This window comes from Streptomyces corchorusii (assembly GCF_001514055.1).
Classification (GTDB): Bacteria; Actinomycetota; Actinomycetes; order Streptomycetales; family Streptomycetaceae; genus Streptomyces; species Streptomyces olivaceoviridis.
The window spans coordinates 338,756-451,490 of record NZ_KQ948352.1 but is presented as its reverse complement, the minus strand read 5'-3'; the positions used below and the strand labels follow the sequence as shown (position 1 = coordinate 451,490).

At 72.5% G+C, this 112,735-nt stretch carries 98 protein-coding genes, 1 tRNA gene and 1 pseudogene (2 of these 100 cut by a window edge); 45 read left to right on the top strand and 55 right to left on the bottom strand.

Features of this window, described 5'->3' with window-relative positions:
• From AQJ11_RS06170 to AQJ11_RS06140, 7 genes are all read left to right on the top strand, one after another.
• Window positions 1–1,387, top strand: partial view of an N-6 DNA methylase gene (locus AQJ11_RS06170; RefSeq protein ID WP_079082240.1) — the 3' portion only. It extends 938 nt beyond the left edge of the window; only the last 1,387 of its 2,325 coding nucleotides appear in the window; its start codon lies off the left edge, out of view; the stop codon is at window positions 1,385–1,387.
• Window positions 1,374–3,365, top strand: a complete 1,992-nt coding sequence (locus tag AQJ11_RS06165) for a type I restriction-modification system subunit M (protein WP_059262136.1) — start codon at window positions 1,374–1,376, stop codon at window positions 3,363–3,365. The genes AQJ11_RS06170 and AQJ11_RS06165 overlap by 14 nt, the downstream gene beginning before the upstream one ends.
• Window positions 3,362–4,675 carry a restriction endonuclease subunit S gene (locus AQJ11_RS06160; RefSeq protein WP_059262135.1) on the top strand — a complete coding sequence of 438 codons (1,314 nt, stop codon included), beginning with the start codon at window positions 3,362–3,364 and terminating at the stop codon, window positions 4,673–4,675. Before AQJ11_RS06165 ends, AQJ11_RS06160 begins: the two co-directional genes overlap by 4 nt.
• Window positions 4,672–7,854, top strand: a complete 3,183-nt coding sequence (locus tag AQJ11_RS06155; RefSeq protein WP_059262134.1) for a type I restriction endonuclease subunit R — start codon at window positions 4,672–4,674, stop codon at window positions 7,852–7,854. The genes AQJ11_RS06160 and AQJ11_RS06155 overlap by 4 nt, the downstream gene beginning before the upstream one ends.
• 91 nt (window positions 7,855–7,945) lie before the next feature.
• The gene (locus tag AQJ11_RS06150; RefSeq protein WP_059262133.1) at window positions 7,946–9,547 is read left to right on the top strand and encodes a serine/threonine-protein kinase; all 1,602 of its coding nucleotides are present in this window, start codon (window positions 7,946–7,948) and stop codon (window positions 9,545–9,547) included.
• A gap of 193 nt (window positions 9,548–9,740) precedes the next feature.
• Window positions 9,741–11,066: a restriction endonuclease gene (locus AQJ11_RS06145; RefSeq protein ID WP_107120791.1), complete on the top strand. Its 1,326-nt coding sequence runs from the start codon at window positions 9,741–9,743 to the stop codon at window positions 11,064–11,066.
• A gap of 238 nt (window positions 11,067–11,304) precedes the next feature.
• On the top strand, window positions 11,305–13,455 hold the full coding sequence (locus AQJ11_RS06140) for a UvrD-helicase domain-containing protein (protein WP_059262131.1): 2,151 nt from the start codon (window positions 11,305–11,307) through the stop codon (window positions 13,453–13,455).
• Window positions 13,456–13,654: 199 nt separating this feature from the next.
• Here AQJ11_RS06140 and AQJ11_RS06135 read toward each other — a convergent pair whose 3' ends face one another.
• The 5 genes from AQJ11_RS06135 to AQJ11_RS06115 form a co-directional block, all read right to left on the bottom strand.
• On the bottom strand, window positions 13,655–15,529 hold the full coding sequence (locus AQJ11_RS06135) for a discoidin domain-containing protein (RefSeq protein WP_059262130.1): 1,875 nt from the start codon (window positions 15,527–15,529) through the stop codon (window positions 13,655–13,657).
• A gap of 133 nt (window positions 15,530–15,662) precedes the next feature.
• On the bottom strand, window positions 15,663–17,027 hold the full coding sequence (locus tag AQJ11_RS06130) for a GH1 family beta-glucosidase (protein WP_059262129.1): 1,365 nt from the start codon (window positions 17,025–17,027) through the stop codon (window positions 15,663–15,665).
• A 29-nt stretch (window positions 17,028–17,056) separates the two neighbouring features.
• Complete coding sequence (locus AQJ11_RS06125) at window positions 17,057–17,896, bottom strand: carbohydrate ABC transporter permease (protein ID WP_041666014.1); 840 nt, start codon at window positions 17,894–17,896, stop codon at window positions 17,057–17,059.
• Window positions 17,897–17,927: 31 nt separating this feature from the next.
• The gene (locus tag AQJ11_RS06120; RefSeq protein WP_058082752.1) at window positions 17,928–18,914 is read right to left on the bottom strand and encodes a carbohydrate ABC transporter permease; all 987 of its coding nucleotides are present in this window, start codon (window positions 18,912–18,914) and stop codon (window positions 17,928–17,930) included.
• A 5-nt stretch (window positions 18,915–18,919) separates the two neighbouring features.
• Complete coding sequence (locus AQJ11_RS06115) at window positions 18,920–20,236, bottom strand: ABC transporter substrate-binding protein (RefSeq protein WP_059262128.1); 1,317 nt, start codon at window positions 20,234–20,236, stop codon at window positions 18,920–18,922.
• 276 nt (window positions 20,237–20,512) lie between these two features.
• Between AQJ11_RS06115 and AQJ11_RS06110 the strand changes: the two genes are divergently transcribed.
• The gene (locus AQJ11_RS06110) at window positions 20,513–21,724 is read left to right on the top strand and encodes a phospholipase D-like domain-containing protein (RefSeq protein WP_059262127.1); all 1,212 of its coding nucleotides are present in this window, start codon (window positions 20,513–20,515) and stop codon (window positions 21,722–21,724) included.
• 85 nt (window positions 21,725–21,809) lie between these two features.
• Here AQJ11_RS06110 and AQJ11_RS06105 read toward each other — a convergent pair.
• From AQJ11_RS06105 to sucC, 4 genes are all read right to left on the bottom strand, one after another.
• Window positions 21,810–21,894 (bottom strand) — tRNA-Leu (locus tag AQJ11_RS06105).
• Between the two features lie 164 nt (window positions 21,895–22,058).
• The gene (locus AQJ11_RS06100; RefSeq protein WP_059262126.1) at window positions 22,059–23,633 is read right to left on the bottom strand and encodes an aldehyde dehydrogenase family protein; all 1,575 of its coding nucleotides are present in this window, start codon (window positions 23,631–23,633) and stop codon (window positions 22,059–22,061) included.
• A 91-nt stretch (window positions 23,634–23,724) separates the two neighbouring features.
• The gene (sucD, locus tag AQJ11_RS06095) at window positions 23,725–24,606 is read right to left on the bottom strand and encodes a succinate--CoA ligase subunit alpha (protein ID WP_059262125.1); all 882 of its coding nucleotides are present in this window, start codon (window positions 24,604–24,606) and stop codon (window positions 23,725–23,727) included.
• Window positions 24,607–24,617: 11 nt separating this feature from the next.
• A complete protein-coding gene (gene sucC / locus AQJ11_RS06090) occupies window positions 24,618–25,748 on the bottom strand; it encodes an ADP-forming succinate--CoA ligase subunit beta (RefSeq protein ID WP_059262124.1) in 1,131 nt (376 codons plus the stop codon).
• Window positions 25,749–25,988: 240 nt separating this feature from the next.
• Here sucC and AQJ11_RS06085 point away from each other — a divergent pair, with 240 nt between their 5' ends.
• From AQJ11_RS06085 to AQJ11_RS06075, 3 genes are read left to right on the top strand one after another with little or no spacing between them, the layout of a single operon-like run.
• Window positions 25,989–27,671: a thiamine pyrophosphate-binding protein gene (locus AQJ11_RS06085; protein WP_059262123.1), complete on the top strand. Its 1,683-nt coding sequence runs from the start codon at window positions 25,989–25,991 to the stop codon at window positions 27,669–27,671.
• Between the two features lie 10 nt (window positions 27,672–27,681).
• Window positions 27,682–28,923 (top strand): formyl-CoA transferase, encoded by a 1,242-nt coding sequence (gene frc / locus AQJ11_RS06080; RefSeq protein ID WP_059262282.1) that lies wholly within the window; start codon window positions 27,682–27,684, stop codon window positions 28,921–28,923.
• A 4-nt stretch (window positions 28,924–28,927) separates the two neighbouring features.
• Complete coding sequence (locus tag AQJ11_RS06075; protein ID WP_059262281.1) at window positions 28,928–31,072, top strand: acetate--CoA ligase family protein; 2,145 nt, start codon at window positions 28,928–28,930, stop codon at window positions 31,070–31,072.
• A 129-nt stretch (window positions 31,073–31,201) separates the two neighbouring features.
• On the opposite strand, the gene AQJ11_RS53080 is transcribed toward AQJ11_RS06075, so the two are convergent.
• A complete protein-coding gene (locus AQJ11_RS53080; RefSeq protein WP_059262122.1) occupies window positions 31,202–31,414 on the bottom strand; it encodes a hypothetical protein in 213 nt (70 codons plus the stop codon).
• On the opposite strand from AQJ11_RS53080, the pseudogene AQJ11_RS50795 reads away from it, so the two are divergent.
• Both AQJ11_RS50795 and AQJ11_RS06060 read left to right on the top strand, forming a co-directional pair.
• Window positions 31,311–31,884: pseudogene (locus AQJ11_RS50795) on the top strand (hypothetical protein). The gene AQJ11_RS53080 and the pseudogene AQJ11_RS50795 overlap by 104 nt on opposite strands.
• A gap of 2 nt (window positions 31,885–31,886) precedes the next feature.
• A complete protein-coding gene (locus AQJ11_RS06060; RefSeq protein WP_175252316.1) occupies window positions 31,887–33,284 on the top strand; it encodes an OFA family MFS transporter in 1,398 nt (465 codons plus the stop codon).
• A gap of 163 nt (window positions 33,285–33,447) precedes the next feature.
• On the opposite strand, the gene AQJ11_RS06055 is transcribed toward AQJ11_RS06060, so the two are convergent.
• From AQJ11_RS06055 to AQJ11_RS06045, 4 genes are all read right to left on the bottom strand, one after another.
• Window positions 33,448–34,125 (bottom strand): GntR family transcriptional regulator, encoded by a 678-nt coding sequence (locus AQJ11_RS06055; protein WP_059262120.1) that lies wholly within the window; start codon window positions 34,123–34,125, stop codon window positions 33,448–33,450.
• Between the two features lie 182 nt (window positions 34,126–34,307).
• Window positions 34,308–35,255 (bottom strand): beta-ketoacyl-ACP synthase III, encoded by a 948-nt coding sequence (locus tag AQJ11_RS06050; protein ID WP_014676072.1) that lies wholly within the window; start codon window positions 35,253–35,255, stop codon window positions 34,308–34,310.
• A 136-nt stretch (window positions 35,256–35,391) separates the two neighbouring features.
• Complete coding sequence (locus tag AQJ11_RS52095) at window positions 35,392–35,520, bottom strand: MFS transporter small subunit (protein ID WP_014676071.1); 129 nt, start codon at window positions 35,518–35,520, stop codon at window positions 35,392–35,394.
• On the bottom strand, window positions 35,495–36,823 hold the full coding sequence (locus AQJ11_RS06045) for an OFA family MFS transporter (protein WP_014676070.1): 1,329 nt from the start codon (window positions 36,821–36,823) through the stop codon (window positions 35,495–35,497). Before AQJ11_RS06045 ends, AQJ11_RS52095 begins: the two co-directional genes overlap by 26 nt.
• A gap of 265 nt (window positions 36,824–37,088) precedes the next feature.
• Between AQJ11_RS06045 and AQJ11_RS06040 the strand changes: the two genes are divergently transcribed.
• From AQJ11_RS06040 to fdhD, 5 genes are read left to right on the top strand one after another with little or no spacing between them, the layout of a single operon-like run.
• Window positions 37,089–38,060 (top strand): 2-dehydropantoate 2-reductase, encoded by a 972-nt coding sequence (locus tag AQJ11_RS06040; RefSeq protein WP_059262119.1) that lies wholly within the window; start codon window positions 37,089–37,091, stop codon window positions 38,058–38,060.
• The gene (locus tag AQJ11_RS06035; protein ID WP_059262118.1) at window positions 38,057–39,976 is read left to right on the top strand and encodes a molybdopterin oxidoreductase family protein; all 1,920 of its coding nucleotides are present in this window, start codon (window positions 38,057–38,059) and stop codon (window positions 39,974–39,976) included. The genes AQJ11_RS06040 and AQJ11_RS06035 overlap by 4 nt, the downstream gene beginning before the upstream one ends.
• Before the next feature lie 5 nt (window positions 39,977–39,981).
• Window positions 39,982–41,805, top strand: a complete 1,824-nt coding sequence (locus tag AQJ11_RS06030) for an NADH-ubiquinone oxidoreductase-F iron-sulfur binding region domain-containing protein (protein WP_059262280.1) — start codon at window positions 39,982–39,984, stop codon at window positions 41,803–41,805.
• Window positions 41,802–42,662 (top strand): 2Fe-2S iron-sulfur cluster-binding protein, encoded by an 861-nt coding sequence (locus AQJ11_RS06025; protein ID WP_059262117.1) that lies wholly within the window; start codon window positions 41,802–41,804, stop codon window positions 42,660–42,662. The genes AQJ11_RS06030 and AQJ11_RS06025 overlap by 4 nt, the downstream gene beginning before the upstream one ends.
• A gap of 7 nt (window positions 42,663–42,669) precedes the next feature.
• Window positions 42,670–43,518 carry a formate dehydrogenase accessory sulfurtransferase FdhD gene (fdhD, locus tag AQJ11_RS06020; RefSeq protein WP_059262116.1) on the top strand — a complete coding sequence of 283 codons (849 nt, stop codon included), beginning with the start codon at window positions 42,670–42,672 and terminating at the stop codon, window positions 43,516–43,518.
• 138 nt (window positions 43,519–43,656) lie between these two features.
• Here fdhD and AQJ11_RS06015 read toward each other — a convergent pair whose 3' ends face one another.
• Together AQJ11_RS06015 and AQJ11_RS06010 are read right to left on the bottom strand one after the other, a co-directional pair.
• Complete coding sequence (locus AQJ11_RS06015) at window positions 43,657–44,178, bottom strand: isochorismatase family protein (protein WP_175252315.1); 522 nt, start codon at window positions 44,176–44,178, stop codon at window positions 43,657–43,659.
• A 19-nt stretch (window positions 44,179–44,197) separates the two neighbouring features.
• On the bottom strand, window positions 44,198–44,635 hold the full coding sequence (locus AQJ11_RS06010) for a MarR family winged helix-turn-helix transcriptional regulator (protein WP_059262115.1): 438 nt from the start codon (window positions 44,633–44,635) through the stop codon (window positions 44,198–44,200).
• A gap of 128 nt (window positions 44,636–44,763) precedes the next feature.
• Here AQJ11_RS06010 and AQJ11_RS06005 point away from each other — a divergent pair, with 128 nt between their 5' ends.
• Window positions 44,764–45,708 (top strand): quinone oxidoreductase family protein, encoded by a 945-nt coding sequence (locus AQJ11_RS06005; protein WP_059262114.1) that lies wholly within the window; start codon window positions 44,764–44,766, stop codon window positions 45,706–45,708.
• A gap of 114 nt (window positions 45,709–45,822) precedes the next feature.
• Entirely contained in the window at window positions 45,823–47,700 is a 1,878-nt protein-coding gene (locus AQJ11_RS06000) for a sialidase family protein (protein WP_059262113.1), read from the top strand.
• On the opposite strand, the gene AQJ11_RS05995 is transcribed toward AQJ11_RS06000, so the two are convergent.
• Window positions 47,650–48,693, bottom strand: a complete 1,044-nt coding sequence (locus AQJ11_RS05995) for a bile acid:sodium symporter family protein (protein ID WP_079082232.1) — start codon at window positions 48,691–48,693, stop codon at window positions 47,650–47,652. The genes AQJ11_RS06000 and AQJ11_RS05995 overlap by 51 nt on opposite strands.
• A gap of 141 nt (window positions 48,694–48,834) precedes the next feature.
• Between AQJ11_RS05995 and AQJ11_RS05990 the strand changes: the two genes are divergently transcribed.
• The 3 genes from AQJ11_RS05990 (at window position 48,835) to AQJ11_RS05980 (ending at window position 52,723) form a co-directional block, all read left to right on the top strand.
• A complete protein-coding gene (locus AQJ11_RS05990) occupies window positions 48,835–49,704 on the top strand; it encodes a LysR substrate-binding domain-containing protein (protein ID WP_014676060.1) in 870 nt (289 codons plus the stop codon).
• 261 nt (window positions 49,705–49,965) lie between these two features.
• Window positions 49,966–51,792, top strand: a complete 1,827-nt coding sequence (locus tag AQJ11_RS05985; RefSeq protein ID WP_058082736.1) for an AMP-dependent synthetase/ligase — start codon at window positions 49,966–49,968, stop codon at window positions 51,790–51,792.
• A 94-nt stretch (window positions 51,793–51,886) separates the two neighbouring features.
• Window positions 51,887–52,723, top strand: coding sequence for an aldo/keto reductase (locus AQJ11_RS05980; protein WP_059262112.1), 837 nt, complete (start codon window positions 51,887–51,889; stop codon window positions 52,721–52,723).
• 106 nt (window positions 52,724–52,829) lie between these two features.
• Here the strand turns inward: AQJ11_RS05980 and AQJ11_RS05975 are convergent, their stop codons facing one another.
• Complete coding sequence (locus tag AQJ11_RS05975; protein ID WP_014676057.1) at window positions 52,830–53,441, bottom strand: hypothetical protein; 612 nt, start codon at window positions 53,439–53,441, stop codon at window positions 52,830–52,832.
• A gap of 207 nt (window positions 53,442–53,648) precedes the next feature.
• Here AQJ11_RS05975 and AQJ11_RS05970 point away from each other — a divergent pair, with 207 nt between their 5' ends.
• Window positions 53,649–54,344 (top strand): glycoside hydrolase family 75 protein, encoded by a 696-nt coding sequence (locus AQJ11_RS05970; RefSeq protein WP_014676056.1) that lies wholly within the window; start codon window positions 53,649–53,651, stop codon window positions 54,342–54,344.
• Between the two features lie 13 nt (window positions 54,345–54,357).
• Here the strand turns inward: AQJ11_RS05970 and AQJ11_RS05965 are convergent, their stop codons facing one another.
• Both AQJ11_RS05965 and AQJ11_RS05960 read right to left on the bottom strand, forming a co-directional pair.
• On the bottom strand, window positions 54,358–55,059 hold the full coding sequence (locus tag AQJ11_RS05965) for an SDR family oxidoreductase (RefSeq protein WP_059262279.1): 702 nt from the start codon (window positions 55,057–55,059) through the stop codon (window positions 54,358–54,360).
• Window positions 55,060–55,170: 111 nt separating this feature from the next.
• Window positions 55,171–56,070, bottom strand: coding sequence for a class I SAM-dependent methyltransferase (locus tag AQJ11_RS05960; protein WP_059262111.1), 900 nt, complete (start codon window positions 56,068–56,070; stop codon window positions 55,171–55,173).
• A 123-nt stretch (window positions 56,071–56,193) separates the two neighbouring features.
• Here AQJ11_RS05960 and AQJ11_RS05955 point away from each other — a divergent pair, with 123 nt between their 5' ends.
• Window positions 56,194–56,964, top strand: a complete 771-nt coding sequence (locus AQJ11_RS05955; protein ID WP_208616448.1) for a phytanoyl-CoA dioxygenase family protein — start codon at window positions 56,194–56,196, stop codon at window positions 56,962–56,964.
• A gap of 36 nt (window positions 56,965–57,000) precedes the next feature.
• Here the strand turns inward: AQJ11_RS05955 and AQJ11_RS05950 are convergent, their stop codons facing one another.
• On the bottom strand, window positions 57,001–58,797 hold the full coding sequence (locus tag AQJ11_RS05950; RefSeq protein WP_059262109.1) for a glycoside hydrolase family 6 protein: 1,797 nt from the start codon (window positions 58,795–58,797) through the stop codon (window positions 57,001–57,003).
• A 44-nt stretch (window positions 58,798–58,841) separates the two neighbouring features.
• Complete coding sequence (locus AQJ11_RS05945; RefSeq protein ID WP_208616447.1) at window positions 58,842–60,302, bottom strand: cellulose binding domain-containing protein; 1,461 nt, start codon at window positions 60,300–60,302, stop codon at window positions 58,842–58,844.
• A 261-nt stretch (window positions 60,303–60,563) separates the two neighbouring features.
• Between AQJ11_RS05945 and AQJ11_RS05940 the strand changes: the two genes are divergently transcribed.
• The 3 genes from AQJ11_RS05940 (at window position 60,564) to AQJ11_RS05930 (ending at window position 66,937) form a co-directional block, all read left to right on the top strand.
• Window positions 60,564–63,476, top strand: a complete 2,913-nt coding sequence (locus tag AQJ11_RS05940; RefSeq protein WP_059262107.1) for a glycoside hydrolase family 48 protein — start codon at window positions 60,564–60,566, stop codon at window positions 63,474–63,476.
• Between the two features lie 71 nt (window positions 63,477–63,547).
• Window positions 63,548–66,214, top strand: a complete 2,667-nt coding sequence (locus AQJ11_RS05935) for a cellulose binding domain-containing protein (RefSeq protein WP_059262106.1) — start codon at window positions 63,548–63,550, stop codon at window positions 66,212–66,214.
• Between the two features lie 264 nt (window positions 66,215–66,478).
• Window positions 66,479–66,937, top strand: coding sequence for a cyclic nucleotide-binding domain-containing protein (locus AQJ11_RS05930; protein WP_058082728.1), 459 nt, complete (start codon window positions 66,479–66,481; stop codon window positions 66,935–66,937).
• A 94-nt stretch (window positions 66,938–67,031) separates the two neighbouring features.
• Here AQJ11_RS05930 and AQJ11_RS05925 read toward each other — a convergent pair whose 3' ends face one another.
• Window positions 67,032–68,753, bottom strand: a complete 1,722-nt coding sequence (locus AQJ11_RS05925) for a sensor histidine kinase (RefSeq protein ID WP_059262105.1) — start codon at window positions 68,751–68,753, stop codon at window positions 67,032–67,034.
• Between the two features lie 673 nt (window positions 68,754–69,426).
• On the opposite strand from AQJ11_RS05925, the gene AQJ11_RS05920 reads away from it, so the two are divergent.
• Together AQJ11_RS05920 and AQJ11_RS05915 are read left to right on the top strand one after the other, a co-directional pair.
• Window positions 69,427–69,813 carry an STAS domain-containing protein gene (locus AQJ11_RS05920; protein ID WP_059262104.1) on the top strand — a complete coding sequence of 129 codons (387 nt, stop codon included), beginning with the start codon at window positions 69,427–69,429 and terminating at the stop codon, window positions 69,811–69,813.
• A gap of 98 nt (window positions 69,814–69,911) precedes the next feature.
• Entirely contained in the window at window positions 69,912–70,613 is a 702-nt protein-coding gene (locus AQJ11_RS05915; RefSeq protein WP_059262278.1) for a response regulator, read from the top strand.
• A gap of 74 nt (window positions 70,614–70,687) precedes the next feature.
• Here AQJ11_RS05915 and AQJ11_RS05910 read toward each other — a convergent pair whose 3' ends face one another.
• Both AQJ11_RS05910 and AQJ11_RS05905 read right to left on the bottom strand, forming a co-directional pair.
• On the bottom strand, window positions 70,688–71,449 hold the full coding sequence (locus AQJ11_RS05910) for a class I SAM-dependent methyltransferase (RefSeq protein ID WP_059262103.1): 762 nt from the start codon (window positions 71,447–71,449) through the stop codon (window positions 70,688–70,690).
• A gap of 5 nt (window positions 71,450–71,454) precedes the next feature.
• Window positions 71,455–71,760, bottom strand: a complete 306-nt coding sequence (locus tag AQJ11_RS05905; RefSeq protein WP_015493389.1) for a 4a-hydroxytetrahydrobiopterin dehydratase — start codon at window positions 71,758–71,760, stop codon at window positions 71,455–71,457.
• A gap of 147 nt (window positions 71,761–71,907) precedes the next feature.
• On the opposite strand from AQJ11_RS05905, the gene AQJ11_RS05900 reads away from it, so the two are divergent.
• From AQJ11_RS05900 to AQJ11_RS05890, 3 genes are all read left to right on the top strand, one after another.
• Window positions 71,908–72,735, top strand: coding sequence for a helix-turn-helix domain-containing protein (locus tag AQJ11_RS05900; protein ID WP_058082724.1), 828 nt, complete (start codon window positions 71,908–71,910; stop codon window positions 72,733–72,735).
• An 87-nt stretch (window positions 72,736–72,822) separates the two neighbouring features.
• Complete coding sequence (locus tag AQJ11_RS05895; protein ID WP_086011675.1) at window positions 72,823–73,686, top strand: helix-turn-helix domain-containing protein; 864 nt, start codon at window positions 72,823–72,825, stop codon at window positions 73,684–73,686.
• 169 nt (window positions 73,687–73,855) lie between these two features.
• Window positions 73,856–74,329 (top strand): nitrate reductase molybdenum cofactor assembly chaperone, encoded by a 474-nt coding sequence (locus AQJ11_RS05890; RefSeq protein ID WP_059262102.1) that lies wholly within the window; start codon window positions 73,856–73,858, stop codon window positions 74,327–74,329.
• Window positions 74,330–74,378: 49 nt separating this feature from the next.
• On the opposite strand, the gene AQJ11_RS05885 is transcribed toward AQJ11_RS05890, so the two are convergent.
• The 3 genes from AQJ11_RS05885 to AQJ11_RS05875 form a co-directional block, all read right to left on the bottom strand.
• Complete coding sequence (locus tag AQJ11_RS05885) at window positions 74,379–74,804, bottom strand: OsmC family protein (protein WP_014676038.1); 426 nt, start codon at window positions 74,802–74,804, stop codon at window positions 74,379–74,381.
• Window positions 74,805–74,975: 171 nt separating this feature from the next.
• Complete coding sequence (locus AQJ11_RS05880; RefSeq protein WP_059262101.1) at window positions 74,976–77,123, bottom strand: phage holin family protein; 2,148 nt, start codon at window positions 77,121–77,123, stop codon at window positions 74,976–74,978.
• 148 nt (window positions 77,124–77,271) lie between these two features.
• Complete coding sequence (locus AQJ11_RS05875; RefSeq protein ID WP_014676036.1) at window positions 77,272–77,703, bottom strand: hypothetical protein; 432 nt, start codon at window positions 77,701–77,703, stop codon at window positions 77,272–77,274.
• Between the two features lie 84 nt (window positions 77,704–77,787).
• Here AQJ11_RS05875 and AQJ11_RS05870 point away from each other — a divergent pair, with 84 nt between their 5' ends.
• Window positions 77,788–78,561: an MBL fold metallo-hydrolase gene (locus AQJ11_RS05870; protein WP_058084139.1), complete on the top strand. Its 774-nt coding sequence runs from the start codon at window positions 77,788–77,790 to the stop codon at window positions 78,559–78,561.
• Window positions 78,558–79,178, top strand: coding sequence for a DedA family protein (locus tag AQJ11_RS05865; RefSeq protein WP_058082722.1), 621 nt, complete (start codon window positions 78,558–78,560; stop codon window positions 79,176–79,178). Before AQJ11_RS05870 ends, AQJ11_RS05865 begins: the two co-directional genes overlap by 4 nt.
• Window positions 79,179–79,198: 20 nt before the next feature.
• Here the strand turns inward: AQJ11_RS05865 and AQJ11_RS05860 are convergent, their stop codons facing one another.
• From AQJ11_RS05860 to AQJ11_RS05850, 3 genes are all read right to left on the bottom strand, one after another.
• Window positions 79,199–80,269: an MBL fold metallo-hydrolase gene (locus tag AQJ11_RS05860; protein ID WP_059262100.1), complete on the bottom strand. Its 1,071-nt coding sequence runs from the start codon at window positions 80,267–80,269 to the stop codon at window positions 79,199–79,201.
• On the bottom strand, window positions 80,266–81,525 hold the full coding sequence (locus tag AQJ11_RS05855; RefSeq protein WP_014676032.1) for an aminotransferase class I/II-fold pyridoxal phosphate-dependent enzyme: 1,260 nt from the start codon (window positions 81,523–81,525) through the stop codon (window positions 80,266–80,268). The genes AQJ11_RS05860 and AQJ11_RS05855 overlap by 4 nt, the downstream gene beginning before the upstream one ends.
• Before the next feature lie 268 nt (window positions 81,526–81,793).
• Window positions 81,794–82,810: a hypothetical protein gene (locus AQJ11_RS05850; protein ID WP_059262099.1), complete on the bottom strand. Its 1,017-nt coding sequence runs from the start codon at window positions 82,808–82,810 to the stop codon at window positions 81,794–81,796.
• Window positions 82,811–83,219: 409 nt separating this feature from the next.
• On the opposite strand from AQJ11_RS05850, the gene AQJ11_RS05845 reads away from it, so the two are divergent.
• From AQJ11_RS05845 to AQJ11_RS05830, 4 genes are all read left to right on the top strand, one after another.
• On the top strand, window positions 83,220–85,016 hold the full coding sequence (locus tag AQJ11_RS05845) for a thiamine pyrophosphate-requiring protein (protein WP_014676030.1): 1,797 nt from the start codon (window positions 83,220–83,222) through the stop codon (window positions 85,014–85,016).
• Window positions 85,017–85,104: 88 nt separating this feature from the next.
• Window positions 85,105–85,482, top strand: coding sequence for a DUF2795 domain-containing protein (locus AQJ11_RS05840; RefSeq protein ID WP_058082717.1), 378 nt, complete (start codon window positions 85,105–85,107; stop codon window positions 85,480–85,482).
• The gene (locus AQJ11_RS05835) at window positions 85,479–86,132 is read left to right on the top strand and encodes a hypothetical protein (protein WP_014676028.1); all 654 of its coding nucleotides are present in this window, start codon (window positions 85,479–85,481) and stop codon (window positions 86,130–86,132) included. The genes AQJ11_RS05840 and AQJ11_RS05835 overlap by 4 nt, the downstream gene beginning before the upstream one ends.
• A gap of 5 nt (window positions 86,133–86,137) precedes the next feature.
• Window positions 86,138–86,680, top strand: a complete 543-nt coding sequence (locus AQJ11_RS05830) for a type 1 glutamine amidotransferase domain-containing protein (protein ID WP_014676027.1) — start codon at window positions 86,138–86,140, stop codon at window positions 86,678–86,680.
• A gap of 105 nt (window positions 86,681–86,785) precedes the next feature.
• Here AQJ11_RS05830 and AQJ11_RS05825 read toward each other — a convergent pair whose 3' ends face one another.
• On the bottom strand, window positions 86,786–87,073 hold the full coding sequence (locus tag AQJ11_RS05825) for a DUF6158 family protein (RefSeq protein ID WP_014676026.1): 288 nt from the start codon (window positions 87,071–87,073) through the stop codon (window positions 86,786–86,788).
• A gap of 57 nt (window positions 87,074–87,130) precedes the next feature.
• Between AQJ11_RS05825 and AQJ11_RS05820 the strand changes: the two genes are divergently transcribed.
• Window positions 87,131–88,249, top strand: coding sequence for a baeRF2 domain-containing protein (locus AQJ11_RS05820; RefSeq protein WP_014676025.1), 1,119 nt, complete (start codon window positions 87,131–87,133; stop codon window positions 88,247–88,249).
• 42 nt (window positions 88,250–88,291) lie between these two features.
• Here AQJ11_RS05820 and AQJ11_RS05815 read toward each other — a convergent pair whose 3' ends face one another.
• Both AQJ11_RS05815 and AQJ11_RS05810 read right to left on the bottom strand, forming a co-directional pair.
• Window positions 88,292–89,911 carry an ABC-F family ATP-binding cassette domain-containing protein gene (locus tag AQJ11_RS05815; RefSeq protein WP_059262098.1) on the bottom strand — a complete coding sequence of 540 codons (1,620 nt, stop codon included), beginning with the start codon at window positions 89,909–89,911 and terminating at the stop codon, window positions 88,292–88,294.
• 394 nt (window positions 89,912–90,305) lie between these two features.
• Entirely contained in the window at window positions 90,306–90,962 is a 657-nt protein-coding gene (locus AQJ11_RS05810; protein WP_059262097.1) for a histidine phosphatase family protein, read from the bottom strand.
• 73 nt (window positions 90,963–91,035) lie between these two features.
• Here AQJ11_RS05810 and AQJ11_RS05805 point away from each other — a divergent pair, with 73 nt between their 5' ends.
• From AQJ11_RS05805 to AQJ11_RS05795, 3 genes are all read left to right on the top strand, one after another.
• Complete coding sequence (locus tag AQJ11_RS05805; RefSeq protein ID WP_059262096.1) at window positions 91,036–92,532, top strand: bifunctional phosphatase PAP2/diacylglycerol kinase family protein; 1,497 nt, start codon at window positions 91,036–91,038, stop codon at window positions 92,530–92,532.
• 131 nt (window positions 92,533–92,663) lie between these two features.
• On the top strand, window positions 92,664–93,485 hold the full coding sequence (locus tag AQJ11_RS05800) for a class I SAM-dependent methyltransferase (RefSeq protein WP_059262095.1): 822 nt from the start codon (window positions 92,664–92,666) through the stop codon (window positions 93,483–93,485).
• Between the two features lie 42 nt (window positions 93,486–93,527).
• Window positions 93,528–93,698: a hypothetical protein gene (locus tag AQJ11_RS05795; RefSeq protein WP_014676019.1), complete on the top strand. Its 171-nt coding sequence runs from the start codon at window positions 93,528–93,530 to the stop codon at window positions 93,696–93,698.
• 47 nt (window positions 93,699–93,745) lie between these two features.
• On the opposite strand, the gene AQJ11_RS05790 is transcribed toward AQJ11_RS05795, so the two are convergent.
• From AQJ11_RS05790 to AQJ11_RS05730, 13 genes are all read right to left on the bottom strand, one after another.
• On the bottom strand, window positions 93,746–94,042 hold the full coding sequence (locus AQJ11_RS05790) for a gas vesicle protein K (RefSeq protein ID WP_014676018.1): 297 nt from the start codon (window positions 94,040–94,042) through the stop codon (window positions 93,746–93,748).
• Complete coding sequence (locus AQJ11_RS05785; RefSeq protein ID WP_014676017.1) at window positions 94,039–94,227, bottom strand: gas vesicle protein; 189 nt, start codon at window positions 94,225–94,227, stop codon at window positions 94,039–94,041. The genes AQJ11_RS05790 and AQJ11_RS05785 overlap by 4 nt, the downstream gene beginning before the upstream one ends.
• The gene (locus AQJ11_RS05780; protein ID WP_014676016.1) at window positions 94,224–95,027 is read right to left on the bottom strand and encodes a GvpL/GvpF family gas vesicle protein; all 804 of its coding nucleotides are present in this window, start codon (window positions 95,025–95,027) and stop codon (window positions 94,224–94,226) included. The genes AQJ11_RS05785 and AQJ11_RS05780 overlap by 4 nt, the downstream gene beginning before the upstream one ends.
• Window positions 95,024–95,359 (bottom strand): gas vesicle protein, encoded by a 336-nt coding sequence (locus AQJ11_RS05775; protein WP_014676015.1) that lies wholly within the window; start codon window positions 95,357–95,359, stop codon window positions 95,024–95,026. Before AQJ11_RS05775 ends, AQJ11_RS05780 begins: the two co-directional genes overlap by 4 nt.
• Window positions 95,356–96,555 (bottom strand): SRPBCC family protein, encoded by a 1,200-nt coding sequence (locus AQJ11_RS05770; protein WP_059262094.1) that lies wholly within the window; start codon window positions 96,553–96,555, stop codon window positions 95,356–95,358. The genes AQJ11_RS05775 and AQJ11_RS05770 overlap by 4 nt, the downstream gene beginning before the upstream one ends.
• The gene (locus AQJ11_RS05765; protein ID WP_208616445.1) at window positions 96,552–97,229 is read right to left on the bottom strand and encodes a DNA primase; all 678 of its coding nucleotides are present in this window, start codon (window positions 97,227–97,229) and stop codon (window positions 96,552–96,554) included. The genes AQJ11_RS05770 and AQJ11_RS05765 overlap by 4 nt, the downstream gene beginning before the upstream one ends.
• 2 nt (window positions 97,230–97,231) lie before the next feature.
• On the bottom strand, window positions 97,232–97,489 hold the full coding sequence (locus tag AQJ11_RS05760; RefSeq protein WP_014676012.1) for a gas vesicle protein GvpG: 258 nt from the start codon (window positions 97,487–97,489) through the stop codon (window positions 97,232–97,234).
• 31 nt (window positions 97,490–97,520) lie between these two features.
• Window positions 97,521–98,291: a GvpL/GvpF family gas vesicle protein gene (locus AQJ11_RS05755; RefSeq protein ID WP_059262092.1), complete on the bottom strand. Its 771-nt coding sequence runs from the start codon at window positions 98,289–98,291 to the stop codon at window positions 97,521–97,523.
• Complete coding sequence (locus AQJ11_RS05750) at window positions 98,288–98,707, bottom strand: gas vesicle structural protein GvpA (protein ID WP_014676010.1); 420 nt, start codon at window positions 98,705–98,707, stop codon at window positions 98,288–98,290. Before AQJ11_RS05750 ends, AQJ11_RS05755 begins: the two co-directional genes overlap by 4 nt.
• Before the next feature lie 75 nt (window positions 98,708–98,782).
• Window positions 98,783–99,157 (bottom strand): gas vesicle protein GvpO, encoded by a 375-nt coding sequence (locus AQJ11_RS05745; RefSeq protein WP_014676009.1) that lies wholly within the window; start codon window positions 99,155–99,157, stop codon window positions 98,783–98,785.
• 45 nt (window positions 99,158–99,202) lie between these two features.
• A complete protein-coding gene (gene ligD, locus AQJ11_RS05740; RefSeq protein ID WP_059262091.1) occupies window positions 99,203–100,138 on the bottom strand; it encodes a non-homologous end-joining DNA ligase in 936 nt (311 codons plus the stop codon).
• Window positions 100,135–101,982: a transketolase gene (locus AQJ11_RS05735; RefSeq protein WP_059262090.1), complete on the bottom strand. Its 1,848-nt coding sequence runs from the start codon at window positions 101,980–101,982 to the stop codon at window positions 100,135–100,137. The genes ligD and AQJ11_RS05735 overlap by 4 nt, the downstream gene beginning before the upstream one ends.
• Before the next feature lie 62 nt (window positions 101,983–102,044).
• Window positions 102,045–103,643, bottom strand: coding sequence for an NAD(P)/FAD-dependent oxidoreductase (locus AQJ11_RS05730; protein ID WP_107120790.1), 1,599 nt, complete (start codon window positions 103,641–103,643; stop codon window positions 102,045–102,047).
• A gap of 229 nt (window positions 103,644–103,872) precedes the next feature.
• On the opposite strand from AQJ11_RS05730, the gene AQJ11_RS05725 reads away from it, so the two are divergent.
• Window positions 103,873–104,826, top strand: a complete 954-nt coding sequence (locus tag AQJ11_RS05725) for an LLM class F420-dependent oxidoreductase (protein ID WP_059262088.1) — start codon at window positions 103,873–103,875, stop codon at window positions 104,824–104,826.
• A 39-nt stretch (window positions 104,827–104,865) separates the two neighbouring features.
• On the opposite strand, the gene AQJ11_RS05720 is transcribed toward AQJ11_RS05725, so the two are convergent.
• Window positions 104,866–105,300 carry a phage holin family protein gene (locus AQJ11_RS05720; protein ID WP_059262087.1) on the bottom strand — a complete coding sequence of 145 codons (435 nt, stop codon included), beginning with the start codon at window positions 105,298–105,300 and terminating at the stop codon, window positions 104,866–104,868.
• A gap of 82 nt (window positions 105,301–105,382) precedes the next feature.
• Here AQJ11_RS05720 and AQJ11_RS05715 point away from each other — a divergent pair, with 82 nt between their 5' ends.
• Window positions 105,383–105,730: a VOC family protein gene (locus AQJ11_RS05715; RefSeq protein ID WP_014676003.1), complete on the top strand. Its 348-nt coding sequence runs from the start codon at window positions 105,383–105,385 to the stop codon at window positions 105,728–105,730.
• Window positions 105,731–105,736: 6 nt separating this feature from the next.
• Here AQJ11_RS05715 and AQJ11_RS05710 read toward each other — a convergent pair whose 3' ends face one another.
• From AQJ11_RS05710 to AQJ11_RS05680, 7 genes are all read right to left on the bottom strand, one after another.
• Window positions 105,737–106,282, bottom strand: coding sequence for a GNAT family N-acetyltransferase (locus AQJ11_RS05710; protein WP_059262086.1), 546 nt, complete (start codon window positions 106,280–106,282; stop codon window positions 105,737–105,739).
• Window positions 106,283–106,335: 53 nt separating this feature from the next.
• A complete protein-coding gene (locus tag AQJ11_RS05705) occupies window positions 106,336–107,259 on the bottom strand; it encodes a S66 peptidase family protein (RefSeq protein WP_014676001.1) in 924 nt (307 codons plus the stop codon).
• Window positions 107,256–109,223 (bottom strand): S9 family peptidase, encoded by a 1,968-nt coding sequence (locus AQJ11_RS05700; protein ID WP_059262085.1) that lies wholly within the window; start codon window positions 109,221–109,223, stop codon window positions 107,256–107,258. Before AQJ11_RS05700 ends, AQJ11_RS05705 begins: the two co-directional genes overlap by 4 nt.
• Window positions 109,224–109,226: 3 nt before the next feature.
• A complete protein-coding gene (locus AQJ11_RS05695) occupies window positions 109,227–110,543 on the bottom strand; it encodes a M20/M25/M40 family metallo-hydrolase (RefSeq protein ID WP_014675999.1) in 1,317 nt (438 codons plus the stop codon).
• The gene (locus AQJ11_RS05690) at window positions 110,536–111,369 is read right to left on the bottom strand and encodes a M55 family metallopeptidase (RefSeq protein ID WP_059262084.1); all 834 of its coding nucleotides are present in this window, start codon (window positions 111,367–111,369) and stop codon (window positions 110,536–110,538) included. Before AQJ11_RS05690 ends, AQJ11_RS05695 begins: the two co-directional genes overlap by 8 nt.
• A gap of 70 nt (window positions 111,370–111,439) precedes the next feature.
• Window positions 111,440–112,159: a class I SAM-dependent methyltransferase gene (locus AQJ11_RS05685; RefSeq protein ID WP_014675997.1), complete on the bottom strand. Its 720-nt coding sequence runs from the start codon at window positions 112,157–112,159 to the stop codon at window positions 111,440–111,442.
• A 139-nt stretch (window positions 112,160–112,298) separates the two neighbouring features.
• Window positions 112,299–112,735, bottom strand: the final stretch of a protein-coding gene (locus AQJ11_RS05680; RefSeq protein WP_059262083.1) for an ATP-binding SpoIIE family protein phosphatase. 2,017 nt of this gene lie beyond the right edge of the window; 437 of the gene's 2,454 nt are visible here — the last part of the coding sequence; its start codon lies off the right edge, out of view — the gene reads right to left on this strand; it ends in the stop codon at window positions 112,299–112,301.

The following is a 112,735-nucleotide window of genomic DNA, read 5'->3' as shown; positions in this document are numbered from 1 at the left end:
GGCGCCAGGCGGTCACGCGGTCCTGCTCCTGCCGCCCGCCACGGCCGGCCGCGCGTCGGGGCGCCGCGTCCGGGCCGAGCTGGTCCGCAGCGGGGCCCTGCGCGCGGTCGTCGCGCTGCCGGTGGGCGCGTCGGCGCCGCTGCACATCGGTCTCCAGGTCTGGGTGCTCCGGCGGCCCGAACCGGGCGGCCCCGAGCGCAGGTCGGTGCTGTTCGTGGACACCGCGGCGGACCCGGCGACGGCCGCCGGACGCGGCGGAACGGCGGTGACCGCGCGGACGCGGGGCGGGAGCCGGTCCGCCTCCCTGGACTGGGAGAGGATCACGGCGCGCGCCCTGGACGCCTGGCGGGCGTTCACCGAGAGCCCCGACACGTTCGAGGGCGAACCCGGCGTGGCGCGCGCGGTCGGCGTGGTGGACCTGCTGGACGACGTGGTGGACCTGACCCCGGCGCGGCTGGTGCGGGCGTCACGGGCCGAGGTGGACCCGGCGGAACTGTCGGCCGAGGTCGACGCCGCACGGCGCGATCTCGTGCGGGCCTCGAAGGCCCTCGCGCGGACGGCGGGCGACGAGAGCTGGAGCGCGGCGGGCGCCACGGCCCGCGAGTGGCGGACGGCGACGGCCTCCGACCTCGCGCGCGGTGGGGCGCTCACCCTGCTGCGGACCCAGCCCGACAGTGCGCGCACCCGGGCGCGGACCGCGGACTGCGGGAGCGGCGGGGGCGCGGGGACCGCGGCACGGGCGGTGCTGACCAGCTCGGACATCGCGACCGGTTCGGGACCGACGGGGGACCCGGTGGGGCCGTACGACGACACGGCACCCGTGGTCGCCGTCGGGGACGTCCTCGTCCGGGCGGTCGCGAGCGCGGACGGCCCGATGGTCCGGGTCGCGGGCGGGGACGACGCCGGCGCACTGCTCGGCCACCACGTCCACCTCTTCCGGCCGGACCCGGCCCGTCTGGACGCCTGGTTCCTCGCGGGGTTCCTGGGCGCGGAGGAGAACATCGCGGGCGCGTCGACGGGCAGCACGATCCTGACGGTCAGCCCCGGCCGGCTGCGCGTGCCCCTGCTGCCGCTGGAGGAGCAGCGGCGGTACGGGGAGGCGTTCCGGCACGTGCACGAGCTGCGGGCACAGGCGCGGCGGGCGACGCGGCTGGCGGAGGACACCGCACGGCTACTCGCGGGCGGGCTCACCGGCGGGCAGTTGCTGCCGTCGCGGGAGGGAGCGGAGACGGGCGGCCGGGGTGGCGATCCGCCCGGTCGGGCACGCCCTGACACAGGGACCACACTTGTCGGACCGTCCCGGCAGGCCGATCGACTCGGCCCGCCCGCGGACGGTGGGGTCGGGACATCGCGGAAGGAATCCGGGGATCCAGTTGAACATCGGTAAGCACACGGAGTTGGCGAACCACGCGTGGTCCGTCGCCGATCTCCTGCGGGGGGACTACAGGCAGTCGGACTACGGCAAGGTCATCCTGCCGTTCACGGTGCTGCGGCGCCTTGAGTGCGTGCTGGACCCGACCCGTGAGCAGGTCGCGGAGCTGGCGGAGCAGCACAGGGACAGCGGGATCGACCCCGACCGCTTCCTGCGCCGTGCCTCGGGCCACTCCTTCTACAACACCTCCCGCCTGACGCTGCGGAAGATCGCGGCGGACCCGCAGAACGCGACGGCGAACCTCCAGGTGTACGTGGGGGCCTTCTCGGACAACGCGCGGGGCGTGCTGGACCGCTTCGAGTTCGCCCAGCAGATCAAGCGGCTGGACGGCGCCGGGCTGCTCTACCAGGTCATCGGCAAGTTCACGGACCTGGACCTGCGGCCCGAGGTCGTGCCCAACCACAACATGGGCTACATCTTCGAGGAGCTGATCCGCCGCTTCGCCGAGCAGTCCAACGAGACGGCCGGTGAGCACTTCACCCCGCGTGAGGTCATCCAGCTCATGGTGCGGCTGCTGGTCGCCCCGGACGGCGACGCGTTGCAGTTGCCGGGTGCGGTGCGCACGGTGCTCGACCCGGCCTGCGGTACGGGCGGCATGCTCTCCGCGATGGACGACCTCATCAAGGAGCTCAACCCGGACGCCACGGTGGAGGTGTACGGGCAGGAGCTCAACCCGGAGTCCTGGGCCATCTGCCGGTCCGACCTCATGATCAAGGGCCAGGACCCGGAGAACATCGCCTTCGGCAACTCCTTCTCCGACGACGGTCACGCGCGCAGGACCTTCGACTACATGCTGGCGAACCCGCCGTTCGGCGTGGAGTGGAAGAAGGTCAAGGAGGAGGTGGAGCACGAGCACAAGGCGCTGGGCGAGGCCGGGCGCTTCGGCGCGGGGCTGCCGCGCATCAACGACGGCTCGCTGCTGTTCCTCCAGCACATGGTCTCCAAGATGAAGCCGGTGGACGTGAACGGCGGGGGCGGCTCGCGCCTGGCGATCGTCTTCAACGGCTCGCCGCTCTTCACGGGCGCGGCGGGATCGGGTGAGTCGGAGATCCGCCGCTGGATCCTGGAGAACGACTGGCTGGAGGGCATCGTCGCCCTGCCGGACCAGCTCTTCTACAACACGGGCATCGCGACGTACTTCTGGATCCTGACCAACCGCAAGAACCCGGACCACAAGGGGAGGGTCGTGCTGCTGGACGCCCGCGACCAGTGGCAGAAGATGCGCAAGTCCCTGGGCGACAAGCGCAAGGAGCTGGGCAGGGACCACATCGCCACGGTGGTCAGGCTGTACGGCGAGGCCCTGGCCGTGGCGGACGACCCGGAGCACCCGCTGCACGGCAAGGTGCGGGTCTTCTCCAACGAGGACTTCGGCTACCGGCGGATCACCGTGGAGCGCCCGCTCAGGCTGCGGTTCGAGGTGACGGAGGAGACGGCGGCGGCGCTGGAGACGTCCAAGGTGATCCAGCGGCTGCCGCAGGCTCCGGCGCTGGCCGACGCCGTCAAGTCCCTGGCGGGCACGGGCTGGGGCACGAAGCAGGAGGCCTGGCTCGCGCTGAAGGACGCGGTGGTGCGGGCCGGCGGGACGTGGCCGACCGGGGCGCCGTTCAACAAGGCGCTGCGGGACCTGATCGGGGTGCGGGACCCGGAGGGCGAGGTACAGCTCGTCAAGGGCGCCCCGGAGCCGGACCCGGAACTGCGGGACTACGAGAACGTACCGCTGGGCGAGGACGTCGAGGAGTACCTGGCCCGCGAGGTGCACCCGCACGTGCCGGACGCGTGGATCGACCACGACAAGACGAAGGTCGGGTACGAGATCCCGTTCACGCGGCACTTCTACGTGTACGAGCCGCCGCGATCGCTGGCCGAGATCGACGCGGATCTCAAGGCGCTGGAGGCCGAGATCCAGGAACTGCTGGGGGAGGTCACGGAATGACGCACGCCCGGCTTCCGTACGGTGGTGGCGCCACGCCGGACACCTGGGACATCGTCCCGCTGAGGTACCTGGCCACGCTCACGAACGGCTACGTGTTCAACTCAGCGGACCGCTCCGACGAGGGCACCCCCATCGTCCGGATCGAGAACCTGAACGGGTCGCCCCACTTCAACCGCTCCGCCCTGTCCCTGCCCGACAAGTACCGCGTGGAGGCGGGGGACCTGCTGTTCTCCTGGTCCGGGAACCCCGGGACCTCGTTCGGCCCGTACCTGTGGGCCGCACCCGGCAAGCACTACCTGAACCAGCACATCTTCAAGGTCGGGGTCCACGGCTGTGACCCGCGATGGCTCTACTGGGCCCTCAAGGCGGCCACGCACTGGATCGAGCGCCGGCTCACCAGCGGCATGATCGGCATGGTGCACGTCACGAAGGAGGACCTCGCCGGGGTTCCGATCCCGGTCCCGCCCAGGGAAGCGCAGATCCGCATCGCCGATTACCTCGACGCCGAGACCGGTCGCATCGACACGCTCGAACGCGTCCTGCGGCGCGAACTGGAGCTTCTCGCGGAGCGCCGTTCGGCGGGTGTGGTGGCGGCCGTGTCCGGCAGTGCGCACGCTCACCGCCGGACGTCGACGCTGCCCTGGCTCGACACCGTCCCCGCGGCCTGGCAGGAGGTGCGCCTGGGGCTGCTGGCCCGTATGGGCAGCGGCCACACCCCCAGCCGCTCCCATCCGGAGTGGTGGACCGACTGCACCATCCCGTGGATCACCACGGGCGAGGTCAAGCAGGTACGGGACGACCGCGTCGAGGAGGTCCACGAGACCCGGGAGAAGATCAGTGAACTCGGACTCGCCCATTCGGCGGCCGAGTTGCACCCGAAGGGGACCGTGTTCCTGTGCCGCACGGCCTCGGCCGGCTATTCGGGGATCATGGGCCTCGACATGGCCACGAGTCAGGACTTCGTGACGTGGACCTGTGGACCCCGCCTGGTCCCGCACTACCTGTTGTGGTGCCTGCGGGCCATGCGGCCTGATCTCCTGGGGCGCCTGGCCATGGGGTCCACCCACAAGACGATCTACGTTCCCGACCTCCAGATGCTGCGCGTCCCGTTGCCGCCCGTCGAGGAACAGGAGCGGATCGTCCGGGAGATCCGCCGGCAGAACGCCCGGTTCGACGCGCTCACCGACCGGGTGCGACGCCAGCAGGAGCTCCTCAGGGAGCGCCGCCAGTCCCTCGTCACCGCCGCCGTGACCGGCCAGTTCGACGTGTCCGCCGCCGGCCCCACCGCAACCGCGGGAGTGGCCGCATGAGCCCCGTGCACGACGAGTCCTCCTTCGGGTCGGCCATCGTCGCCGCCCTGTGCGAGCGCGGCTGGCGGGAGGCGGAACCCGAGGGCTACCGGGCCGATCTCGGGCTCGACACCGACGAGTTGTTCGCCTTCATCGACGAGACGCAACCCGACGAGTGGAGCGAGCTGCTCACCGTCTACGGGGGTGACTCACGCGAGGCCCGGCGCGGCTTCGCGCAGCGCCTGGACCGGGCCATCGCCGACGACGGTCTCCTCCATGTCCTCCGCAACGGCGTCAAGGACCGCGGGGTGCGGTTCCGCGTCGCCCACTTCAAGCCCAACCTCGTCTCCGCCGACTCCGTCCTCGACGGCTACCGCGCCAACCGCCTCACCGTCGTCCGGGAACTCCCCTACGCCACCAAGCAGGCCGACCGGGGCCGCCGTCTCGACCTGGCCCTGTTCCTCAACGGCATCCCGGTGGCCACGGCCGAGCTGAAGAACCCGCTCACCGGTCAGGGCGTCGAGCAGGCCAAGGAGCAGTACCGGACCGACCGCGACCCGACCGAGCCGATCTTCACGCGGCGGGTCGTCGCCAACTTCGCCGTCGACCCGGACCTGGTCTTCGTCACCACCCGGCTGCGTGGCAGGGCCACCCGGTTCCTGCCCTTCAACACCGGCTCGAACGGTCCTGGCCGGCCCGGCGGGGCCGGCAATCCGGCGCCCACGGCCCACGGCACGTACGCCACCTCCTACCTGTGGGAACAGGTCTGGCAGCGGGACAACTGGCTCGACCTCCTCCAGCGCTTCGTGCACCAGCAGAAGCACAGGACGCCCGGCGGCGGCACCACCAGGACGACGGTCTTCCCCCGCTTCCACCAGTGGGACGTCGTCCGGAGGCTCACCGCGCACGCGGCCACCCACGGCGCCGGCCAGAACTACCTGATCATGGCCTCCGCCGGCTCCGGCAAGTCGAACACCATCGGCTGGCTGTCCCACCGGCTCAGCGACCTGCACGCCGGCACCGACCCGGCCGCCCTCGACCCCGAGGCCGTCGCCGACCAGCGCATCACGCCGGGCGAGCCCGTCTTCGACAAGGTCATCGTCATCACCGACCGCCGCAACCTGGACGCCCAGCTCCGGGAGACCGTCGGCGGCTTCTCGCAGACCGACGGCCTGGTCGTGAAGGTCGACGAGAAGCACGGGGCGAAGAGCGAACAGCTCGCCCGCGCCCTGTCCCGGGACACCGGCAAGATCGTCACCGTCACCCTGCACTCGTTCCCGGCGCTGCTGGACTACGTCAAGCGCAACCCCACCGAGATCAAGGGCACCCGCTTCGCGATCGTCGTGGACGAGGCGCACTCCTCCCAGTCGGGCGACGCGGCCACCGCCGTGAAGTCCGCCCTGCGCGACCTCGGCCTGGACGCCGACTCGGACGACGAGGGCGCGACCACGCTCACCGTGGACGACAAGCTGAGGGCGAAGGCGGTCGCACGCTCCCGCGCCGCCAACCTCTCCTACTTCGCCTTCACCGCCACGCCCAAGGCGAAGACGCTCGAACTCTTCGGCACGCGGGACGTGGAGGACGGCAAGGCGGTCTACCGCCCCTTCCACACCTACTCCATGCGCCAGGCCGTCGAGGAGGGCTTCATCCTCGACCCGCTGCGCAACTACGTCACGTACACCACCTACTGGAAGCTCGCGAACCTCAACCGCGACGAGAAGGAGGTCGACCCCTCCCGGGCGAACAGCCTGCTCGCCCGGTTCGCGCTCATGCACGAGCACACGGTGTCCCAGCACGCCCAGGTGATCGTCGAGCACTTCGTCGCCCACACCCGCGGCCGGCTCGGCGGGCGCGCCAAGGCCATGGTGGTCACGGCGTCCCGCCACTCCGCCGTACGGACGGCCCGCGCCATCCGCAGCTACATCGCCGACCGCGGGTACGACGCCGCCTACCCGGACCTGGGTGTCCTGGTCGCCTTCTCCGGGTCCCTCACCATCGACGGCGAGGAGACCACCGAGAGCAAGGAGAACGGCGGTCTCCCCGAGAGCGCGCTGCCGAAGGCGTTCGGCTACACCCGCGCCGACGACAAGGCCGCGAAGGCCGGCGGCAAGGGGCAGCAGGAGTACCGGATCCTCGTCGTCGCCGAGAAGTACCAGACCGGCTTCGACCAGCCGCTGCTGACGACCATGTACGTCAACAAGACGCTGACCGGCATCGCCGCCGTGCAGACCCTCTCCCGCCTCAACCGCACCGCCGAGCGCAAGTCGCAGGCCGACCTCGCCGTCCTGGACTTCGTCAACGAGGCCGAGGACATCCGGGACGCCTTCCGCCCGTACTTCGAGCAGGCGCACACCCTGCCCTCCGATCCGAACCTGCTCTACACGGCCCAGAGCCGCGTCATGTCCGCCCCGGTCGTCTCCGAGCAGGACATGGACGCGTTCGTCGCCGCGTACTTCGAGGCGCAGGAGAGGGCCGGCGGCTCCCCGTCCACGTGGGAGAAGCTGCACGCCGAGCTGTACCGGCTGCTCTCCCCCGCGGTCACCCGGTTCACCGCGCTGCTGGACAGCCAGGAGGAGGACGACGTCGAGACGGCCGAGGAGTTCCGGACCCATCTCCACGACTACGTCCGCAAGTACGGCTTCCTCGCGCAGATCGTCCCGTACCACGACCCCGAGCTGGAGCGGCTGTACCTGTACGGACGGCACCTGCTCAACCGCCTGCCGCGCCGGGCGGACGGCGGGGTCGACATAGGCGAGGTGGACCTCAGTCACCTGCGGGTCGAGAAGACCGGCGAGGTCGACGTGTCGCTCTCCGCCGACGGGCCCGCCGAGCTCAAGGGCTTCGGCGACGGGGCGGGCGGCGCCAGAGACCCGGAGACGTCCCTGCTGTCCGAGCTGATCGAGAGGTTCAACGCGAAGTTCGGTACGGAGTTCACCGAGCAGGACGTCCTCCCGGCGTTCAACGCCACCAAGGAGGACCCGAAGGTCCGGGCCGCCGCCCTCGTCAACGACGAGGAGAACTTCGGCATCGTCTTCGACAAGAAGTTCGAGGAGAACATGATGGACCACGTCTCCACGATCGACACGCTCGGCAAGCGGTACTTCGGTACGGACCGGGACTTCAAGTCCGGCCTCGACCGCAGCGCCCGCCGGGCGGCCTGGCGGATGATCCGCCGGGAAGCGGGCCTGGAGGACATCTGACGGCGCTGGACGGACGGATCCCCCGCCCGCGAAACTGATCACCAACCACATCGAAGGATCACTTCGGACACGCGACGGGGGCGGGGGCCAGGTGCCGGACGTACGGCGGATCGCGGAACGGTACGAGCTGCTGGAGCGGTTCGGCCATGGCGGGATGGGGGACGTCTGGCGCGGCTACGACGCCGTGCTGGACCGGCCGGTCGCCGTGAAGCTGATCCGCCCGCAGGCCGTGACGTCGCCGCAGGCGGCGCAGGAGTTCGAGAAGCGGTTCCGGCGCGAGGCGCGGATCACCGCGCGGATCCGGCACCCGGGCGTGCCGCAGGTGTACGACGCGGTGCTCGGGGCGTCGTACGAGCGGCTGTTCCTGGTGATGGAACTGGTCGACGGCGTGCCGCTGACCGCGTACGTGCGCCCGGACCGGCCGCTCCCGGTTAGCTGGGCGGTGGCCGTGGCGGCGCAGGTGGCGACCGTTTTGTCGTACGCGCACGACGTGCCGGTGGTGCACCGCGACCTCAAGCCGGGCAACGTCCTCATCGCGCGGGACGGCACGGTGAAGGTGCTGGACTTCGGCATCGCGGCGATCCTCCGGACGGACGTCACCAAGCTGACCTCGACGGGCAGCCCCATCGGCACGCACCAGTACATGGCGCCGGAACAGGTGCGCGGCGGCCGGGTCACGCCGCGCACCGACCTGTACGCGCTGGGCTGTGTGCTGCACGAACTGCTCTGCGGGCGCCCGCTGTTCGCCGGGGACAGCGAGTTCCAGCTGATGACGCAGCACGTCAACGCGGCACCGACGCCCCTGCGGCAGCTCCGTGCCGACGTACCGGAGGCCCTGGAGGAGCTGGTCCTGGACCTGCTCCGCAAGGCCCCCGAGGCGCGTCCGGCGGACGTGCAGGAGGTGTACGAGCGGCTGCGGCCGTTCCTGCCCGCGCCGGGAGAGGAGCCGGCGCCCGAGGAGGCGGGGCCCGCGGGGACGCCCGACCCGACCGGGATCTTCCGCCGCCCCTACGCCCCCCGTTCCCGCGTCGGCGCCGGGAGCGTGCGGCCCGCCGCCGCCGCGCCCGACGCGCCGCCGGTCGTACCCGCGGCCGAGCGGGAGGCGCTGCGGGAGCAGATCCGCGAGGTCCATGAGCACTACCTCGCCCTGATGGAGGAGGAGCGGTACGCACAGGCCGCCGAGGTGGTGGACGAGCTGATCGGGCCGGCCGCGCGCGCCCTCGGCTCGGACAACAAGGCGGTGCTGCGGCTGCGCACGTGGCGGGCGGTCAGCCGTCAGCTGGCGGGAGACCACCGGGCCGCGCTGCCCGAGTTCGAGGCGCTCGCCGACGCCTTCGCGCGGGTCGGCGGGCCGGGCAGCGAGGACGCGCTGAACAGCCGGGCCCAGGCGGCCCGCTGCCGCGGCGAACTCGGCCAGGTGACCGAGGCGCTGGCCGGACTGAACGACGTCCTCGACGCCGTCCGCGCCGTCGACGGCGACGCGAGCGAGAACGCGGTGGAACTGCGCCGCGACATCGGCATGCTGCTGCTCGCGCAGGGGCGGACGACGGACGCCTTCGACGTCCTGGACCCGCTGCACGCGGACCTGTGCCTGGTGTTCGGCCCGGACGACGAACTGACCGCCGAAGTGGCCGAGACATTGGCCGTGATCCGTCTGGACCTCGGCGGCGACGGGTCCGGCTGTCCCGCGTGAAGCGAGGCACCGCTGTCGCGGCTGCCGCGGCCGGCGCAGGCCCCGTTGCCGGGAACTGCCCGCGTTCGTCCCGACGACGGCAGGTACTCCCGTCGCTGTCCGGATCGGTTACAGTCTGCTCACTTCACGGCAAGGGGTACGGGGGGAAGCGGTGGGACTCGGCACATGCTCGGTCTGTCGGCTACAACTGCCCATGGGCAAGGGAGTCATCGTCTCCCACAAGGTGGGAGGGCAGGCCTGTCCAGGATCCGGCCGGGCGGCTGCGGCCCCGCAGTCCCCGGATGACGACGCCCCGGCCACCGGCACCCCTGCCGGCGACGCCCCGGCCACCGACGGCGGCAGGAACACGGTGCGGCGCCCACCGGTGGATGCCCGGGTGGAGACGGCTCAGCTCCTGCTCGCGGCCCTGGGCGTCGTCGCGTTCCTCGTCGCGCTCATCGGGCTGTTCTTCTCCGATGTCGTCCCGCTGATCGCGCTGGCGGTTGCCGCTGTCGCGGCAACCGCCGTGCGGGTCCTCAACGCCACCCCGGCGGGCCGGCGCAACACCGCCCGGAACGAGGCCGAAGCGGCCCGACAGGCCGAGATCCGCGAGAGGAAGGCCGCACGTGCCGAGCAGAAGCGCGAGCAGGAGCGGCAGGACGCTCTCGCACGCGAGGCGGCCGAGGCGGCCCGGGCACTGCGGCGCGCGGTACGTCAGCTGCTCGACGGCCTGCCGGAGCGTGGGGCGCCGCAGGAGGAGGCGATCGCGTACTGCCTGTCGAGGACCAGCGCGGCACGCGACCCACGCGTCCAGGCCGAGGCGGAACGGCTCGCGCGAAGGCATCTCGCCGTCGACGAGCGCATCCTGTGCATCGCCCTGGCGGTGACCACTGGGACCGGGAAGCGCCGGGCGCTGCTGATCCTCACCGACCGCTCGGCGGCCGTGTCGGACAAGGGCACGTCCTACCGGTACGACCCCGATCCCGGTGATGTGACCGAGGGCTGGGGACTGCGGGTCGGAGAGTTGCTCTTCTCCTTCCTCGACAACCCCCAGTTGCCGATCGCCCTTGCGGCCCGGGATGAGGCCGCGGCCCTCCCCGCACCGGCCTCGCCCCCGGCCGGCCGGCCCGAGCCACGGCTGATCCGCACCGCGCGAGAATCCGAACTCGTCGCCGTCGACTGGATGCGGTACCTGGGCTTCACCGATGCCGTGGCCACGCCCGTCGGCGCCGACGAGGGAATCGACGTCATCTCCGAACGGGGCCTGGCACAGGTGAAGATGGAGGGCAGCCCCACCACCCGCCCGACCGTCCAGCAACTCCACGGCGTCGCCACCGCCAAGGAGAAGGAGGCCTTGTTCTTCTCCATGGCCGGCTACACCCCGCCGGCCATCGCCTGGGCCTCGAAGCACGGCATCTCCCTCTTCCGGTACGACCGCCAGGGGACGCCCCAAGCCATCAACACACCCGCGCTGCGTCTGCTGGAGACAGCCGACGCACGGGCGTCCCAGCCGGCCGGGGAACACGGCAGCGACGCGTAACCCGCGCGTCCTACGCCCACTTCCGCCGCACATGCCGTGATGCAGACGCCACTGGGCCGGAACCACCGGCTCACCGGTCCGGGATGCGGGCCGTGGTACGGACCGGCCGACCCAGCCCCTCGTGGGAGCGCGAGCACGGATCCGCACCGTTCGTCATGGAGCGTCGCGCCTCTCTGATCGCCGGGGGCCGCCTGGGCTGTTGCCGGGACCCCGCCCGCGCGGCCTCTAAGATTCCCGCATGCCCCAGCTCGCCTTCGACATCGGCTTCTTCGCCGAGCTCCCCAAGCTCCAGCCCCCGGTGAGGAAGGGCGTGCTGGACGCCTGGGAGAAGTTCGGCCGGCTCACCCTCGACCAGCTCTTCAAGGACCAGGGGCTGAAGCTGGAGAGCCTGACGAACGCGCGGGACAGGCAGATCCGGACCATCCGCATCGACCAGTTCTGGCGCGGTGTGGTCCTCGCCCCGGCCTCCGGGGACACCTTCGTGCTGCTGCGGGTCATGCAGCACGACAAGGCCATCGCCTGGGCGAAGAAGCAGAGGTCCAGCATCAACGAGGTGACGCGGGCCGTCGAGATCCGGGACGCGGCGACCCTGGACGAGCTCACGCCGGCGTACGAGCGGGTGGCGGAGGACTCGTCGAAGGAGCGGCTGTTCGGGAAGTTCTCCGACGGGGACCTGAAGGCGCTCGGCATCGACGACGAGACGTTGCGGCAGGCCCGGTCGCTCGTCGACCAGGAACAGCTTGAGGTCTTCGCGCCGCTGCTGCCGCAGGACCAACGCGAGGTGCTCCAGTACCTCGCCGCGGGCTGCACGGTGGAGGAGGTCTGGCAGGACATCGTGGCGCCCGCGCTCCAGGCGTCGGCACAGCCGGTGGACACCCGGGACTTCGAGACGGCGATCCGGCACAGCCGGGCCCGCATCGCACTGGTCACGGCGTCCGAGGAACTGCGGGACATCCTGGAGAAGCCGTTCGCGGCCTGGCGGGTCTTCCTGCACCCCTCCCAGCGGAAGGTGGCCTACCGGGCGTCCTACGCGGGGCCCGCCCAGGTCACCGGCGGGCCGGGCACCGGCAAGACCGTCGTCGCCCTGCACCGGGTCAAGCACCTGCTGGGGTACCTGCGCGACGGCGACCGCGTCCTGCTCACCACCTACACCAACGCCCTCGTCAGCGCGCTCCGTTCGGGCCTGGACTCCCTGGTGGACGACCCGGCGCTGCGGGAGCGGGTGGACATCTCGACGGTGGACGGCTTCGCCGCCCGCGTCGTCGCCGAGGCCCCGGGCGCGGTGACGCTGCGGCCACTGCCGGACAACGAGGAGGAGAGCCGCTGGGGCAGGGCCGCCGAGGCGACGGGCTTCACCGGCAGCGCGCAGTTCCTCGCCCAGGAGTACCGGCACGTCATCCTGGCCCAGGACATCAGGACCCTGGCCGAGTACGAGGCGGCGGACCGGCGGGGACGCGGGAGCCGGCTCGCGGCGGCCGAGCGGCCGTTGGTCTGGCGGACGGTCGAGCGGTTCACGGCCGGCCTCGCGGCGGACGGGTGCCGCACCTGGCTCCAGACGTGCGCGGAGGCGGCACGGCTGCTGGCGGAGAGCGGGCCGCGGTACCGGCACGTCGTGGTGGACGAGGCGCAGGACCTGCACCCGGTGCAGTGGCGGCTGCTGCGCGCCGCCGTCCCCGCCCGCCCGGACGACCTGTTCATCGCGGGCGACCCGCACCAGCGCATCTACGACTCCAAGGTGTCCCTCAAGTCGCTCGGGATCAAGGTGACCGGGCGGTCGGTGAAGCTGCGCAAGAACTACCGCAGCACGCAGGAGATCCTGCGCTGGTCCACGGCGCTGCTGATCGGCCGCCCGATCGCCCAGCTGGAGGACGAGAACCGCAACGAGACCCTGCTCGGCTACCGTTCCGCCCTCCACGGCGACGGGCCCACCGTTCACGCGGCGGAGACGGAGGAGGCCGAACTGGACGCACTGGTCGCCCGGGTGCGGGCGTGGCTGGACGCGGGCGTCGGCGCCGGGGAGATCGGCGTCAGCGCCCGCTTCAACAAGACGTGCGCGAAGGCGGTGGCGCGCCTGAAGGACGCCGGTGTCCCGGCCGCCACCCTGCGCACCGCCGACGCCGCGACCGGGGACGCGCCGACGGTGCGGGTCGGGACCATGCACTCGTTCAAGGGCCTTGAGTTCCGCTGTGTGGCGGTCATCGGCGCCCATGAGGACGCGTTGCCGTTCCCGAAGGCGGTCACCCCGCCGGAGGTGGACGCCCAGCAGCACGAGACGGACCTGATGTCCGAACGCTGCCTGCTCTTCGTCGCCTGCACCCGGGCCCGCGACAGCCTGTACGTGTCCTGGTACGGCAAGCCCAGCCCGTTCCTGGCGGAGGCGGGCGTGTGAGGTCAACGCTGTGAGGTCTGCCGGGTGAAGCCGAGCGACACACCGGCGAGCACCGGGTGCTCCGGCTGCGACGTGTCGCACGTCCCGCACGCAGGACCGGCGCCACTCCGCGCGGCGGGTCGAGTACCAGATCCATCGCCGACCCCTCGGTCCTGCACGGCCCGTCATCCAAGCGTGCCGCAGTCCTGGATGCGTCCGGTCACCCCTTCTGCTCCACCCGCACCCAGTCGATCTCCGCCTGCACTCCCCCGCCCGCGATCCGGTCCACGCTGGACTGCGGCAGGCCCCAGTAGGGGGTGGTGACCTTGTTCCAGCCGGCCGGGTAGGCGCCGCCGAGGGCGAGGTTCAGGATGACGTACTGGTTGTGGTCGTAGACCCACTGGCCCCGGGTGGACTCGACCTTGTTGCGGGTCGTCTCCTGGACCAGGCGGTCGTCGACGAAGAACCGCAGCGCCGTCGGGGTCCACTCGACCGCGTAGGTGTGCCACTGGTCGGCCGTGCCGCCGCCCGGGTAGGTCTGGCGGGCGCCGATGTTGCCGTCGGCCGAGTAGCCGGGGCCGTGCAGGGCCGTGCTGGTCCAGTCGGGGTAGCCGATGTTCTCCATGATGTCGGTCTCGCCGGAGGCCGGCCAGGAGACGGAGGGGTCGTCCACGTTGCTGCCGAGCAGCCAGAACGCCGGCCAGAACCCGTCGCCGACGGGCAGTTTCATCCGGGCGCTGACCCTGCCGTAGGTGAAGTCGAAACGAGTGTTGGTGTCGACTCGGCCGGAGGTGAAGTCGTAGGTGCCGCCGCCCGCCCGGGTGCAGCCCTTGCAGTACTTCGCCCGCAGGATCAGCTCGCCGTTCTCGGTGCGGATGGTGTCCGGGGAGTCGACGTACGCCTGGGATTCTCCGTTGACCGGGCCCATCTCGGTGCCGGTGCGCACCACTCGCCACTTCGAGCGGTCGAGCGAGGCGGTCGTGAAGTCGTCGAAGAAGGTGGTGCGGTAGGTGCCGGGCTGGTCGGCGGGCAGGGCCGGGTAGGCGGCGGAGGCGCTGCCGCCGGTGCCCCAGACCTGGAACTCGTACAGGGAGTAGCCGAACTGGGCCGTGGCGGGGGCCGGGTTGTAGAAGGAGCGGCGCTCCTTGCCGAGCATGCGGACGTAGCGGCCGGTGACCGGTGCGGGGAGGGTGATGGTGTCGTGCAGGCCCACGGCCTCGGCCGGGGACTTCACGTTGGCGCGGCGGGCGGCCACGTCGGCGGCCGAGGGCTGGTAGACCGTGCGCCAGGTGCGGTTGTCGTCGGAGATCTGGAGCTGGTAGTCGACGGCGTAGGCCGCCTCCCAGTAGAGGTCGACGGAGGAGACGACCGACGGGGCGCCCAGGTCCACCGAGACCCAGCGGTCCGCGTTCCAGTCGCTGGACCAGCGCGTCGCGTCGTCCTTGAGGTTGGCGGGCCAGCCGCCGTCGGTGACGAACGCGGGCGAGTTCCCGGCGTGCTGGTAGTAGTTCGAGTACGCCGGGTGGTTCAGGGCGAGGTTGGTGCGGGTGGTCGACGCGGGTGCGGGCTCGCCGCCGTAGACCTTGAAGTTCCACAGGGAGTAGCCGTACGGCGTGGCGCGTTCGAGGCCGCGCAGGCGGACGTAGCGGCCGGTGACCTCCTGGGGGTAGGTGTGCGCGGTGACCGAGCCGCCGGTGCCCGCGGTCTCGGTGTAGAAGGGTGTCCAGTCGGTGCCGTTGCGGGACGCCTCCAGCACGTAGCGCTTGCCGTAGGCGGCCTCCCAGTCGAGGACGACGCGGTCGACGCGGATCACCGAGCCGAGGTCGACGCGGATCCAGGCGTCGTCGGCGAAGTCGCTGGACCAGCGGGTGGCGCCGTCGCCGTCGAAGGCGAGGCCGGGCGCGGTGCCGGCGTTCTCGCTGCCGGAGGCGGTGACGGCCGCGGGGTTCACCGCGTAGGCGGTGGCCGCGCGGTCGGTGTCCCAGCCGACGGCGGCGGGGGCCGCGGCGGCGGGTCCGGCCAGGACCGGACCGGAGCAGAGCAGGGCCGTGGTGGCCAGGGCGGCGAGCAGGGTGCGGGGGATGCGGCTGGGCATGCGGCTCTCCTTGTGGGGGTGGAGGTGCGCTTGCTGATCTTTGTCACGTACATGACAGGCATGGGGAGGGTGTGCGGGGCGGGCCGGTGGACACGAACTCCCCGGTCGTGTCCACCGGCCGTCCGGGCCGGGCTCAGGCGGCCCGGCGTGTCTGGCCGCGGTGGACGCGGACAATGTCCGCGTACCGGCGACCGCTGCCCTTGATCGTGCGGACCTGGGTGCGGTAGTCGACGTGGACCAGGCCGAACCGCTTGTCGTAGCCGTACGCCCACTCGAAGTTGTCCAGCAGCGACCAGGCGAAGTAGCCGGCCAGCGGGGCGCCCTTGCGGACGGCGGAGGCGCAGGCGGCGAGGTGGCGCTCCAGGTACTCCTGGCGCTCGGGGTCGTCGATGCTGCCGTCGGGGCGGACCACGTCCGGGTAGGCGGAGCCGTTCTCGGTGACGTAGATCTTCCGGGCGCCGTACTCCTCGGTGAGCCGCAGCAGCAGCGTCTCGATGCCGGACGCGTCGATCTCCCAGTCCATGCCGGTGCGCGGGACGCCCTCGCGGCGGACGGAACGGACGTACGGAGCGGGCCCCTCGGGGTCGTCGGCGACGTACGCCGGGAAGTAGTAGTTCAGGCCGAGCCAGTCGAGCGGGGCGGCGATGGTGGCCAGGTCGGCGTCGTCCACCGGCAGTTCGACGCCGTAGGTCTCCACCATGTCGGCGGGGAAGCCGCGGCCGTGCACCGGGTCGAGCCACCAGCGGTTGACGTGGCCGTCGTGCCGGCGGGCCGCCGCCAGGTCCTCGGGGCGGTCGGTGACCGGGTGCACGGTGGAGAGGTTGTTGACGATGCCGACCTGCGCGCCGGGGGCGGCGGCGCGGACCGCCTGGGTGGCGAGGCCATGGCCGAGGAGCAGGTGGCAGGAGGCGCGGACGGCGGCGGTGAGGTCGGTCCAGCCCGGCGCCATGAGGCCTTCGAGGTGGCCGATCCAGGCCGAGCAGGACGGCTCGTTGAGGGTGGCCCAGAGCTTGACGCGGTCGCCGAGGCGTTCGGCGACGACGGAGGCGTACTCGGCGAACGCCAGGGCGGTGTCCCGCTCCGGCCAGCCGCCGCGGTCCTGGAGCACCTGCGGCAGGTCCCAGTGGTAGAGCGTGACGGACGGGGTGATGCCCGCCTCCAGCAGCGCGTCCACCAACTCGTCGTAGAAGGCCAGTCCCTTGGGGTTCACCGGGCCGGTGCCCCCCGGGACCACCCGCGGCCAGGCCACGGACAACCGGTAGGCGTCGACCCCGAGTTGCCGCATCAGGCCGATGTCCTCGCGCCAGCGGTGGTAGTGGTCGCAGGCGACGTCGCCGTTGTCACCGTTCGCGATCTTCCCCGGGGTGTGGGAGAAGGTGTCCCAGATCGAGGGCGAGCGGCCGTCCTCGGCGACGGCCCCCTCGATCTGGTACGCCGCTGTGGCCGTGCCCCACAGGAAGTCGTGCGGGAGGGCGGCGAGGTCGATGGGTTCGGACACGGAAGTCCCTTCGGGATCAGGGGTGTGGGTCACTTGACGGCTCCCGCCGTCAGACCCGCGACGAGATAGCGCTGCAACAGCAGGAAGCCGGCCACCACGGGCACGCTGACGACCAGCGAGGCGGCCATGATCTGGTTCCAGTAGACGTCGTAGAGCGTGGAGTAGCCCTGGAGGCCGACGGCGAGGGTGCGGGTGGTGTCGTTGGTCATGACCGAGGCGAAGAGCACCTCTCCCCAGGCGGTCATGAAGGCGTAGACGGCGACCGCGACGATGCCCGGGATCGCGGCCGGTACGACGATCCGGAACAGCGCGCCGAACGGGCCGCAGCCGTCCACGAGCGCCGCCTCGTCCAGGTCGCGCGGCACCGAGTCGAAGTAGCCGATCAGCATCCAGATGGAGAACGGCAGCGAGAAGGTGAGGTAGGTCAGGATCAGCCCGCCGCGGGAGCCGAACAGGGCGATGCCCGTGGCGTTGCCGATGTTGACGTAGATCAGGAAGAGCGGGAGCAGGAAGAGGATGCCCGGGAGCATCTGCGTGGACAGCACGGTGACCGTGAAGACGCGCTTGCCGCGGAAGTCGTAGCGGCTGACGGCGTAGGCCGCGAACACGGCGATGACCACCGAGCAGACGGTCGCCGCGCCCGCCACGATCAGCGAGTTCATGAAGTACTTCGCGAGCGGCACGGTCGACCAGATGTCGATGTACGGCCGGATGGTCAGCTCACTGGGCAGCCAGCGGAACTTGCCGGTGACGTCGGAGAGCGGCTTCAGCGAGCTGGAGATCATCACGTACACCGGGAGCAGCACGAACCCGGCGAGCAGGGTGAGGAACACCCGGCGCGACCACAGGAACGAACGCGGGGGCGCCATCGGCGAGTTGCGCTGCGCCGTGAGCGACGTGTCATGCATCGGAAGCCCTCCGTCCGCGCGAGGTCAGCAGCAGGTACCCGCCCGTCACGACGAGCAGGAACAGCAGCAGCAGGACGGACATGGCCGAGCCGGTGCCGAAGTTCCAGGAGACGAAGGAGGATTGGTAGATGTGCACCGAGATGAGGTCGGCGGCCTCGGGGGCGGCCTTGCCGAACAGCACGTACGGCGTGTTGAAGTCGTTGAACGTCCACAGGAACAGCACCAGGACCAGCACCTGGTTGACCGGGCGCAGCGACGGCAGGGTGATGCGGCGGATCTGCTGCCACATCCCGGCGCCGTCCAGCGCCGCGGCCTCGTACAGCTCCCGGGGGATGTTCTGGAGTCCGGCCGTCACGATGAGGAACGCGAACGGCCAGCCCTTCCAGACGGACACGGTGAGTAGGGCGTAGAAGCTGTTGTCGCCGATGAGCCAGAAGGACGGCTTGTCGGTGAGGTGCAGCTGGTCGTGCAGCACGTGGTTCACCAGGCCGTTGTCATGCTGGAACATGAACACCCAGGTGATGACGGCCGCGTAGACGGGCAGCGCGTACGGCACCAGGAACAGGGCGCGCAGCAGGCCGCGCCCCCGGAAGGTGTCCTGCATGTACACGGCGGCGGCCGTGCCGATCAGCCAGCACAGGCCGACCGACAGCAGGGTGAAGCCGACGGTGATGCCGAAGGACTGGAGCAGCGCCTTGCCGACGGGGGCGTCGAAGTCCACCGACACCTTGTAGTTGTCGAAGCCGTTCCAGGGGGCGGTGCCCCAGTCGCGGATGTAGAACTGGGTGAGCTGCTTGAAGCTCATCACGATGCCGATCGCCATCGGCACCAGGTGGACCAGGAGTTCGAGGAGCAGGGCGGGCAGCAGGAGCAGGTACGGCAGGGTGACGCGTCTGATCCGCCCGGTGCGGCGGCGGGGTTCGCGCGCCGCACCGGGGGACGTCTCGCGCACCGGTTGCTTCAGTGCGGTGGTCGTCATGGTCGTCAGGCCGCCGGCATCTGCTGCTGGGCCTTCTCCAGCTTGGCCTTGACCGAGCCGGTGGTCACGGCGCGGCCGGCGGCGGCGTCGGCGAACAGCTCCTTGACGGCCGTACCGACCGCCGTCTCGAACTGCGACTCGGCCGGCACCTGCGGCAGCGCGGCGGCGCTCTTGGCGAGGGTGTCCCTCAGCACGGCGGTGTCCGGCGCGTTGAACGCCTGGTCGCCCTGGGCGGCCTTGACCGGCGGGATGGAGGTGTAGGCCGTGTTCAGGATCTTCTGCTCGGCGTCGGAGGTCATGAACTTCACGAACTTCGTGGCGCCGTCGAGGTTGTGCGTGTTCTTGAAGACGGCGATGTTGATGCCCATGACCGCCGAGTTGACCTGGGTGCCGGCGCCGGGCGCCCCGGAGATCACCGGCACCGGCGCGACGCCGTAGGCATCCTGGTTCATGCCCTGGGACTTGAGGTTGGAGGCGGCGGACTGCCACAGCAGCATCGCCTGCTTGCCCTTGGCGAAGTCGCTGACGGACTGGTTCTGCGCGTACTCGGCGTCGCCGGCCGGGATGACCCCGTCCTTGGCCATCAGGTCGACGTAGCTCTTCACCGCCTCGACGACCTTGGGGTTGGTGAAGTCGGGCTTGCCGTCGGCGGTGAAGAAGTCGGCGCCGTGCTGCTTGGCGAAGACGAAGACGTGGTGGATGTTCTCCGACAGGTTCGCGCCCTCGGCGCCGAGCACGGACTTGCCCTTGGCCTTGATCTTCTTGCCGTCGGCGATGAGCTCGTCCCAGGTGGCCGGGGGCTTGCTGATCCCGGCGTCGGCGAAGATCTTCTTGTTGTAGTAGAGGGCGTACGCCATCGAGTACAGGGGCACGGCGGCCGGGTCCTTGCCCTGGACGCCGGTCGAGCCGAGAGCCGTGTCGGAGAACCGCTCCTTGCCGCCTATCTTGGCGAAGTTCTTCTCGTCCCACGACAGCAGCCCGCCGGTGGCCTGGAGGGAGGCGCTCCAGGTGTTGCCGATGTTCAGCACGTCCGGGCCCTGGCCGGAGGTGGTCGCGGTCAGGATCCGGTTGAGCAGATCCGACCAGGGCACGACCTCCAGCTTCACCTTGATGCCGGTCTGCTTCTCGAACTTGTCGAGCTCGGGCTGGAGCACCTGCTTGTCCACGGCGACACTGGCACCCTGGTTGGAGGCCCAATACGTCAGCGTCTTGGGCGAGTCGTTCGACCCACCGCCGGTGGACGATCCGCCTCCGCAGGCCGTGGCCGCGAGGGCGAGAGACAGGGTGACGGCGCCTACGGCCGCGGCTCGGATCCTGCGCATGGCTCCCGGGTCCCTTCGGGGATTGCACTCATGACTTAATTTAGGACGTGAGTTAACCGGCCGGAGAGGCGATCGTCAAGGGATTGGGCAGAACAGCCGAGCCGCGCGCAAGGCCGCGCGCACGGTCCTTCATCGCGGCGGACGCACCGGGCGTGCGGTGCACGGCGCGGGGCGCAGTCCGCGTACGGACTGTTGCCACGGACAGGAGTGAACGGGCAGTCTGTCGCAGGCTCCTGACATACGCTCAGACCCGGCCCGTCACCCGAAGGGATCGTTGTGCGTCGACCGACGAAGATGTGGAGGGCGGCCCTGACGGCCGCCCTGCTCCCCGCGACCGTCCTGATTGCCTCCAGCCCGGCCCACGCCGCCGTCACGGTGACCACCTCGGCCGTCTTCAACGACCCGTCGGGCACCACCGCCGACCAGAACCGGATCCGCGACTACATCGTCAGCCTGATCGACGCCACCCCCGCCGGGGAGTCGATCACGGCCGCGGCCTACACGTTCACCGACGACACGGCCGCCCAGGCGCTGGTGAACGCGAAGGCGCGAGGCGTCAAGGTCCGCATCATCGTGGACGACACCACCACCACCATGAGCGGGGGCGAGTACGCCACCCTGAGAGACGGCCTGGGCACCGACCGCACCCAGTCGTCGTGGGTGATGGCCTGCCCCAGCGCCCGCGGCTGCATCGGGACCCGGGAGCTCACCTCCGGCGATCCGGCGATCAACCACAACAAGTTCTGGCTGTTCTCCAACGTGGGCGGCGCCAGCAACGTGGTGGTGCAGACCTCGCACAACATGACCACGTCGCAGCGCACCACCTACTTCAACAACGCCGTGACGATCCCGGACTCCGGCCTGTACGGCATCTACCAGTCGTACTTCTCGGACCTGCTGTCCTACGGCTCCTCCTCGTCGGGCAACAGCGACTACTACAAGACGCTGGCCAGCTCCACCGGCCCGTACAAGGCGTACTTCTTCCCGCGCCACGAGGCGTCCGGCACCTCGTGGAACAACGACGCGAGCACCGACACCGTCAAGCTGATCCTGGACAACGTCAGCTGCTCCGGAGGCACCCAGATCCGCGTCGGCATGAACCTCTTCAGCCGTGACGAGGTCGCCCAGAAGCTGGTCAGCCTGGTGAACTCGGGGTGCTCCGTCTACCTGGCGGCCGACGGCGCGCCGGGTTCCATGAGCCAGACCGTGACGGACACCCTCTACGGCAAGCTGACCAAGCGGGTGGAGTGCTACGAGAACAGCCCCGACGGCACCTACAAGATCGGGGTGCACTCCAAGTACCTGCTGATCCAAGGAACGTACGACGGGGTCGCCAACCGCAAGCTGGTGTGGACCGGAAGCCACAACTACACCTACTCCGCGCTGCGGGCCAACGACGAGACGCTGCTGAAGATCGACAACCCGGCGATCTACGACCAGTTCAAGGCGAACCACGACACGCTGATGAACTACTGCGCGGGGAGCTGAGCCCGTCCAGTCGGCCTCCGCCGGAAACAGAGCGAGGACCGCGACCGTCAGGTCGAGGTCCTCGCTTCCGTATCGCTACGGTGAGTGTCCGAGGGGGGACTTGAACCCCCACGCCCGATAAAGGGCACTAGCACCTCAAGCTAGCGCGTCTGCCATTCCGCCACCCGGACCAGGTGTCTGCCGCCTTGCGGGGTGTGTTCCGCGCGGCGACATGGACAACAATACCAAGGTTTCGGAGTGCGTTTCACCTGCGTATCCGTCCGCGGGGACGAGGCAGGGCGCCGGATTGCCGACGGTATACAGTCCGCGAGATCCCGTGTGCCGAGCGTGAGAGTCAGGGCATGAGCTGGTACTCCGGGAAGTTCCCGGGCAGCCGCTCCCCCGCCGCGCCCCGCGTCACCGCCCGGACCAGGAGCTCACCGCCGACGAACGCACCGCGCCAGGACGCGCCGAACCCGCCGAACAGCTCGTCCCGGTCGCCGCGGGAGCGCGGGACGCCGTGCCCGGTCTTGAAGGCGCGGATCTGGGGGGCGAGCCGGTCGTAGGCGGCCCGGTCGTCCGTGGCGAGCGTGGCCACCAGCGCGCCGTTGGACGCGTTCATCGCGGCCAGCAGCTCGGCCTCGGTGTCGACGAGGACGATCGTGTCGACGGGCCCGAAGGGCTCGGCGTGGTGCAGCGGGGAGGACGGCGGCGGAGCGAGCAGGGTGACCGGGTGGACATAGGCGGAGGTGTCCTGGCCCGGCAGGAAGCGCGCCTCGTCCGGCCGGCCCCGGTGCAGCGGTACGGCACCCCGGTCGACGGCCTCGGCCACCTGGTCGGTCAGCTCCTTGGCCTTGGCCGCGTTGATCAGGGGCCCGAAGTCCAGCTCGGGGAGCGGATCGGCCGGGTTCGCCACGGCGAGCGGGTGGCCCACGCGGACGGCCCGGACCGCCGGCAGGTAGGCGGCGAGGAACGCGTCGAAGAGGGAGCGCTGGACGACGAAGCGCGGGTAGGCGGTGCAGCGCTGTTTGCCGTAGTCGAAGAGCCGGGGGACGACGGCGGTGAGCGCCGCCCAGTCGGAGAAGTCCCAGATGCCCCAGGTGTTCAGGCCCTCCTGTTCCAGGACGTGCCGTTTGCCCAGGTCAGCGACGGCCGTGGCGACGGCCGCGCCGGTGTCGCGGCCCCCGACGAAGGACACGCAGCCGATCTCCGGCGCCCGCACCAGCGCCTGGTTCAGCTCGCGGCCGCTGCCGCCGACCAGGGTCAGGGGCACCCCCTCGCGGGCGGCCAGCGCCGCGGCGAGGGTGAGGCACGCCACACCGCCGTCGGTCGGGGTCTTGGCGATGACCGCGTTGCCGGCCAGCGCCTGCACGAGCGCGGCGTGCACGAGCACGCTCATCGGGTAGTTCCAGCTGGCGATGTTCGACACGGGCCCGTCCAGCGGGGCCCGGCCCGCGAGCATCGGTTCGATCCCGTCGACGTACCAGCGCACGCCGTCGATCGCCCGGTCCACGTCCGCGAGCGCGAGCCGCCAGGGCTTGCCGATCTCCCAGACGAGCAGCAGGGCGAGCAGTTCGCGGTGCTCGGCGAGCGCGCCCAGGGTGGCGGCGACGCGGGCCCGCCGTTCGGGCAGCGGGACGTGGCGCCAGGCGCGGTGCTGATCGAGGGCGGCGCGTACGGCCTGGTGGGCGGTGTCGCCGTCCAGGCGGGGCGCGCCGGCGATGGGGGTGCCGTCGACCGGGGTGGTCGCGGGCAGGGTCCGGCCGTCGGGGTGCCAGACACCGGCCCACAGATTGCCGGCGCCCTGCTCCCGGAAGGCTTCGGGGGCGACCGTGAGACAGCGCTGCCAGGCGTCGGCGTAGGAGGTGCCGGGTTTGAGGAGTGCGACCGGAGGAGGGGTCGGGGGCTGCGGGGTGAGGGTGGGTGACATGCGTGGTCTCCGCTCTCGCTGCGCGGGGATGGAGGGGGCGGGGAGGTACCTGTTCGGGGGGGGTGGCCGCGTGGGTGGGGCGCGCCTCGGCTCAGCCCTTCCGCAGCGTCTCCAGCACCGCCCGGGCCGTCTCCGTGGGGGTGCGGCCCACCCGCACCCCGGCCGCCTCCAGGGCCTCCTGCTTGGCGCGGGCGGTGCCGGTGGAGCCGGAGACGATGGCGCCGGCGTGGCCCATGGTCCGGCCCTCGGGCGCGGTGAACCCGGCGATGTAGCCGACGACGGGCTTGGTGACGTGGTCGCGGACGTAGGCGGCGGCCCGTTCCTCCGCGTCGCCGCCGATCTCCCCGATCAGGACGATCAGTTCGGTGTCGGGGTCGTCCTGGAACGCGGCCAGGCAGTCGATGTGGCTGGTGCCGACGACGGGGTCGCCGCCGATGCCGACACAGGTGGAGAAGCCGGTGTCGCGCAGCTCGTACATGAGCTGGTAGGTGAGGGTGCCCGATTTGGAGACCAGGCCGATACGGCCGGGCTTGGCGATGTCGGCGGGGATGATGCCCGCGTTCGACTGGCCCGGGGAGATCAGGCCGGGGCAGTTGGGTCCGATGATCCGCGTGCCCCGCTGCCGCGCGTACGCGGTGAAGGCGACGGTGTCGTGGACCGGGATGCCCTCGGTGATGACGACGGCCAGCGGGATCCGGGCGTCGGCGGCCTCGGTGACGGCCGCCTTGGCGAAGGCCGGCGGGACGAAGACGACGCTGACGTCGGCGCCGGTCGCGCGCATGCCGTCGGCGACCGAGCCGAAGACGGGCAGCGGGTGCCCGTCGACGTCGACGGTACGGCCGGCCTTGCGCGGGTTGACCCCGCCGACGACGTTCGTGCCGGCCGCGAGCATCCGCCGGGTGTGCTTCATGCCCTCGGCGCCGGTCATGCCCTGGACGAGGATCCTGCTCTCCGTGGTGAGGTGGATGGCCATGTCCCGGCTCCTCAGGCGGTGTGGGCGAGTTCGGCGGCGCGGCGGGCGGCGCCGTCCATGGTGGCGGCCTGTTCGACCAGCGGATGCGCCCGTGCGTCGAGGATCGCCCGGCCGCGCGCGGCGTTGTTGCCGTCGAGGCGCACGACGAGCGGCTTGGTGGGCCGGACCCGGTCGACCGCCGCCAGGATGCCGTCGGCGACGGTGTCGCACGCGGTGATCCCGCCGAAGACGTTGACGAGGACGCTGCGCACGGCGGGGTCGGCGAGCACAACGGAGAGGGCGTCGGCCATGACCTCCGCCGAGGCCCCGCCGCCGATGTCGAGGAAGTCGGCGGGGCGGGCGCCGCAGCCGGCGACCACGTCCAGGGTCGACATGACGAGGCCGGCACCGTTGCCGATGATCCCGACCTCGCCGTCGAGCTTGACGTAGTGGAGCCCGCGGGCGGCGGCCTCGGTCTCCAGCGGATCGCGCTGCTCCGTGTCCTCGTCGCCCCAACGTGCCTGCCGGAAGCGGGCGTTGTCGTCCAGGGTGACCTTGCCGTCGAGGGCGAGGACGTGCCCCTGGGCGGTGCGCACCAGCGGGTTGACCTCGACCAGCAGGGCGTCCTCGGCGACCAGCACCTGCCACAGCCGGACGAGGACGTCGGCGGTCCGCGGCGGCAGCCCGGCGGCGCTCGCGATTTCGCCGGCCTTGGTGGAGGTGACGCCCTCGGCCCGGTCGACCGGGATGCGCGCCACGGCCTGCGGGTGGTGCGCGGCCACCTCCTCGATGTCCACCCCGCCCTGTGCGCAGGCGATGGCGAGGAAGCCGCCGGACGCGCGGTCCAGGACGTAGGAGACGTAGAACTCCTCGGCGATGTCGACTGGTTCGGCCAACATCAGGGTGCGGACGCGGTGGCCGTTGATGGCCGTGCCGAGCATCTGGCGGGCCGTCAGTTCGGCGGCGGCCGGGTCGGCGACGAGCCGGACCCCGCCCGCCTTGCCGCGCCCTCCCGTCTTCACCTGTGCCTTGACCACGGCCCGGCCGCCGAGCCGCCGGGCGATCTCCCGCGCCTCCTTGGGCGACCGGGTGACCTCGGCCCGCGGCACCGGGATGCCGTGGTCCTGGAAGAGCTGTCGTGCCTGGTGTTCGTACAGGTCCATGCCGGCTCCTGTCTGCGGGGATCATCGCGCGCTCCGGTGACTGGAACCGCCCGGACACCGATGACCGAAAACTGTGTACGCCCCCTGGACACCACCCACGGGATGCGGGATAACAAGTTTCATACAGTATTCGTCGACTGTATGCAATCTACTGCATACAGCCCTCCCGCTGTACGCATCCCCCGCACCGCCATGCCCCGCGAACCGCCCAAACTCCTATGAAAGGGACGGGACTTCGCCATGCCCGACGACACCCAGGACGTGATCTCCGGTGGCCATCTCGTTGCCAAGGCGCTGAAGGCCGAAGGCGTCGACCGCGTCTACACCCTGTGCGGCGGCCACATCATCGACATCTACGACGGCTGCGTGGACGAGGGCATAGAAGTCGTCGACGTCCGCCACGAGCAGGTCGCCGCGCACGCCGCCGACGGCTACGCCCGCATCACCGGCAAGCCGGGCTGCGCGGTGGTCACCGCGGGGCCCGGGACGACCGACGCCGTCACCGGGGTCGCCAACGCCTTCCGCGCCGAGTCCCCGATGCTGCTGATCGGCGGCCAGGGCGCGCTCACCCAGCACAAGATGGGCTCCCTCCAGGACCTGCCGCACGTCGACATGATGACGCCGATCACCAAGTTCGCGGCGGCGGTGCCGGACACGGCGCGCGCGGCGGACATGGTGTCGATGGCCTTCCGCGAGTGCTACCACGGCGCACCCGGCCCCTCCTTCCTGGAGATCCCCCGGGACGTCCTCGACGCGAAGGTGCCGGTCGCCAAGGCCCGTGTCCCGCGGGCCGGCGCCTACCGGGCCTCGACCCGCTCGGCCGGCGACCCGGAGGCCGTCGAGAAGCTGGCCGACCTGCTCGTCCACGCCGAGAAGCCGGCGATCCTGCTGGGCAGCCAGGTGTGGACGACCCGGGGCACCGAGGCCGCCGTCGAGCTGGTGCGCACCCTGAACGTCCCGGCGTACATGAACGGCGCCGGACGCGGCACGCTCCCGCCCGGCGACCCCCACCACTTCCAGCTCTCCCGCCGGTACGCCTTCTCCCACGCCGACGTCATCGTCATCGTCGGCACCCCGTTCGACTTCCGCATGGGGTACGGCAAGCGCCTCTCCCCCGACGCCACGGTCGTGCAGATCGACCTCGACTACCGCACCGTCGGCAAGAACCGCGACATCGGCCTCGGCATCGTCGGCGACGCGGGCCTGGTCCTGAAGTCGGTGACGGAGGCCGCCGCCGGGCGGCCGGGCGGCGGTGCGGCCAGGCGCAAGGAGTGGCTGGACGAACTGCGCGCGGCCGAGCAGGCGGCCATCGAGAAGCGGCTGCCGCAGCTGCGGTCCGACGCCTCCCCGATCCACCCGTACCGGCTGGTCAGCGAGATCAACGAGTTCCTGACCGAGGACTCGGTCTTCATCGGCGACGGCGGCGACATCGTCACCTTCTCCGGGCAGGTCGTCCAGCCCAAGTCGCCCGGCCACTGGATGGATCCGGGCCCCCTCGGCACCCTCGGCGTCGGCATCCCCTTCGTGCTCGCCGCCAAGCAGGCCCGCCCCGACAAGGAGGTGGTCGCCCTCTTCGGGGACGGCGCCTTCTCCCTCACCGGCTGGGACTTCGAGACCCTGGTCCGCTACGACCTCCCGTTCGTCGGGATCGTCGGCAACAACTCCTCGATGAACCAGATCCGTTACGGCCAGGCCGCCAAGTACGGCAAGGAGCGCGAACGGGTCGGCAACACCCTCGGCGACGTCCCGTACGACAAGTTCGCGCAGATCCTCGGCGGCTACGGCGAGGAGGTCCGCGACCCCGCCGACATCGGCCCCGCCCTGCGCCGGGCCCGCGAGTCCGGCAAGCCGTCGCTGATCAACGTCTGGGTCGACCCGGACGCGTACGCCCCCGGAACCATGAACCAGACCATGTACAAGTGAGGTGGCCCGCATGACTGGAACGCCCACCAAGGCCCTGGCCGGCATCCGCGTCCTGGACATGACCCACGTCCAGTCGGGGCCGTCCGCCACCCAGTTGCTCGCCTGGCTCGGCGCCGACGTCGTCAAGCTGGAGGCGCCGACCGGCGACATCACCCGCAAGCAGCTGCGGGACCTGCCGGACGTCGACTCCCTGTACTTCACGATGCTCAACTGCAACAAGCGGAGCATCACGCTGAACACCAAGACCGAGCGCGGCAAGGAGATCCTCACCGAGCTGATCCGGCGCTCGGACGTCATGGTGGAGAACTTCGGGCCGGGCGCGGTCGACCGGATGGGGTTCACCTGGGACCGCGTCAAGGAGATCAACCCCCGGATCGTCTACGCCTCCATCAAGGGGTTCGGGGACGGCCCGTACACGAACTTCAAGGCGTACGAGGTCGTCGCGCAGGCCATGGGCGGGTCGATGTCGACCACCGGCTTCGAGGACGGGCCGCCGCTAGCGACGGGAGCCCAGATCGGGGACTCGGGGACGGGTGTGCACGCCGTGGCGGGCATTCTCGCGGCGCTCTTCCAGCGCGAGCGGACCGGGCGCGGGCAGCGGGTCAACGTGGCCATGCAGCACGCGGTCCTCAACCTGTGCCGGGTGAAGCTGCGGGACCAGCAGCGCCTGGCCCACGGGCCGCTCGCCGAATATCCCAACGAGGACTTCGGCGAGGAGGTCCCCCGCTCGGGGAACGCGTCCGGCGGCGGTCAGCCGGGCTGGGCGGTGCGGTGCGCGCCGGGCGGCCCGAACGACTACGTGTACGTCATCGTCCAGCCCGTCGGCTGGAAGCCGATCACCGAGCTCATCGGCCGGCCCGAACTCGCCGAGGACCCCGAGTGGGCGACCCCGGAGGCCCGGCTGCCGAAGCTGAACAAGATGTTCCAGCTGATCGAGGAGTGGTCGGCGACGCTCCCCAAGTGGGAGGTGCTGGAGCGGCTGAACGCGCACAACATCCCGTGCGGCCCGATCCTGTCCACGAAGGAGATCATCGAGGACGCCTCGCTCGCCGCCAACGAGATGGTGGTCCGCGTCCCGCACCCCGAGCGCGGCGAGTTCGTCACCGTCGGCAGCCCGCTCAAGCTCTCCGACTCCCCCGTCGAGGTGACCGGCTCACCCCTGCTCGGCGAGCACAACGAAGAGGTCTACGTCGGCGAACTGGGCCTCGGCGACGAGGAACTGCGCCTGCTGAAGTCGAACGGGGTGATCTGAGGTGATGGCCGAGGACCGGGTACTGCGGGTGCGGTCCCTGCTGGAGTCGGTGCGGGCCCAGGGCCGTACGGCGCTGACCGCGCCCGAGGGCCGCGTGGTCGCCGACGCGTACGGGATCGCCGTACCGGGCGAGGAACTGGCGGCGGACGTGGACGAGGCGGTGGCCGCGGCGGCGCGTCTGGGCGGGCCGGTGGTGCTGAAGATCGTCTCGCCGGACATCCTGCACAAGACCGAGGCCGGCGGGGTCGTCGTGGGGGTGGAGGGCGCGGCCGGCGTACGTGCCGCGTTCCACCGGATCGTGGACAACGCGCGCGCCTACGACGCCGGGGCCCGCATCGAGGGTGTGCTGGTGCAGGAGTTGCTGCCGGCGGGCCAGGAGGTCATCGTCGGCGCGGTCACCGATCCGACCTTCGGGAAGGTGGTGGCGTTCGGGCTCGGCGGGGTGCTGGTCGAGGTGCTGAAGGACGTGACGTTCCGCCTCGCGCCGGTCTCCGCCGACGAGGCGCTGTCGATGCTCGACTCCATCCGGTCGGCACAGGTCCTGCGCGGCGTCCGCGGCCAGGCCGGTGTGGACCGGTGGGCGGTGGCCGAGCAGATCCGGCGGGTGTCCCGACTCGTCGCGGACTTCCCCGAGATCGCCGAGGTGGACCTCAACCCGGTGATCGCGACGGCGACGGGAGCGGTCGCCGCCGACATCCGGATCCTGCTCGCCGAGCGGCAGCCGGTACCGCGCAGGAGGTACGCGCGCGAGGAGATCCTCGCGTCCATGCGGCGGCTGATGCAGCCCTCCTCCGTCGCCGTGATCGGCGCCTCCAACGAACCCGGCAAGATCGGGAACTCGGTGATGCGCAACCTGGTCGACGGCGGTTTCGCCGGGGACATCCACCCGGTCAACCCCAAGGCCGACGACATCCTGGGCCGCAAGGCGTACAAGAGCGTCACGGACGTGCCCGGCGAGGTGGACGTGGCCGTCTTCGCCATTCCGGCCCGCCTCGTGGCCGCGGCCCTGGAGGAGGTGGGGCGCAAGGGCGTCCCCAACGCCGTCCTGATCCCCTCCGGCTTCGCGGAGACCGGCGAGCACGCGCTCCAGGCGGAGATCGTGGAGATCGCCGAGCGGCACGGCGTCCGCCTGCTCGGGCCGAACATCTACGGCTACTACTCCACCTGGCAGGACCTGTGCGCCACGTTCTGCACGCCGTACGACGTCAAGGGCGGGGTGGCGCTGACCTCGCAGTCCGGTGGGATCGGCATGGCCATCCTCGGCTTCGCCCGCACCACGAAGACGGGCGTGTCGGCGATCGTCGGCCTCGGCAACAAGTCGGACCTGGACGAGGACGACCTGCTGACCTGGTTCGGCGAGGACCCGCACACCGACTGCATCGCGATGCACCTCGAAGACCTCAAGGACGGACGGGCGTTCGTGGAGGCGGCCCGCGCGACCGTGCCGAAGAAGCCGGTCGTGGTCCTGAAGGCGGGCCGTACGGCGGCGGGCGCGAAGGCGGCCGGTTCGCACACCGGCGCGCTCGCGGGCGACGACGCGGTGTACGACGACATCCTCCGGCAGGCCGGGGTGATCCGGGCGCCGGGCCTGAACGACATGCTGGAGTACGCGCGCGCGTTGCCGGTGCTGCCCACCCCGCGCGGGGACAACGTCGTGATCATCACCGGCGCGGGCGGCAGCGGTGTGCTGCTGTCGGACGCGGTGACGGACAACGGGCTGTCCCTGATGGAGATCCCGCCCGACCTGGACGAGGCGTTCCGCCGGTTCATCCCGCCGTTCGGCGCGGCCGGCAACCCGGTCGACATCACGGGGGGCGAGCCGCCGTCGACGTACGAGGCGACGATCCGGCTGGGCCTTGAGGACCCGCGCATCCACGCGCTGGTGCTCGGCTACTGGCACACGATCGTCACCCCGCCGATGGTGTTCGCCGAACTCACCGCGCGGGTGGTGGCGGAGTTCCGCGAGCGGGGCGTCCGGAAGCCGGTCGTGGCGTCGCTCGCCGGTGACGTCGAGGTCGAGGAGGCCTGCCAGTACCTGTTCGAACGGGGCGTCGTGGCCTATCCGTACACGACCGAGAAGCCGGTGGCGGTGCTCGGCGCGAAGTACCGGTGGGCACGGGCGGCGGGCCTTTTGGGGGGCGGTTCATGAGCTGAGCGGAACGGGGCCGGCCTGCGGTGCGCGCCGGCCGGCCCCGGGACCCGTCTGCGCACGAAAGGCATGGGACGGGGGCGCCGGCCAGAACGTTCGACGCAAGGGGTGAGCGATGAGAACGACCGATCACTCGACGTCCCTGCCGTACCGGGAAGTGACGGACCGGAACGGACGCGTGTACCGGGTCGGCGAGTCCGACATCGACATCATGGGCCGCAGGCGCACCTGGATGGTCATCCTGCCCTGGGTGGGCATGATGGGCATCAGCTCCGCCGAGTACGCGTGCACATCGGCGGAGGACGCGCTCCACCAGGCGCATCTGTGGAGCAGCGGGCACATCTTCCGGCTGATGGGCGTCTGGGTGTTCTTCCAGGCGGCCGTGGCCGTGGCCGTGGCCGTTCAAGGATCCTCCGAAGAACTGGTGGCCCGCGCACGTCGACCCGCTCACGGTGACCCACGACCCCGGGATCCGGCGGGCGCTGGAGAAGAACCCGCCGGCGGTGAAGCAGTACACCCCGAAGGGGGCGGCCCGTACCCCTGTTGTGTACGCCTCCGCCAACTACTTCGGCGAGAACAACAACGCCTCCGACTACGGGATGGTCTACAGCTCGGAACTCGTCTCCGGGCTCGTCGGTTCGGGCCTGGGCGCGGTCGTCGTCGACGCGTGGGACTACCACGGCGCGTTCGTCCTCGCGGGCTCGATCGGGCTGGCCTCCGCGGTGGTGGCGCTCTTCCTGAAGGCCCCGGGCAGGCCGAAGGCCCGGCGCATCGTCCCCAACCCGCATCCCCTTGGTGAGGAGATGGCATAAGCATGACGGCAGATCCACTCTCGGCCGACCTGCACGCCGCACCACGTCCCTATCGCGAGGTGACCGACTCGCACGGCCGCGTCTACCGCGTGGGCGAGACCGACCGGGACATCCTCGGCCACTCCCGCAAGCTCATGGTCTACCTGCCGTGGATCGCCATGATGGCGATCAGCGTCTTCGAGTACGCGTACGGCTCCGCGGAGGACACCCTCTCGCACGCGCACGGCTGGACCCAGTCCAACACCTTCTGGATCCTCAGCGTCTGGGTGTTCTTCCAGGCCGGCATCGCCTTCCCGGCGGGCTGGCTGCGCGAGAGGGGCGTCCTGACCGCCCGCCGTGCGATGTACACGGGGTCCGGACTGTGCCTGGTCGGGTTCCTGGCCCTGTCGCACCTGGACGACGTGTGGCTGGCGATCCTCGGCTTCGGGGTGGTCGGCGGCATCGGCGCCGGTCTGGTGTACGCGACGTGCATCAACATGGTCGGCAAATGGTTCCCCGAACGGCGCGGCGCCCGCACGGGCTTCGTCAACGGCGGCTTCGCGTACGGCTCGCTGCCGTTCATCTTCATCTTCAACTACGCCTTCGACACGGAGAACTACCACCGGGTCCTGGACCTCATCGGCGTCTACGTGATGATCGTCGTGTTCGCCTCGGCGTTCTTCTTCAAGGACCCGCCGAAGAACTGGTGGCCGGCGGACATCGACCCGCTCACCTTCTCCGGCGACAGCAAGAACGCCCGGTCGCTGGCGAAGAACCCGCCCGCCGTACGGCAGTTCACGCCCAAGGAGGCCATCCGCACCGGGATGCTGCCCCTGATGTGGATCTCCATCGTGATGACCGCGGGCGTGTCGATCTTCGGGATCTCCTTCCAGGTCGACTTCGCCAAGGACGTGGGCTTCGGCCCGCTGGTGGCGGCGTCCTCGATGGGCGTGATGGCGGTCATCAACGGCATCGGCCGCGGTGTCGTGGGCTGGCTGTCGGACCGCTGGGGGCGCAGGACGACCCTCGTCTTCGTCATCGTGGTCCTCGGACTCGCCCAGTTCGGAGTCATCTGGGCCGGTGACGTCCGCAGCGAGTGGCTGTTCCTGTTCTTCGCCTTCCTCTCCGGCTTCGGCGGCGGCGCCTTCTACCCGATGTTCGCCGCGCTGACCCCGGACTACTTCGGCGAGAACTACAACGCCACGAACTACGGCCTGGTGTACAGCGGCAAGCTGGTCAGCGGCCTGTTCGGCGGTGGCCTCGGCTCGATGGTGGTCGGCGCCTGGGGCTACGACGGCGCCTACGCGCTGGCCGGCGGCGTCTCGATGGTGGCGGCGGCCCTCGCGCTGCTGCTGCGCCAGCCGGGCCGCACCGGGGGCGGCGAGCCGGTACCGGCGGCGAAACCGCACCCGGCCACCTGACCGCCCGTCTCGACCGGTGTTCCCCCTCCCCGACCGGCTCGCCGGCCGGGGAGGGGGAACCGCGCGTGCGGCTGCCCACCGGGCCGACGGCCCCGGGCAGCCGCCCGTCACCCCGCTCGCGTGCCCCCGTACGACCCCAGCCTCGCGCTCCGCTCCCCGTACGTCAGGTCGCGTTGCGCTCGTGGTACGAGCGCCGGGTGTGCTCGGTGTGCGCGCGCATCAGCTCGGTGGCGCGCTGCTCGTCACGGGCGGCGATCGCGGTGATCAGTTCGCGGTGCTCGCGCCAGGACTGCCGGCCGCGCTGCCGGGCCACCGGCGTGTAGTACCAGCGGACCCGCCGGTCCACCTGGGCGGCGAGTCCGGCGAGGACGGTGTTGCCGGCCAGTTCCATCACCTTGGCGTGGAAGGCCGCGTTGAGGGCGACCGCGCGGTCCACGTCCTCGGCCGCCACCGCCGCCTCGCCCTCGGCGCACAGCTCCTCCAGCACGGTGATGCCGGCGCCGTCCGCGTGCGCGGCGGCCAGCCGGGCGGCCTCCGCCTCCAGCAGGGTGCGGACCGTGAGGAGCTGGTCGGCCTCCTCCTCCGTGGGCTCGTGCACGAACGCGCCCTGGGCGGGCCGCAGATCGACCCACCCCTCGGTGTTGAGCCGCTGCAAGGCCTCGCGCACCGGCTGCCGCGAGACGCCGAGGTGCCCGGCGAGTTCGCTCTCCACGAGGTGCTGGCCGGGCTGGAGGGCGCGGGTGGTGATGAGTTCCAGCAGCGCCTCGTAGACGCGCTCGCGCAGCGGGCCGGGCCGTTCCAGCTTGGGCACCGCCCCCTGCGGCAGTCCGGTCGACAACATCGCGGTCCCCTCCTGTGCAGGTCTGACGCGTGGACCCTGAGACGCTCGCTTCGGCTCAGTATCAATTGTCTTTCGTCTACAGTCTACGGTGCACAGTATTCAGCATCAGGCGTACGGAAGCACGGGGCAATCCGGCCGAGTACGCACCTGAGCCCCCCGGAGCTCGTATGGGCACCGCACGATCAGGGGCACCGCACGACCTGACCGGCGTACGACAGGTTGCCGCCGAAGCCGAACAGCAGCACCGGATCGCCCGTGCTGAGCGCTCCCCGTTCGGCCAGCTTGGAGAAGGCGAGCGGGATGCTGGCGGCCGAGGTGTTGCCGGACTCGGTGACGTCGCGGGCGACCACCGCGCCCACGGCGCCGAGCTTCTCGGCCAGCGGCTCGATGATCCGCAGGTTGGCCTGGTGCAGCACGACCCCGGCGAGGTCCTCGGGGGCCACCCCGGCCTTCTCGCAGGCCTGGCGGGCGATGGCCGGCAGCTGGGTGGTGGCCCAGCGGTAGACGCTCTGCCCCTCCTGCGCGAACCGCGGCGGCGTGCCCTCGATCCGCACGGCGTGCCCCATCTCGGGCACCGACCCCCACAGCACCGGCCCGATCCCGGGCTCCCGGTCCGGCCCGCACGCCTCCACCACGGCCGCCCCGGCGCCGTCGCCGACGAGGACGCAGGTGCTGCGGTCGGTCCAGTCGGTGACGTCGGACATCTTGTCGGCGCCGATGACGAGCGCCCGGGTCGCGGCGCCGGCCCGGACGGTGTGGTCGGCGGTGGCGAGGGCGTGGGTGAAGCCGGCGCAGACGACGTTCACGTCCATCGCGGCCGGCCGCGGGATGCCGAGGCGGGCGGCCACCCGGGCGGCGGTGTTCGGGGAGCGGTCGATCGCGGTGGACGTGGCCACCAGCACCAGGTCGATGTCGGCGGGCGCGAGTCCGGCGGCGGCGAGGGCCTTGGCGGCGGCGTGCGCGGCCAGTTCGTCGACCGGTTCGTCGGGGCCGGCGATGTGCCGGGTCCGGATGCCGACCCGGCTGCGGATCCACGCGTCACTGGTGTCGACCATGCCCGCCAGGTCGTCGTTGGTGAGCACCTTGGCGGGCTGGTAGTGACCGATGGCGGCGATGCGCGAGCCGTTCATGCCGGGTATCCCCTCGTGCCGTGGGTAGCGGGATCCACAGTCTGATCAGTGACTCGCGAGTACGACGGCAGGTGAAGCCACAGGAATCGGGCGCCCGGATTGTCGGCTTCCCTCAGGCCCCCGGGCGCCCGGCGTCTCATCCGGTGAACAGCTGGGTCGCCTTCCGCACCAGCTCGTACAGGCCGTAGGCCAGGGGTGTGCCCACCCACAGCCAGGCGAAGGCGATCAGGCCGCTGCGGCTAGGCGGGCTGCTGTCGCTGGGCATCTGCGGCCTCCCTCGGGGCGGGGACGTGGTGGCGGGGGTGCACGGGGCGGACGAGTTCGCCGGCGACGAAGCCGACGACGAGCAGGCCGATCATGATGCCGAACGACAGCCCGTACAGCGACGAGCCGTGCTTGCCGGCCGACTCCTGATGGTCGGCGATCCAGTTGACGATCAGCGGCCCGAGCACGCCGGCCGTGGACCAGGCGGTCAGCAGCCGGCCGTGGATGGCACCGACCTGGTAGGTGCCGAAGAGGTCCTTCAGATAGGCGGGGATCGTCGCGAAGCCGCCGCCGTAGAAGGAGAGGATCACCAGCGCGCACAGCACGAACAGCGGTTTCGAGGTGTCTCCGAACAGCGCGATCAGCAGGTACATCAGCGCGCCGACGCCGAGGTAGACGCGGTAGATGTTCTTGCGGCCGACCCGGTCGGAGGTGGAGGACCAGCCGATGCGGCCGGCCATGTTGGCGGCCGACAGCAGCGCGACGAAGCCGGCCGCGGCCGAGGCCGACACGGGGGTGGAGCTGTCCGCGAAGAAGTCCGTGATCATCGGCGCGGCCTTCTCCAGGATGCCGATGCCGGCGGTCACGTTCATGCACAGCACGACCCACAGGCACCAGAACTGCGGGGTGCGCACGGCCTGGCGGGCCGAGACCTGCACGCCGTCCACGGCGCTCGGCCCGCTCTCGACGGGCTTCTCGGTGCGCGGCACGCGGACGAGGAGGACGCCGAGGGTCATGAAGGCGGCGTACGACAGTCCGTGCACCAGGAAGGCGAGGGCGATGCCATCGTTGTCGGAGCCGAAGGATTCGAGCATCTGGGCCGACCACGGCGAGGCGATCAGGGCGCCGCCGCCGAAGCCCATGATGGCGATGCCGGTGGCCATGCCCGGCCGGTCCGGGAACCACTTGATCAGGGTGGAGACGGGCGAGATGTAGCCGATGCCGAGGCCGATCCCGCCGACGAAGCCGTAGCCGAGGACGATCAGCCAGAACTGCTCCGTCCGGGCGCCGAGGGCGGAGATCAGGAAGCCGGAGGAGAAGCAGACGAGGGCCACGGTCATCGCCCAGCGCGGGCCGTTGCGCTCGACGAGCGTGCCGCCGAACGCGGCCGACAGGCCGAGCATCACGATCGCCACCTGGAAGGGCAGCGCGCTCTGGGTGCCGTCGAGACCCAGCGCGGATTCCAGCGGCGGCTTGAACACGCTCCAGGCGTAGGCCTGGCCGATGGAGAGGTGGACGGAGAGTGCGGCGGGCGGGACGAGCCAGCGGCTCCAGCCCGGGGGTGCGACAGGGGGACTGCTCATGACGCCGGACGGTAGGGCCGGGCGCGGGAGTTGAGAAGGCGGCCGTCGACCGTATGCGGTGAACGGTATGCGCGCTGCGCTCAGCGGTCGGCCGCCGGGCGGACGTCCGACGGGTTGCCGCACGAACCGTTCAACGGTCGCCGCACGAACCCTTGCTGACGGTAACTCCATACTGTAGACAATATTTCGTCGACAGGATACCGACGTCTCCGCCGGCTCCCGTCCTCACCTCCGCGGTATCCCTCACACCGAACGGAGCGTCCCTGTGAAAGTCGCAGTCCTCGGCGCCGGTGCCATCGGCGCCTACGTCGGTGCCGCGCTCCACCGCGCCGGCGCCGACGTGCACCTCATCGCCCGTGGACCGCATCTCGCGGCCATGAGGCGGCACGGCGTGCAAGTGGTCAGCCCGCGCGGCGACTTCACCGCGCACCCCCGCGCCACCGACGACCCGGCCGAGGTCGGCCCGGTCGACCACGTCTTCCTGGGCCTGAAGGCCACCGCGTACGCGGCGTGCGGGCCGCTGATCGCACCCCTGCTGCACGAGCGCACCACCGTGGTGGCCGCGCAGAACGGCATCCCCTGGTGGTACTTCCACCGGCACGGCGGCCCCCACGACGGCCACCGCCTGGAGAGCGTCGACCCGGGCGGCGCCGTCAGCGCGGTCCTCGCCCCCGAACGGGCCGTCGGCTGTGTCGTCTACGCGGCGACGGAGCTCCAGGCGCCCGGCGTGGTGCGGCACGTGGAGGGCACCCGGTTCTCCCTCGGCGAGCCCGACCGCAGCCTCTCGGCGCGCTGCCTGGAGCTGAGCGCGGCGATGCGGGCCGGCGGGCTGAAGTGCCCCGTGGAACCGGACCTGCGCAACGACATCTGGCTCAAGCTGCTCGGGAACATCTCCTTCAACCCGATCAGCGCCCTGGCCCGGGCCACCATGGGGCAGATGTGCCGGCACGGCGGCACCCGCCGGGTCATCGAGACGATGATGCGCGAGACGCTCTGTGTCGCCGAGGCCCTCGGCTGCGAGGTGGGCGTCTCCATCGAGCGCCGGCTCGCCGGTGCGGAACGCGTCGGCGACCACCGCACCTCCACCCTCCAGGACCTGGAGCGCGGCAAACCGCTGGAGCTGGACGTGCTGCTCGCCGCCGTGGTCGAACTCGCGGAGATCACCGGCGTGGAGGTGCCCACCCTGCGCACCGTGCACGCCATCTCGGACCTGCTCGCGCTGAGGAGCGCCGCATGAGGAACCGGCAACCGAAGACCTACACCCGGCTGACGCGCCCCCTGGTGCGCGACTCGCGTGACGAGCCGTTCCGGGAGGCGAGCTGGCAGGAGGCGCTGGACCGCGCCGCCCGGGGTTTCGCGCGCAACCGGGGTGCGTTCGGGATGTTCTCCTGCGCCCGCGCCACCAACGAGATGAACTACGTGGCGCAGAAGTTCGCGCGGGTGGTGATGGGCACCAACAACGTCGACTCCTGCAACCGGACGTGTCACGCGCCCAGTGTCGCCGGGCTGTCGGCCGCGTTCGGCTCCGGCGGCGGCACGTCGTCGTACGAGGAGATCGAGCACACCGACGTCATCGTGATGTGGGGCTCCAACGCCCGCTTCGCGCACCCGATCTTCTTCCAGCACGTGCTGAAGGGCATCCGGGGCGGCGCCCGGATGTACGCCGTCGACCCGCGCCGGACGTCCACCGCCGAGTGGGCGGAGAGCTGGCTCGGGCTGAACGTCGGCACCGACATCCCGATGGCGCACGCGATCGGCCGGGAGATCATCCACGCCGGACTGGTGAACGAGGCGTTCGTCGGGCGGGCGACCACCGGCTTCGAGGAGTACCGCAAGCTGGTCGAGCCCTGGACGCTGTCCCTGGCCGAGAAGGTGACCGGCGTACCGGCCCGCGCCATACGCGAACTGGCCCACGCCTACGCCCGCGCCGAGCGGGCCCAGCTGTGCTGGACCCTCGGCATCACCGAGCACCACAACGGCACCGACAACGTGCGCGCGCTGATCAACCTCTCCCTGCTCACCGGCCACGTCGGCCGCTACGGCTCCGGGCTCCAGCCGCTGCGCGGGCAGAACAACGTGCAGGGCGGCGGCGACATGGGCGCCATCCCCAACCGGCTGCCCGGCTTCCAGGACATCCTCGACCCGGACGTCCGGCTGAAGTTCGAGTCGGCCTGGGACACCGTCATCCAGCCGCACTACGGGCTGAACCTGACGGAGATGTTCGAGGCCATGGAGGACGGCCGACTGCGCGCGGTGTACTGCGTCGGGGAGAACCCGGCCCAGTCGGAGGCCGACGGCGACCAGGCCGTACGCCGCCTGAAGGCGCTGGACTTCCTCGTCGTCCAGGACATCTTCCTGACGAAGACCGCCGAACTGGCGGACGTGGTCCTGCCCGCCACCGCCGGCTGGGCGGAGACCGAGGGCACCACCACCAACAGCGAGCGGCGCGTGCAGCGGGTGCGGCGGGCCGTCACCCCGCCCGGTGAGGCCCGCGAGGACATCGACATCATCTGCGAACTGGCCGCCCGGCTGGGCCACGACTGGAAGTACGCCGACGCGGAGGCCGTGTGGAACGAGCTGCGGTCGGTGTCCCCGGACCACTACGGGATGACGTACCGCCGGCTGGCGGAGCACCAGGGCATCCAGTGGCCCTGCCCCAGCACCGAGGAGCTCGAACCCCCCTTCCTGCACGGCCGGTTGTGGGAGCCGGATCCCGGGCGGCGGGGCAGGCCGGCGCCGTTCGGGCTGGTGCAGCACGATCCGCCGGTGGACCTCACCGACGAGGAGTACCCGCTCCGGCTCACCACCGGCCGACGGCTGGACTCCTACAACACCGGTGTGCAGAGCGGCGGTTTCCCCTCGCCGCTGCGGCGCGGCGAGTACATCGAGCTGTGCCCGGAGGACGCCGAGCGGTACGGGGTCGTCGTCGGCGAGGAGGTGCGGGTCTCCTCACGGCGGGGCTCGGTCGTGGCCCCCGTGTGGATCGACACGGCCCTGCGCCCCGGCCTCGCCTTCATGACCATGCACTTTCCCGACGAGGTCGACACCAACCGGCTGACCATCGAGGCGAACTGCCCGATCGCGGGGACGGCGGAGTTCAAGGCGTCGGCGATCCGGATCGAGAAGCTGCCCCAAGCGACCCATGTGAGGTGACCTTCGTGGACCTGCACTTCGGCGACAGCACACCGACGGACGAGGAACGCGCCGCCGTGGACGCGCTGCTGGGCCCCCCGGAATCGGCCTGGGAGGGCGCGGACCGCACCGACGCCGACCTGCGGTGGGCACAAGGTGGACGGGCGGCCCGCGACCGGCGCGATCTGCTGCTGCCGGGGCTGCACGCCCTCAACGACCGCGTCGGCTGGATCAGCGAGGGCGGCCTCGGCTACCTGTGCCGCAGACTGACCGTGCCGCGGGCCGAGGCGTACGGGGTGGCCACCTTCTACGCCATGTTCTCCGTCCGGCCGCGCCCCGCGACGGTCCTGCACGTCTGCACCGACCTGGCCTGCATGGCCGCCGGCGCCGAGGAGGTGTGCGCCGGGATCGAGGCGCGGCTCGGCCCCGGCAGCGGGGTGGCCGTCGAGCGCGGCCCCTGCCTGGGCCTGTGCGAACGCGCCCCGGCCGCGCTGGCGGTCCGGGCCGGCGACCCGGTGCGCACGGCGGTGTCGGCGCCCGCCTCCGTGACGGAGGCCGTCGACGCGGCGGGCGCACCGGACGCGGCGCCCGAGGAGCCGCCGGCCGTGGCGGCGGTGCCGCAGGCGGGAGACCCCTCGCTGACGCTGCTGCGCCGGGTCGGCGCGGTGGACCCGTCCTCGCTGGACGACTACCGGGCGCACGGCGGCTACACGGCCCTGCGCCGGGCCTTCGCGCTCGGCCCGGCCGGGGTGATCCGGGAGGTGACCGACGCGGGCCTGGTCGGACGCGGCGGCGCCGCCTTCCCCACCGGCCGCAAGTGGCAGGCCACGGCGTCCCAGCCGGACCACCCGCACTACCTGGTGTGCAACGCCGACGAGTCCGAGCCCGGAACCTTCAAGGACCGGGTGCTGATGGAGGGCGATCCGTTCGCGCTCGTGGAGGCGATCACCATCGCCTCGTACGCGGTCTCCGCGCACCGGGCCTTCGTCTACATCCGCGGTGAGTACCCGCGAGCGGTCCGCCGGGTCCAGCACGCGATCGACCAGGCCCGTGCCCGCGGTCTGCTCGGCGACGACATCCTCGGCCAGGGCTACCACCTGGACATCGAGATCCGGCGCGGCGCCGGCGCCTACGTCTGCGGCGAGGAGACCGCCCTGTTCAACTCCATCGAGGGCCACCGCGGCGAGCCCCGCAGCAAGCCGCCCTTCCCCGTGGAGAAGGGCCTGTTCGGCAAGCCGACCGCCGAGAACAACGTGGAGACACTGGTCAACGTCCTGCCGATCCTGACCATGGGCGCCCCGGCGTACGCGGCGATCGGCACGGCGCGCTCCACCGGACCGAAGCTGTTCTGCGTCTCCGGCAGTGTCGGCCGGCCCGGGGTGTACGAGCTGCCGTTCGGTGCCACGCTGGGCGAGCTGCTGAGCCTGGCCGGGGTGCGCGCGGGGCTGCGGGCGGTGCTGCTCGGCGGGGCGGCCGGCGGATTCGTACGGCCCGACGAGCTGGACCTCCCGCTCACCTTCGAAGGCACCCGGGAGGCGGGCACCTCGCTGGGCTCCGGGGTGGTCATGGCCTTCGACGACACCGTGCCGCTGCCCCGGCTGCTGCTGCGCATCGCCCGGTTCTTCCGGGAGGAGTCCTGCGGCCAGTGCGTGCCCTGCCGGGTCGGCACGGTGCGGCAGGAGGAGGCGCTGCGCCGGATCGCGGACCGCACCGGCGCCGGCGCCGCGGACGACATCGCCCTGCTGCGGGAGGTCGGCCGGGCGATGCGGGACGCCTCGATCTGCGGCCTGGGACAGACCGCGTGGAACGCCGTGGAATCCGCCATCGACCGTCTGGGGGCCTACTCATGACCGCGATACCGATCGGGGTGCCGCGCCGGCTGGTCGAGTTCACGCTCGACGGGCAGGAGGCCCGGGTTCCCGAGGGCGCCACCGTCCTCGACGCCTGCCGGGCCGCGGGCAAGGACGTCCCGACGCTGTGCCAGGGCGACACCCTCCGCCCGAAGAACGCCTGCCGGGTGTGCGTGGTGGAGGTCGAGGGGTCGCGGACGCTGGTGCCGGCCTGCTCGCGCCGGGCCGAGCCCGGCATGGAGGTGCGCACGGACACCGAGCGCGTCCGGCACAGCCGGAAGATCGTCCTGGAGCTGCTGGCCTCCTCGGCCGACCTGTCGACGACACCGCGGGCCGCCGAGTGGATCAAGGAGTACGAGGCGGAGCCGGACCGCTTCGGTCCCGACGCGGCCCGCCTGAACGACGAACCGAAGATCGACAACGAGCTGTACGTGCGCGACTACGCGAAGTGCATCCTCTGCTACAAGTGCGTCGACGCCTGTGGCGACCAGTGGCAGAACTCCTTCGCGATCTCGGTCGCCGGGCGCGGTTTCGATGCGCGGATCGCCGTGGAGCACGACGCGCCGCTGACCGACTCGGCCTGCGTGTTCTGCGGCAACTGCGTGGAGGTGTGCCCGACCGGGGCGCTGTCCGCCAAGCGGGAGTTCGACCTGCGGGCGGCCGGAGACTGGGACGAGTCGCGGCAGACGGAGACGACCACGGTGTGCGCGTACTGCGGGGTTGGCTGCGCGCTCACCCTCCATGTGCAGGACAATGAGATCGTGAAGGTCACCTCACCGCACGACAACCCGGTGACCCACGGCAACCTCTGCATCAAGGGCCGTTTCGGCTACCAGCACGTACAGAACCGGGGCTGATAAGACCATGGGACGAGTCACGGAACGACGCAAGGTCCTCCGTATCCGGGACGGGGCGGTCTCCACTCGGCCGGACACGCTCGTCGCCGAGGAGCCTCTGGAGATCCGGCTGAACGGCAAGCCGCTCGCGATCACCATGCGCACTCCCGGCGACGACTTCGCGCTCGCGGCCGGCTTCCTCGTCAGCGAGGGCGTGCTGGCCACGGCGTCCGACCTCCAGAACATCGTCTACTGCGCCGGGGCGACGGCGGACGGCTCCAACACGTACAACGTGGTCGACGTGAAGACGGCGCCGGACGTCACGCTCCCGGACTTCACGCTGGAACGGAACGTCTACACCTCCTCCTCGTGCGGACTGTGCGGCAAGGCCAGCCTGGACGCCGTCCGTACGACCGCGCGCTGGCCGATCGCCGACACTCCCCCGCTCCGGGTCACCCCCGAACTGCTGGCGAGCCTGCCCGACCGGCTGCGGGCGGCCCAGCGGGTGTTCGACCGGACCGGGGGCCTGCACGCGGCTGCCCTGTTCAGCGAGGAAGGCGAACTGCTGGACACCCGGGAGGACGTGGGCCGGCACAACGCGGTCGACAAGCTGATCGGCCGGGCGCTCCAGAATGACGCCCTGCCGCTGTCCCGGACGATCCTCATGGTCTCGGGCCGGGCCTCCTTCGAACTGGCGCAGAAGGCGGTGATGGCGGGCATCCCGGTGCTCGCGGCCGTGTCGGCGCCGTCGTCGCTGGCGGTGGACCTGGCCGCGGAGACGGGGCTGACCCTGGTGGGCTTCCTGCGGGGCAGCTCGATGAACGTGTACGCGGGCCAGGACCGGATCGCCCTGCGGGAGCCGGCTGCCCAGGGCTGACAGGTCTTTCCGCCGCGTTCGCCTCCGGGGGCGCCTCAGCCGGTGCCGGGACCGGCGCGCCCCCTGCGGCTCTGTTCGCGGCCGGCGCGTGGGGACGGCCGGACTTGGTGGGCCCTTGCCCCTTGCCGGGGGGGCTGTTCAGGCGAAGCTGACGTCCGTCGACCTCGTCACCGTGCCCAGTCTCGGGAAGTCGAGGCGTACCGACGCCTCGTGCTCGGCCGCGGTGAACGCCGCCATGGTGTCCTCGGCGAAGACGAGGTCGTAGCCGAGGTCGGCGGCGGCGCGGGCGGTGGACTCGACGCCCAGGTTGGTGGCGATGCCGCCGAACACCAGGGTGGTGATGCCGCGTTCGCGCAGCCGCTCGTCCAGGCCGGTGCCCTGGAAGGCGCCGAGGGTCCGCTTGACGACCTCCAGGTCGCCGTCCCGGCGCAGGCCGGGCACCAGCCCGCTGCCGGGCGGCTGTTCTGCTACGGCGGGGCGCTCCACCCGCACGAGGACGACGAGGGCACCGGCGCGGCGGAAGGTGGTCGCCAACTCCTCCGCGGCAGCGAGCACTTCGGTGCCCTTGCGGGGTTCCAGGGGCAGCGCGACGACACGGTCCATCAGGTCGACGAGGAGGAGGGCGGTGCGCTGCGGATCGAGCACGGGAGCTGCGGTCATGACGGAACGTTAGCCGCCGTCAGCCGTCCGTGCCGGAAATCCGGATCAACAGGTCCATGAACTGATCGCGTTCGGCGGCCGACAGCGGGGCGAGCAGTTCGTCGTTGGCCTCGCGGGCTGCCTTCTCGCAGCGCACGAGGAGACGGGCGCCTTCCTCGGTGAGGGACACGGCGTTCTTGCGCCGGTCGCGGGGGTCGGGGGCGCGCTCGACCAGACCGGCGGACTGGAGGTCGTTCAGGATGCCGACCACGTCCTTCGGGTCGAGGCGCACACCGCGGCCGAGGTCCGCCTGGGCGACCGGGGCGAGGTCGCGGACGGCGGAGAGGACGACGTGGTGCCACATCTTCAGCCCTTCCGCCGCGAGGGCCCCGGCGACCAGGGCACGGCCCCGCGCGGCGGCCCGGCCGAGGAGCCAGCTGGGCAGGGAGCGGATCGCGGGCAGGGGTGCTTCGGCCATGACGGCAGCCTAGCCGAAGAATCGTTGGACTTCCCCATGAATTGTGCTCTACCGTTGGGGCTCCCAACGATTTCATGGGTGTTCCCCACGATCGCTTGCGCCGGGTGCGCCCGGTCCCTGGAGGTTCGATGCGTCGCGTCCGGTACGAGTCCACCGGTGGCCCCCTGTTCGTGGAGGAGGTGCCCGTCCCCGCGCCCGGCCCCGGTGAGCTGCTGGTGCGCTGCGCGGCCGTCGGCGTCACCCTGCCGGTGGTCCGCAAGGTGACCGAGACCGCGGAGCCGGTGCCGCTGGGCGGTGAGATCGCGGGCGAGGTGGTCGCGGCCGGCGAGGGCGCGACCCGCTTCCGCCCCGGCGACCGGGTGACCGGGCTGTGCTTCGGACACGGGTACGCCGAGTACGCCCTGCTGCACGAGGCCATGGCCTCACCGGTGCCGGACGGCGCCGACGCCGTGACCGCGGTGGCGCTGGTGCGCAGCGGTCTGGTGGCCTGGGGAGCGCTGGAGGCGGCCCGCCCGGCACCGGGAGAGTCGGTCCTCGTCACCGCGGCGGCCAGTGGCGTGGGGCATCTGGCGGTGCAGCTGGCGCGGGCGCGGGGCGCGGGGCTGGTACGCGGAGCCGTGTCCGGCCCGGGACGGACCGAGGCCGTGGCCGGTCGGACCAAGACGGAGTTCGTGCGCTCGCTCGGCGCGGACGACTGCGTGCGGTACGGCGACGAGAGCTGGGGCGATCCCGTGGACTGCGTCCTGGACGCCGTCGGCGGCGACCTGCTCACCCCGGCCCTCGCCGCGCTCGCCCCGCACGGCCGCCTGGTCGCCTACAGCTCGGGCGGCGGCACCATCAAGGCGTACGACCTGCTGGTGGGGGCCAAGTCGGTGATCGGCTTCCAGATGGCGCTGATCGCCCGCGGCCAGCCGGAGCTGTACGAGCGGTGGCGGCAGGAGCTGTGGCGGCTGTTCGCCGAGGGTGCCCTGAAGCCCGTCGTGCACGGGGAGTTCGCCCTGGAGGACGCGGCGGCGGCGCACGAGGTGATCACGAGCCGGGCCAACCTCGGCAAGGTCGTCCTGCGCCCGTAACCGTCCGCACGCTCCTTGTGACCCGCGCCACTGCCAACTACCGTTCATGGAGCGCACGTTGGACGTGGGATGTCCGGATGTCCAGATGTCCGGCCGACGAAGGGCAGGTCGCACGTGCCGTCAGGTCTTCGCGCCCGTCTCGGATCCGCACTCGCCATCGCCGCCCTCGCGGCGGCCGGAACGGTCCTGCCGTTCCTCCCCGCTCATCCGGCGCACGCCCAGCCGGCGGGCGGTTCCCCGGCGTTCGAACAGCAGGTGCTGTTCAAGGCCGCCCAGGACCCGGGCTACGCGTGCTTCCGCATCCCGGCGGTCGTCAGGACGGCCGACGGCGCCCTGCTGGCGTTCGCCGAGGGCCGGGTCCTGAACTGCGGGGACGCGGCAGACATCGACATCGTGCTCAAGCGCTCCACCGACGGCGGGCGCACCTGGGGCCCGTTGCAGGTGGTCAACGAGGGCGCCGGCGACACCCACGGCAACCCGGCCCCGGTCGTGGACCGCGTCACCGGCCGGGTCTGGCTGGCCCAGACGTACAACACGGGCCGTACGGACAGCGCCGGCTGCTCGGTCCCCTGCGACCGCACCCCGCACCTCCAGTACAGCGACGACGGCGGCCGGACCTGGTCCCCGCCGCGCGATCTGAGCCCCGAGATCCTGCCCGCCGACTGGAACTCCTGGTACGCCACCGGTCCCGTGCACGGCATCCAGCTCACCCGCGGCCGGCACGCCGGACGCCTGGTCTTCGGGGTGAACACCGAGACCTGGGACGGCAGCCGGGTCACCGCCAACCACGCGGCCCTGATCGTCAGCGACGACCACGGCGGCCACTGGCGGATCGGCGCCACCGACACCTGGCCCGTCGCCGCCGACGGCACCTTCCGGCAGAAGCCCTCCGAGCTCACGCTCGCCGAGCGCGGCGACGGCTCGGTCCTGGTCAGCGGACGGGAGCAGGACGGCACCGACCTCGGCCACCGCACCCAGGCCGTCAGCCGCGACGGCGGCGGCAGCTTCACCGCGCCCTTCCGCGACCTGCCGGACCTGTACACCCCGCAGGTGCAGGGGTCGCTGCTGCAACTGGGCGACCGCCTGCTGCTGGCCTGCCCCGGCGACCCCGACCGGCGCCGCACGATGATGATCCGCTCCTCCTACGACGGGGGCCGCACCTGGGACGGCGTGGACCGCGGCACGGTCGTCACCACGGACTGGTCCGGCTACTCCGACCTGGTGCGGGTCGACTCCGGGACGATCGGCCTGCTGTACGAGGGCGGCGCCGTGGACGCCCGCGACGAGATCCGCTTCGCCCGCTTCACCGAGGACTGGCCGGCCCCGCGCCGCGGTCCCGACCCGGTCACCGCCGACCTCGCCCCGCGCGCCCGCCCGGCGGCGGTGCTGGGCGGGCCGGAGGCGACGGAGGGGGTGTCCGGGGGCGCGCTGGAGTTCGACGGCACCGACGACGCCGTACGCCTGCCGTACCGCACCGGGCTCCCGCTGGGCACGAAGGACTTCTCGGTGTCGCTGTGGTTCCGGTACACGGCGGCGGCCGGGGAGCAGCCGTTGCTGTGGATGGGCGGGATCGGCACCAGCCAGCCGCAGGTGTGGCTGCGCGGGGAGCCGGCGAACAACCGGGTGCGGGGGCTGATCACCGTGCGGAACGGAGCCACCCCGCCGCAGACCGCGTCCGTGTCCACGGGCACCGCGTACAACGACGGCCGGTGGCACCATGCCGTGCTCCGCCGCGGCGGGGGTCTGCTGTCGCTGTCCGTCGACGGTGCGCTGTCCTCCGCCGCCGATGTGCCGGGCTCCGTCAGCCGCAACTCCCCCTTCGGCGTGCACCTCGGTCAGCGCATGGACAGCCGCGCCTTCTTCACCGGCGCGCTGGACGAGGTGCGCGTCTGGGACCGGGCGCTCACCGACGCCGAACTCGCCGATCCTCAGGTGCTGCGCTCACCGCAGGACACGGTCCTGTGGCTGCCCCTGAACCGCGTGCGCGGCTGACGCGTCGGGCGCGTCCGTGGCCGCCTCCGGGTCACGGGCGCGCCGCTTGGCGATGACCGCGCACACCATCAGCTGCATCTGGTGGAAGAGCATCAGCGGCAGGACCGCCAGCGAGGCGTGGCTGCCGAACAGGACGCTCGCCATCGGCAGCCCGGAGGCGAGGGACTTCTTCGACCCGGCGAACTGGATGGCGATCCGGTCCTCCCGGCCGAAGCCGAGCGCCTTGGCGCCGTACCAGGTCAGCGCCAGCATCACGGCCAGCAGGACGGCCTCGACGCCGAGCAGTCCGGCCAGCCGCACGGGGCTGACCTGGTGCCAGATGCCCTGGTTCATGCCCTCGCTGAACGCGGTGTAGACGACCAGCAGGATCGAGCCGCGGTCGACCAGCCCGAGGACCTTCTTGTGCCGGGTGACGAACCCGCCGATCCAGCGCCGCAGCAGTTGCCCGGCGAGGAACGGCGCCAGCAGTTGGAGCACGATCTTCACGACCGAGTCGGCGGAGAACCCGACCGCCTCACCGCCGAGCAGCCCCGCCGCGAGCAGCGGCGTGAGGACGATGCCGGCGAGGGAGGAGAAGGACCCGGCGCAGATCGCGGCGGGCACGTTGCCCCGGGCGATCGAGGTGAACGCGATGGACGACTGGATGGTGGACGGCACCAGCGTCAGGAACAGCAGGCCCTGGTAGAGGGGCTGGGTCAGCAGCACCGGCACCAGCCCGCGCGCGGCGAGGCCGAACACCGGGAAGACGACGAAGGTGCAGGTCAGCACGGTGACGTGCAGCCGCCAGTGCTTGAGCCCGCCCAGCGCCTCACGGGTGGACAGCCGGGCGCCGTAGAGGAAGAAGAGGAACCCGATGGCGGCCGTGGAGGCACCCGAGCTCACGTCGGCGGCGGTGCCCCGGGCCGGCAGGAGCGCGGCGAGACCGACCGTGCCGAGCAGCAGCACGATGTACGGGTCGATCGGCATCCAGGTCGGCCAGCGCAGGCGTTTCACGGTGCTCCGATTGCTGTGGGTGACGTGCGGTCGCGAGGCCGTAGGGCCCCCGTCGATTGTCCTCCTCGTACCATTGATCGGGAATCCCGCACACCGCTCTGACTGTCATCATGTGGCGCGATGACCGTTAGGCTCGGCGTCGTGTACGAACCGACGCACCTGCGCACCTTCCTCGCGGTGGCGCAGACGCTGAGCTTCACGCAGGCCGCCCGGCGGCTGGGGCTGCGCCAGTCCACGGTCAGCCAGCATGTGCGGCGGCTGGAGGACGCGGCCGGCCGGCAGCTCTTCTCGCGGGACACCCATTCGGTGGAGCTGACCGAGGACGGCGAGGCGATGCTGGGGTTCGCCCGCCGGATCCTGGAGGTGCACGAGCAGGCGACGGCGTTCTTCAGCGGCACGCGCGTGCGTGGCCGGCTGCGCTTCGGCGCCTCGGAGGACTTCGTCCTGACCCGGCTGCCGGAGATCCTGGAGGCCTTCCGCTACGACCATCCGGAGGTCGACCTGGAGTTGACGGTGGAGCTGTCCGGCACCCTGCACGAGCGGCTGGCCGCCGGCAAGCTCGACCTGGTGCTGGCCAAACGGCTCCCGGGGGACCCGCGCGGCGAGCTGGTCTGGCGGGACGACCTGGTGTGGATCGGCGCCGAGCGGCTGCGGCTGGAGCCCGACCGGCCCGTTCCGCTGATCGTGTACCCGCCGCCGGGCATCACCCGGGCCCGCGCGCTGGAGGTGCTGGAGCGGCAGGGCCGTGACTGGCGGATCGTGTGCACGAGCGGCAGCCTCAGCGGGCTGATCGCGGCGGCCCGCGCCGGCCTCGGGGTGATGGCCCACTCCCGGCGGCTGATCCCGCCGGGCCTGTTCCGGCTGCCCGACCGGGCCGGCCTGCCCGAGCTGGGCAAGGTCGACTTCGTCCTCGTCCACGGCCACCGCCGGGGCCCGGCCGAGGCCGCCGCGGACGCGCTGGCGGCGGCGGTCCTGGCGGGCGGCGAGCGGCTGCGGCGCAGGGGCGGCTGACCCGCCCGCGCCGCCGCGCCCCCGGCACCGTAATCGGGGCGTACAGATTCGGTGGAGATTACGGCACCGAAACTTACTGACCGGTCAGTAGTTGTGTCCGCCCTACCCCATGTGCGGGCATTTCGGGGTCACCGTCCCGGCGGAACGTGAGGTTTGCTCGGTTTCCGCACCCCTCCCGCACGCCGACCGGGTGGGGTAGCTTTCACGGCGCTGTGCGGTGCGTGGACCAACGTCACTGAGGCGCGAACACGGGGAGCGAGGTTGCGCGAGTTCACCAACCCTCCGTTGGCGTCGCCGCCGCCGGTGGGCGGTCTGGCGGACGTCGTCTTCGACCATGCCCGGACCGACCCGCTGCACATCGCGCTCGGCCGCAAGGACGACTCGGGACGGTGGCGGGACGTCACCGCCGCCGAGTTCCGCGACGAGGTCATGGCCCTCGCCAAGGGGCTGCTGGCCCGCGGCGTCCGCTTCGGCGACCGGGTCGCGATCATGTCCCGCACCCGCTACGAGTGGACCCTGTTCGACTTCGCCCTGTGGACCATCGGCGCCCAGGTGGTGCCCGTCTACCCCACCTCCTCGGCCGAACAGTGCTTCTGGATGCTCTACGACGCCGAGGTGACCGCGGCGATCGTGGAACACGAGGACCACGCGATGACCATCGCCACCGTCATCGACCGGCTGCCGCGGCTGCGCCAGCTGTGGCAGCTGGACGCGGGCTGCGTGCAGGAGCTGTACGACGCCGGGGCCCACCTGGACGACGAGGTGGTGCACCGGCACCGCGAGGCGGTCACCCCGGACTCGGTGGCCACCGTCATCTACACCTCCGGCACCACCGGCCGCCCCAAGGGCTGTGTGATCACCCACGGCAACTTCATGTTCGAGGCGGACACCGTGATCCAGCGCTGGGAGCCGGTGTTCCACTCGAAGAAGGGCGACGAGGCGTCGACGCTGCTGTTCCTGCCGCTGGCCCACGTCTTCGGCCGGATGGTGGAGGTCGCCGCGATCCGCGGCCGGGTCCGCTTCGGGCACCAGCCGCAGCTGCACGCCGCCGCCCTCCTGCCCGACCTGGCCGCCTTCCGGCCGACGTTCGTCCTCGCGGTGCCGTACATCTTCGAGAAGGTGTTCAACGCGGCCCGCCGCAAGGCCGAGAAGGAGGGCAAGGCGGGGCCGTTCGAGAAGGCCGTCGACGTCGCCGTCAGATACGCGGAGGCGGTCGAGGCGAAGGCGTGGGGCACCGGGCCCGGCCCGTCGGCGGGGCTGCGGATGCAGCACCAGCTCTTCGACAAGCTGGTGTACGCGAAGGTCCGGGCCGCGATGGGCGGCCGGATCCGCAACGCGATGTCGGGCGGATCGGCGATGGACCGCCGGCTGGGGCTGTTCTTCGCGGGCGCGGGCGTGCAGATCTACGAGGGATACGGCCTGACCGAGTCGACGGCCGCGGCGACCGCCAACCCGCCCGAGCGCACCCGCTACGGCACCGTGGGCCAGGCCATCCCGGGCACGACCGTGCACATCGCCGACGACGGGGAGATCTGGCTGCACGGCGCGAACGTCTTCCAGGGGTACCTCAACAACCCGAAGGCCACCGACCAGACCCTGCACGACGGCTGGCTGGCCACCGGCGACCTCGGCTCCCTGGACGAGGACGGCTATCTGACCATCACCGGCCGCAAGAAGGAGATCCTGGTGACCTCCGGCGGCAAGAGCGTCTCCCCGGGCGTGCTGGAGGAGCGGGTCCGCGAGCACCCGCTGGTCAACCAGTGCATCGTCGTCGGCAACGACCGCCCGTACATCGCGGCCCTGGTCACCCTCGACCAGGAGGCGGTCGAACACTGGCTCCAGATGCGCGGCAAGCCGAGGATGACCCCGGCCAGGCTGGTGCGCGACCCGGACCTGGAGACGGAGGTGCGGCGGGCGGTGGTCGCCGCCAACACCCTCGTCTCCCAGGCCGAGTCGATCCGCACCTTCCGCATCCTGGCCCAGCCGTTCACCGAGGAACACGGCCTGCTGACACCGTCGCTGAAGCTGAAGCGGAAGGCCATCGAGAAGGCGTACACCAACGAGGTCGAGGCCCTCTACCGAAGCTGATGCCCGCGGATTCCGCGGTCAGGAATGCGAAGCGGGCCGTGATCGTTGAGGATGGGAGTACCACCTTGTCGACAAGCGAAGGATCAAGAGGCTCGTGAGCAGCAAGGTCCCCCCGATCATCCTCAACAACGGCGTCGAGATGCCCCAGCTGGGCTACGGCGTCTGGCAGGTGCCGGACGACGAGGCCGAGCGGGCCGTCGCCACGGCGCTGGAGGCCGGGTACCGCAGCATCGACACCGCTGCGATCTACGGCAACGAAGAGGGCACTGGCAAGGCCATCGCCGCCTCCGGCCTGCCCCGCGAGGACATCTTCGTCACCACCAAGCTCTGGAACGGTGACCACGGTTACGACTCCACACTGCGCGCGTTCGACACGTCGCTGGAGAAGCTGGGGCTCGACTACGTCGACCTCTACCTGATCCACTGGCCGCTGCCGTCCCGGGGCACGTACATCGACACCTACAAGGCGTTCGAGAAGCTGCACGCCGACGGCCGCGTCCGCGCCATCGGCGTCTCCAACTTCCTTCCCGAGCACCTGCGGCGGCTGATCGAGGAGACCTCGGTCATCCCCGCGGTCAACCAGATCGAGCTGCACCCGCACCTGCAACAGCGCGAGGCGCGCGAGTTCCACGCGGAGCAGGGCATCGCCACGGAGGCCTGGTCGCCGCTCGGCCAGGGCAAGGGCCTGCTGGAGGTGCCGGCGATCGTCGCCATCGCGCAGAAGCACAACCGCACCCCGGCCCAGGTCGTGCTGCGCTGGCACATCCAGCTCGGCAACGTCGTGATCCCGAAGTCCGTGACGCCGTCCCGGATCAAGGAGAACATCCAGGTGTTCGACTTCAGCCTGGACGACGAGGACCTCGCCGCGATCAGCGCGCTCAACGAGGACCGGCGGCTGGGTCCCGACCCGGCCGTCTACGACGTGGTCTGACAGCCGGCCCGGAACGCGAAACCCGCACCACCCGGCACGGCCGTGCGCCCCGCACCGCGGCGGGGCGCACGGCCGTGTGCCGTTCGCCGCCCCGCGACACGCCCGCTCAGTCGAAGCGCACATCCGCGTGCACGACCTCGAACTCCTCCAGGCCGACCACGTCCGCGTGCGCCTTGGCCGACACCGCGTGACGCAGGCCCGCGACGGCCGCGCGCGAGGCGCCCAGGGAGGCGCGGTCCAGGAACAGGGAACCGGTCATGGCCCGTCCCCGTTCCCGGTCGATCAGCAGGGTCGTCTCGGCGAGTCCGGGCAGCGACTCGGACCTCGGCACCACCGTGGCCCGGAAGGTGTCGACGACCAGGTCGGCGTCGCGCGGGTCGAACTCCATCCTGGTGACCCGCAGTCCCCCGCCCTGCCGCGGATGCCTGACCTCGTGGAACACGGCGGCCTCGTACTCGGCGACGGCCAGGGTGCCGGCGAAGGGCTCCAGGAGCCCCCTGCGCCGCTCGCGCATCACCGCGTCGCTGTTCCGCCGCGCCTCCTCGGTCTCCCACCAGCTCACCGTGAAGAGCTTGCCGAGTTCCCGGTCCGCGAACACGCCCGCGCCGCGGTAGCCGGGGCGTTCCTCCAGCAGGTCCCGGCCCTCGCTGTTCACCGATCGGATGGCCGTGTCCAGCAGTGCCGGATCACCGGTCGCGTACACCGCGCGGACGAACATGAGCCTCACCTCCGGGGTAAGGGGACCTCCGACAGTGCCGGACAGAACGCGACATGTCCGTCTCGTCCAGTCTTACCGGCGAGGGAACTCACCGCAATACGCACAGGATTCGGCCGTTCGCAACAGCAGGGTTGACGGGAGCATGGCGAAGACGTCACCGTGTACGGCACCCGGTAAGGAAACTTTCCTAACAGAAGGGTCCCCCACATGCGTTTCCGTACCCTCACCCTCGCCGCGGCCTCCGGCACCGCCCTGCTCGCCGCCGGCCTCCTGCCCGCGCACGCCTCCGCCGCCGCCTCCCCCAGGTCCGCGCAGGAGGGCACGGTCAGCGCCGCCGACCTGCTCGCCAAGGTGACGTCCTGTTCGCAGATCTCCAACGGCAAGTACCGCACGGACGAGGAGACGTCGGCCACGGTCCCGGTGTGCGGCAAGAACGGCGCGGTGTTCTGGAAGGCCGACATGGACATCGACTGCGACGGACAGCGCACCACCAACTGCAACGAGAACCGCGACCCCTGGTACCAGGACGACACCGCCTTCCACCAGTCCGACGGCAAGCCGCTGAAGGCGGAGACCCTGCCGTACGTCGTCGTGCCCAGCACCAGCAGCATCTGGAACTACTCCAACTCCGGCATCAAGGGCGGCGGTGTGGTCGCCGTCATCTACAACAACAAGGTCGAGTACGCCGTCGTCGGCGACACCGGCCCCACGCAGATCATCGGCGAGGCGTCGTACGCCACCGCCAAGGCGCTCGGCATCGACCCGGACCCGGCCACCGGCGGCGCCGACTCGGGCGTGACCTACATCCTGTTCAAGAACTCCACGGTCTCCCCCATCGAGAGCCACAGCGCGGCGGTCACCCTCGGGGACCAGCTGGCCAAGCAGTTCATCGCCAACAACTGAGGCCGGTCGTCCGTCAGTTGGGCTGGCCCAGCGGGCGGACGACGACGGTGTTGACATCGACCCCGGCCGGCTGCCGGATCGCCCACACCACCGAGTCGGCGATCTGGCCGGCGGTGAGGAGGTGCCCCGGGGGCAGGCTGCCGTAGCCGTCCCAGAAGGGGGTCTCCACCCGGCCGGGGGCGACCAGCGTGACACCGATCCCGAACTCCGTGACCTGGCGCCGGGTGTTCTCGGCGAGACCGGTCACCGCCCACTTGGTGGCGCCGTAGAGATTGCCCGGGGTGTTCACGAACCCGGCGACGCTGCCGACGAGGACGATCCGGCCGCGCGTCTCCTTCAGCGCGTCGACGGAGGCGCGGATGAGGAGGGCGGGACCGAGGACGTTGGTGAGGACCATCTCGGTCCAGCCGGACGGGTCGCCCTCCGCCACGCTGTCGTGGGTGGCGACACCGGCGTTGGCGACGACGGTGTCCAGTCGGCCGTACGCCTTGAGCGTGCGGTCGACCGCGTTCCGTACGTCGTCGTACGCCGACGCGTCACCGGCGACCGTGAGCAGTCCCTCGGGACGTCCGAGGCTCTCGGCGAGGTCCCGCAGCCGTCGCTCTGCGCGCCCGGTCACGGTGACCCGGTGCCCGGCATCCAGCAGTCGCCGCGCCACGGCGGCGCCGATCCCGCTGCCCCCGCCCGTGATGAGCGCGACCGGAGCGTCGTTCATGAGGTCCCCCTGCGTGGTGTGTCTCGCGGTGTCGAAGAGCCCGGAGTCCATCACTTGGAGACCACTCGAAGTCAAGCCCCGCCGGGCCTGAACCCTGTCGGGACAGCACACCTAGCCCCGGCGGACCGCCGTGTGCACGGTGTGTGCCGACAGGACGAACAGGTCCGGCCGTACGTGCGCGCTCGCCGGGTCGGACGGGTCCAGCAGCCGGTCGAGGGTGGCGCGGTCGTCCGCGTCCAGCGCGTCGCCGATGCCCTCGCGCAGCCGGGACAGGTGCGCGACGACGTAGGCGCGGGCCCGGTCGGTGACGGGGGCCGGCAGGTCGAGCAGGAAGGTGCGGGTCCCGGCGGGCTTGAGGCCGGCGGCGGTCAGCAGGGCGGGCCAGTCCTCGGTCTCGGCGACGGAGCCCGGCAGGCCGGCGCGCATCCGGCCGAACCACTCCTCCTCCAGGGCGTCCAGCCGCGCCTGTAGTCCGGGGCGGCCGATCCCGATGTCCCGGGGCAGGAAGCGGGAGGGCAGACCGCCTTCCTGGAGGGCCAGCGTGCCGCCGGGGGCGAGCCGCTCGGCGAACGCGGTGAGCGCCGCCCGCTGGTCACCGAGGTGGTGCAGACTGCGGCTGGCCCACAGCAGGTCGGCCGGGTACTCCAGCTGGTCCAGCACGTCGGGCAGTTCGCCGGTGACGGTGTCGAAGCGGTCGGCGACGCCCCGGCGGACGGCCCGGGCGCGGGCGCGCTGGAGCAGGGGCGCGGCGGCGTCGACGGCGACGACCCGGGCCCCGGGGAACGCCTCGGCGAACAGGCAGGCGACCACTCCCGGCCCGCTGCCCGCGTCCACGATCAGCCCCGGCTCGGTCACCTCCCGCGCGAGCCACGCCATGGCCCGCTCGTACACCGGGGCGAACAGCTCCGCCTGCGTCTCCAGCAGGGGGCCCATCTCGCTCCAGTCGATGTCCGTGCCGTGGTGCCCGTGACCGTGCCGGTGCCCGGTGTCGTGGTGGTGGTCGTGCGCCATGGTGGTCAGCCTCTCTTCCGGATGCGGTCAGGGTGCGACGGCACGCCCGGCGGAGGCCAGCGGTGTTGCCGATGCGGCAAAAACGGGATGCGTACCGGCAAGGTCACCGGCGACCATGGGCCCGTGGACGACAATCTGGTGGAACGCTTCGTCGCGGACGGGTTCGTGAAGATCGAGGGAGCCGTCCCGCCACGGGTCGCCGCGGACTGCGCGCGGCTGCTGTGGCGGGAGACGGGCTACGACCCGGAGGACCGCGCCACCTGGAAGGACCCGGTGGTGTGGGTGGGCGGCATGGCCCAGGGCCCGTTCGCGGCGGCGGCCAACTCCCCGGTGCTGCACGACGCGTTCGACGCGCTGGTGGGCCCCGGCCGCTGGGAGCCGCGCTACTCGCTGGGCACCTTCCCGCTGCGCTTCCCGCACCCCGAGGAACCGGACGACGCGGGGTGGCACATCGAAGGCAGCTACCTCCCCGAGGGCCAGGCGCACTACCACACCAACCTGCGCTCCCGGGACCGCGCGCTGCTGATGCTGTTCCTGTTCAGCGAGGTCACCCAGGCCGACGCCCCGACCCGGATCCGGGTCGGCTCGCACCTGGACGTGCCCGCGGTGCTCCGGCCGTACGGCGAGGCGGGGGCGTCCTTCCTGGAGCTGGGCCCCCAGGTGGCGGCGGCCTCGGCCCACCGCCCCCTCGCCCATGCCACGGGCCGCCCCGGCGACGTCTACCTCTGTCACCCGTTCCTGGTGCACGCGGCCCAGCCGCACCACGGCACCCGGCCGCGCTTCCTGGCGCAGCCCCCGCTGCACCCGGCCGTGCCGTACGAGCTGGACCGGCCGGACGGGGCCTACTCACCGGTGGAGCGCGCGATCCGCCGGGGTCTGACCGGCGCGGTCTGAACCGCTGCGGTCCGGCCCCGGCGGACGCTCACCCCGCTACGGCAGCGGCGGGTAGGCGTTCTGCATCAGCTGCTGGAACTGAGCGGAGAACCAGTGCCCGGCCAGCGGCGAGTTCGGCAGCGCGCCCGTGGGGTTGTTGCCGTTGCGGGCGTTGCCGCCGTAGGTCGGGTCGCACATCCGGTCGAAGCCCTTGCCCTCGTCGTTGGAGATGGCGGAGCTGGCTCCGTCCGACTCCCCCGGGGGCTTGACCCACACGTAGGCGTCGATCCCGGCCGCCGGGGCGGCGGTCGGCCGTTCCCCGAGGCCGGCACCGTTCTGGTTGCACCAGTTGCCGGCGTGGATGCGCCGGTCGATGCGGCTGCCGTTGACGTAGTCGTCGACGGAGGTCAGCGGGCCGGACTTGGTGGGCCGGGCGGAGCCGCCCCAGCCGTTGCGGGAGGTGTCGATCAGCATGCCGAGGTTGCTGTTGAACCCGGACGCGACGAGCTTGTCGCGCAGTGCCTGGGCGAAGGACTGCTCGTCCACGTACTGGTTCCAGTCGACCCACTTCGACTGGCGCACGGTCTGCCCGTTGACGCTGTCGGTGACCTTGAAGTACGGCTCCTTGGTGGCGCTGTAGTTGGCGGTGTTGACGATGAAGCCCGTCACGTCGTTCACGCTCGCGCCGTTGGTGGTGGCGACCTTGTAGAACTCCTGGACGGTGGGCCCGAGGTTGGAGTCCCAGCCGAGCCAGGCGTGGTGGCCGGCGTCGATGTAGTTGTAGACGTTCGGGATGGCGCCCAGCTTGTCGAGGGCGTAGCTGACGCCCTTCTCGTAGTTGCCGTTGGCCTTCATGGTCGCGCAGGCGTCGGTGCTGCCCGCGGTGCCGCCCGCGTTGGTGACCAGGTTGGGCAGCGAGTCGGGTTCGATGACGGTGGCGATGCGCAGGCCCGCGTACTTGGCGTCGGAGAGGATCGACGCGATCGGGTCGATGTACTGGGTCTTGTACTTGTCGATGTCGTTCGGGCCCAGTTCGCCGTTGGAGGCGAGGGCGGAGCAGTCGCGGCCGGGAAGGTCGTAGATGACCAGCTGGACGACGAGTTCGCCCGAGCCCTTCTGCTTGAGTGCCTCATCCAGGTGGGCACGCAAGCCCATCCCGCCGTTCACGCCGTTGATGGCGGCGATCCGGTCGAGCCACACGGCGGTGGGCTGGTTGGCGACGCGGCTGCCGCCCGGTTCGGCGGCGGCGTGCGCCGACCACTCCGGGTTCACGTAGCCCTTGGCTCCGCTGTAGGGGTTGTCGACGCGGCTGCCGGTGCCTCCGCCGCCGTCTCCGCCGCCCGTGCCCCCACCGGTGTCTCCGCCGGTTCCGCCGCCGGTTCCGCCGCCGGTGTCCCCACCGGTGCCGCCGCCGCTGCCGCCGCTTCCGTCGTCCACGTTGCAGGTGACGCCGTCGAGCGTGAAGGTGGCGGGGACGGAGTTGGTGCCGCTGAACGTGCCGTTGAAGCCGAAGCTGACCGTGCCGCCGGTCGCGAGCGCGCCGTTGTAGCTCTCGTTGGCCGCGGTGACCGCGGTGCCGCTCTGGCTGATCTTCGCGCTCCAGCCGCTCGTGACCTTCTGGTTGCCGCCGTACGACCACTTCAGCGACCAGGCCGACTTGGCGGCGCCGTTGTTGGTGAGGGTCACGGCGGCGGTGAAGCCGGTGTCCCACTGGCTCTGGATCTTGTAGTCGACGGCACAGGGCACGGCGGCGACGGCGGCGCCCGAGCCGCCGGGCAGGGCCGCGAACGCCGTTCCGGAGGCTCCGGCGAGCAGCCCCAGGGCCACCAGCAGGGTCGTCTTGGTACGAGTCATGAGTGCGGGTTCCTTCGCAGTTCCGTGGGATCTACGGGTGGGATCTACGGGTTGAGGGCGCGCAGATGGTCACGCAGCCCGGCGCCGTACGCGGTGGGAGTGCCGTCGTAGGCGGAGATCAGGGACGGCCCGGAGGAGCAGTCCCAGGTGTTCCAGGTCCAGCCGAGGTAGGACAGGTCGTGGTCGTCGAACCACTTCATGACCCGGTCGGTGAACCCGTGCGAGCAGGTGTTCTCGCCGATCTCCCCGGCCACCAGGGGCACGTGGGCGGCGACCGGGGCGAGGGTGGAGTTCCAGCAGCTCTCGCTCGCGCAGGAGTTGAAGTTGTAGACGTGGTACGCGGCGGCGAGATTGCCGGCCGGGTCGGTGGGCTGGTACGCGGTCCACTGGCCGAGGTCGTTGGAGTACGCAAGGCCCCCGGCCACGATGACGTTCTTCGCGCCGGTGGCCCGGACGCTGTCCACGAGGTCCTGCATGCCGGCGACCTCGTAGGGGATGCCGGGGCAGGTGCCCCCGTCCCGCCAGCACGTCCAGGCGTCCGTGGCGCTGGAGGCCGCCCGGTCCGGATACGGCTCGTTGAACAGGTCGAACACGGCCGCCTTGTCGTCCTTGAAGGTGCTCGCCACCGACGACCAGAACGACGGGGCGTACCGCATGTCGGGCATCGGCTTCTGGCAGGTGGCGTGCACGTCGGAGCAGCCGGCCGAGTTCCCGGTGTACTGGCCGTAGGACCAGTGCAGTTCGAGGATCGGGGTCATGCCGTGCGCCTCGACGCGGGCCGCCAGTTCCTTGACGGCGGCGATGTAGTTCGCGCCGCCGTACTCGGGCTTGACGTTGGACAGGCCGAGCCAGCACTCCTCGTTGAGCGGGATGCGGACCGCGTTGGCCTTCCAGTCGGCGATCGCCTTGACCGCCGCGTCGTCCACCGGTCCGTCCCAGATGCCGTAGCCCTGTACGCACATGAACTCGCCGCCGGACCGGTTGACGCCGAGCAGGCGGCGGGTGGTGCCGTCGGCGTCCACGAGCTTGTTGCCGAGGACCCGCAGCGCGGGCGGGGTACCGCCGGACGGCGGCGGGGTGGTCGGCTCCGAGTCGACGTTGCAGGTCGTGCCGTTGAGCTTGAACACGGCCGGCGCGGGGTTGCTCCCCGACCAGGAGGCCAGGAAGCCTGCGCTGACGCTCGCACCGGTGCCGAGCGCGCCGTTCCAGTCCTCGCCGGCCGCGGTCACGGTGGCGCCGGACTGGGACCACTTGGCGTTCCAGCCCTGGCTGACCTTCTGTCCGCCGGCGAAGTCGAAGGTGAGCTTCCAACCGCTGAGCGCGGCCTGGTTGTTGGTGACCTTCACCGAACCCTGGAAGCCGCTGTCCCACTGGCCGGTGACGCCGTACTCCACCGTGCAGGCGGGCGTGGCCCCCTGGGCCGCCGACACCGGCACGACCGCGCTCCCGACGAGCGCGACCGCACCGGTGGCGGCTAAGAGTACTGAACGCGGGGGGTGTCGCATGAGCGACTCCTTGCAGCTTGGCGCGCCGTGACGGACGCGTCGACTGAACGGAACCGCTCCCACTGGTGCGAGTGAAGGTAGCGCCAAGTGGCCGGTCTGCCCAGAGGAGTCGCCTGACTTTTCCTCGGCCGGATCCGTCGAATCTTTTCGACTCTTCAAGCACCTTGACCGCTCCGGGCCCCGTCCCCACTATGGGAGCGCTCCCACTGGTTCAAGCCTTGACCTCTCCCGAGCCGCACGCCCGCAAGGAGGAACCAGCACATGGATCCCGGACGTAAGCGCAGAGCCGTGCGCCGGCTGTGGACCGCGGCGGCCGCCGCGTTCGCCCTGCCCCTGACGATGCTCGCCACCGGCACCCCGGCCGCACACGCGGCGTCCGTGCAGTGCAGCGTCGACTACAAGACCAACGACTGGGGTTCCGGCTTCACCGCCGACCTCACGATCACCAACCGCGGTACCGACGCCATCGACGGCTGGACGCTGACGTACGCCTACACGGGCAACCAGAAGCTGACCAGCGGCTGGAACGGCACCTGGTCCCAGTCGGGCCAGACGGTCACCGTGAAGAACGCCTCGTACAACGGCACGATCGCGACGGGCGCCGCCGTCTCCACCGGCGCCCAGTTCACCTACAGCGGCACCAACACCGCCCCCACGTCCTTCGCCGTCAACGGCACCACCTGCGCCGGCGCGCACCAGCCGCCGGTGACCGTGCTGACCAGCCCGAGCGCGGGCGCCGTCTACTCGCAGGGCGAGGCGGTGCCGCTGGCGGCGACCGCGGCGGCGGCCGACAACGCGACCATCGGCAAGGTGGAGTTCTACGACGACACCACGCTGCTGGGCACGGACACGAGCGCGCCGTACTCGCTCTCGGTCTCCAGTTTGACCGTGGGCAGTCATTCCCTGGTGGCGAAGGCGTACGACAGCCTGGGCGCGTCCGCCGCCTCCACCCCGGTCGGCATCACGGTCGCCTCCGGGCCCGCCGTGGTCGCCTCGCCGTCCCAACTCGGCGTCCAACAGGGCAAGTCGGGTACGTTCTCGGTGAAGCTGTCGACGCAGCCGAGCGCGAACGTGACGGTGAGCACGAGCCGCACGAGCGGCAACACCGGGCTGTCCGTGACGGGTGGTTCCTCGCTGACCTTCACCCCGTCGAACTGGAACACCGCGCAGACGGTGACCGTCACGGCGGACTCCTCCGGCACCGGCAGCGCGACCTTCACCGCGTCGGCCACGGGCCACACCAAGGCGACGGTCACGGTCACGGAGCTGCCCGCCTCGAAGGCGTACGACGCCCGCTTCCTGGACCTGTACGGGAAGATCACCAACCCGGCGAACGGCTACTTCTCCCCCGAGGGCATCCCGTACCACTCGGTGGAGACGCTGATCGTCGAGGCCCCGGACCAGGGCCACGAGACCACCTCGGAGGCGTACAGCTATCTGCTCTGGCTCCAGGCGATGTACGGCAAGGTGACCGGCGACTGGTCCAAGTTCAACGGCGCGTGGGACATCATGGAGAAGTACATGATCCCCACCCACGCCGACCAGCCGACGAACTCCTCCTACAACGCCTCCAAGCCGGCCACGTACGCGCCCGAGCTGGACACCCCGAACGAGTACCCGGCGAAGCTCGACTCGTCGGTGTCCGTCGGCCCGGACCCGATCGCCGGTGAGCTGAAGTCGGCGTACGGCACGGACGACGTCTACGGCATGCACTGGATCCAGGACGTGGACAACGTCTACGGCTACGGCAACGAGCCCGGCAAGTGCGAGGCCGGTCCGACCGCCACCGGACCGTCGTACATCAACACCTTCCAGCGCGGCTCGCAGGAGTCCGTCTGGGAGACGGTCCCGCAGCCGACCTGCGACGCCTTCAAGTACGGCGGCAGGAACGGCTACCTGGACCTGTTCACCGGCGACTCCTCCTACGCCAAGCAGTGGAAGTACACGGACGCCCCGGACGCGGACTCCCGTGCCGTGCAGGCCGCGTACTGGGCGGATGTGTGGGCGAAGGCGCAGGGCAAGAGCGCCGACGTGTCCGCGACCGTCGCCAAGGCCGCCAAGATGGGCGACTACCTGCGGTACGCGATGTACGACAAGTACTTCAAGAAGATCGGCAACTGCACGAGCCCGTCCTGCCCGGCCGGCACCGGCAAGGACGCCTCGCACTACCTGCTGTCCTGGTACTACGCCTGGGGCGGCGCCACCGACACCTCCGCCGGCTGGGCCTGGCGGATCGGCTCCAGCCACGTGCACGGCGGCTACCAGAACCCCCTCGCCGCCTACGCGCTCAGCTCGGTCGCCGACCTGAAGCCCAAGTCGGCGACGGGCGCGACGGACTGGGGCAAGTCGCTCCAGCGGCAGCTTGAGTTCTACCAGTGGCTCCAGTCGTCCGAGGGCGCCATCGCGGGCGGCGCGACCAACAGCTGGCTGGGCCGGTACGCCGCCCCGCCGGCCGGCGCGTCCACCTTCTACGGCATGTACTACGACTGGCAGCCCGTCTACCACGACCCGCCGTCCAACCAGTGGTTCGGGTTCCAGGCGTGGTCGATGGAGCGGGTCGCCGAGTACTACCAGCAGACCGGGAACGCCTCGGCGAAGGCGATCCTCGACAAGTGGGTCAAGTGGGCGCTGTCCAAGACCACGATCAACCCGGACGGCACCTACCGCATCCCCTCCACCCTCCAGTGGTCGGGCCAGCCCGACACCTGGAACGCGTCGAGCCCCGGCTCCAACAGCGGACTGCACGTCACCGTCGCCGACTACACCGACGACGTCGGCGTGGCCGCCGCCTACGCCAAGACCCTGACGTACTACGCCGCCAAGTCCGGTGACAGCGCCGCGAAGTCCACGGCGAAGGCGCTGCTGGACGGCATGTGGAACAACTACCAGGACAGCCTCGGCGTCGCCGTCCCCGAGACCCGCACCGACTACAGCCGGTTCGGCGACAGCGTGTACGTGCCGAGCGGCTGGACCGGCACCATGCCGAACGGCGACGCGATCAACTCCTCGTCCACGTTCGCCTCGCTGAGGTCCTTCTACAAGAGCGACCCGAACTGGTCGAAGATCGAGGCCTACCTCAAGGGCGGCGCCGCGCCCGTCTTCACGTACCACCGCTTCTGGGCCCAGGCGGACATCGCCCTGGCCATGGGCTCGTACGCGGAGCTCCTGGAGTAGACCGGCACCTCTTCTGGGGCGGCCCCCACCCGCACCGGGGGCCGCCCCCCTGCCATGAGAGGACCCCCGCCATGCGCAGAACCCGCATCCTCACCGCCGTGCTGGCGCTCGCCGCCGGCCTGCTGTCCGGCACCCCGCCCGCACTGGCCGCCCCCGCCCCCCGCACGGCCGTCGCCGCGGACACCTACACCTGGCGGAACGCCCGGATCGACGGCGGCGGCTTCGTCCCCGGCATCGTGTTCAACCGCTCCGAGAAGAACCTGGTCTACGCCCGCACCGACATCGGCGGCGCCTACCGCTGGCAGGAGCCGACCAAGACGTGGACGCCGCTGCTGGACTCGGTCGGCTGGAACGAATGGGGCCACACCGGCGTGGTGAGCCTGGCCTCCGACCCGGTCGACCCGGACAAGGTGTACGCGGCCGTCGGGACGTACACCAACGGCTGGGACCCGACGAACGGCGCGGTGCTGCGCTCCGCCGACCGGGGCGCGAGCTGGCGCAAGGCCGACCTGCCCTTCAAGCTGGGCGGCAACATGCCCGGCCGGGGCATGGGCGAGCGGCTGGCGATCGACCCGAACCGCAACAGCGTGCTGTACCTGGGCGCGCCCAGCGGCAGGGGCCTGTGGCGGTCGACGGACTCGGGGGCGACCTGGTCGCAGGTGACGAGCTTCCCGAACCCCGGCACCTACCGGCAGGACCCGGGCGACACGAGCGGGTACGCGAGCGACAACCAGGGCATCGTCTGGGTCACCTTCGACGAGTCGACGGGGACGTCCGGGAGCCCGACGAAGACGATCTACGTCGGGGTCGCCGACCAGGACAACGCGGTCTACCGCTCGACGGACGCGGGCGCCACCTGGACCCGGCTGGCCGGCCAGCCGACCGGGTACCTCGCGCACAAGGGCGTGCTGGACGCGGACCACGGGTTCCTCTACCTCGCCTACAGCGACAAGGGCGGTCCCTACGACGGGGGCAAGGGCCGGCTGTGGCGGTACGCGACGGCCACCGGCACCTGGACGGACATCAGCCCGGTCGCGGAGGCGGACACCTCCTACGGCTTCAGCGGGCTGACGGTCGACCGCCGGCACCCGTCCACGATCATGGCGACGGCGTACAGCTCCTGGTGGCCGGACACCCAGCTCTTCCGCTCCACCGACAGCGGCGCCACCTGGACGAAGGCCTGGGACTACACGTCGTACCCCGACCGCGCGAACCGGTACACCATCGACGTGTCCTCCTCTCCCTGGCTCACCTTCGGCGCGCACCCCTCCCCGCCCGAACAGGCGCCGAAACTGGGCTGGATGACGGAGGCCCTGGAGATCGACCCGTTCGACTCCTCGCGGATGATGTACGGGACGGGCGCCACGCTCTACGGCACCGAGGACCTCGCCCAGTGGGACAGCGGCGGCCGGTTCACGGTGAAGCCGATGGTGCGGGGCCTGGAGGAGACGGCGGTCAACGACCTCGCGGCGCCGCCCTCCGGTGACGCGCGACTGTTCAGCGCGCTCGGCGACATCGGCGGCTTCCGGCACACGGACCTCACCGAGGTGCCGTCGATGATGTACACCTCCCCCACCTTCACGACGACCACGAGCCTGGACTTCGCGGAGAAGGACCCCGCCACGGTGGTCCGGGTGGGCGACCTGGACTCGGGCCCGCACATCGCGTTCTCCACGGACAACGGCGCCGACTGGTTCGCCGGGAGCGATCCCCCGGGCGTCTCGGGCGGCGGCACGGTGGCCGCGGCGGCGGACGGCAGCCGGTTCGTGTGGAGCCCGGACGGCACGGGCGTGCGGTACGCGACCGGCTTCGGCACCTCCTGGTCGGCGTCGAGCGGCATCCCGGCCGGCGCGCTCGTCGAGTCGGACCGCGTCGACCCGAAGACGTTCTACGGCTTCGAGTCCGGGACGTTCTACGTCAGTACCGACGGCGGTGCGACCTTCACCGCCTCCCTCGCGACAGGTCTGCCGAGCGGGAACAGCGTGCGCTTCAAGGCGCTGCCCGGCACGAAGGGCGACATCTGGCTGGCGGGCGGGGCGACGGACGGCACGTACGGCCTGTGGCACTCCACGGACGGCGGCGCGAGCTTCGCCAGGCTGTCGAACGTCGAGCAGGCCGACACGATCGGCTTCGGCAAGGCCGCGCCGGGAGCGTCGTACCAGACCCTCTACACCAGCGCGAAGATCGGCGGAGTGCGCGGAATCTTCCGCTCCACGGACCAGGGGGCGAGCTGGACCCGCGTCAACGACGACGCCCACCAGTGGGGCTGGACGGGCACGGCGATCACCGGCGACCCGCGGGTGTACGGCCGGGTGTACGTCGCGACCAACGGCCGGGGCGTCGTGTACGGCGACACGAGCGCCGGGAGCGGTGACGGTGGCGGTGGCGGTGGCGGTGGTACGGATCCGCCTCCGTCCGGCGCCTGCACGGTCGCCTACAAGGTCACCAACCAGTGGGCCGACGGCTTCCAGGCGGACGTACGGCTGACCAACACCGGCACGACGGCCTGGAACGGCTGGTCCCTCGGCTGGACGTTCCCGGACGGCCAGAAGATCACGCAGATCTGGAACGCCGGCCACACGCAGTCGGGTCCCGCGGTGACGGCGAAGAACGCGAGCTGGAACGGCACCGTGACGGCGGGCTCCTCGGCCGCCTTCGGCTTCACGGCAAGCTGGTCGGGCACGAACACGAAGCCGGCGGCGTTCACCCTGGGCGGCAAGCCCTGCGCGACCGGCTGACCTCGCGGCACTGGTGCGGCGGGGGTTCCCGTGGTGTCCTGGTGGTGACGGGAAGGACGCGTTGCAGACGCGGGGAAGCGGCCGGCAGCCGCGCACCGCGCAATCCTGATCCGCGAGAAGCGGGTGACGCCCTTCCCGTCCTGCCGTGCCGGGGCGGCCCCGCTCCTCGGGCCGAAGGTCCCGCGTCCGGGTCCGTGCGGCTCCTGGTGACGGACGGCGGGGACGGACAGCGTGGAGGCGGGAGCGAGGAAGGGAGCCTCCGCGATGACCTCCGCCACCGCCATGACCACAGCGCTGCCGCCCGAGCAGCGTCCCCCGCTGATGCGCCTCGCCCGCGAGGTCGCCTTCGAGACCGGAACCCGCCTGTTCGAGGAGGGCCGGCGCGCCGACCGCTTCTGGATCGTGCGTACCGGCACCGTCGCCCTCGACCTGCATGTGCCCGGCCGCCGGCCCGCCGTCATCGAGACCCTCGGGCACGGTGAACTGGTCGGCTGGTCCTGGCACTTCCCGCCGTACCTCTGGCACCTGGGCGCCGAGGCGACGAGCCCGGTGCGGGCCTGGGAGTTCGACGCCGGCTCCGTGCGCGCGATGTGCGCGGCCGATCCCGAGTTCGGCCGGGCGATCGCAACCTGGGTGGGGCGGGTGGCCGCCCAGCGGCTGCACGCCTCCCGGGTCCGGCTGCTCGACCTCTACGCCCCGTACGGCAGCGGCGGTCCGGCCTGACCGCCGTACCCCTGCCTCACCGTCCGGGACGAGGGACTAGGGATGTGGGATGTGATGTGGGAGGACGGTCCGCGCGCGTCCTGCTCGCGAGCCGTCACCCGGCGGGCAGCGGGACCCGCCAGCTGAGCGTGGTGCCGCCGCCGTCGGGGCGGGCCAGCTCCAGGCGCCCGCCGAGCTTCGCCGCGCGCTCGGCCATGTTGCGCAGCCCGCTGCGGCGGCCGTCGGGCGCGATGCCCACGCCGTCGTCCGAGACGGTCAGGCACACCTCGCGGCCGTCGGTCGTCAGGACCACCTGAGCGCGGTCGGCGCGCGCGTGCCGGGCGATGTTGGTGAGGGCCTCGGAAAGCACCGCCATGACGTGGTCGGCGATCTCGGGCGGTACGTCCGTGTCCACCAGGCCCTCCATGCGCACGCTGGGCGTGAGGCCCAGGACGGGGGCCGCCTCGCCCACCGTGCGCACGACCCGAGCCCGCAGGCCGCCGCCGCTCCCGGCGCCCGCGCGGGTCCGCAGCCCGAAGATCGTCGACCTGATGATCTTGATGGTCTCGTCGAGGTCGTCCACGGCCCGCAGGACCCGCTCGGCGGCCTCGGGGTGCTCGATGAAGCGGCCCGCGCTCTGCAAGGTCATCCCGGTCGCGAACAGCCGCTGGATGGCCAGGTCGTGCAGGTCCCGGGCGATCCGGTCGCGGTCCTCCAGCACCGCGATCTGCTGGGCGTCCCGCCGGCGCTCGGCCAGTTCCATGGCGATCGCGGCCTGGCCGGCGAACCCCCGCAGCATCTCGGTCTCCTTGGCCAGGAAGACCGGCCGGCCCGCCTCGCGGGCCACCAGGACCACCCCGCGCACCCCGCCCTCCCCGGTGCCGATGGGCACGGCCACGGCGGGGCCGAGACCGCCGAAGCGCGGGGGTTCGGGCGAGATCCGGGTGTCGTGGCCGACGTCGTCGCTGGAGACCGGGGCCGCGGCGGAGAAGGCCAGGCCCATGAGGCTGTCCTGCGGGGACAGCACGAGTCCGCGGTGCGCCTCCGCCTCCGCTCCCACGGCGATCTCCACGGAGAGCGACCCGGTGTCCGCCATGGGCAGCGCCACCGCCGCCAGGGCCGACCCCGTGATCTCCCGGGCGCGCTCCGCGATCAGCTCCAGGGCCTGCGCGCGCTCGCTGCCGGACATCAGGCAGTGACCGATCTCCGCGTTCGCCAGCAGCCAGCGCTCGCGCAGCCGGGACTCCTCGTACAGGCGGGCGTTGTCGATCGCGACGCCGGCGGCGACGGCGAGCGTCGACAGCACCGATTCGTCCTCCTCGTCGAAGTCCGCGCCCCCGCGCTTCTCGGTCAGGTAGAGATTGCCGAAGACCTGGTCACGGACCCGGATCGGAACGCCGAGGAAGCTGTTCATCGGCGGATGGCCGGGCGGGAAGCCGTACGAGGCGGGGTGCTCCGAGATCTTCGGCAGGCGCAGCGGTTCGGGGTGGCGGATCAGCTCACCGAGGATGCCGTGCCCCTCCGGGTACGGGCCGATCGCGGCGATCTCCGCCTCGGACACGCCGACGGTGTGGAAGGCCGACAGGGTCCTGCCGTCGGGCCCGATGACGCCGAGGGCGGCGTACTCGGCGTCCACGAGCACGGCCGCGGCCTCCACGATCGAGCGGAGCGCCTGTTCCAGCTCCAGCTCGCGGCCGACGGAGAGGACCGCCTCCAGGAGGCTGTGCACCCGGTCGCGGGTGCCCCGGGCCGCGTCGATCCGGGCCTGCAACTCCTCCAGCAGCTCGTCCAGCCTCAGCTGCGGCAGGCGTACGCGGGGCTCCTCCGGGCGCTCCACCACATGCCTCCAGGTCCCCTCGCCGCGCCGGCCCGGCGCCGACGGGTCGTCTCCACGGTATCCGGTCCTGCTCCGGGAGGCGGCACGCGGTACCGGCCCCCGGCCACCGGCCGCGGTCGGGACCATCGGCCGCCGATCGGGGACGTACGGCACTGGCGCAGCGGACGGTCCTCGCCGAGGGTGGACCCAGGAGCGGCACCGATCCCCCGCGGTGTCGCTCCGTCGCGTCATCCTGACCGCCCGCCGGCCGGCCGGCCGGTGCGGGGCCGGGGCCCGGTGGGGTCGGATCCCGGTGGGGCCGGGTCCCGGTGGGGCCGGGTCCCGGTGGGGCCGGGGCCCGGTGGGGCCGGGGCCCGGTGGGGCCGGGTCCCGGTGGGGCCGGGTCCCGGTGGGGCCGGGTCCCGGTGGGGCCGGATCCGGTGGGGCCGGATCCGGTGGGGCCGGATCCCGGTGAAGCCGGGTCCCCGTAGGCCCCGATCCCCGCAGGGCCGGATCCGGTGAGGCCGGATCCCCGCAGGCCCCGATCCCCGCAGGGCCGGATCCCCGCAGGGCCGGATCCCCGCAGGGCCGGATCCGGTGAGACCGGATCCCGGTGAGGCCGGATCCCGGTGGGGTCGGGAGTGGGGCCGTCCGGCCCTTCCGGGAGGGCGGCGAGCCCGGTTCGCTGGGTGCCATGCCCGAGAACCACGAGCTGCCCGGGTCGGCGCTCCTCGCCGGGCCCGTCGCGGCACCGGCGCGGGAAGACGGCCCCGGCCCCACGGTGCTGACCCTGCGCGGAGAGATCGACCTGCTGACCGCGCCGGCCCTGTCGGAACGGCTCGACGCGCTTACCGCGCGTCCGCGACCCGACCTGGTCCTGGACCTGCGCCCGACCGAGTTCATCGACTGTGCCGGGCTGGGCGCCCTGTGCCGGGCGCGCAACCGCGCCCTGGCCCGGGGCGGACGGCTGTGCCTGGTCACGGACAGCGCCCGCTTCCTGCGGATGCTGCGCCTGACGGGCCTGTGGGGCGTCTTCGAGGTGCGGCCCCGGCTCCCCGGGCCCGCGCGGCGCGCCGGGTGAGTGGGGCCGGTCGGCCCTGGTGCGTACGGCACCGGCAGGACATGATCGGGCTCAGGGACAGTCCGCAGCCCGCCGTCCCCGGGGAAGAAGAGGTCGCCATGCCCGAGACACGCACCTTCACGGAGCAGGACCCGATCCGGGTCTTCCTGGTGGACGACCACGAGGTGGTCCGGCGCGGCCTGGCCGACCTGCTCGACACCGAGCCGGACATCCGCGTGGTCGGTGACGCGGACACCGCCGGACACGCGCTCGCCCGCGGTCCCGCCCTGCGCCCGCACGTCGCCGTGCTCGACGTACGCCTGCCCGACGGCGACGGCATCTCGGTCTGCCGGGAGCTGCGCGACCGGATGCCGGGGCTGGCCTGCCTGATGCTCACCTCGTTCGACGACGAGGACGCCCTGCTGGACGCCATCATGGCCGGGGCCTCGGGTTACGTCCTCAAGCAGATCAAGGGCTCCGACCTGGTGTCGGCGGTCCGTACCGTCGCCTCCGGGCAGTCGATGCTGGACCCGGCGACCACGGCCCGGCTGATGCGCTCCCTGCGGGCCGATCCGGCCGGGAACCCGTCCCTGCCGCCCGAGTTGGCGGGCCTGTCACCGCGCGAACGGGACATCCTGGCGCTGGTCGGGGACGGGCTGACCAACCGTGAGATCGGCAAGAGGCTGTACCTGTCGGAGAAGACCGTCAAGAACCACATCTCGCGCCTGCTGGCCAAACTGGGGGTGCAGCGCCGGGTCCAGGCCGCGGTCCTCGCCTCCCATCTCGGCCGGCACGGGCCGGACGCGGGCCCGTTGCGCTGAGCCGGACAGGACGCGCCCCCGAATCACGGTGTCCTCGGATTCACGGTGTCCTCGGATTCACGGTGTCCTCGGATTCACGGTGCCCTCGGAGGGGTCGGCGCCGGCTTGCGGAAGGCCCTCAGGCTGAAGCACGGGTCGGGGCGCGGGCGGTCCTGGTCGGGCAGTCCGGCCAGGCGGGCGGCGAACTCCTCGGTGCGCGGCTCACCGGGCGGCAGCAGGGTGAACCAGCCGCGGCGCAGGTCGGCGATGGTGGTGCGGGGGCTGCGGCCCTGCCCCGAGCCGCGGAAGGAGCCGTGTCCGGCGGGTGCGAGTCCGTGCCGGGCGGCGTGGGCGGTGACGGTTCCCGCGGCGTCGGCGGCGGGGCGGCGCGGGCGGGCGGCCAGGACGGTGTCGATGTCGCTGCCGACGTCGTGCGCGGCGGCCTTGTCGACCGTGGTGACGTACACCCCGCCGGGCCGCAGCACGCGGGCGCACTCGCCGACGACCGCGCCGACGTCCTCGGGGTCCAGCAGGTGCAGCAGCCAGATGCTGGTGACCGCGTCGAAGGCGCCGTCCGGGAAGGGCAGTCGGCGGCTGTCGGCCCGTACGATCGCGCCGGGCAGCCGGGCCGAGGCCCTGCGGACCATGGCCGGGGTGAGGTCCGCGCCGGTCACCCGCAGTTCCGGGCGTGCGGCGGCGAGCCGCCGGGTGACGATCCCGGTGCCGCAGGCGACGTCGAGGAGACGGCCCGGCCCTCCGGGTATCAGACCGAGGACGGCCCGTGCGGCCTCGCGGGCGCGGGCCTCGCCGCCGCGCGAGGTGTCGTAGTCGGCGGCTTCCTTGTCGTAGTCGAGCACATCGCTCAGTGTGCTCCGTGGCCTGGCGCGATGTCCTCCACCCTGCGGGCGAGGGCGAAGTCCTTCGCGGTGACGGCGCCGCCCGCGCTGTGGGTGTGCACGCTGAGGGAGACGGTGTTGTAGCCGAGGGCGAGGTCGGAGTGGTGGTCCAGCTCGTCCTGGATGCCCGCGATGTGCACGACGAGGGCCGCCGCCGCGAAGTGGGAGCCCAGCCGGTAGGAGCGGGTGAGGCGGTCGCCGTCCACCGACCAGCCGGGCAGCTCGGCCAACCGGTCCTCGATCTCCTTCTGCGACAGCGGTTCGACGGCCATGGCCCGGGCTCCCTTCACCGCGTGCCCCCCTCCGGGGCGTGGCGGGTACGGATTCAGCCTGCCACGCCGGCGAGGGGCCCGGCATACCGACGCGGTCCGGACACCGTCCGGTCGTTCCCCCGCCCCGGCTCCACTAGGGTCGGCTGCATGTCTCTCCTCGCGTCCGCCCCCACCGCTCCCGTCGACGTCACCGGCAAGGGCGTCGGCCCGCTGCTGCGCGCCTGGCGGGAGCGGCGCCGGCTGTCGCAGCTGGACCTGGCGCTGCGCGCCGACTCCTCCGCCCGGCACATCAGCTTCATCGAGACCGGCCGGTCCCGGCCCAGCGAGGAGATGGTGCTGCGGCTCGCCGAACAGCTCGACGTGCCGGTGCGGGAGCGCAACACCCTGCTGCTGGCGGCCGGTTACGCGCCGCGCTATCCGGAGACCCCGCTGGACGACCCGGCGCTGGACGCGCTGCGCGACGGCCTGGAGCGGCTCATCCGGGGCTACGAGCCCTATCCGGCGCTGGTGGTCGACGCCGGGTACACGGTCGTCGCGGCGAACCGGGGCACCGCCCTGCTGCTGGACGGCGTGCCGGAGGAGCTGATGGTCCCGGCACCGAACGCGATGCGGCTGACCCTGCACCCGCGGGGGATGGCGCCGCGCATCCGGAACCTGCGGCAGTGGCGCGGGCATCTGCTGGCCCAGATGGAGCGGGAGATCGCCCTGCACCGCTCGGACCGGCTCCGCGCCCTGTACGAGGAGGTGGCGGCCTATCCGGTGCCCGAGGAGCCGTCCGACGGCGAACCGGCCGAGTCCGTGCCGTACTTCGCGCTGCCGCTGCGCATCGAGCACGCCGGGCGGATCCTGTCGTTCGTGTCCTCGATCTCCACGTTCAACACCCCGATGGACGTCACGGTCGCCGAGCTTGCCATCGAGACGTTCCTGCCGGCGGATCCGGCGACCGCCAAGTACCTGCACACCCAGGCCGGTTGAGGTTGATTGCCTCGGGCAGGTGTGCGAGGCGGCATCACGTGACAGACTGCTCCCCGCGTTGATCGGTGCGCAGGGGAGGGCGTGGCGGTGAGTGAGCGGCGGGCTGCGCCGACCGTGGGCCAGGTGGTGCTGGGCAAGCGGTTGCAGGAGCTGCGGGAGGCGGCGGGTCTGAGCCGTGAGGAGGCCGCCCGGGTCCTGCGGGTGGCGTCGGCGACCGTACGGCGGATGGAGATGGCCGAGGTCGCGTTGAAGATCCCCTACGTGCAGGTGCTGGTGACCACCTACGGGGTGCCCGAGGAGGAGGCCGACGCGTTCGTGCGGCTGGCCGAGGAGGCCAACCAGCCGGGCTGGTGGCAGCGGTTCCACGACGTGCTGCCGGACTGGTTCAGCCTGTACGTCAGCCTGGAGGGCGCCGCCCGGGTCATCCGCTCCTACGAACCGCACTTCGTGCCCGGTCTGCTCCAGACCGAGGAGTACGCGCGCGCGGTCATGGAGGCGGGGACGATCGGGCAGACCTCGCCGGAGACGGTCGAACGGCATGTCTCGCTGCGCATGGAGCGGCAGCGGCTGCTGGAGCGGGAGGACCCGCCCCACCTGTGGGTGATCATGGACGAGACGGTGCTCAGGCGTCCGGTGAGCATGCGGCCCGAGGTGCTGCGGGACCAGCTGGACCGGCTGCTGGAGTACGCCGGGCGGGACCGGGTCACGCTCCAGATCGCCGAGTTCTCGGCGGGCCCGCATCCGGGGACGTACGCGCCGTTCACGCTGTTCCGGTTCGCCGAGCCGGAGCTGCCGGACATGGTGTTCACCGAGTACCTGACGGGCGCCCTCTATCTGGACTCCCGTCAGGAGGTGGCCGCGCACCTGGAGGTGCTGGACCACATGACGGCCCGGGCCGCCTCCGCCCAGCGCACGCTGAAGCTGCTGCGGGAGCACCGCGAGAGCCTCTGAGCCCCGGGTGACCCGTAGGGGACCGCTGGTGCCGCTCCCGGTCCGGCGTGCCCCGTACGGGTCTGCGGACAGGTGCGTCCCCGGGGCCGCCCCTAGGTTCTGAGTAGTGCCCGAGGGGTGCGGCCCGGCGAAGCGGGCGGGCCCGTCCCGACGACGCGAAGGAGGCCCGATGCCCTCGGACGCGGTGCTCTACCAGGCGGCGGCCCTGTGCCTGACCTACCCGGACGACGACCTGGTCGCCCGGCTGCCGCTGCTGCGCGAGGCCGCCCCGCCGCTGCGGGCGTTCACCGACCACGCGGCCGTCACCCCGCGGCGGGAACTGGCCGCGCACTACGAGCAGGTCTTCGGCCCCGGGAACCGGCACGGCCTGTACCTGAGCCGGTGGCACGGGACGTCCCTGGCCCGCTTCCAGGACGTCTACCGACGGCACGGCCTGGAGTGCAGCGGCGAGGAACTGCCGGACTTCCTGCCGGCGGTGCTGGAGTTCACCGCGCGGACCGGCGACACCAGCCTGCTCACCGAGTACCGCGACGGCCTGGAGCGGCTGCGCGCGCGGCTGACCGACTACGGCACCCCGTACGCGGACGTCCTGGACGCGGTCTGCGCCACCCTGCCGGCCGCGCCCACCGGAACGCCCCCGTGACGCGCCCCGGCCGGGCGGCCGGGGCGCGGCGGCCCGGGTGGGGCGGGGGTCAGGCCAGCTCGGCCGTCAGGGTGATCGTCGTACCGGTCAGGGCCTGACTGACCGGGCAGTTCTTCTTGGCGTCCTCGGCGGCGGACCGGAAGCCGTCCGCGTCCAGGCCGGGCACCTCGCCGCGCACGGTGAGGTGGATGCCGGTGATGCCCTCGCCGGGCTGGAAGGTGACGTCGGCGTTGGTCTCCAGCCGGGTGGGCGGGGTGCCGGCGCCGGCCAGGGCGTGCGAGAGGGCCATGGAGAAGCAGCTGGAGTGGGCGGCGGCGATCAGCTCCTCGGGGCTGGTCTTGCCGTTCGCGTCCTGGGCGCGCGAGGCCCACGTGACCGGCTGCTGGCCGATGCCGGAGGAGTCGAAGGTGACGATGCCGTTGCCTTCGAGCAGGTTGCCTTCCCAGACGGTGTGCGCGGTGCGCGTGGTTGCCACGATGCTTCCTTTCGCGAGTGTCGCGGTACCGGGGTTCCCGGATGCCCCTATCCGATCACATCCGGGCTCGTCGCACTCCGCAGACCGGCCCACGGGGCGTGAACGGCGGGTGACGTCCCCACGGGACCGGACAGCGGTGTGAGGGCACGGCGGTGCGGGCGCGGCCGGATGTCAGGCGGCCCGCTCCTCGGCCACGTCCGGGGCGAGCGGCACCTGGGGCCCGTCCAGCTCGCTCAGCCAGCGGCGCAGCACACGGTGGATGTGCTCGGCGCCGGTCAGTTCCTCCCCGTCCCCGGCCGGTGCGGACAGCTCGTGCGGGGAGAGCAGGAACGGGTGGGACTGGGCACCGCCGAGCCCGCCGTGCGAGCCGATCTGTTCCTCGAAGGCGAGGACTTCGCCGTCGGCGGGGTCGTAGGCGGAGTTCACCATGATGTCGGCGGTGTGCGGGAAGGAGTGGGTGCGGCGGACGGCGTCGGCGGCGCCGGGGCCGAAGCGGGCCAGCGGGCCGGGCTCGTCGTCCAGCTCGGCCAGGGGGATCTCGGCACCGTAGGCGCCGAGGACGACGCCGTCGTGCTCCTCGCTGCGCACGAGGAGGAAGCCGACGCCGGGGTGGTTGGCGAGCGTGGTGAGCAGGGCGGGGTGGCGGGCGTCGATCTCTTCCTTGGTCATGCGGTGCGGGACGTCCGGGAAGGAGATGAGACCGAGGTTGCCGGAGGCCAGCACGATCGGCTCGGAGCGGCGGGAGGGGCGGTGGTGCTCGCCCTTCTCCTCCACCGGCCGGCGCAGGGCGGCGCGGACGGCCGCGCGGGCCTCGGCGCCGCTGCGGGTGCGCTGGGCCCGGCGCGGGACGTGCAGTCCGCAGCCGGCCCGGACCAGGTCGCCGAGGGTGAGGCCGTAGCGGGCGTGGAACGTTTCGCCGGGGCTCTGTCCGTGGTCGGAGAGGACGACGATCCGGTAGGGGCGCGGGGCGTGTTCGGCGACCCGTTCGAGGAGGGCGAGGGAGCGGTCGAGGCGTTGCAGGACCTTCTCGGCGTCGCGGCTGCGCGGGCCGGAGTGGTGGGCGACCTCGTCGTAGGCGACGAGGTCGGCGTAGACGACGGTGCGGCCGGCGAGCATGTCGCCCATGACCGCGGCGACGACGACGTCCCGTTCGACGACGGTGGCGAAGGCGCGGACGAACGGGTAGAGGCCGCCCCGGCCGACGCGCGGGCGCTGTCCCCGCAGACGGGCGCGGGTGGACTGGCCGATCTCGCGGCCCACCTCGGCGACGAACGACAGGGCGGTGCGGACGGCGCCCGCCGGGTCGCGGAAGTAGGCGAAGTACCCGGCGCGGGAACGGTTCGCCGGGCCGCGGCGGCGGGCGGCGATCGACAGGACGAGGGCCTGCTCGGCGGCGCCGCCGCTGAACAGGTTGCCCCGGCTGGCGCCGTCGACGGTGAGCAGTCCGCCGTCGCCCGTGTGCCGTATGGCCCGGCGTTGCAGTTCGGCGGCGCTCGTCGGCCGGTTGCAGACCATCACCTCGCCCCGGTCCTTCTCGTACCAGCGGAACGCCGGCACGTCGAAGGTGCTGCCGTGCAGGATGCCGAGCTGGCTGGCGCCGGTCTGGCTGGACCAGTCGGTGCGCCAGGGCGTGAGGCGGTGGGTGGGCCGGGCACGGCCGACCGTCGCCGGTTGGGTGCCGTCCGCCGGCGGTGTGCCCTCGCCCGCGCTCGCCGGCCCAACGCCGTCGCCGCCGGACAGCCAGCGGCCCACCGTCGGCATCAGCCCCTTGCGGACCGCGTCGACCAGGACGTCGTGGCCGACGCCGTCGAGCTGCACGCACAGCAGTCCGGGCGCGGTGGGGCAGGGCGGATGGTCCCGTCGGCCGCGGGTGGCGAGGCGGTGCAGGCGGCGCCGGTAGGCCTCGTCGTCGCGCACGGCGAGGGCCGCGCCGGTGGCGGACGCGACGGCGGACATCACGGCGGCCACGATGACGGCGGTCTCGGGCGCGGCCTCGCCGCGCCCGGAGGGGTTGATGCGCAGGGCGAGCAGCAGCAGGGAGCCGTTGAGGAAGAAGACCAGCAGGCCGAGGACGAGGGCGGGGACGAGCAGCAGCAAGCGCACCAGGAGCGGCCAGACCACGGCCGAGAGGATGCCGAAGGCGCCCGCACCGCAGGCGGCGGCCACGGCGATGCGGGTGGCGCTGTCACCGTCGGCGGACTGGAGCTGGAAGTCGGGCAGGATCGCGGCGAGGACCAGCATGGTGACCGTGGAGACCGCCCATACGGCGACGCTGCGCCCGACCTGACTGGCGATCCGTCGCCACCGCACCCCGCCCACGCCCCGCACACCTCGTGTCCCGGCCCTCCCCCACCCTGTGGCCGGGGGGCCTCCTCTCGCTTCACCGGCCCGATCGGGCCGGCTCCACCTTGTCACACGCGCGGCCGTCCGCCCTGGCGGGCCGCCGGAAACGGGGACCGGGACGGGGTCACCGTCCGTCGTAGCCGGCCGTCGGCATCGACAGCCGGCGGTGCACCCGGGCCTTCATCTGCGCGTCGTACGCCGGTTCGGCCCGACCCACCGTCTCCACGCGCACGCCCCGGCGCGCGCACTCGGCGGTGAACTCCTCCACCGACGACAGGGCCCGGCGCAGCACCCGGAGGCTGGGCGCGACGAACACGTCCACCCCGGGCCGCACCCCGTCCCAGAGCGCGCAGTGGTCGAAACGCAGTCCCCCGACGAGAAGTTCCCGGGCGACCACGTAGCCGTGCTCGGCGGCCCAGCGGGCGCACATCGCGTGCTGGCTGCGCGAGTCCACCAGGAAGGGGTCGGCCTCCAGCTCCTCCAGGGGTGTGAGGCTGGCGATGGCGGTGACCCGCACGGTCGTGAGCGCCCCGAAGGCACCCCGCGGCTGTCCCATGGCGTCCCCCTCACCTCCGGGTTTCGCCGCCGACCCTACTCCTGCCCGTAGGCTTCGGGGAGTCGCGTGAAGGAGGCGAAGAAGGTGCCGGTGGAGATCACGTGGTGGGGTCACGCCACCTGTGCGCTGGAGGATGCGAACGTACGCCTGCTGACCGACCCCCTGTTCGCCCGCCGGCTGGCGCACCTGCGGCGCCGCCGGGGTGCGGTGCCGCCCCCCGGGGCCCGCCGCGCGGACGCGGCGCTGGTCTCCCACCTGCACGCGGACCATCTGCACCTGCCGTCGCTGGCCTGCCTGGACCCGGGCACGCGCCTGCTCGTGCCCCGGGGCGCACCACGGGCGGTACCCGGTCTGCGCCGGCTGCGGCAGCTGCGGATCACCGAGGTGGTCCCCGGCGACGAGGTGCGGATCGGGGAGCTGCTGGTGCGTGTGGTGCCGGCGCTGCACGACGGGCGGCGGCTGCCGGTGGGTCCGCACCGCTCGCCCGCGCTGGGCTACGTCGTCGAAGGCGAGGCGCGGACGTACTTCGCCGGGGACACCGGGCTGTTCGACGACATGGCCGAGCGGGTGGGGCCGGTGGACGTGGCGCTGCTGCCGGTGGGCGGCTGGGGGCCGTACCTCGGGGAGGGACACCTGGACGCGGGCCGCGCGGCACGCGCGCTGGCCCGGCTGGCGCCGCGGATGGCGGTGCCGGTGCACTACGGGACGTACTGGCCGATCGGCATGGACGCGGTGCGCCCGCACGAGTTCCACGCGCCGGGCGACGAGTTCGTGCGGCTGGCGGCGGTGGCCGCGCCGGGGGTGGCGGTGCACAAGCTGGGGCACGGGGAGAGCGTGCGGCTGGAGGTCGCGCGGTGACATGGCTCGCCGACGCGTCGCGGGCGGTGGCGCCCGGGCCGGCGCAGCAAGTGATGGGCTATCCGTCGTTGTTCCTGCTGGTGCTGATCGGAGCGCTGTTGCCGGTCGTGCCGACGGGCGCGCTGGTGAGTTCCGCGGCGGTGGTGGCGTTCCATCAGACGATGCCGTTCCCGCTGGCGTTGGTGTTCGTGACGGCGTCGCTGGCCGCGTTCCTGGGGGACGCGGCGCTGTACTGGCTGGGGCGGCGCGGGATGCGGTCGAAGAACGGGTCGCGGTGGCTGGAGGCGATACGGTCGCGGGCGCCGGAGGAGCGGCTCGCGCAGGCGCGGGGGAAGCTGGCCGAGCACGGGGTGGCGGTGCTGGTGCTGTCCCGGCTGGTGCCGGCCGGGCGGATACCGGTGATGCTGGCCTGTCTGATGGCGGAGTGGCCGCTGAGGCGGTTCGCGCGGGGGAATCTGCCCGCCTGTCTCGCCTGGGCGGCCACCTACCAGGTGATCGGGATAGTGGGGGGTTCGCTGTTCGCCGAGCCGTGGGAGGGGGTCGTGGTGGCGGTGGTGCTGACCGTCGTCATCAGCGCGGCGCCCGGGGTGTGGCGGCGGGTCCGGGCTGCCGGGTGAGGGCGCGCCGGGGCGCCGCGTCAGTCCAGCACTCCTGAGCCGCCGACCGGAAGGTCCCACAGGTCCTCGCGCTCCAGCCCCGCCTTCTCCCAGGCCGTCCGCACTCTGGTGAGCGGCTCCAGGACCGGTTCCGCGGAGAGGGTGAACGTGGCCCAGTGCATGGGGGCCATGCGGCGGGCGCCGAGGTCGAGGGTGGCCTGTACCGCGTCCTCGGGGTCGCAGTGGACGTCGCTGAGCCACCAGCGGGGGTCGTAGGCGCCGATGGGCATCAAGGCGAGGTCGATGCCGGGGTAGCGGCGGCCGATGCGGGAGAACCAGTGGCCGTAACCGGTGTCGCCGGCGAAGTAGAGGCGCTGTCCGTCGGAGTCGGTCAGGACCCAGCCGCCCCACAGGCTGTGGCAGGTGTCGGTGAGGGTGCGCTTGGACCAGTGGTGGGCGGGGACGAAGTCGAAGCGGACTCCGGAGAGTTCGGCGCCCTCCCACCAGTCGAGTTCGGTGACGCGGGTGAAGCGGCGGCGCCGGAACCAGCGGCCGAGGCCGGCGGGCGCGAACACCGGGGTGTCGCGCGGGAGTCTGCGCAGGGTGGGGGCGTCCAGGTGGTCGTAGTGGTTGTGGCTGATGACGACGGCGTCGACGCGGGGCAGGCTCTCCCAGGGCACGCCGACGGGGGTGATGCGGGCCGGGGTGCCGAGGATGCGGCGGGACCAGACGGGGTCGGTGAGGACGGTCAGGCCGCCGATGCGGACGATCCAGCTGGCGTGTCCGGCCCAGGTGACGGCGAGGGTGCGGGTGTCGACGCGGGGCAGCGGGGCCGGTGCGTAGGGCAGACGGGGGATGTCGGCGAGACCTTCGGGTCCGGGGCGCACGGCGCCTTCGCGGGCGAAGCGGGCGAGGGCCTTCAGGCCGGGCAGCGGGGCGGTGAGCCGGTCGTGGAACGTGCGGGGCCAGACCCGCCGTTCGCCCAGCGGGCGGGGCTCGGCCAGGGGCGGGAAGGGGGGCGCGAGGGGGGCCGGCGTGCCGGGTTCGCCGGCTGCGACGGCCGTCGTCGTGACCGGGCCGGACTCATGCGTCTGCTGCGTCTGCTGCGTCATCGAGGATGCTCCCATCGCTGAGCGTCGTCGCGGAGATCGTCGAAGGCCGACCTCAAGGAGACCAACGCACGTTGCACGTGTGGCAGTTCCAACGGTTCGGGTGACGTGAGGCTTTCCGTGCGTTCCTCGTCCGTGGCGCCCAGCAGGGGCCCGGTGGCGAGCCGGACGCGCAGCGCCCCGAGGTCGTCGCCGAAGCGGTGGCCGCCGGGCGCGGGCATGCCGAGCCGTGCGGTGAGGAGGTCCTCCAGTTCCTGTGCGTCGCCGACGCCCTGGGCGGCGAGCGGTTCCCGCAGCGGGCCGAGATCGACGTACAGGTGCCGGCCGGCCTGCGGGGGCCGGGCGAGCGCGCCGGCGGCGACGACGGCGGCGTGCGCGGCGGCGGCCACGCGCGCGTGCAGCCGTACGGTGGCCTCGCGGCGTTCGATGACGGGCGGGGGCTCGTCCAGGGCGTAGCCGGCGACCGCCGCGACCGGTGCGGGGAGGCGGGCGCCGAGGGCGGTGAGGATGTCGAGCACGCGCGCGTGGAGGTGCCGTCCGCTGTCGGTGGCCGGGAAGCGGGCGACGGCGGCGGGCCAGCCGGGGGGCAGCAGGGCGCCGGCCAGGTCGGTGACGACGGTGACCTGGCCGGGCCACATCTCGGCGGGGCTGAGCAGGACGGTGTCGTGCGGGGCGTGCAGGGTGTCCCGCCAGGTCTCGTCGCTGACCAGGTGCAGGCCCTCGGCGGTGGCCGCCTCGACGGTCTCGTGCAGCAGTTCGGGCGGGGTGACGGTGGCGGTGGGGTCGTCGGCGACGGACAGCACCAGCAGCCGGGGGTCACCGCCCTCGGCGCGGACCCGGCGGACGGTCTCCAGCAGCGCGTACGGGTCGGGGACCCCGCCGCCCTCGGCCGGCGTCGGGACGTGGAAGGCGGGCCGGCCGAGGACGCGGGCGTACGGGGCCCACCAGGCGGGGCAGGGCCGGGGTACGAGGACATCGGCGCCGTCGCCGGCGAGCGCGGCGGTCAGGGCGAGCAGCAGGGTGGGGGCGCCGGGTCCGGCGGCCACCTGGTCGGGGACGCAGGGCAGTCCGCGCCGGGTCCAGTAGCCGCAGGCCGCCTCCAGCAGGGCGGGGGCGCCGCCGACGGGATGGGCGTCGGCGCGGCTCGCGGCGGCGGAGAGCACGGCGGACAGTTCGGGGAGCACGGGCAGGCCGTCGCCGGGGAGCGGCGGGCCGTAGCGGACGGGGCCGTGGCCTTCTTCGGGGTCCGTCCGCCGCATGTCCGCCTCCGCGCAGTCCGTGGTGCCGTCGTGCCGCCCGCTCCGGGCCGTGCTGTCCGCGTGGGCTGCCGTGCCGTCCGCGGGTGCCGTGCGGGTCTGCGACCTGTCCGGGCGGGTGTCCGTCTCGTCGTGCGTGTCGTGCCGTGTCCTGTGGTGCTCCGGGCCGGCTGTGCGGCGGGCGGTTCCGGTGAGGCCCCTGGGCGGTGCCCTCGGGAAGGTGTGTACCCGCCGGACGGCCCTCCATGGGCGGTGCCGGGAGTTGCCCGGATCACATCCCCGCGGCTTCGCCTCCCCGGAACCGCCGGTAGGAGAACAGCCGGTGGCCGAACAGCCGGTAGACGGCGCCCGCGCAGGCGGCGGCGATGAGGGCGGCGCCGGCGGCCAGTGCGGGGACCGAGTCGTCGAAGGTGCCGCCCCGTCCCGCGTCCACGCCGTGCTGGACGCCGGCGGGCGCGCAGGGGTCGGAGCCGCGGGACTCGCCACAGGTGCGGCCGTCCGAGCAGCCCCCCTCCCGGGGCTCCGGGCACCCGTGGTCGTCATGGCCGCAGGAGCCCGCCCCCGCACCGGCTCCCGCCTCCGCGCACTCCCGCCCGGAACCGTCCTGCCCGGCGGGGTCCTTGCCCGTGCCGGCGGCGTTGTCCTTGCCGGCCCCGGCGGAGTCCTTGCCCGTGCCCGCGGGGTCCTTGCCCGTGCTGTCCCGCCCGGCGGAGTCCTTCCCGGTGTTCTGCCATCCACCGCCGTCCTGCCCGGACCCGTCCCGCCCGGCACCCGTCCCGCCCCCGTCCTGGCCGCCGCCGTACGGCCCGGTCGCCTGTCCGGGCCCCACCTCGCCCGCGCCGGCCCGGCCCGCACCGTCCTGGCCGAAGCCGTCCTGGCCGGCGCCGTCCCACCCTTCGCCTGGCCCGGTCCCCGCGCCCGGGTCCCCGAGGCCGTCCAGTCCGGGCACGGCCCCCGTGCCCTCCCGCCCGGCGTTCTGCGGGCTGTCCTGACCGCACGGCGTGCCGTCCACGCAGGCCGTGACCGGCGCCGTGAGGGCCTCGCCGCCGCGGGTGACCGGGTGGCCGGTCAAGGGCGTGCCCGGGGCCCCGGAGGCGAAGGAGCAGGGTCCGTCGGCGAGGCCGGTGGCGACGGCCGGCGCGACCGGCACCGGTCCACCGACGGGGTCACAGGACGCGGGAGCCGTGCGGATGCCGGGGGCGGGGCCGGCGACGGCGGCCGGGCCGGTGAGGGCGAGCACGGCACCGGCGGCTAGGGCGGCGGACAGGGCGCGGGCGGTGCGGCGCATGGGAGGGGCTCCTCGGCGGACGACAGGCGGCGGACGGCAGGCAACGGGCAGCGGCGGCACGGCCGGGCGCCGGTGCGCGGTGCGCGGTGCGGCGTACACCGGCGTACCGGTCGCGTGCGGTGTGACCGTCGCACAGCGCGTCGGCGACACCGTGCGGTGCCCGGTGACGGAAGGACACGGGTCGTGCCCCCGCTGCCATGACAGCCCGCGTGCCGCCGTACCGCGCGCGGCCGGAGCCCATTCGCGGGACACCCGGGGCCGGCCGGGTGACAGTCCGGCCGACGGCACGCACAAGGCGCCCCGGAACCCGCCCCCGTACCCGCCCCCGGAGGTTTTCCGCCCCCCGCGCAGGTCACTCGGTATCCGCTGACCGGATCGTCCGCTTCGCACTGCACCGGGAGGTCTCTCCATGAGCACCAAGGTCTCGGACCACATCCTTGAGCGCCTGCGCGCCTGGGGGGTGGAACAGGTTTTCGGCTACCCGGGTGACGGCATCAACGGGCTGCTCGCCGCCTGGGGCCGCGCCGAGGACCAGCCGCGGTTCATCCAGTCCCGGCACGAGGAGATGTCCGCGTTCGAGGCGGTCGGGTACGCGAAGTTCAGCGGCCGGATCGGGGTCTGCGCGGCGACGTCGGGGCCGGGTGCCATCCATCTGCTCAACGGCCTGTACGACGCGAAGCTGGACCATGTGCCGGTGCTGGCGATCGTCGGGCAGACCAACCGGACGGCGATGGGCGGGTCGTACCAGCAGGAGGTCGACCTGCACACGCTGTACAAGGACGTCGCCTCGGAGTTCGTCGAGACGGTGACCGTGCCGGAGCAACTGCCGAACGTGCTGGACCGGGCGATCCGGACGGCGTACGCCCGGCGCTGCCCGACCGCGCTGATCATCCCGGCCGATGTGCAGGAGCTGGACTACTCGCCGCCGACGCACGAGTTCAAGATGGTGCCCTCCAGCCTGGGGATGAGCGACTACACGGCGACCCCGACGGACGAGGCGCTGCGCCGGGCCGCGGACGTGCTGAACGCGGGCGACAAGGTGGCGATCCTGATCGGGCAGGGCGCCGCGGGCGCGGTCGCGGAGGTCCAGGAGGTCGCCGAGATGCTCGGCGCGGGGGTGGCGAAGGCGCTGCTCGGCAAGGACGTGCTGAGCGACGAGCTGCCGTACGTCACCGGGCCGATCGGGCTGCTGGGCAGCCGGCCGTCGTACGAGATGATGCGGGACTGCGACACGCTGCTGACGGTCGGTTCGTCCTTCCCGTACACGCAGTTCATGCCGGACTTCGGCAAGGCGCGCGGGGTGCAGATCGACATCGACCCGCACATGATCGGGATGCGCTATCCGTACGAGGTGAACCTGGTCGGTGACGCCCGGGCCACGCTGCGGCGGCTGATCCCGATGCTGAAGGCGCAGGGGCGCGGGCGCGAGTGGTACGACACGGTGTGCGCGAACGTGAAGCGCTGGCACGAGACGATGGAGCGGCGGGCCGGGCTGTCGGCCGATCCGATCAACCCGGAGCACGTGGCCCGGGCGCTCGACCCGCTGCTGCCGGACAACGCGATCCTCACCGCGGACTCGGGGTCGGTCGCCAACTGGTACGCCCGGCACATCACGATGCGGCCGGGCATGCGCGGTTCGCTGTCCGGGACGCTGGCGACGATGGGCCCGGGGGTGCCGTACGCGATCGGCGCGAAGTTCGCGCACCCGGACCGGCCGGTGTTCGCTCTGGTCGGGGACGGGGCGATGCAGATGAACGGCCTGGCGGAGATGATCACGGCGGCGAAGTACCGGGACCGCTGGTCGGATCCGCGGCTCGTGGTGGCCGTGTGGAACAACCAGGACCTGAACCAGGTGACGTGGGAGATGCGGGCCATGGAGGGCGCCCCGTCGTTCCTGCCGTCGCAGTCGATCCCCGATGTGCAGTACGCGGCCTTCGCCCGGTCGCTCGGTCTGACCGGGATCCGGGTGGAGAAGCCGGAGGACGTGGAGGCGGGCTGGCGGGCCGCCCTGGAGGCGGACGGACCGGCGGTGGTCGAGTTCCTCACCGACCCCGCCGTACCGCCGATCCCGCCGCACGCCGGCTGGGAGCAGATGGAGGCCACGGCCGCGTCGATCCTCAAGGGCGACGCCGACCGGGGCTCGATGGTCAAGCAGGGGCTGAAGGCGAAGGTGCAGGAGTTCCTGCCGGGCCGGCAGAAGCACTAGGCCGAGCGGTGGCCGAGCGGCGCCGACCCTGTGTCGGACGTGCGGTACCGGGTACGCGGTGCGGACCTTCGACCCTCTGGAGGGAGACATGCAGCGAGGCAGTGACCGGCTGAGCGTCCACCGGGACGACGAGATGAAGCACGAACTGAAGGGGCTGCTCCGGTCCGGCCATCCCACACGCGTCGAGGAGTGGCACGACCCGGAGCCGGCCGCGGACGACGATCCGGAGGTGTGGAGCGGACCGGTGGGCGGTCTGGGCTCTCCGGCGTCGCTGGAGCGGACCCGGCTGGAGCTGGCCCGGCACCTGAGCCGGCACGCCTTTCCCGCGAAGCCGGGCGAGCTGGCCCGGGCGCTGCGCCGGAGCAACGCGCCCGGCGGGCTGGTCGACGCGGTGGCCGCGCTGCCGCACGGCAGCCGGTACGAGAACATGCAGCAGCTCGCCGAGGCCGTGGCGGGCGGCGCATGAGCCAGGACCAGGCGGCCGGCATCGCGCGCGGTGCCACGGCCGACGTGGGGGACGCCACCACGCGGTTCCTGCTGTACGGGCTGCTGCCCGGCTGGTTCGTGCCGGGGCTCGCCGACTGGGCGATGCACCGGCGGACCCGGATCGAGGACACGGCGGGGACGAAGGAGTCCCTGATCCATTCGTTGATGATGGCGGAGGTGGGCCTGCCCATCGCGCTCACCCTGCGCTACGAGGTCAATCCGCTGCTGCTGTCCGTGCAGCTCGGCGCGGCGGCGGTGCACGAGGCGACGGCGCTGTGGGACGTGCGGACCGCCGTCCACAGCGACCGTGAGGTCAAGCCCGTCGAGCAGCACATCCACAGTTTTCTGGAGTCGCTGCCGTTCGGCGGGCTGGTCTCGCTGATGTGCCTGCACGCCGATCAGGTGCGGTCGCTGCTGCGCGGGGGGCGCGGGGACCCGGACGCGTGGCGTCTGGTGCCGCGCCGGCGCCCGCTGTCGCCCGGCTACCTGGCGGGCATCGGTCTGCTGATCGGCGCGTGCGTGCTGCTGCCGTACGGCGAGGAGTTGGTGCGTTGCCGGCGGGCGGCCCGGGCGAGGAAGCGCCGGGCCCTGGCCCACCGGGCCACGCTGCGGAAAGTGAAAGGAAGCTGAGGATCATGCGTATCGCGTTTCTGGTGGCACCCGAGGGCGTCGAGCAGGTCGAGCTGACCGAGCCGTGGCAGGCAGCCTCCGGTGCCGGGCACCAGCCGGTGCTGGTGTCGACCCAGTCCGGGAAGATCCAGGCGTTCAACCACCTGGACAAGGCGGACACGTTCCCCGTGGACGAGGTGGTGGGTGAGGCGTCGGCCGGGTCGTTCGGCGGTCTCGTCCTGCCTGGCGGGGTGGCCAACCCGGACTTCCTGCGGATGGACGAGAAGGCCGTCGCGTTCGTGAAGGACTTCTTCGAGACGGGCCGTCCGGTCGCGGCGATCTGCCACGCGCCGTGGACGCTGGTGGAGGCGGACGTCGTACGCGGCCGGGTGCTGACCTCCTGGCCGAGTCTGCGCACGGACATCCAGAACGCCGGCGGCACCTGGGTGGACGAGCAGGTGAAGATCTGCGACCACGGCTCCAACCAGCTGGTGACCAGCCGCAAGCCGGACGACCTGAAGGCGTTCTGCGACGCGTTCCTGCACGTGTTCGCCGGCGAGGCCGGCTGACCGGACGCGTGGGATGAGGGGGCCGGCCCGGCAGGGGCCGGCCCTTTCGTGTGGGCGCCTCGTCGGGTGAGGGGTGCCGTCCCGCGGGTGGCGGCGGGGGCGGCGTCAGGTGCCGGCCGTGCCCGGAGTCGCCGCCTCGCCGCAGCCGCGCTCACGGGCGCCCTCCCGGGTGCGGGCGGCGCTCACCAGGCGGCGGGGGTTGCGGCGCAGGTACTCGCCCTCCAGCTGCGCCATGCGCTCGTTGTGGGCCCGCAGTGCGTCGTTCGAGCCGTACAGGAGAGTGTCGTGGCGCGTGCGGTGGATCGTCTCCAGCTCCTTCATGAGCTGCTGGTCGTCCAGCCGGCTGGGGTCGACTCCGGTCATGGTGGTGCCCCGCTCGTCGTGTTCGTTCATGGGCTACGGGTACCCGCCCGGCACGTACTGCCCCCGAGCGATTTCCGGGAGGAATCCATGGAGCTCGCGTTCCTGAATCCACTGTACGAACATCCGGGGTCCTGGGCCTCCGCATACATCGACCTGTCGCAGCACGACGAGGACATGGAGCACCGCAGGCACCTGACGGCGGAGGCGGTGGCCCGGCGGCTGCGCGAGGAGGGCGCCGACGAGGCCACCTGCCGGGCGGTGTACGACACCGTGGACGCGCTGCGGCACAGCACGGAGCCGTACGGGCGGGCCGTCTTCGCCCGCAACGGCGAGGTCGTGCTCCAGGTCCCGCTGACCCAGGCCCCGCCGCAGGGCCTGGTGCACTGGGGCACCCTGCCGCACGTCACGCCGCTGCTGGACCTGGCCGGGGAGGACCCGGTGTCGCTGGTGGCGTACATCGACCGCACCGGTGCCGACTTCGAACTGCGCAGCGCGGTGCTCCAGGAGGAGGCCGGGCACGTGACGGGCAGCCGGCAGTGGCCGATGCACCGGGCGAAGGCCACCGACTGGTCGGAGCGGCACTTCCAGCTGAAGGTGGAGAACACCTGGGAGCACAACGCCCGGGAGGTCGCCGAGGCCCTCGCCGCCTGCCAGGCCGAGACCGGGGCCGACCTGCTGATCCTGTGCGGGGAGGAGCGCGAGTGCCGGTCGGTGCGCGAGCAGCTTCCCCAGCCGCTCCAGGACCGGACCGTGTCGGCCGAGCACGGCATCGGCAGCAGGCTGCTGCCGGGGGAGGTGGAGGACATCCGGGCCCGGCACGTCCGGGAGCGGGTGCTGGCCGAGGTGGACCGGTTCCGGGCCGCCCGGACGCCCGACGAGGAGCGGCGGGCCGCGGCGGTCGAGGGGGTGCCGCAGCTCGTCGAGGCGGCGCGCGAGCACCGGCTGGCCGAGCTGCTGATCCGCCCGGACGCGCCGGACACGCACCGCGAGGTGTGGATCGGGGAGGACCCGGACCAGCTGGCGGCCCGCCGTACGGAGCTGAGGAACATCGGCGAGCAGCACGCCTGGCCGGCCCGCGCCGATGACGCGCTGGTGCGGGCGGCCGTGGTGACGAACGCGCCGGTCGTCTCGCTGACGCCGGTGCTGGAGGAGGCCGGCGACGAGGTCGCGGCGGGCGGCATGGGCGCGCTGCTGCGCTGGAAGTGACGGCCCCGGCGCGGCGGGCGGGTCCCGGTCACCGGATCCGGGTTACCGGGCCCGCTCCACTCGCCGTTCGTCCCAGACCGGTTCGGATGTCTCACGGACCCGGCCGTCGGAGCCGAAGACCAGGAAGCGGTCGAAGGAGCGGGCGAACCAGCGGTCGTGGGTGACCGCGAGGACCGTTCCCTGGAACGCCTCCAGCCCTTCCTGGAGGGCCTCGGCCGACTCCAGGTCGAGGTTGTCGGTGGGCTCGTCGAGGAGCAGCGCGGTGGCGCCGGCCAGCTCCAGCAGCAGGATCTGGAAGCGGGCCTGCTGTCCGCCGGAGAGCCGGTCGAAGCTCTGTTCGGCCTGCTGGGTGAGCTCGTAGCGGCGCAGCCGGGACATGGCGGCGCCCCGGTCCTGGGCGTGCTCCTTCCAGAGGATGTCGAGGAGGGTGCGGCCCTGGAGCTCGGGGTGGGCGTGGGTCTGGGCGAAGTGGCCGGGCACGACCCGGGCGCCCAGCTTCCACTCCCCCGTGTGGGCGACGTCCTCGCCGGCGAGGAGCCGCAGGAAGTGCGACTTGCCGGAGCCGTTGGAGCCGAGGACGGCGACCCGTTCGCCGTAGAAGACCTCCAGGTCGAACGGCTTCATCAGCCCGGTCAGCTCAAGTCCCTCGCAGGTGACGGCCCGTACGCCGGTACGGCCGCCCTTCAGCCGCATGGTGATGTCCTGCTCGCGCGGCGGCTCCGGCGGCGGGCCGGCCTCCTCGAACTTGCGCAGGCGGGTCTGGGCGGCCTGGTAGCGGGAGGCCATCTCGTGGCTGACGGCGGCTGCCTGACGGAGCGTCAGCACCAGCTTCTTCAGCTGGGCGTGCTTCTCGTCCCAGCGGCGGCGCAGCTCCTCGAAGCGGGCGAAGCGTTCGCGGCGGGCCTCGTGGTAAGTGGCGAAGCCGCCGCCGTGCACCCAGGCGTCGGCGCCGGCCGGGCCCGGTTCGACGGAGACGATCTTCTCGGCGGCGCGAGCGAGGAGTTCGCGGTCGTGGGAGACGAACAGGACCGTCTTCCGGGTCTCCTTGAGCTGTTCCTCCAGCCACCGTTTGCCGGGCACGTCGAGGTAGTTGTCCGGCTCGTCCAGCAGCAGCACCTCGTCGGTGCCGCGCAGCAGCGCCTCCAGCACGAGCCGCTTCTGCTCACCGCCGGAGAGGGTGCGCACCTGCCGCCACTGGGCGCGCTCGTACGGCACGCCGAGCGCGGCGGTGGTGCACATGTCCCACAGGGTCTCGGCCTCGTAGCCGCGCACCTCGGCCCAGTCGGCGAGGGCCTGCGCGTACCGGAGCTGGGCCGCCTCGTCGTCGACGGTCATGATGGAGTGCTCGGCCTCGTCGACCGCCTTCGCCGCCTCGCGGATGCGGGGCGGGGCGACGGAGACGAGCAGGTCGCGCACGGTCGTCTCGTCCCGTACGGAGCCGACGAACTGGCGCATGACGCCGAGGCCGCCGCCGACGGTCACACTGCCGCCGTGCGGTTTCAGCTCGCCGGAGATCAGCCGCAGCAAGGTGGTCTTGCCGGCGCCGTTGGGGCCGACCAGGGCGACGACAGCCCCTTCGCCCACCCGGAAGGACACATCGCCGAGCAGCGCCCTCCCGTCGGGGAGGTAGTACTCCAGGTGCGCGGCTTCGAGATGTCCCATGGCCAGGCATTCTCCGAGCCACCCCCCGCCCGGGGCAAACCGTTATCCGCCGCCCCGGCCCACCGCCCGGCCGGGAGCGGGGCCGGGGCCCGGCACCTCCCGCCGTTTCCCGGGCAGGGCGGGACACCGGCTGGCACGAGGGACGCCACGGCCACCCCCGGGGGGGGTCGGTCTGGTGGCGGGCGGTCGTGGCGGTGCCGGGTCTCCCGAGCAGGCTCGTCGGACCACCGCCGCACCGGCCCGCCCGCGCCGGGCCGCCGGGGAATGCGGCGCGCGAACCGTACACACCGTGTGCCCGTCGCGGCCCCGGACGCCACAGAGAGCCACGGGCCACCGTGGCCCGCCGCTCCCCCACCGGCCCCCGAGGGCCCCGTCCCGGTGACGGGGACGTCGGCTAGCCCGTCGCCCCCAGTGCCTCGCCCGCCGGGCCGCTCCCGCCGGACGGTTCCACCGTGGCGCCCTCCCAGGACAGGGCCTTCCAGCCGTCCGCCGGGGAGCCCTCCAGGACGATCACGCCGGTGTTCTCCAAGGGGCGGGCCGCGGCGAAGTCGACGTCGACGTTGGCGGCGCGGGCGGCGGTCCAGACGCGGATCGCGGCGCCGTGACTGACCATGGCGACGGACCGGGCACCGCTCGCGGCGGCCTCGGCGACCACCGCGTCGTACCGGGCGAGGGCCTCCTCGCCGCTCTCCCCGCCGGGCATGCGCAGCGCGGTGTCCCCCGCGGCCCAGGCGAAGACCGTGCGCAGATACCGCTCGCCCTGCGGGGTGTGGCCCGGCAGCATCTCCAGGTCGCCGGCGGACAGCTCGCGGATGCCGTCGCGCACGACGACGTCCAGGCCGCGGGCGGCGGCCAGCGGGGCGGCCGTCAGCTGGGTGCGGATCAGCGTGGACGCGTAGAGCGCCTCGATGTCCTCTCCGGCGAGAGCCTCGGGCAGCGCGGCGGCCTGCGCCTCGCCGAGCGGGGTCAGCCCCGGGCCGGGCACGGCGGTGTCCAGCAGGTGGTCCAGGTTGGACGGGGTCTGGCCGTGGCGGACGAGGAGCAGGCGCATCCGGGTTCCCCTAACGCACCGGGCCGGCCGGCGCACAGGACAAGAAACGGGCACTTCAGGGTAACCGCACCCCATGAGCCCAGACGTGGACCTGACTGCCCCCGCGACCGCCGCCCGCGCCCCGCTGCGCACGTTGCTCGACCTCGACGGCCGCCTGTTCAACGCCGCCGCCGCCTGGCACTGGCCCGGCGCCGAACGCGTCCTGCCCCGCCTGAGCCGCAGCGCGAACCACGGGGTGCTGTGGTTCGCGACGGCCGCCGCGATGGCCGCGAGCCGCACCCCCCGGGCCCGCCGGGCGGCGGCCCGCGGTCTGGTCTCGCTCGGCCTGGCCTCGTTGACGATCAACACGCTCGGCAAGCGCTCGGTGCGCCGGGCCCGGCCGGTGCTGGATCCGGTGCCGCTGGTGCGGCAGCTCAAGCGGCAGCCGATCACCACGTCCTTCCCCTCCGGCCACGCGGCGTCCGCCGCCGCCTTCGCGACCGGCGTCGCCCTGGAGTCCCCGGCGTGGGGCGCGGCGGTGGCACCGGTGGCGTTCTCGGTGGCGATGTCCCGGGTCTACACGGGGGTGCACTTCCCGAGTGACGTACTGGCCGGGGCGGCACTCGGCGCGGGCGCCGCCTTCCTGGTACGGCGTCTGGCGCCAACCCGGTCCCAGATCCGGCGGCCCGACCGGCCGCGCGCCGCGGCCCCCGCGCTGCCCGAGGGCGACGGTCTGGTGATGGTCGCCAACCGGGCGTCGGGGACGGCGGACCGGGTGCGGGCGCTGCACGACGCGCTGCCGCGGGCGGAGATCGTCGAGTGCGCGCCGGAGGAGGTCGGCGACGAGCTGGAGAAGGCGGCGGCCCGGGCCCAGGTGCTCGGGGTGTGCGGGGGCGACGGCACGGTGAACGCGGCGGCGGAGGTCGCGCTGCGGCACGGTCTGCCGCTCGCGGTGCTGCCGGGCGGCACCCTCAACCACTTCGCCTACGACCTGGGCGTGGAGGACGAACGCCAGCTGGCCCAGGCCGTCCGGTACGGCGAGGCGGTCCGGGTGGACGCGGTCCGGTTCACCACCCGGGAGGCGAGTGGGCTGTTCCTCAACACGCTGAGCCTCGGGGTGTACCCGGAGCTGGTGCGCGCGCGGGACAGCTGGTCGAGCCGGATCGGCGGCTGGCCCGCCGGGGTGCTCGGCGCGCTCCGCGTGCTGCGCGCCGGCCGGCACCCGCTGGAGGTGGAGCTGGGCGGTGAGCGGCGGCCCCTGTGGCTGCTGTTCGTCGGCAACGGCGTCTACCACCGCATGGGCCTCACACCGGGCCGCCGCACCGATCTGGCGGACGGGCTGCTGGACGTGCGGGTGGTGCACGGCAACGGCAGGCCCGCGCTGCGGCTGCTCACGGCGGCGGTCGCGGGCCCGCTGACCCGCTCGCCCGGGCACGCGGCGGTCCAGGTGGACCGGCTGCGGCTGACCGGCATCGCGCCGGGCACCCCGCTGGCGTACGACGGTGAGGTGACGACGGTGTCGGGCGAGATGACCCTGAAGAAGCTCCCGGAGGCACTGACGGTCTACCGCCCCCTGCCGGCCACCCGCTGAGGGCGTGCGAGACACCCCTGCGTCCACATCGTGAAATCGGGGTCTCATCATTCGGCATGCCCGCGTACGGTTGAGCCGTACCGGCGGACGGGTCCGGCCGGTGACGCCGACGAGGGTGAAGGGGTTCAGCCATGCCGAAAGCGCAGGAGACCGCCGTCTACACGCACGGGCACCACGAGTCGGTGCTGCGATCCCACACCTGGCGGACCGCCGCCAACTCCGCGGCCTATCTGCTCGGCGCGCTGAAGCCCCACATGAGGATCCTGGACATCGGCTGCGGACCCGGGACCATCACCGCCGACCTGGCGGAACTTGTCCCCGACGGCCGGGTCACCGGCGTCGACCGGGCGCCCGGCGTCCTGGAACAGGCCCGGGCCACCGCGGCCGGACGCGGTCTGACGAACGTCGACTTCGCGGTGGCCGACGTGCACGCCCTGGACTACCCGGACGACACCTTCTGCGTGGTCCACGCCCACCAGGTGCTCCAGCACGTCGGCGACCCGGTACGGGCGCTGCGCGAGATGCGCCGGGTGACGAAGCCGGGCGGGTTCATCGCCGTGCGGGACGCGGACTACGCGGCGATGACCTGGTATCCGGCGGTACCCGGCCTGGACGACTGGCTCGACCTGTACGAGCGGGTGGCCCGGGCCAACGGCGGTGAACCCGACGCCGGGCGCCGGCTGGCGGCGTGGGCGCGGGCCGCGGGCCTGCGCGACATCACGGCCGGCTCCAGCACCTGGACGTTCGCCACGCCCGAGGAGCGGGCCTGGTGGAGCGGCCTGTGGGCGGACCGCACCCTCGCCTCCGACTATGCCGACCGGGCCACCGGGGGAGGTCACGCGACGGCGCAGCGGCTGCGGGCCGTGTCGGAGGCCTGGCGGGACTGGGGACGGCGGGAGGACGGCTGGTTCGCGGTCCTGCACGGGGAAATTCTGTGCCGGAAAGAAGCCTGATTCGCGGATTTCGGGAAACACGGACCGCAGGAGGTTCACATTATGGTTCCCATCCTGCTGGTCCTGCTTCTGGCGCTTATTCTGTTCGGTGCCGGATTCGCGTTGAAGGTACTGTGGTGGATCGCCCTGGCAGTGCTCGTCGTCTGGCTGCTGGGATTCCTGGTGCGCGGCACGACCGCGGCCGGCGGCAGGGGCCGCTGGTACAGGTGGTGAGCGATCCGCCGCGCTAGTGCCGCGCCGGTGTCCGGCGCTCCGCCGCACTAGTGCCCGTCGCGCGGAAGCAGCGGTCCGAGCGGCCCGAGGTCCAGGTTGAGGTCCTCGGGCCGCAGTCCGTACCGGTCCCGCAGCTCGCCCATCCGCTCCTCCAGGAGCATCAGGGTGAGCCCGATCCGCTCCTCCTGCTCCTCGGTCAGCTCACCGGTGTCGAAGCGGCGCACGGCCTGCCGCTCCATCAGCTGGCGCAGCAACTCCACCACCGTGAGCACGAGTTTCACCAGGTCGCGTTCGACCGTGTCGGGTTCCAGGTCGAGCCGGTTGCGGCGCTGCCGCGCGGTCATAGGAGCTCCTCGAAGGGCGACGGGACCTGCTGGTTCACGGAACTGATCAGCGCGTTGAGGTCGATGCGGACGAGATCGACGTCCGCGATGCGCAGGGTGATGTCGCCGGTGATGACGACTCCGCCGGCCAGCAGCCGGTCCAGGAGGTCCACCAGCGCGATCTCGCGGCGTTCGACTACGGTCACCGCCCCTCCCCCGATTCCACACTCGGTTCCGCTCCCGATTCCTCACCGGAAAAGGAGTAGGCGGCCCACGGACCGGTGAGTTCCACCCGGATTCCGGGTTCCTCGTCCTTGGTCCGGTCGACCAGTTCCACGAATTCCTCGGAATGCGCCCGGGGCACCAGATAGGCCGCGTTGAGCACATTGCGTCCCGGCGCTTTGGAGAGCGCGGAATTCTGCGGGGGATGCATCCGAAAGTCCTCGGCGCGCTCGGCGAGGCGCTCGTGCAGACAGTGGGCGAACCGCTCGGCCCGCTGCCACTTCTCCTCCTGCGCGTGGCTCTGCCGGCGCCTTTGGCGCAGATAGTCCCGCCCGCTGGCCGGCCGTGCCGCCGCGGCGGGCTCGGGCTCGGCGGGCTCCGGCTCGGGTTCCAGATACACCTTCACGCCCCACTCCACGCGGCCATGCAGCCGGTCGAGCAGCCGCCGGAAGTCCTCCTCACGGGCCTCGATCATCATGCGGACGGCGCTGTCGTCGCGGAAGACGGTCGCGAGCCGCAGCGGCAGCGGGGTGGTGACCGTGGTGAGCGCGTCGACCACGCCCTGGTGGGCGCGGGCGGTCGCGGCCAGCCAGTCGAGATCCTCCAGGTGGGCCTTCAGCGCTTCCTCGCAGAAGTCGGCCTCGGGGACCGTACTGACGACCGCGACCAGCCCGTGGTGGTGCAGCAGCGCCGGCGGGGCGCCGCCGACGCCCCGCAGTTCGGCTTGCAGGGGCGTACCGAAGGGACGGCAGACGGCGTACACGTACCGCAGTCCGGTCGTCATGGTGCCTCCTTCGGGGCGCGGCCCAACTCCAGTTCCTCCAGCCGGGCGAGCCGTTCTCGCAGCTCGGCGTTCTCCCGGGTGAGCTCGTCACGGCGGGCCCGGGAGGAGAGGGCCGGGTCGCTCTCCCACCAGTCGATGCCCATCTCCTTGGCCTTGTCGACCGAGGCGACGATGAGGCGCAGCTTGACGGTGAGCAGTTCGATGTCGAGCAGGTTGATCCTGATGTCCCCCGCGATGACGACACCCTTGTCGAGTACACGTTCGAGGATGTCGGCGAGGTTCGCCCCCGAGCCCTGGCCATAGGGCTCGGGAAAGCGGCTGGGTGTCGTCATCGACGGCTCCCGCGCTCGGCGACCTCAGGCTCCTCTTCCTCGTACTCGTCCTCGTACTCGCCTTCCTCGCCCTCGTCTTCTTCGCCTTCTTCGCCTTCCTCGCCTTCCTCGGCCTCCTCGCCTTCCTCGGCCTCGTTCTCGTACGAGTCCTCGTCGCCTTCCTCGGCGCCTTCCTCGCTCTCGCCCTCGTACTCGTCCTCGTAGGGCTCTTCCTCCTCTTCCTGCTCCTCTTCCTCCTCCTGCTCCCCTCGCGGGCCCTCTCGGCCCTCTCGGCCCTCAGGCTCCTCCGGTCCCTCTTCTCCCGCTTCTTCCTCTTCCTCCGCGAGAGCGTCCTCATGGCTGCGGACCAGCTCGCCGTCGCGGATCTCGCCGCGCCAGCTGTCCTCCGCCTCTCCCTTGATGGTGATGAAGCGGGCGAAGTTCTTCAGGTCCAGCCTGGCCCGGCGGCCCTGGGCGCGCCAGATGTTGCCGGTCCTCTCGAAGAGGCCGGTCGGGTAGTACTCCATGACCAGCAGGACCCGGGTGAGGTTGTCCTCCAGCCGGTGGAAGGAGACCACGCCCCTGGTGGTGCCCTTGGCGCCCTCCGAGGTCCACTGGATGCGGTAGTCGGGGATCTGCTCGGTCGTCTTCGCCTTCCAGCTCCGGGTGGACCAGAAGACCTTCGCCCGCCAGTCGGAGTGCGTGTCGTCGGCGCGGCTCGCGCTCTTGACGCCCTTGGCGAAGGTGGAGAAGGACTGGTACTGGGTCCACTGGTCGTAGGCCGTGCGCAGCGGTACGCCCACGTCGACGGACTCCATGATGACGGTCGGCTTCTTGCCGGCGCCGCCCTTCTTGCCCTTGCTGCCGCCGAGACCGCGCACGGTGTCGAGCACCTTGTCCTTGGCGTGGGAGGCGCCCAGCTCCAGCGCGGAGCGCAGCGGTCCCTTGCCCTCGGCGAGCTTGCGCCCGCCCTCCAGCGCCAGTTTGGCGAAGCCCGGGCTCTTGCCCTCGGCGATGTCGTTCAGCTTGCCGGTGGTCTCGCCGAGCTTCCGGCCTATCCCGACCAGCAGCCGCTGGGCCTGTGCGTTCAGGTACTCCTGGGCCTCTTCCTTCAGCCGGTCCGCGGCCTCGCTGTGGGCCAGGCCGGCCAGCGGGGCCGTCACGCCGCCCGTGGCTCCGCCGGCCTTGGAGGTCACTCTTCCGAGGGTCTCGGTCATCGATCATCGCCGCCCTTCGACTGCCGGGAGACGGCGCTCCGGGCGGCACCGCCGGCCGCGGCCGTCTTCCTCGCGGCCGTCTCACGTGCCGCGTCCGTCTTCTTGGCCGCCGCCTTCTTGGCCGGGGCCTTCTTGGCCGCCGTCCCGCCGGAAGCCTTCGTCGCCGGGGCCTTCTTCGCCGGCTGCTTCTTGCCCGTCTTCTTCCGGGGCGCCTCGCCCTCGCCGCCCCGGGTCTCCCCCCTGGGCTGTTTTCGCTCACCCCGCTTCCCCTCGTGCTCCTCGTGCCCCTCCTGCTCCTCCTGCTCCTCGTCCTCACCCTCGTCCTCGTCCCGCTCCTCGTCGGAGCCGGTCGGCACGACTCCGCCCAGCTGCTCGCGCACCTGCGACGTACGGCCGTGCAGCCGGTCGGCGAGCGAGTTCATCTGCCGCTCCACCATCGCGCCGGTGGCGGCCTTGCCCACGCCCCGCAGGTCCTGGCGGAGCTGGTCGCCGATCTCCTTGAACTGCGGGTTGTCCAGCAGCTGCCGGTTCAGCTGGTCCGCCAGCGCGCGCGGGCTGAGATTCATCTTCTTCCCGGCGGCCAGGGAGCCGACCGCGAGCGCCATCTTCAGCTTCTTCGTGCGTCCGAGCAGATATCCGGCCCCTACGGCGAGGCCCAGTGCGGTTCGGTTCATGGTCACGTCCCATTGCCTGTCGTGTCGCCGTGATGCAGGGCGATCTCCAGCCGGTCGAGCAGCTCGTCCTCGCGCTGGTCGAACTCCTCCTCGGTGATCTCGCCCGCCTGGAGCTGCTCCTCCAGACGGGCCAGCTCGGCCCGGACGGTGGCCGGGTCGTAGTAGATCCGCTCCGCCTCCCGGAGCACCTGCCGAATCGCCCACGCGCTGCCGCGCGCCGGTGCGAAGGGCAGCAGCAGCACCTCCGAGATCAGTCCCACGGGTCTCCTCCTTCCGTCCGGGCCCCGGCCGTTACGACGCTCCGGCGTCGGCGCCGGCCGTGGCGCCCGCGGGCGCGGTCGGGCCGGGTTCGACGAAGCTGTACGGCGGCAGCGGGCCGTTGACCCGCAGCTCCAGATGGGCATGGCTCTTGCGCACCCGCTCGACCGCGGCCAGGAAGTCCTCGGCCGACTCCCGGGACACCAGGAACGAGACGTTGAGCAGCCAGCCGGTGGACTCCGGGCCCACGCTGACCGCCGCGGCGCCCGGCTGGAGCAGGCGCTGCACCTCGGCGGCGTCCTCGGCCTCCTTGGCCTTGACGGCGCCGGCGACCATCTCACCGAGGCGGATCCGGTCGTCGTAGCTGCCGCCACCCGCCCGCCGGTTGGCCTCGGCGAGGGCGCGGACCTCCGCGTTCTCGGCCATCACGCGGTGCAGCACGGCCTCCTCGATGTGGGTGGCCTTGACGTTGTACTCGACCTTGCCGTCCAGCTCGCGCAGCCGCTCCAGGTAGTGCTCGGCCCGTTCGGTCAGCACCGACGTGACGGTGTCGTCGTCCGGGGAGACGCTGCCGAAGCGCATGGGCAGCACACAGCCGGCCGCGCCCGCCTCGGCGAGCACGTTCTGGTGCGCGAGGAGGTCCCGGCGCTTGGGGCGCAGGCCCTCCGGGGCGTCGCTGACGACGGCCGCGAGCTCTCCCGCCGTGAGGACCCGGACGGGCAGCGGCGGTTCGCCCACGCCGGTCATCCCCTCGGGGAGCGCCGGGTGCGAGCGCGCGGTGATGCCGTAGACGTAGGTGCTCACTCGTCCTCCTCCTTCCGGCGGGCCGCGGTCTTACGGGGGCGCCGGGGCTCGGCCTCGCCTTCCTCCCGGGCCTGCTTGAACGCGTCGGATATGGTCTGCGCGGCGCCGGACAGCGCGCCCTTGGACTTGCCGCGGGCCCCGCTCTCGGTGATCTCGCCGACGAGATCGGGCAGTCCGGGGGACCTGTGGGGCCCTGCCTCCAGGTCGAGGCGGTTGCACGCCTCGGCGAAGCGCAGATAGGTGTCGACGCTGGCCACGACGACCCGGACGTCGATCTTCAGGATTTCGATGCCGACCAGGGAGACCCGTACGAACGCGTCGATGACGAGTCCCCGGTCGAGAACCAGCTCCAGGACGTCGTAGAGGCCACTGGTACCGCCTCCGCCGCCGGACTGCTGTGCCGGAACAACGGTCATGCCGGCCGCTCCTCCTCGTGAGAATGATGGGTGTGCGGTGCCACGCGGGTCGCGTGGCCGCCGGACGCGGGGGGCCTAGCCGCCGCGGCGTGCGTCGGCCCGCCCGCGCTCGTATCGGCGAACGCGGCGGTAGCCGGTGAGCTGACCCTCGGGGTCCAGGTCGACCTGGTAGCTCGCCATCAGGCTCATGGTGTCCGGGACCCGTGCGAGTTCCATGACCTCGACCTCCAGCGACCAGCCGTCCTCCGTCTGCTCGAAGGAGGACACGGTCTCCGGGACGAGTCCCGTCAGTTCGGCGAGCTGGCTGCGCGCCTCGCGCAGCACCTCCATGAGGGTCGGCCGCCGGTCTTCCGTCTCGCTCCGCGTGGTGTCGTGCGTCTGCTCGGCGTTCTCCGATTTCTGGGATTTCTGTGAATTCTGTGACTGCGATGTGCTGTGTGTGTTCGACATGGCCACCTCTTCCTGCGGGTGGCCCCTCATTCCTTGGCCAAACCTTCAGGAGCGCATGTCGGCGAGACGGCGCCGGGCGGGGCCCAGGGAGCGCCCGCGGGCCGGCAGCCCGGCCCACGGGTCGGTGCGGGCCTGGTCGACGGCGTCGGCGATGGTCCAGCGGCGGGCGTCGAGCCCGGGGTCGTCGAGCTGCTCCCAGGTGAGGGGGACGGCGACCGGGGCGCCGGGGCGGGCGCGGACGGTGAAGGGGGCGACGGCGGTCTGGGCGTACGCGTTGCGCTGCACGTCGAGGTAGAGGCGGTCGCCGCGGTCCTGTTTGCGGGCGGCGGTGGTGAGCCGGTCCGGGTGCCGTGCGGCGGCGAGTTCGGCGACGTCGTGGGCGAACTCCCGTACAGCGTCGAAGTCCTGGCGGCCGTCGAGCGGGACGACGAGGTGCAGTCCGCGCGAGCCCGTGGTCATCGGCGCGGCGGGCAGGCCGAGTTCGTCCAGCAGCTCGCGCAGCCAGGCGGCGGCCTCTCGGACGGCACCGAAGTCGTCCCCGGGGGGATCGAGGTCGAAGACCAGCCGGTCGGGGTGGTCCGGGCCGCCGGCCCGGTCGGTGCGCGAGAGCCAGCGGTGCAGGGTCAGGCAGGCCTGGTCGGCGAGGTACAGGAGGGTCGCGGTGTCGTCGCAGACGACGTGCGTGACCGTGCCGCCCTCCTTGGCGACCTCGGCCCGGGTGATCCACTCCGGGTAGTGCTCCGGGGTGTTCTTCTGCATGAACCGCTGGCCGTCGAGGCCGTCCGGATAGCGTTCCAGCATCAGCGGGCGGCCCCGCAGGTGCGGCAGCAGGTACGGCGCGACGGACCGGTAGTAGTCGGCGAGGTCGCCCTTGGTGTACTCCTTCGCGCCCCCGCCGCCGGGGAAGAGCACCTTCCCCGGCCGCTTGATCTCCACCGAGCGGCGGCCCGCGCGCAGGGTCCGCGCGTCGTCGCGGCTCATCGCACGACCGCCTCCTCGACCAGCATCCTGGCCGCCGCCGCGATGCCCAGGGCGTCGATGCCGGCCGCGTACAGCTGCTCGTCGGGCGCGGCCGAGCCCGGCATGGTGCGCACGGCCAGCCGGACCAGGCGGGGCACCGGCCTGCCGTCGCCGAACACCTCCGCGACGGCGTCGCCGAGGCCGCCCTCCGGGTGGTGGTCCTCCACCGTGAGCAGGCAGCCGGTCTCCTCGGCGGCCCGGTGCAGGGTCTCGGCGTCGACGGGCTTGACCGAGTACAGGTCGATCACCCGGACCCGGATGCCGTCCGCGGCGAGCCGGTCGGCGGCGGCCAGCGCCTCGGGCACGGTCACCCCGGCGGCCACGACGGTCAGCCGGTCCTCCTCACTGGAGCGCAGCGTCTTGCTCCCGCCGACCGGGAACTCCTCGTCGGGGCCGTAGATCACCGGCGTCTTGCCGCGGGAGGTGCGCAGGTAGCGGATGCCGTCCAGCCCGGCCATGGCCGCGACCAGCCGGGCGGTCTGGTTGGCGTCGCACGGGTACAGCACCGTCGAGCCGTACACGGACCGGAACATCGCCAGGTCCTCCAGACCCATCTGGGACGGACCGTCCTGCCCGATCGCGACGCCCGCGTGCGAGCCGACCAGGTTGATCCCGGAGCCGCTGATGGACGCCATGCGCACGAAGTCGTGGGCGCGGGTCAGGAACGCGGCGAACGTGGAGGCGTACGGCACCCAGCCGCGCGTGGCCATGCCGACGGCGGTGGCGACGAGCTGCTGCTCGGCGATGTAGCACTCGAAGAACCGGTCGGGGTGCGCCTTGCCGAACTCCTCGGTACGGGTGGAGTCGCCGACCTCGCCGTCCAGGGCGACGATATCGCCGCGGGCCGTGCCGAGCGCGGCGAGGGCCTTGCCGAAGGCGTCCCTCGTCGCGGCCTCGTCGCCCTGCTCGAAGCGCGGCAGCTGGACCACCTCGGTGGTCAGCGAGCGCAGCGCGGCGGCGGCGTGCGGCTCGGCCACGCGGACGTGCAGCGAGCGCGGCCCGCCGAGTTCGGCGATGGCCTCCTCGGCCTCGGGCAGCGGCTTGCCGTGCAGGCCCTCGCGGTCCTCGACGGCGGCCACGCCCTTGCCCTTGAGGGTGCGGGCGAGGATCACGGTGGGCTGGCCGGTGGTGGACAGCGCCTCCCCGTAGGCCCGGTCGATCGCGTCGACGTCATGGCCGTCGATCTCGATGGTGTGCCAGTCGAAGGCCTGGAAGCGGCGGGCGTAGGCGTCCAGGTCGTGGCCGTGCCGGGTGGGGCCGCGCTGGCCGAGCCGGTTGACGTCCACGACGGCGACGAGGTTGTCCAGGTTCTCGTGGCCGGCGTGTTCGGCGGCCTCCCACACCGAGCCCTCCGCCAGCTCGCTGTCGCCGCACAGCACCCACACCCGGTAGTCGGTGCGGTCCAGCCGTTTCCCGGCGAGCGCGATGCCGACCCCGACGGGCAGGCCCTGGCCGAGCGAGCCGGTGGCCGTCTCCACCCAGGGCAGCCGCCGGGGCGTCGGGTGGCCCTCCAGCCGGCTGCCGAGCTTGCGGAAGGTGACCAGCTCGCCGTCCTCGATCGCGCCGACCGCCTTGTACGCGGCGTACAGCAGCGGTGAGGCGTGTCCCTTGGACAGCACGAAGCGGTCGTTCGCGGGGTGCTCGGGGCGCTCGAAGTCGTAGCGCATGTGGTTCGCGAGCAGGACGGCCAGCAGATCGGCGGCGGACATCGAGGACGTGGGGTGCCCGGATCCCGCTTCGGCGGACGCCCGCACGCTGTCCACGCGCAACTGCTGCCCCAGTTCGGCCAGTTCGTCGGTGTTCATGAGTCTCCTCGGTCTCCTTGCACTCGGCCGCGCTCGGTGGCGCTCGGTCGCGCTCGTCGCGGTCAGTCGGGTTCGTTCGCGCGGTCCGCGGGATCGGCGGGGTCCGTGCGCTTGACGGGGCCGGGGGCCGGATGGTCCGGCCCGGCACCGGCGGGTTCACCGCCGGGCTGGTTCTTGGCGGGCTCACCGCCCGGCTGGTTCTTCGCCGGCTCACCGCCCGGCTCCGGCTTCACCGGCTCACCGCCCGGCTGGTTCTTCGCCGGCTCACCGCCCGGCTCCGGCTTCACCGGTTCCTCCGGCCTCGGCTTGTGCGTCATGAGTTCCTCTCCTGCCGGTACGGCCGGCCGCTCCGGGCCGCCGGGTACCCGCGCCAGTTCCGGTGAGGCCGTGTCCAGCGGGACCGACCAGGCGCGCACCAGGCCCAACTGGACGCCCTGGCGCGGGAGTACGGCGTCCAGCAGCCAGTCGGCGGCGACCCGGACCCGGTTGCCGGGCAGCGCCGCCAGGTGGTAGCCGCGGGTGACGGCACCGGCCGCCGGGCCGGACAGCGGGATGCCGAACGGGTTGGCGGCGGCCCGGACCCCGCCGAGGTCGACGGCGAAGCCCAGGTCTCGGTGGCGGTAGGGGCGCCGGCGCCGGCCGAGGCCGAGCGAGCCGGCCACGTTCTCCGCGGCCACCCGGCCCTGCCGCCAGGCGTGCTGGGCCGTCATGGGCGTGAACGACCCCGGACGCTCCAGGTCGGGCACGGCAGCCGCGTCCCCACAGGCGAACACGTCGGGCCGGCCCGGCATCCGGAGAAAGGGGTCGACGATCAGCCGGCCGTGCTCCAGCGGCTGCCGGACGGCCTCCACCAGCGGATCCGGCCGTACGCCCACACACCACACCAGCGTCCGGGACGGGACGAACTCCCCGTCGGTGAGCAGCACCCCGTCCCGCATGGCCTCCTTCACCGACGTGCCCATGCGCACGTCGACGCCCCGCGCCCGCAGCACCCGGTCGGCCGTGCGGGACAGCCGCTCGTCCAGCTCCGGCAGCACGCGCGGCGCCACGTCCAGCAGGAGCCAGCGGGGGCGCAGCCCGCCGGGCAGCGGGTGCCGGCGGGCCAGGCGGTCGGTGAGCATCTGGAGGTGGGCGGCCACCTCGGTGCCCGTGTAGCCGGCGCCGACCACCACGAAGGTGCACCGGGCGGCGCAGCTCTTGGTGTCCTCCTCGGCGGCGGCGAGTTCCACCTGCCGGGTCACGTGGTCGCGCAGGTACAGCGCCTCGGGCAGCCCGCGGAAGCCGTGCGCGTGCTCGGCGACACCGGGGATCGGCAGCAGTTTGTTGACACTGCCGACGGCCAGCACCAGCCGGTCGTAGCCGAGGGTGCCCGCACCGCCCTCGGGGTCGACGTAGCGCACGGTCCGCGCGTCCAGGTCGACGCCGTCCGCCTCGCCGAGCACCAGGCGCACCCCGCGCAGCGTGCCGGGCAGCGACACGGTGACCCGGCGGGCCTCCAGGACCCCGGCGGCGACCTGCGGCAGCAGCGGCAGGTACAGGAAGTAGTCGGTCGGGTTCAGCACGGTGATGTCGGCCCGGTCGCGGGTCAGCCGGGCCAGGGTGCGCGCAGCCCGGTACCCGGCGAAACCGGCGCCGACGATCACGACGCGAGGTCGGCTCACGGTGCGCCTCCGGCGGTGTGGCTCGTCCGAGGTCTTCCGCGTAACCGGGGCCGGGGCACCCAAACGCCGGGCCGGTCACCCGGACGCCGGTCGGAGCACCCGAACGCCGCCGCGCCGCAGGCCGGGGCCCGCCGCGCACCGACGTGCCCGCGTTTCGCGCTGTCGGCCCCGGTTACCCGGGCCGCGTCCGGATCACCCCACCAGCTTCGCCCGCGCGGAGGTTCCCCCCATGCCCGAGTACGGCTATTTCCTGGCGAGCGAGGAGCACGACCCCGCAGCCCTCGTCGAACAGGCCCGGATGGCCGAGCAGGCCGGTTTCCAGGCGCTGTGGATCTCCGACCACTACCACCCGTGGAACGACGCGCAGGGACAGAGCGCGTTCGTGTGGTCGGTGATCGGAGCACTGTCGGAGGCGGTGTCGCTGCCCATCGAGACCGCGGTGACCTGCCCGACCGTGCGGATGCACCCGGCGGTCGTGGCGCAGGCCGCGGCGACCAGCGCGGTGATGACACAGGGCCGCTTCCGGCTCGGCCTCGGCACCGGCGAGGCGCTGAACGAGCACATCCTCGGCGACCCGTGGCCGCCGCTGTCCGTGCGCCTGGAGATGCTGGAGGAGGCGATCCAGGTGATGCGCCGGCTCTTCACCGGCGAGGAGGTCACCCACCACGGCACCCACTACACCGTGGAGAACGCCCGCCTCTACACCGTCCCCGAGGAGCCCGTCCCGATCGACATCTCCGGCTTCGGCCCGAAGGCGACCGCCCTGGCCGCCCGCGTGGGCGACGGCTACATCACGATGATGCCGGAGGAGGAGATGGTCACCCGGTTCCGCAAGGGCGGCGGCGGGGCCAAGCTGGTCAGCGGGGGCACGAAGGTCTGCTACGGCCCCGACCGCGACGAGTGCGTCCGTACGGTGCACCGGCTCTGGTACAACGAGCTGCTGCCCGGCGAGATGGGGCAGGTGCTGCCCTCGCCGCGGCACTTCGAGCAGTTGCAGGAACTGGTCACCGAGGACATGGTGCGGGAGAAGTCGGTGTGCGGGGACGACGTGGACGAGCACGTCTCGGCGCTGAAGGCGTTCGCCGACGCCGGGTTCGACCGGGTGTACGTGAACCAGATCGGGCCGGACCAGCGGGGGTTCTTCGACTTCTACCGGACGAAGGTGCTGCCGCAACTCGGCTGACGGGGGGCGGGGCGGTGCCGGCGGCCCCACCCCTCGCCGTCAGGCCCCGCGGTGGGGCGCGTCCGGCGGTGTGTGTGGCATCGGGGGAGTCTGCGGCACCGGCGGGTACGGCATGCCCAGACCGCCCGGCGGGGCGGGCGGCGGGGTGCCGCCGACCACGCGGTGCGGGGCGTGGGGCCCGTGCCCGGAGTGGGCGGCGCCGCGGAGGAAGTAGGCCACCGCGCCTAGGAGCGCGGCGGTGATCAGTGCCGCGGCCCAGCCGGGCAGGCCGATCGCCAGGGCCAGGCCCACGGCGAGGGCCACCGCGCCGCCCGCGTAGAGGGCGGCGGCACCCGACGCCGCGTAGAGCACGGCGGTGCGGCGCTGTTTGCGGGACTGCTCGCGCAGCTCCTCGCGTACCGTCTCGCGTGCCACCTGTGCCAGCTCTTCGACAAGGTGCTTGTCCAGATGTTCCAGGTGATCCAAACGGTCCATACCCTGCGGGTACCCGCCGGACACAGTGGGTAACGCCCGGGGGGCCTGCGCGCGCCCGGCGACCCCAACTAGGCTCGGACGCATGGAGATTCTGGGCGCCTCGCTGCGCATCTGCGTCGACGACCTCGAAGCCGCGATCCCCTTCTACGAGCGCCTGGCGGGCGGCACGGCCCTGCGCTTCCAGCGCGGCGGCGTCCAGGTCGCCGCGGTCGGTTCCTTCCTGCTGATGAGCGGTCCCGAGTCGGAGCTGGAGATCCTGCGCAAGGTGACGGCGACGATCGCGGTGAAGGACGTGGACGAGGCCCACCGGCTGCTGACCGGGCTGGGCGCCACGATCGTCGCCGGGCCGGTACCGACGCCGGCGGGCCGGAACCTGCTGGCGGTGCACCCGGACGGCTCGGTCTTCGAGTACGTGGACCAGCGGGGCTGAACCCGCTCAGTCGCGCATCTCGGTGGTGAGCGCCCAGCGTTCGTGATCGCGCCAGGCCCCGTCGACGTAGATCATGTCGGGTGAGAACCCCTCCCGGCGGAACCCGGCGCCCCGGGCGAGGGCGAGGGAGGCCGCGTTGCCCGGCTGGGCGTTGATCTCCAGCCGGTGCAGGCCGAGCGGCCCGAACGCGTACCCGATCACCAGCTCCAGCCCTTCGCGCATCAGGCCCCGCCCGGCCGCGTGCGCGAAGACGCCGTAGCCGAGGGCGCCGGACTGGAAGCCGCCGCGCACGATGTTGTTGATGTTGATGAAGCCGGCGATGGCCCCGCTGTCCTTCTCGCACACCAGGAAGCCGGCCCGCGCCGGGTCCTCGATGAGGCGGCCGGCGTAGTCGGCGTACGCCTCCTCGGTGTCCGGCGGGAACAGCCAGGGCCGGTGCAGGTCCCTGCTCTCCCGGGCCCGTGCGGTGAACTCGGGGCCGTCGGCGAGGGTGAAGGGGCGGAGGGCGACGCGCGGGCCCTCGGCGAGGGGGCGGGACGGCGGGTGCGGCATCCGGCCAGCCTACGGCGTCCGCGTGGCGCCGGCCCCTCCGGCCGGCCGCCGCGTCAGCGCAGCGCCGGCTCGTCCAGCGTCAGCGTGCCCGCCTCCGCGTCCAGTGTGGCCGCGACGCCTAGCGGCATCGTCAACGCCCCCTCGCCGTGGCCGAATCCGACGTTCTCCGCCACCGGGACGCCGAGTCCGCCGAGCCGGTCGGCCAGCAGGGGCCGCAGTCCGGCGTAGTCCGCGCAGCCCTCCCAGGAGCCGAGCAGCACCCCGCGCACCCCCTCCAGCCAGCCGGAGCGCAGCAACTGGGTGAGGTACCGGTCCAGCCGGTACGTCTCCTCGCCCACGTCCTCCAGGCAGAGCAGTCCGCCGCGCGCGGAGGGCCGCGCGTGCGGGGTGCCGAGTTCGGCGGCGAGCAGGGACAGGCAGCCACCGAGGGTGACGCCCCGGGCGCGGCCCGGGACGAGGGCCGTACCGCCGGAGGCGATCGTGCGGACGGTCTCGGGGGCGAACAGCGTGGCCCGCAGGTGCTCCTGGGCCCGCGCGTTCTTGATGAAGTCGACGCCGGCCGCCATCGGCCCGTGCAGGGTGGCCAGGCCCAGGCGGGTCGCGAAGGCCTCGTGCAGGACGGTCAGATCGCTGAACCCGACGAAGACCTTGGGCCCGGCCGCCCGCAGCGCGTCCCAGTCGAGCAGGTCGATCATGCGCTGCGCGCCGTAGCCGCCGCGGGCGCACAGCACGGCGTCCACGGTGGGGTCGCACCAGGCGTTCTGGAGGTCGGCGGCGCGGTCGGCGTCCGTGCCGGCCAGGTAGCCGAACTCCGGGTGCCGGTCCAGGACATGGGGTCCGACCACCGGGTCGAGGTCCCAGCCGCGCAGCACGTCGAGGCCCGCCTGGAGCCGCTCCTCGGGCACCGGTCCGCTGGTGGCGACGACGGCGACCCGCGCGCCCGGGGCCAGCCTGCGCGGCCGCAGGAGTTCCTTCATGGGTTCAGCTCCACCTTCGGCACCGGCGGTGTCGGGTCCAGCCCGAACACCTGGGCGTACAGGGACAGTTCGGCCTCCAGGGCGCGGACCATGGTGTCGGCCCGCCGGAACCCGTGCCCCTCCCCCGCGAAGGTGAGGTAGGCGTGCGGCACGCCCCGGCCCGCGATCCGGGCGAGGAAGCGTTCGCACTGGGCGGGCGGGCAGATGACGTCGTCCAGGCCCTGGAGCAGCAGGAACGGCGCGGTGAGCCGGTCGGCGTGCGTGGTCGGCGAGCGTTCGGCGTACCGGTCGGCCACCTCGGCGCGCGGGCCGATCAGCGACTCCAGGTAGCGGGACTCGAAGTCGTGGGTCTCGCCGGGGCCCCAGGTGGCGAGGTCGAGCACCGGGTAGATGACGGTGCCGCAGGCGTAGACGTCGGTCGTGGCCAGGGAGGCGGCGGTGGTCCAGCCGCCCGCGCTGCCGCCCCGGATCGCCAGCCGGGCGGGGTCGGCGGTGCCCTCGTCGGCGAGGGCCCGGGCGACGGCCGCGCAGTCCTCGACGTCGACCACGCCCCACTGCTCGCGCAGCCGCTCCCGGTAGGCCCGGCCGTACCCGGTGGAGCCGCCGTAGTTCACCTCCGCGACCCCGATGCCCCGCGAGGTGAAGTAGGCGATCTCCAGGTCCAGTACGAGCGGCACCCGACTGGTGGGGCCGCCGTGCGCCCAGATGACGTACGGGGGCAGTTCGCCGTCGGGGGCGGTGCGGGCGGGGTGGTGCGGCGGGTAGAGGTGGGCGTGCACCTCGCGGCCGTCGGGGCCGGTGAAGGTGCGGGTCCGCGGCTCGGGGTAGTAGGCGGGGTCGACGGGGTCCCGGTGCGGGGAGCCGATCACCCGGGCGCGGCCGGTGGCGGTGTCCAGTTCGACCACTTCGTAGGCGGTGCGGGGGCCGGCGGCGACCGCGACGACGCGTGTGCCGTGGGCGGCGAGGCCGGCGGCGCACTCCGTCCACGGCCCGACGGCGTCCACGATCTCGCCGGACTCCGGGTCCAGTATCCCGAGCGCGGCCGGCCCCCGGCCGTGCACGACCGCCAGCAGTCCGTTGTCCAGGGGCGCGAACCAGCGCAGCCCGAGCTGCCACAGCGGCCCGCCGAACTCCTCCTCGCGCGGGCACAGGGGGGTGCCGTCACGGTAGAGGTTCCACCAGCCGCTGCGGTCGCTCACGTACAGCAGGCGGCCGTCCGCCGACCACTCGACCTGGGCGACGGCCTCGTCCGGGCCGCCGGCGACGGTCCGCGCGTGTGTCAGCCGGCCGTCCTCCCCCACGTCGGCGACCAGCAGCTCCGTCCCATCCCACGGCATCCGCGGGTGGTCCCAGGCCAGCCAGGCGGCCCGCCGGCCGTCCGGGGAGAGCCGGGCGCCGGTGACGAACCGGTGCCGGGGCTCGACCAGTTCGCGGACGGCGGCGCGGTCGTCGGCGGCCGAACCGTCCAGCGGTACGGCGGCGTGCACCCGCCGTATGTCGTCGGGGCCGTCCCCGGTGGACTCCTCCAGCACGCACCACACCTCACCGCGGGCGAGGTCGATCCGGGGCTCCGCCCAGCGCAGGCCGCCGCCCACCGGGGAGACCGGGGTGAGCGGGGCGGGCTCGCCGCCGGGCTCGTACCGGTACAGCCGCTGGTCGGCGAAGTGCACGAAGACGATCAGCGGCCGGCCGGCCCGGACCGCCCCGGTCCAGGGCCGGCCGCCGTACTCGATGACCCGGCTGCGCACGTTCCACGGCGCGGGCAGCACCGACTCCTCGCCCCCTTCGGCCCGCCGCCGTACCAGGGCCCGCCGGCCGCCCTCGGCCGGCCGGGGCTCGGTCCACCAGACCTCGTCCCCGACGAAACCCACCCAGTCCGGCCGCCCGTCGTGCGCGGCGGCGAGGGCCGCGTCGATCGGCGAGGGCCACGATCCGTACGGCGCGCTCCGCATCCGCTCCCCCATCGTCTAGGCCGTCCGCAGGAACCGGTCCAGGACGCGGACCCCGAAGTGCAGCGCCGCCACGGGCACCCGCTCGTCCACGCCGTGGAACAGCGCCTGGTAGTCGAGGTCCACGGGCAGCTTCAGCGGGGTGAAGCCGTAGCCGGTGATGCCGAGCCGGGAGAACTGCTTGGCGTCCGTGCCGCCCGACATGCAGTACGGCACCACGTGCCCGCCCGGCGCGAACTCCTCCACCGCGGCCCGCATCCTCGCGAACACCGGCGCGTCCACCGGTGCCTGGAGGGCCACTTCGCGATGCGCGAACTCCCAGTCGACGTCCGGCCCCGTCAGCTCGTCCAGCGTGGCGGTGAACTCGGCCTCCCCGCCGGGCAGGCAGCGCCCGTCCACGTGCGCGACCGCCTCGCCCGGGATGACGTTGAGCTTGTAACCGGCGTCCAGCATGGTCGGGTTGGCGCTGTTGCGGACGGTCGACTCGACGAGCTTGGCGGCCGGGCCGAGCTTCTCCAGCAGCCGGTCCACGTCGGTGAAGTCGGGGTCGATGCCGTACAGCGCGGCGAGCTCGGTGAGGGCGGCCCGTACGGTGGGCGTGAGCCGCAGCGGCCACTCGTGCTCGCCGATGCGGGTGACGGCGGCGGCCAGCCGGGTCACCGCGTTCTCCCTGTTCACCTTGGAGCCGTGCCCGGCCCGGCCCCGCGCGGTGAGCTTCAGCCAGGCGGTGCCCCGCTCCCCCGCGGCGATCGGGTAGATCTCCCGCCCGGACCCGTCGTGGAAGGTGAAGGCGCCGGACTCGCTGACGCCCTCCGTGCAGCCCTCGAAGAGTTCGGGGTGCCGGTCGGCGAGGAACCCGGAGCCGTCCTCGGCGCTGGCCTCCTCGTCGGCGGTGAACGCCAGGACGATGTCCCGGCGGGGCCGTACGCCCTGCCGGGCCCAGAACCGGACCACGGCCAGGATCATCGCGTCCATGTTCTTCATGTCGACGGCGCCCCGCCCCCACACCACGCCGTCGCGGACCTCACCGGAGAACGGGTGCACGGTCCAGTCGGCGGCCTCGGCCGGCACCACGTCGAGATGCCCGTGCACCAGCAGCGCGTCGGCGGACGGGTCGGTGCCCTCGATCCGGGCGACCACGTTGGTGCGGCCCGGGGTGCGCTCCAGCAGCAGCGGGTCCAGGCCCGCCCCCGCCAGCCGTTCGGCCGCGTACTCGGCGGCGGGCCGCTCCCGGCAGTCACCGCCGCCCCGGTTGGTGGTGTCGATGCGGATCAGGCCGGAGGTGAACTCCACGACCTCGGCCAGGGCCAGTTCGTCGGCCTGCTGGTCAGCCATACTGCTCCTCCACGGCGGCAGAGACGATCGTGGTGACCGCCTTGAACGTCCTGATCCCCTCGTACATCGTGGCGCTGGTGTACGCCACCTTCCGCTCCCCGGTCCGCGCCACGCCGGGCACGACGGTCGCGGCCATCGCGAGATGTTCGGCGTCGAACTCGACGGCGACCGTGAACGGCCCGGCGTCCACCGGTTCCTGACGGACCGCCAGGCGCGCGGCCTCCTTGGCCGCCGCGCGGATGTCGGCCGCGGTCCGGGCCGGGGTGCGGCAGACGGCCGCGTACCGCGACACATGGTCCTTGACGGCGACCTTCAGCGCCTCGGGCGCGTAGCCGAGGGCGTCCTCGCAGGCCACGTCGTCGCCGGTGACGAGGACGACGGGGACGCCGTACTCGGCGGCGACGCGCGCGTTGAGCAGACCCTCGCTGGCACGGACGTCGTTCAGCCACACCCCGGTGATCTGGTTGGCCAGGTAGGTGTGGGCGAGGACGCCCTCCATGCCGGCGCCCGCGTGGTAGCCGACGAACGCGATGCCGTCGACGTCACCGTGCTGGACGCCCTCCACCATGGACAGCGCCTTGTGCCGGCCGGTGAGCATCTCGACCCGCTCGTCGAGGCGCTCCAGGAGGAGGTTGCGCATGGTCCAGTGGGCCTCGTTGACGAGCACCTGGTCGGCGCCGCCGTCGAAGAAGCCCTCCACGGCGGCGTTCACGTCCGAGGTGAACATCGACCGGCACCGCTCCCACTGCGGCGTCCCCGGCAACACGTCGGCGGGCCAGGTGACGCCCGTGGCACCCTCCATGTCGGCACTGATGAGGATCTTCATGGTCCGTCACGTTACGCGTCGAGCGGCGGACAGGCTACGACCTCGCCCGAGGAAGCGATCTCGGGTCCGGTCAGGCTCCGGCGAGGACGAACCAGCGGGCCGGCAGGTCGATGCGGGTGCCGTCCGCGAGGTGCTCGGTCTGCGGCAGTGTCGTCTCGCCCTCGGCCAGGACGGTGAGACCGGCCTTGACGAGCAGCTGCGGGATCTCCTCGTCGGAGGCGTCGGCGGGCTTGAGGCCGTGGTGGAAGACGCGCTGGAGCTTGGGCCCCGGGCCGCCCGGCTCGGACGCCGCCCGCCGCAGGACGTCGCGGGAGCCGGAGGTGAGCTCGACCACGAAGGCGCGGCCCTCGGTGCCTATGAGCTCGGCGACGGCGGCGGCCACCGCGGGGCGCGCGGCCGGTTCGCTCTGGTGGATGACGGCCCGCATGTAGACATGGCTGTCGCCGAGCCGCTGGTGCAGGGCGCGGACGGCGTCGGTGTCGGTGAGGTCGAGCTGCTGGAACTCGACGGGGCCGCCGTTCGCGGCGCGCCGGGCGTGCTCGACGGCGGCGTGCGAGAGGTCGACGCCGACGGCGCGGGCGAAGCGGGTGGCCAGGTAGCGGGTCTGGGTGCCGTTGCCGCAGCCGAGGTCGACGATGGTCCGGCCGGTGTCGGCGTGGGGCAGGAGCAGGTCGGTGTGCGGTGCGGCGGTCAGGGAGGGGTCGGCGTCCCAGATCGCCTCGCCCCGGCCGTCGGAGGTCTCACGCCAGTAACTCTCCCACGCGTTGCGGTAGTTCTCCGAGACGTTCATGTGATCTCCCCACGGGTCGGTTCCGTGATCGGGATATCGCGGGGAACGGGAGCAGGGCAAGGGTCCGGTGGTCACCTTCACGAGATGTACGGCCGCTGGTCGCCCCGCGCGGCGCGCGGTCCTCGCCCCGCGTCCGACGTCAGTGACCGCTGGTGACGGCCTGCTCGAACCAGACGGTCTTGCGGTGTCCGCTGGCGCTGGCGCCCCATTCCCGGGCCAGCCGGCTGACCACGCGCAGGCCACGGCCCGACTCGTCGTGGGGGCCGGCACTCAGCATGGCGGGCAGGGCGGGTTCGTCGTCGGTGACCTCGAACAGCAGCGCGTCCGTGCGGACCACCCGCAGCCCGATCCGGTCGCTCTCCGCGTGCCGGACGGCGTTGGTGACGACCTCGCTGACCAGTAGCTCGGCCGTCTCCACGGCCTGCGGCAGGCCCCACTCCAGGAGCCGTTCGCGGACCAGGCGGCGGGCCCGGGCCACCTCGCGCGGGTCGGCGTCGAGCCGCCACTCGGCGACGTGCTCGTCGGGGATGCCGTTGAGGCGGGCCATGAGCAGGGCGACGTCGTCCTTGCGTCCGC

Bases quoted from the DNA above. Each gene is read 5' to 3' on its own strand.
- AQJ11_RS05805 (WP_059262096.1), top strand. From the start codon at position 91,036: ATGAGCCCAGACGTGGACCTGACTGCCCCCGCGACCGCCGCCCGCGCC.
- AQJ11_RS05820 (WP_014676025.1), top strand. From the start codon at position 87,131: ATGGAGCTCGCGTTCCTGAATCCACTGTACGAACATCCGGGGTCCTGG.
- AQJ11_RS05945 (WP_208616447.1), bottom strand. From the start codon at position 60,302: ATGCGACACCCCCCGCGTTCAGTACTCTTAGCCGCCACCGGTGCGGTC.
- AQJ11_RS05690 (WP_059262084.1), bottom strand. From the start codon at position 111,369: ATGAAGATCCTCATCAGTGCCGACATGGAGGGTGCCACGGGCGTCACC.
- AQJ11_RS05715 (WP_014676003.1), top strand. From the start codon at position 105,383: ATGGAGATTCTGGGCGCCTCGCTGCGCATCTGCGTCGACGACCTCGAA.
- AQJ11_RS06025 (WP_059262117.1), top strand. From the start codon at position 41,802: ATGACCGCGATACCGATCGGGGTGCCGCGCCGGCTGGTCGAGTTCACG.
- AQJ11_RS05685 (WP_014675997.1), bottom strand. From the start codon at position 112,159: ATGAACGTCTCGGAGAACTACCGCAACGCGTGGGAGAGTTACTGGCGT.
- AQJ11_RS06140 (WP_059262131.1), top strand. From the start codon at position 11,305: ATGCCCCAGCTCGCCTTCGACATCGGCTTCTTCGCCGAGCTCCCCAAG.
- AQJ11_RS05810 (WP_059262097.1), bottom strand. From the start codon at position 90,962: ATGCGCCTGCTCCTCGTCCGCCACGGCCAGACCCCGTCCAACCTGGAC.
- AQJ11_RS06125 (WP_041666014.1), bottom strand. From the start codon at position 17,896: ATGGCGCCCCCGCGTTCGTTCCTGTGGTCGCGCCGGGTGTTCCTCACC.
- AQJ11_RS53080 (WP_059262122.1), bottom strand. From the start codon at position 31,414: ATGTGCCCGCTGCTCCACAGATGCGCCTGGTGGAGCGCGTCCTCCGCC.
- AQJ11_RS05775 (WP_014676015.1), bottom strand. From the start codon at position 95,359: ATGACGACACCCAGCCGCTTTCCCGAGCCCTATGGCCAGGGCTCGGGG.
- AQJ11_RS06010 (WP_059262115.1), bottom strand. From the start codon at position 44,635: ATGGCCGAAGCACCCCTGCCCGCGATCCGCTCCCTGCCCAGCTGGCTC.
- ligD (WP_059262091.1), bottom strand. From the start codon at position 100,138: ATGAGCCGCGACGACGCGCGGACCCTGCGCGCGGGCCGCCGCTCGGTG.
- AQJ11_RS06055 (WP_059262120.1), bottom strand. From the start codon at position 34,125: ATGTTGTCGACCGGACTGCCGCAGGGGGCGGTGCCCAAGCTGGAACGG.
- AQJ11_RS05815 (WP_059262098.1), bottom strand. From the start codon at position 89,911: ATGGGACATCTCGAAGCCGCGCACCTGGAGTACTACCTCCCCGACGGG.
- AQJ11_RS05835 (WP_014676028.1), top strand. From the start codon at position 85,479: ATGAGCCAGGACCAGGCGGCCGGCATCGCGCGCGGTGCCACGGCCGAC.
- AQJ11_RS05735 (WP_059262090.1), bottom strand. From the start codon at position 101,982: ATGAACACCGACGAACTGGCCGAACTGGGGCAGCAGTTGCGCGTGGAC.
- AQJ11_RS06045 (WP_014676070.1), bottom strand. From the start codon at position 36,823: ATGAGCAGTCCCCCTGTCGCACCCCCGGGCTGGAGCCGCTGGCTCGTC.
- AQJ11_RS05710 (WP_059262086.1), bottom strand. From the start codon at position 106,282: ATGCCGCACCCGCCGTCCCGCCCCCTCGCCGAGGGCCCGCGCGTCGCC.
- AQJ11_RS06115 (WP_059262128.1), bottom strand. From the start codon at position 20,236: ATGCGCAGGATCCGAGCCGCGGCCGTAGGCGCCGTCACCCTGTCTCTC.
- AQJ11_RS06050 (WP_014676072.1), bottom strand. From the start codon at position 35,255: ATGAACGGCTCGCGCATCGCCGCCATCGGTCACTACCAGCCCGCCAAG.
- AQJ11_RS05700 (WP_059262085.1), bottom strand. From the start codon at position 109,223: ATGGGGGAGCGGATGCGGAGCGCGCCGTACGGATCGTGGCCCTCGCCG.
- AQJ11_RS05795 (WP_014676019.1), top strand. From the start codon at position 93,528: ATGGTTCCCATCCTGCTGGTCCTGCTTCTGGCGCTTATTCTGTTCGGT.
- AQJ11_RS05745 (WP_014676009.1), bottom strand. From the start codon at position 99,157: ATGTCGAACACACACAGCACATCGCAGTCACAGAATTCACAGAAATCC.
- AQJ11_RS05825 (WP_014676026.1), bottom strand. From the start codon at position 87,073: ATGAACGAACACGACGAGCGGGGCACCACCATGACCGGAGTCGACCCC.
- fdhD (WP_059262116.1), top strand. From the start codon at position 42,670: ATGGGACGAGTCACGGAACGACGCAAGGTCCTCCGTATCCGGGACGGG.
- AQJ11_RS05830 (WP_014676027.1), top strand. From the start codon at position 86,138: ATGCGTATCGCGTTTCTGGTGGCACCCGAGGGCGTCGAGCAGGTCGAG.
- AQJ11_RS05950 (WP_059262109.1), bottom strand. From the start codon at position 58,797: ATGACTCGTACCAAGACGACCCTGCTGGTGGCCCTGGGGCTGCTCGCC.
- AQJ11_RS06100 (WP_059262126.1), bottom strand. From the start codon at position 23,633: ATGTCACCCACCCTCACCCCGCAGCCCCCGACCCCTCCTCCGGTCGCA.
- AQJ11_RS06145 (WP_107120791.1), top strand. From the start codon at position 9,741: ATGGGCAAGGGAGTCATCGTCTCCCACAAGGTGGGAGGGCAGGCCTGT.
- AQJ11_RS05770 (WP_059262094.1), bottom strand. From the start codon at position 96,555: ATGACCGAGACCCTCGGAAGAGTGACCTCCAAGGCCGGCGGAGCCACG.
- AQJ11_RS05875 (WP_014676036.1), bottom strand. From the start codon at position 77,703: ATGGGACAGCCGCGGGGTGCCTTCGGGGCGCTCACGACCGTGCGGGTC.
- AQJ11_RS05695 (WP_014675999.1), bottom strand. From the start codon at position 110,543: ATGGCTGACCAGCAGGCCGACGAACTGGCCCTGGCCGAGGTCGTGGAG.
- AQJ11_RS06060 (WP_175252316.1), top strand. From the start codon at position 31,887: ATGACGGCAGATCCACTCTCGGCCGACCTGCACGCCGCACCACGTCCC.
- AQJ11_RS05790 (WP_014676018.1), bottom strand. From the start codon at position 94,042: ATGACCGCGCGGCAGCGCCGCAACCGGCTCGACCTGGAACCCGACACG.
- AQJ11_RS05845 (WP_014676030.1), top strand. From the start codon at position 83,220: ATGAGCACCAAGGTCTCGGACCACATCCTTGAGCGCCTGCGCGCCTGG.
- AQJ11_RS05920 (WP_059262104.1), top strand. From the start codon at position 69,427: ATGCCCGAGAACCACGAGCTGCCCGGGTCGGCGCTCCTCGCCGGGCCC.
- sucC (WP_059262124.1), bottom strand. From the start codon at position 25,748: ATGGACCTGTACGAACACCAGGCACGACAGCTCTTCCAGGACCACGGC.
- AQJ11_RS05940 (WP_059262107.1), top strand. From the start codon at position 60,564: ATGGATCCCGGACGTAAGCGCAGAGCCGTGCGCCGGCTGTGGACCGCG.
- frc (WP_059262282.1), top strand. From the start codon at position 27,682: ATGACTGGAACGCCCACCAAGGCCCTGGCCGGCATCCGCGTCCTGGAC.
- AQJ11_RS05900 (WP_058082724.1), top strand. From the start codon at position 71,908: ATGTCTCTCCTCGCGTCCGCCCCCACCGCTCCCGTCGACGTCACCGGC.
- AQJ11_RS06015 (WP_175252315.1), bottom strand. From the start codon at position 44,178: ATGACCGCAGCTCCCGTGCTCGATCCGCAGCGCACCGCCCTCCTCCTC.
- AQJ11_RS05720 (WP_059262087.1), bottom strand. From the start codon at position 105,300: ATGGACCGTTTGGATCACCTGGAACATCTGGACAAGCACCTTGTCGAA.
- AQJ11_RS06160 (WP_059262135.1), top strand. From the start codon at position 3,362: ATGACGCACGCCCGGCTTCCGTACGGTGGTGGCGCCACGCCGGACACC.
- AQJ11_RS05750 (WP_014676010.1), bottom strand. From the start codon at position 98,707: ATGACCGTTGTTCCGGCACAGCAGTCCGGCGGCGGAGGCGGTACCAGT.
- AQJ11_RS05725 (WP_059262088.1), top strand. From the start codon at position 103,873: ATGCCCGAGTACGGCTATTTCCTGGCGAGCGAGGAGCACGACCCCGCA.
- AQJ11_RS05975 (WP_014676057.1), bottom strand. From the start codon at position 53,441: ATGTTCGTCCGCGCGGTGTACGCGACCGGTGATCCGGCACTGCTGGAC.
- AQJ11_RS06085 (WP_059262123.1), top strand. From the start codon at position 25,989: ATGCCCGACGACACCCAGGACGTGATCTCCGGTGGCCATCTCGTTGCC.
- AQJ11_RS05800 (WP_059262095.1), top strand. From the start codon at position 92,664: ATGCCGAAAGCGCAGGAGACCGCCGTCTACACGCACGGGCACCACGAG.
- AQJ11_RS05855 (WP_014676032.1), bottom strand. From the start codon at position 81,525: ATGCGGCGGACGGACCCCGAAGAAGGCCACGGCCCCGTCCGCTACGGC.
- AQJ11_RS05905 (WP_015493389.1), bottom strand. From the start codon at position 71,760: ATGGCCGTCGAACCGCTGTCGCAGAAGGAGATCGAGGACCGGTTGGCC.
- AQJ11_RS05970 (WP_014676056.1), top strand. From the start codon at position 53,649: ATGCGTTTCCGTACCCTCACCCTCGCCGCGGCCTCCGGCACCGCCCTG.
- AQJ11_RS06035 (WP_059262118.1), top strand. From the start codon at position 38,057: ATGAGGAACCGGCAACCGAAGACCTACACCCGGCTGACGCGCCCCCTG.
- AQJ11_RS05965 (WP_059262279.1), bottom strand. From the start codon at position 55,059: ATGAACGACGCTCCGGTCGCGCTCATCACGGGCGGGGGCAGCGGGATC.
- AQJ11_RS06075 (WP_059262281.1), top strand. From the start codon at position 28,928: ATGGCCGAGGACCGGGTACTGCGGGTGCGGTCCCTGCTGGAGTCGGTG.
- sucD (WP_059262125.1), bottom strand. From the start codon at position 24,606: ATGGCCATCCACCTCACCACGGAGAGCAGGATCCTCGTCCAGGGCATG.
- AQJ11_RS05780 (WP_014676016.1), bottom strand. From the start codon at position 95,027: ATGACGACCGGACTGCGGTACGTGTACGCCGTCTGCCGTCCCTTCGGT.
- AQJ11_RS05930 (WP_058082728.1), top strand. From the start codon at position 66,479: ATGACCTCCGCCACCGCCATGACCACAGCGCTGCCGCCCGAGCAGCGT.
- AQJ11_RS05705 (WP_014676001.1), bottom strand. From the start codon at position 107,259: ATGAAGGAACTCCTGCGGCCGCGCAGGCTGGCCCCGGGCGCGCGGGTC.
- AQJ11_RS05960 (WP_059262111.1), bottom strand. From the start codon at position 56,070: ATGGCGCACGACCACCACCACGACACCGGGCACCGGCACGGTCACGGG.
- AQJ11_RS06155 (WP_059262134.1), top strand. From the start codon at position 4,672: ATGAGCCCCGTGCACGACGAGTCCTCCTTCGGGTCGGCCATCGTCGCC.
- AQJ11_RS05935 (WP_059262106.1), top strand. From the start codon at position 63,548: ATGCGCAGAACCCGCATCCTCACCGCCGTGCTGGCGCTCGCCGCCGGC.
- AQJ11_RS05850 (WP_059262099.1), bottom strand. From the start codon at position 82,810: ATGCGCCGCACCGCCCGCGCCCTGTCCGCCGCCCTAGCCGCCGGTGCC.
- AQJ11_RS52095 (WP_014676071.1), bottom strand. From the start codon at position 35,520: ATGCCCAGCGACAGCAGCCCGCCTAGCCGCAGCGGCCTGATCGCCTTC.
- AQJ11_RS06135 (WP_059262130.1), bottom strand. From the start codon at position 15,529: ATGCCCAGCCGCATCCCCCGCACCCTGCTCGCCGCCCTGGCCACCACG.
- AQJ11_RS05915 (WP_059262278.1), top strand. From the start codon at position 69,912: ATGCCCGAGACACGCACCTTCACGGAGCAGGACCCGATCCGGGTCTTC.
- AQJ11_RS05890 (WP_059262102.1), top strand. From the start codon at position 73,856: ATGCCCTCGGACGCGGTGCTCTACCAGGCGGCGGCCCTGTGCCTGACC.
- AQJ11_RS05840 (WP_058082717.1), top strand. From the start codon at position 85,105: ATGCAGCGAGGCAGTGACCGGCTGAGCGTCCACCGGGACGACGAGATG.
- AQJ11_RS06005 (WP_059262114.1), top strand. From the start codon at position 44,764: ATGCGTCGCGTCCGGTACGAGTCCACCGGTGGCCCCCTGTTCGTGGAG.
- AQJ11_RS05765 (WP_208616445.1), bottom strand. From the start codon at position 97,229: ATGAACCGAACCGCACTGGGCCTCGCCGTAGGGGCCGGATATCTGCTC.
- AQJ11_RS06120 (WP_058082752.1), bottom strand. From the start codon at position 18,914: ATGACGACCACCGCACTGAAGCAACCGGTGCGCGAGACGTCCCCCGGT.
- AQJ11_RS05860 (WP_059262100.1), bottom strand. From the start codon at position 80,269: ATGACGCAGCAGACGCAGCAGACGCATGAGTCCGGCCCGGTCACGACG.